Source organism: uncultured Aquimonas sp. (assembly GCF_937888285.1).
Classification (GTDB): Bacteria; Pseudomonadota; Gammaproteobacteria; order Xanthomonadales; family Xanthomonadaceae; genus Aquimonas.
The window spans coordinates 1-96,624 of record NZ_CALART010000006.1; the positions used below are offsets into that span (position 1 = coordinate 1).

Below are 96,624 nucleotides of genomic sequence, written 5' to 3' on the forward strand. Positions count from 1 at the left end.
ATCCCGAATCCCGAATCCCGAATCCCGAATCCCGAATCCCGAATCCCGAATCCCGGCCCTCACCCCTGGTGCCGCAGCGCCTCGATGGGGTCGAGCTGGGCGGCCTTGCGCGCCGGGTAGTAGCCGAAGAACAGGCCGGTGGCCACGGCGAAGCCGGTGGCGAGTGCGATCACCTGTAGGTTGAGCTCGACGGGCAGGGCGCCAATGCGTCCCGCCAGCAGGGCACCCGCGATGCCGATGGCGATGCCGATGATGCCGCCCCCCAGCGAGATCATCATCGCCTCGGCCAGGAACTGCCGCTGGATCTCCTTCGGGCCGGCACCGACCGCCATGCGCAGGCCGATCTCGCGGATACGTTCGGTGACCGAGACCAGCATGATGTTCATGATGCCGATGCCGCCGACCACCAGCGAGATGCCGGCCACCGCGCCAAGCAGCATCGACATGAGCCGCGTCGTCTCGTTGCGCGCGCTCACCAGCTGGGTCAGGTTGCGGACGATGAAGTCGTCCTCCCCGCCGGGCGGGATCCTGTGGGTCTCCTTCAGCACGGCATTGAGGTCGGCCTCGACCTGGGCCATGTCCTTGGACGAAGCCGTACCGACGACGATGCCCTGCACCGTGCCCGGCGGCAGCTGCATCTGGCCCATCAGGCGACGTCGCGCGGTGTCGAGCGGCACGAACACGGTGTCGTCCTGATCGCCGCCCCAGCCGCTCTGGCCCTTCGGGTTCGCCACGCCGACGACGGTGAAGGGCACACGGCCGATGCGGATCGTCGCGCCGATCGGGTCGTCCTCGCCGAACAGCTTCTCGCGCACGGTCTGGCCCAGCACCACCACGGTATCGGTGCCCTCGAAGCCGGCCAGCTCGGCCTCGTCGCCGGCCGCCAGCGTCCAGTCGAGGATGCGGAAGAAGTCCGGCTGCACGCCCTGCCACTGGGTGCTCCAGTTCTGCTCGGCCTGGATCACCTGCGCGCTGCCGCGCACCGTGGCGCTGACGAAGCGCGCGCCGGGGATGCGCTCGCGGATGGCTTCGACGTCGTCCATGCTCAGCGAGAAGACGCTGCCGGCGCCCATCCGCACCGCGCCCTGCCGGCCCCAGTTCGGCATGACGTCGATCCGGTTCGAGCCCAGCCGCGAGATGGTCTGGTCGAGCTGGGCCTGGGTGCCCTGGCCGACCGAGACCATCACGATGACCGCGGCGATGCCGATGATCACGCCGAGCGCGGTGAGCGTGCTGCGCAGCCAGTTGCCGCGCAGGGCGAACAGGGCCATGTACAAGATGTCGCGGAAGCGGACCTGGCCGGGCACGGCGAAGGCCTTCGGAGGATTGGGGCTCATCGCGGCAGCTCCTTCAGTTCGCCATCGTGCATCGACAGCACGCGATCGGCGCGCGCCGCGACTTCCGGGTCATGGGTGATCAGCACGATCGTATGCCCCTGCGACTGCAGCTGCTTGAACAACTTCAGGATCTCCTCGCCGGTGCGCGAGTCGAGCGCGCCGGTGGGCTCGTCGGCGAGCAGGATCGGCGCGCGGTTGATGAGCGCACGGGCGATCGCCACGCGCTGCTGCTGTCCGCCCGAGAGCTCGCTGGGGCGGTGCTTGCCGCGCTCCGCAAGGCCCACCTCGGCGAGCGCCTGCTGGGCGCGCTCCCGGCGTTCCTGCGGCGGCACGCCGGCATAGGTCAGCGGCAGCATCACGTTGTCCAGCGCCGACATCCGGCTCAGCAAGTGGAAGCCCTGGAACACGAAGCCGATCTTCTCCAGGCGCAGGCGCGCGCGGCCGGCGGCGTCGAGTTCGGCGACATCGACGCCGTCGCACAGGTAGCGGCCGGCGCTCGGCGAGTCGAGGCAGCCGATCAGATTCATCAGGGTCGACTTGCCCGAACCGGAGGGACCGATGATCGCGACGAATTCGCCATGGGCGATGTCGAAGCTGACGCCGCGCAGGGCCACGACCTCGGCGGCGGTGCCCTCGGCGTAGACCTTGCGCAGGTGCTCGCAGTGGATGACGGGCGTCGCAGCCGTCATGCGCCGCCCTCGCTACCGGTGATGACCTGCGCGTCTTCCGCCAGCGCGCGGCCGACGATCTCGGTGTGGCTGGAGTCTGACAGCCCGGCCCGCGCCTGCACGGCTACGGGCCTGCCTTCGCGCAGCACGTACAGCGTGACCGGGCGCGCGTTCAGCAGTTCGTTCAAGGCCGCGTCGAACTGCTGGCGCTGTGCCTCGTCCAGGGTGCCGAGGAAGCCCGCATAGCCTTCCTTGACGCGCGCCGCCATGCCGGCGGCGATCTGCGCCTGGCTGGGCGCACTGCCGCCGGCCATCATGAAGCCGCCTCCGCCGCCTGCACCGGCCTGGGCCATCCGCTGCTGGACCTGCTGGCGCATGCGCTCGGCGCGCTCGCGTGCTGCCGTGGCGTCGGCATCAAAGGCGGCGCGCTGCTCGGGCCTGAGCTCCATCGTCTGCACCAGGCCTGCCAGCTCTTCGCCGAGATTGCCGCCGCTGAACAGGCGCGCCATCGGATTCTCGGGCGGCGCATCCGCCGGCTTGAAGCGCAGCGCGGCATTCGGCACGCGCAGCACCCCGCGGCGCTCGCTGACCTCGATACTGGCATTCGCGGTCATGCCCGGCAGCAGGCTGAAGTCCGGGTTGTCGACCGCGATGATCACCGGGTAGGTGATGACGTTCTGGGTGTTCACCGCCGACAGCCGCACCTGCTTCACCTCGCCGCGGAAGTCGCGGCCCGCGAACGCGTCCACGCTGAAGCGCACCGGCTGGCCGGCGCGGATCTGGCCGACGTCGCTCTCGTCCACGCTGAGCTCGATCTGCATCTGGCTCAGGTCCTCGGCGATCTGGAACAGCACCGGCGACTGGAAGCTGGCGGCCACGGTCTGGCCGGGTTCGGCGGCGCGGCTCAGGACCACGCCGTCGACCGGCGAGCGGATGACCGTGTAGGTCAGGTCGAGCTCGGCGTTGGCGACATTGGCTTCCGCCTGCTGGATCTGCGCGCGCGCCGAGGCGACGCGGGCGATGGCCTGTTCGCGCGCCGCCACCGCGAGGTCGACCTCCGCGCGCGAGACCAGCTGGCGCCCGGCCAGCTCCTGCTTGCGGTTGAAGTCGGCTTCGGCATTGCGCTGCGCGGCCTGGGCCTCCTGCAGGCTGGCTCTTGCGCTGGCAAGGGCCGCACGGGTCTGGGTCAGCCGGGCCTCGAAGTTGGCCGGATCGATGCGAGCCAGCACCTGGTCGCGTTCGACCCGATCGTTGAAGTCCACCAGCACTTCGAGGATCTGCCCTGACACCTGCGAACCGATATCGACTGTCGACAGCGCTTTCAGCGCGCCCGTCGCGGAAATGGCCACGCGCAGGTCGCCGCGCTCAGGTGCCGTGGTGCGGTAGCTCGGAGCCTTGCCCTCGTCCCGGGCGAACCAGTAATAGCCCCCCGCGAGAACGCTGGCGAAAACAGCGGCATAAACGAACAGGGCGGGGCGGAGGCGGCGGGGAGCGGCGGAGCGCGAAGTCATGCGGCCAGGATCTCGGGTCAGGGAGCGGGAAGGGAGCGGTAAGGGACGAAACGCGCGGCGGGACATATCCCGTCGGACCGCGCTGCGACTGCGGCAGGCGTCTTCAGGTTCCTGAAGGGTGCGGTCTGGCGGGCGATGCGGCCATGCCCGATGGTCATGGCGGGCGCCCAGGCCCACATGCCCGCGGCTGCTCCGCAAGGTTTGGTTGTGGCCAAACCCCCGTGTGGACTACACTTTCGCGCCCCTTGAGCCCGGTGCGTCGCGAACGCACTGCCTGCAGGGCGGCATCCACACTCCCACCACGGCGGTCCTCGCGGTGCACCGCGTGTGCAATAGCGCACGTAATGCGGTGTTCCTGCGGTTCCCGCATCCAAGAGGTTTCACATGTCCATCGACACCCAGAAGATCATCGAAGAATTCAAGCGCGGCGAAGGCGACACCGGCTCCCCGGAGGTCCAGATCGCCCTGCTGTCGGCACGCATCGAGATGCTGACCGGCCACTTCAAGGTCCACAAGCTTGACCACCACGGCCGTCGCGGCCTGATCCGCCTGGTCAACCAGCGTCGCAGTCTCCTGAGCTACCTCAAGGGCAAGGACGTTGAACGCTACAAGACGCTCATCGAGCGCCTCGGCATCCGTCGCTAATCCCAAAGGGGAAGTACAACGTGGCGAAAGTAACCAAGACTTTTCAGTACGGAAACCACCAGGTCACGCTGGAGACGGGTGAAATCGCCCGCCAGGCCGGCGGTGCGGTCCTCGTCAAGATGGCCGACACCGTCGTGCTGGTCACGGCAGTTGCCAACAAGGGCCTGCGCGACGGAATCGACTTCTTCCCGCTGACGGTCGACTACCAGGAGAAGTTCTACGCCGGCGGCAAGATTCCCGGCGGCTTCTTCAAGCGCGAAGGCCGACTCACCGAGAAGGAGACGCTGACCTCGCGTCTGATCGATCGTCCGCTGCGCCCGCTGTTCCCGGAAACCTTCCGCCATGAGGTCCAGGTCATCGCAACGGTGATGTCCATGAACCCCGAAGTGGACGGTGACATCCCGGCGCTGATCGGCGCTTCCGCCGCCATGTGCCTGACCGGCGTGCCCTTCGCAGGCCCGATCGGTGCGGCGAAGGTCGGCTACAAGAACGGCCAGTACCTGCTGAACCCGACCGCCAGCGAGCTCGCCACCTCCGATCTGGAGCTTGTCGTCGCCGGCACCAAGGACGCGGTGCTGATGGTCGAGTCCGAGGCCAAGCTGCTGTCGGAAGAGGTCATGCTGGGCGCGGTGATGTACGGCCACCAGCAGCTGCAGACGGTGATCAACGCGATCAACGAGCTGGTCGCCGAAGTCGGCGTCAGCCCCTTCCCCTGGACCGCGCCGGCGCCGGCCACCTCGTTCATCGACGCCATCAAGGCGGCAGTGGGCGATCGCCTGGAGAAGGCCTACGGCATCCGCGTGAAGTCGGAGCGTCGCGACGCGATCAACGCGCTGAAGAAGGATGTGCTGGCCGCGCTGGAGCCGCAGTTCGAAGCGAACGGCTGGACCGCCAAGCAGTTCGGCGCCGAATTCGGCGAGCTGGAATACAGCACCATGCGCGCCATGGTGCTGGCCACGCGTTCGCGCATCGATGGTCGCGACCTGACCACCGTGCGTCCGATCGCCGTGCGTACCGGCGTGCTGCCGCGCACCCACGGCTCGGCCCTGTTCACCCGCGGTGAGACGCAGTCGATCGTGGTGGCCACCCTGGGCACCGCGCGCGACGGCCAGATCATCGATGCGGTGTCGGGCGAGTACAAGGAACACTTCCTGTTCCACTACAACTTCCCGCCCTACTGCACCGGCGAGACCCGTCCGATGATGGGCCCGAAGCGTCGCGAGATCGGGCATGGCCGACTGGCGAAGCGCGGCGTGCTGGCGGTGATGCCGTCGATGGAGGAGTTCCCCTACACCATCCGCTGCGTGTCGGAAATCACCGAGTCGAATGGTTCGTCCTCGATGGCTTCGGTGTGCGGCTCCTCGCTGGCGCTGATGGACGCGGGCGTGCCGATCAAGGCGCCGGTGGCGGGCATCGCCATGGGCCTGATCAAGGAAGGCGACTCCTTCGCCGTGCTGTCCGACATCCTGGGTGACGAAGACCACCTCGGCGACATGGACTTCAAGGTTGCGGGCACCGAGACTGGCATCTCCGCCCTGCAGATGGACATCAAGATCCAGGGCATCACCGAGGAGATCATGAAGATCGCGCTCGACCAGGCGAAGGCCGGCCGACTGCACATCCTTGGCGAGATGAACAAGGTCATCAACGCGCCGCGCGCCGAAATGAGCGAGTACGCCCCGCGCCTGCTGACGATCAAGATCCACCCGGACAAGATTCGCGAAGTGATCGGCAAGGGTGGCGCCACCATCCAGGGCATCACCAAGGAAACCGGCACCCAGATCGATATCCAGGATGACGGCACCATCGTCATCGCGTCGGTCAATGCCGCCCAGGCGCAGGCCGCCAAGGCCCGCATCGAGCAGATCACGTCCGACGTGGAGCCGGGCCGGATCTACGAGGGCAAGGTCGCCAAGCTGATGGACTTCGGTGCGTTCGTCACCATCGCTCCGGGCAAGGATGGCCTCGTCCATGTCTCGCAGATCTCCTCCGAGCGCGTCGAGAAGGTGTCCGACAAGCTGAAGGAAGGCGACATCGTCAAGGTCAAGGTGCTGGAAGTCGACAAGCAGGGCCGCATCCGCCTGTCGATGAAGGCCGTGCTGGAGGAAGGCGGCGAGTAATCGCGGCCGTCTGCAGCATCGAATGTCGCGAAAGGCGGGCCCCGTGCCCGCCTTTCGCGTTTCCGGGCTCAGGGCCTGGATTAGAATCCGCATCCATACTTGCCCGTACGGAAACACCCGATGCGCATCACCCCGCGCCGACTGCGCTGGATCTTCAACCTGTGGCCGCCCTTCCTGTTCGCCGGCATCCGCGTCGAGCACATCGCCGAGGACTGGAGCCGCGCACGCGTGCGCATGGACCTGCGCTGGTACAACCGCAACTACGTGCGCACCCACTTCGGCGGCAGCCTGTTTGCGATGACCGATCCGTTCTGGATGCTGCTGGCCATGGAAGCGCTTGGCCGCGATTTCATCGTCTGGGACAAGGCCGGCGAGATCGAGTTCGTCAAACCCGGCCGTGGCCGCGTGCGCGCCGAATTCCACCTGGAGCCGGAGATCGTTCTGCGCCTGCGCGAACAGGCGCAGCGCGAGCGCCGCGTCCTGCACTGGTTCGAGACCGACGTGGTCGACGAGCAGGGCGACACCGTGGCCAGGGTGCGCAAGCAGCTGTACATCCGCCGCAAGCGCGACGCGGCGTGAGGGCGGCGAGGCTCGCGGTCGGCCGCGCGCTCGCCTATCCTCGCGGCTCCTCCGGCTCAGCGTGCCCGCCCCATCCATGAGTTCCGACCCCGCTGACGCGCAGACCGCGACCGACGGCCTGCCGCAGATCCACGGCTACCGCCTGCTGCGTCCGCTGGGGCGCGGCGGCATGGCCGTGGTCTACCTGGCGGTGCAGCTCTCGCTGGACCGAGAGGTCGCGATCAAGGTGATGGCGCAGGAGGCCAGCGTCGACGCCGAGCGTGCCGAGCGCTTCGAGCGCGAGGCGCGCATCATCGCCCGGCTCGAGCACCCCAGCATCGTCGGCATCCACGAGGTCGGCCGCACGCTCGATGGACGCCCGTACTACGTCATGCCGTACCTGGCCCGCGGCGATCTGGCGCAGCGCGACCTGAGCGCCGACGAGGACCAGGCCATCGACGTCCTCAGCGCCCTGCTGGATGCGCTGGGCTACGCGCATGCGCGTGGCATCGTGCATCGCGACGTCAAGCCCGAGAACGTACTGTTCGACAGTGGCGGCCGGCCACAGCTGGCCGACTTCGGCATCGCCCTGTCGCGGCGCAGCGTCAACGCGCGGATCACCAGCGACGGATTGGCGATGGGTTCGGGCGGCTACATGAGCCCCGAGCAGTCGCGCGGCGAGGACGTCGACGGCCGCGCCGACCTCTACAGCCTCGGCGTGCTCACCTACGAACTGCTGACCGGCGAGCTGCCGTTCCGCGCCAGTGATGCGCTGACCCTGGCGCTGATGCACGCGCAGAGCCCAGTGCCACGGCTGCCGCCCGCACTCTCGCACTGGCAGGCCTTCATCGACCAGGCCATGGCCAAGGACCCGCGCCGTCGCTTCCGCAATGCGCACGCCATGCAGCGGGCGCTGGATGCGCTGGCTGCACGCTCGCTGTCTGGATTCAACCTGCGCCGGATCTGGCTGCAGGCGCGCGCCCGGCCGCTGCGTTCGCCGCCGGTGCTGCTGCTCGCAGGCGTGTGTCTCAGCCTGCTGTTCGCAGCCCTGCTGCGCAACTGGCAGGGGGCGGCCGAGGTGCCGTCTGAGCCAGCGCAAGTCGCTGCCGCCGGTCCTGCGCTCGATGCCGGAGCGCTGGAGGCCATCCAGCGACGCATGGATGAGGCTGCGCTGCAGCTGGCGCGCGGTGAGCTGGTCACGCCCGCGGGTGGCAACGCAGCGGAAAGCTATCTGGCCGTACTGCAGGCGGATCCTGCGCGCGAAGACGCACGCGCAGGGCTCGACGCGGTCTTCGACGGCCTGTCGCAGCGCGCGGTCGCAGCACTGGGCGAGGGCAGGGACGAGGAAGCTCTGCAGCGCGTCGAAGAGGCCCGCCTGCTGGCCGACAGCGCGCGGCTGCATGCGAGTCCCGGCTGGCAACGGTTCACCGGCTCACTGAGCGCGCTCATGCGCGAACGGGTGGAGGCCAATCTCGCCGCCCTGGATCGAGAGGCGGCCGAGCTGCTGCTGCGGCGCTGGCGCGAGCTGGGCGGCGCTGGCCCCGAAGTGGAGGCGCTGGCGGATCGCATCGCGGGCCTGCCGGCCGCGGGCCTGCCGATGTCCGATGCGGCTGGCCCCCCGCTGCTGTTTGTTCCGGCCAGCCATGGCAATTCGCGCCTGCAGCGGCCGTTCGCGATGATGCAGCGCGAGCTCACCCGCGCCGAATACGCGCGCTTCGTCGTCGCCACCCGGCGCGAAGCCTCGCCCTGCAGGCGGCGCGACAGCCTGCTGCCGTCGCCCTTGCGTCGGCGCTGGAACGATCCCGGCTTTGCCCAGGGCGAGGACGAGCCGGTGGTCTGCATCAGCCACGCCGATGCGCGCGCCTATGCGGAGTGGTTGAGCGCGCGTACCGGCGCCCGCTATCGCCTGCCCACCCTCGGCGAGTGGCGCCACGCAGCGCGGGCAGGCCAGCAGCAGGCGCGCTGCGGCCAGGCCAACCTTGCCGAGCGCGACGGCTGCAGGGATGGCGTGCGCAACACCGCCAGTGCGCGCCGTTTCTCAGTGGACGCGGGCGGCTTCGCCGACTTCTCGGGCAATGTCGCCGAGTGGACCAATGATTGCGCCCGAGGCTCCAACTGCGAGCGACGGCTGGTCGCCGGCGGCTCCTGGCGCGACTCCTTCGCGACCAATCTGCTGCTCGCGGTCGCCGAGGCCGAAGGCGCGCGCGGCTACGACGATGTCGGACTGCGGCTGGTTCGCGAAGTCGACGCCAGCAACCTGCCGGCGGTCGCGCGCTGAGCGGGTCGCCTGATTGGAACCCAAACACCGTCGCCAGCGCGACGGAGGCCCTCCTACTGATCCTGGTCAAACATGCCTGATTCGAAGAGCTTTCCGCCGCTCGGCCCGGAACCCGGGGCGGCCCCGCACAAGCGCCACAACCTGCACATCCAGCGCTACCTGATCACCGGCCTCCTGACCGTGTTTCCGCTGTGGTTGACCTGGGTGGTCTTCGAGTTCCTGCTGCGCCAGCTCTCACGCCTGGGCGCGCCGATCGTGGACGCGCTGATGCTGGCCCTGGTGGCGGTGTTCCCGAACGTCGAACGCCTGTTCGACATCGGCTCACTGCGCTTCACCCTGGCCGTGCTGCTGACCCTGTTCAGCCTCTATGGCCTTGGCTGGCTGGCCAACCGGGTGGTCGGCAAGCGCCTGCTCGCCAGCCTCGACGCGCTGATCGACCGCATCCCCCTGGTCAAGGCGATCTACGGCGGCACCAAGAAGCTGCTGTCGGTGCTGCAGACCAAGCCGGACGGCGCCCAGCGCGTGGTGCTGATCGACTTCCCCCACGACAAGATGAAGGTCATCGGCTTCGTGACCCGGGTGATCCGCGAGGAGGGCACGGGGCGCGAGCTGGCTGCGGTCTATGTGCCCACCACGCCGAATCCGACATCGGGCTATCTCGAGATCGTGCCGGTCGAGTACCTGACACCGACCGACTGGACCGTGGACCAGGCGATGGCCTTCATCATCTCGGGCGGTGCGGTCAGCCCCGACGAGATCCCCTTCAAGCGACCGGCACCGGAGTCTCCGCGGGCATGAGCCATCGCAGCCAGCGTCTGTTCGTAGTGCTGACGGGCTTCTTCGTCGCCAATGCCATCCTCGCCGAACTGATCGGGGTGAAGATCTTCGCGCTCGAGGACACCCTCGGTCTCGCGCCCTTCAACTGGAATCTGTTCGGCCAGAGCGGCTCGCTCAGCTTCACGGCCGGCGTGCTGCTGTGGCCGGTGGTGTTCGTGATGACCGATGTCATCAACGAGTACTTCGGCCCGCGCGGCGTGCGCTTCGTGTCCTGGCTGACCGTCGGGCTGATCCTCTACGCCTTCCTGTTCGCCTACGCGGCGATCGCGCTGGCGCCGGCCGGCTGGTGGCGCGAGGCGGGCGCGGAGCAGGGCGTGCCTGACCTGCAGGCGGCCTTTGCGGCGATCTTCGGCCAGGGCCTGTGGACCATCGGCGGTTCGGTGACGGCCTTTCTGATCGGCCAGCTGATCGACGTGGCGGTGTTCCAGAGGATCCGCCGGCTGACCGGCGAGCGCTGGATCTGGCTGCGCGCCACCGGCTCGACCCTGGTTTCGCAGTTCTTCGACAGCTTCATCGTGCTCTACATCGCCTTCGTCATCGGGCCGCAGCGGTGGCCGATCGATCTCTTCCTGGCAGTCGGCACGGTCAACTACCTGTACAAGTTCGGCGCAGCACTCGCCCTGATCCCGCTGCTCTATCTCGCGCGACTCGCGGTCAGGCGCTGGCTGGGCGCGGAAGAGACCGTGCGCCTGCAGGCCGAGGCTGCGCGCGGCTGATCAGTTGCGCGGCCGGGTCTCGATGCCCTGCGCTTCCAGGGCGCGGGCGGCAGCGCCGAGGTCTGGTGGCGCGGGCAGGGCGACGCCGGGTTCGGCAGGCGTGTCCGCGCTCGGGCGGTCGCCCGCAGGATCGGCCGGAATCTCTTCAGCCGGAATCGCTTCGCCGCCGGCGCTTTCGGCGCCAAATGCGTCGGAGCGCCGTGCGGCGTCCTCGGCGGCCTTGTTCATGATGATGATGCTGATCCGACGGTTGATCGGGTTGGTCGGCTGGTCGCGGTCGAACAGCACCGACGACGACAGCCCGACCACGCGCGAGACCTTGGCCTCGGGCAGGCCGGCGCGCACCAGCTCGCGCCGAGCCGCGTTGGCGCGATCGGCCGAGAGTTCCCAGTTGGAATAGCCGAACGGATTCGCGTAGGGCGTGGTGTCGGTGTGGCCGGACAGGCTGATCCGGTTGTCGACGCTGTCGATGTAGGGCGTGAGCTCGCGCAGGATGTCGCGGGTGTAGTTCTTGAGGGTCGCGCTGCCGCTGTCGAACATCGGCCGGTTCTGCTCGTCGACGATCTGGATGCGCAGGCCTTCCGGGGTGATATCGAGCAGAAGCTGGTCCTTGAAGGGCTGCAGGGCCTGGCTCTTCTCGATCGCGGCCTCCAGCTGCCGCTTCAGCTCGTCCAGCTCACGCCTCTCCTCCTCCTCGGCGATGCGCTTGGCCTCCTCGGTTTCCGGTACTTCCCGCACCTCGCCGATCCGCGGGCCCTCGCCATCCATGGTCGGCGAGACATTCGCCGGGCCGATCGGCACCGGATTGGTGGCGGCGCCGCCGGCCCCCATCGCCGCTGGTGGCGGCGCCTGCGAAGCGCCGCGCAGCACGCTGGGGTTCTTGAAGTACTCGGAAATGCCCGACAGCTTTTCCTCGGGCAAGGACACCACCAGCCACATGACCAGGAAGAAGGCCATCATCGCTGTCACGAAGTCGGCGTAGGCGACCTTCCAGGCGCCGCCGTGGTGGCCGCCACCGCCCTTCTTGACCCGCTTGATGATGATCGGCTGCTGGGCCTCAGCCATGGCCGTGCCCCGGTCGCCGCGTCGCGCAGCTCATCGCGGCAGGCTTCACTTGGCGGCCTTCAGTTCGGCTTCCAGATCCTGGAAGTTCGGGCGTACGTCGCTGAAGAGCAGCTTGCGTGCGAACTCGATGGCGACCTGCGGCGGATAGCCGCGCAGGTAGGCGATCAGGGCCATCTTGACGATCTCGAAGGGCTTGCTGTCCTCGTCGGCGCGGGCGCCCAGCGCATTCGCGACTGGACCGACATAGCCGTAGCCGAGCAGGATGCCGAGGAAGGTGCCGACCAGGGCCGAGGCGACCTTCTGGCCAATCACCGCGGGCGGCGCATCGCCGACGATGCTCATCACCTTCACGATGCCGAGCACGGCGGCGACGATGCCGAAGGCAGGCAGGCCGTCGGCCACGGTCTGCAGGGCGTGGCTGGGGGTGTGCGCTTCCTTGTGGTGGGTTTCCAGCTCGACTTCGAGCAGGCCCTCCAGCTCGTGCGGCGCAAGGTTGCCGCCAATGATCAGGCGCAGGCAGTCGGTGGTGAAGTCGAGCAGATGGTGGTCCTCCAGCACCTTCGGGTACTTCTGGAAGATCGCGCTGTTGGTCGGATTCTCGACGTGGTCCTCGATCGACATGAGGCCGTCCTTGCGGATCTTCTGCAGGATCTCGTAGAGCAGCTTGAGCAGGTCGATGTAGTCGGCGCGCTGGAACTTGGCGGGCTTGAGCAAGGCGAGCGTGCCGCCGATCGTGGACTTCAGGGTCTTCATCGAATTGGCCACCACGAACGCGCCGAACGCGCCGCCGCCGATGATGAAGAGCTCGACCGCGGCGGCCTCCGCCACCGTCATGATGTTGCCGCCGGCCAGCATGAAGCCGCCAAACACGCAGAGGGTCACGAGAATGGCGCCGACGATGATGAGCATGCAGAAGTCCGGATGGCAGCAGGGGCGGGGTGGGCACGACGGTTGCAGCGCCAAGGCGCGCGCACGGGCAGGACGCCGTCCTCCCCAGCCGCGCGACGAGGGCGGCAATGCAGAATCTGTTCCCATCGGCTGACGACAAATTGACGCAGGCATCCGGCTCGCCCGCGCGCGAGGCGCGGCCGCGCGCCAGCCTGCAGAGCATCCTCACCCGTGCGCTGGGCGCGTTCGGCTTGCTGCCCGTGCTCCTGCTCGGTCTGGTCGCCGGCGTGGGCGACTACCTGGTCCGTCTGAACCACGCCGAATCGACGCTCGCCGCCGCGGTCACCTCGGCCGGTTCGGACCTCGATCTGTTCCTGACCGCGCATCGCAGTGCCGTCAGCCAGCTCGCGGCGGAGTTCGCGCGCTCGCCGGGTGACGAGGACGACCTCGTGCAGCGGCTGGAGCGGACCCGCCGCGCGTTTCCCGGGCTGTTGACCATGCTGGCGACTGATGCGCAGGGGCGCGTGCTGGCAGGCTCCTTCGACAATCGCACCGGGATCGATCGCTCGATCTGGCACGCGGTGGATGTCTCCGACCGCGCCTACTTCCAGCTGCCGCGCGATCGCGGCGAGCCTGTCGTCAGCGACGTGTTCCAGGGGCGCGGCTTCGGCGACGACGCGTTGAGCGCGGTGGCCGCGCCGGTGGTCGATGCGGACGGGCGTTTCCTGGGCATCGTCCAGGGTTCGATCCGTCTCGCCGATCTGGGCGTCGCGTTCGGCGCTGCCGCCCACACCCAGGGGTCGAGCCTGGTCATCCTCGACGCTGCCGGACGTATCGCCTATGCGAGCGAAGCGCTGGGCCTGGAGCCCCTGTCGGCGGCGCCCGACGGGCTCAGCCGGGAGGTGCCGGTGGCCATGCCGCTGTTCATGCGGCCGCAGATCCCGGCCCTACCGGCCGGGGACACCCTGGTACTGGAGCGCGTCACCGCGCTCGGCTGGCGGGTGCTCGCGCTGATGCCGCGGCAGGTCCTGCTGCAGCGGACCCTGCTCGATCTGGCCGTGGCGATGATCGGACTGCTGGCGATGGCTGCGCTGGCCCTGGTCGCCGGTCGCCGCTTTGCGCGCCGCTTCCTGAGGCCGCTGGAGGACATCACCGTGCGCATGGACCGCCTGTCACTCGCGGGTCATCCCGAGCGTTTCCGCCACCGCAGCGGCCTGCTCGAACTGCAGCAGCTGGAGTCGGCCTTCCTGCGGCTCGGGCAACGGCTGGGCGACAGCTACCAGCAGCTGCAGCAGGAGTTCGCCAAGGAGTCGGCGCTGCGCTCGGCGCTCGCACAAGCGCAGGTGGAGGCACAGCGCGCCGAGGGCGAGCTGGACGCGGCGCGGGAGATCCAGATGGCGATGCTGCCCTCGCGCAGCCGGCTCGCGAGCTGGCCGGAGCTGCACATCGGGGCACTGCTTGAGCCGATGCGCGCGGTCGGAGGCGATTTCTTCAATGTGCTGGCCGACGGTCGGGGCGGCTGCCTGTTCTTTCTCGGCGACGTTTCCGACAAGGGCATCCCCGCCGCACTGTTCATGGCCCGTACTATGACCTTGCTTGAGTCCGGCGTCGAGCGCGCGGAGTCGCCGGCCGACATCCTGGCGCGGGTGGGCCGCGCCCTGGCGCGCGACAACCACGGCGGCATGTTCGTCACCGTACTCATCGGCCACATCGCGCTGGACTCCGGAATGCTGCGGCTGGCCAGCGCCGGGCACGATCCGCCGCTGATCCGTCCCGCCTGCGGCTGCGTGCGTCCGGTGCGGATGGAGACCGGCCCCGCGCTCGGCTTCGAGGAGGAGGCCGACTATCCGCAGGTAGCCGTCCAGCTGCAGCCGGGCGATCTCATGCTGGTGTTCACGGATGGCCTGAGCGAGGCCGAGGACGCCGCGGGCCAGGCCTTCGGGGAAGCGCGCATCGTCAGCGCGCTGCACGCGGTCGGTGACGGCAGCCCGCAGGACTGCATCGATCTGCTGAGTTCGGCCGTGCGCGCACATCGGCAGGGCAGCCCGGCTGACGACCTCACGCTGCTCTGCCTGCAGCGGCCACCGGTCTCGCCGCTGCTGCAGGGGCAGCTGTCCCTGCCTGCCGGCACCGGCGTGTCCTGGCTGCCACCCCTGTTGGCGTCGCTGGAGACCGAACTGTCGTCCGCGGGGCTGGAACCCGAGGCGCTGCACGACGTGCGCCTGATCAGCGAGGAAATCCTCAGCAATGCCCTGACCCATGGCGCCCGGCATGGAGCGGCGGTGGCTGTCACGCTCGACTACCGCCTGCAGACGGATCGCGTCTGTCTGCGCTTTGGCGACGACGGCGAGCCTTTCGATCTTCTGGCACAGAACCTGCCTGACGTGGACGCCAGCATCGAAGAGCGCGGCATCGGCGGACTGGGTCTGCTGCTGGTCCGCGAACTCGGGCGTGACGTGTGCTGGCGGCGGGCCGACGGGCGCAACCTGCTGTCGCTGTGGCTGCAGCGCCCGTCCGCGGCGGGCGCTGCAGTGCCCGCAGGCGGGACGCGTGCAGTCGCGTCTTTTCCAGCTGAACCCGACCCGGTCCAACAGGCCCCACAACGGACGCAGACATGAGTCTAGAGATCCAGATCGAAGCGGCAGAGGGCGCACGCGCCCAGGTGCGGATCCGCGGCCGCCTCGACGGCAGCAACCACCAGGAGCTCGACCGCGAGCTGCTGCCCCTGCTCGAAGATCCGGGCCTGCTGCATCTCGTGCTCGACCTGCAGGCGCTCGACTACATCTCCAGTGCCGGGCTGCGCTCCATCTTTCGCGCGCGCAAGGCGCTGGGCCAGCGCGATGGCCGCGTGCTGGTGGTCAACCCCCAGCCGCAGGTGCAGAAAGTCTTCGACATCGTCAAGGCGGTGCCGGTGCGCGAGATCTTCCGTTCGGTGGAGGAACTCGACAGCTACCTCGATCGCATCCAGGAGAAGGCGCTGGATCCCGACGCGGAGTGATCCTCGTCGCTGGACTTCCCCGCCCCACACGCCGCGCCAACACGGCTGGGGACTATGCTCTACGGCCCATTCCGCTGCGGAGCTTCGTCATGCGATTTCCACTCGCCGTGCTTGCCCTGACCCTGGCGCTCCCCGCCTCGGCCGAAATCGTTTCCCGTGAACTCACCTGGGACGTGGACGGCGTGCCGATGCGCGGCCATATCGTCCATGACGATGCGCAGGCCTCGCGCAGCGGCCTGGTGATGGTGCCGAACTGGATGGGCGTCAATGCCTCGGCGCTGGAGAAGGCGAAGGCGGTCGCCGCGCGTGGCTACACGGTCCTGCTGGCGGACGTCTACGGCGCCGACCTGCGGCCGGCGAACGCTCAGGAAGCCGGGCAGGCCGCACAGGCGATGTACGCCGACCGTCCTGTCCTGCGCGCGCGGGCCAATGCGGCGGTGGACCAGCTGAAGGCGCTGGCGGCCGAAGCACGCTTTCCCGCAGACCGGATCGGCGCGATCGGTTTCTGCTTCGGCGGTGCGACCGTGCTCGAACTCGCCCGCAGCGGCCGCGACGACGTCGATGGCGTGGTCAGCTTCCACGGCAGCCTCGGCACCTCGATGCCTGCAGAAGCCGGTGCAGTAAAGGCCAGCGTGCTGGTGCTGAACGGCGCAGCCGACACCTATGTCAGCGCGGACGAGATCAAGGGCCTGCAGGAGGAAATGACCGCTGCCGGCGCCGACTGGCAGTTCGTCAACTTCGCCGACGCCGTGCACTGCTTCGCCGAGGCCGACGCCAACTCCCCCGGCTGCACCTACCACGAGCGCAGCGCCAAGCGCGCCTACCGGATGATGGACGACTTCTTCGCCGAGGTGTTTTGAGAGAGCCGGGATTGGGGATTCGGGATTAGGGATTAGGGATTAGGGATTGGACCGAAGGTCGAAGCGCTGCGCGAGATGGCGCGTCGAGGACATCAGCCGCAACACCGAGGTCTGAGCGCAGCGCATTGACCATTGGTTGATCCAGGAAGGCGGCCGCCTCGCGGGCGCAGCTCGCGCTTTTGCGAATCCCCAATCCCCAATCCCGAATCCCGGCCCTTCAGTATTCCCGCTCCACCGAGTACATCGCCAGCCCGCGCAGCGCGGCCAGCTGGGGGGATTCGGGCAGAGCGTCGAGGGCGGCGATCGCCTCGTCGGCGTAGCGGCGGGCGATGTGCTGGCTGTAGTCCAGGCTGCCGCTTGCGCGAATGGCAGAGACGATCTCGGGCAGGGCGTCGGTGTCGCCCTGTTCGATCGCCTTCGCCATGCGCGCGCGGCTGGCGGCATCGACGCGACCCAGCGCATGGATCAGGGGCAGGGTGGCCTTGCCCTCGGCCAGATCGTCGCCGAGGTTCTTGCCGAGCGTGCTGGCATCGGCCGTGTAGTCGAGCACGTCATCGGCGATCTGGAAGGCGTAGCCGAGCGCCAGGCCAAAGCGCTCCATTGCCGCCTGCTGTGCATCCGTAGCGCCGGCAAGCAGTGCGCCGAGACGCGTGGCAGCCGCGAACAGCACGGCCGTCTTGCGCTCGATCACGCGCAGGTAGGCGGCCTCGTCGGTGTCCGGGTTGTGCACGTGCAGCAGCTGCAGCACCTCGCCTTCGGCGATCGCATTGGTGGTGTTGGCGAGAATCCGCATCACCGGCATGCGGTCGAGCTCGACCATCAGCTGGAAGCTGCGCGAGTACAGGAAATCGCCGACCAGCACGCTGGCTGCGTTACCCCACAGGGCATTGGCGGTCTTGCGCCCGCGCCGCAGGTCGGATTCGTCGACCACATCGTCGTGCAGCAGGGTCGAGGTGTGGATGAACTCGATGATGGCCGCCATCTGCAGATGGTCGTTGCCGTGGTAGCCGAGCGCGCGCGCAGCCAGCAGGACCAGCATGGGCCGGAGCCGCTTGCCGCCGGCGGCGATGATGTGTTCGGAGATCTGGTTGATCAGCACGACGTCCGAGGCGAGCCGCTCGCGGATCAGCCGGTTCACGGCCTCCATGTCGGTAGACACCAGGCCCTGGATTTCCGGGAGTCGCAGGGCAGGGCGGGGGCGAGGGGGCAGGACGGCGGCATTCATGCGCTGGATTATAGCGGCGGCTCGGCGTGCAGCCGATGCGAGCCTCGGCAGATTTCCTACACCCGGCCGCGCCGGATTCGCATTCGCGCCGTGGCTGTACCGCGCTGGCGAGGCGCCAAAGCGCAGCCGCTATACTGCGCCTCCACCGGCCGCCGCCATGACGGCGGCCGCCCGCATCCGGCCGCTGGCGCGGCCCAGAAGATCAAAGGACACCGCTCGCATGGCCCGTGGCATCAACAAGGTCATCATCGTCGGCACCCTCGGCGCCGATCCTGAAACCCGCTACACCGCCTCCGGCTCGGCGATCACCTCGATGCGCCTCGCCACCAACGAGAGCTGGACCGACAAGCAGACCGGCCAGAAGCAGGAGCGCACCGAGTGGCACCGCGTGAAGATGTTCGGCCGGCTGGCCGAGATCGCCGCGGAGTACCTGCGCAAGGGCAAGCAGGTCTACGTCGAGGGCAGCCTGCGCACCGACAAGTACACCGACAAGGACGGCATCGAGCGCTACAGCACCGACATCATCGCCAACGACATGCAGATGCTCGGCGGCGCCGGCGGTGAAGGCGGCGGCATGCGCGGTGGCGAGGGCGGCGGCGCACGCGAATCCGGCGGTGGCTACAGCCGCGGCGGCGATCGCCCCGAGCGCGCAGCCCCGCGCGGCAATGCGCCCGCGCCGTCGAGGCAGGCGCCGCCGGACAACGGCTTCGACGACGACGACATTCCCTTCTGAGGAAGCACGGGGCGGGGCCCATGCGCAAGGCTCGCGGCGGGCTGGCCGGTTCAGGCGTCGTCCGCTATAAGTGCCGGGATTCCGACTCCCCCGTGGCCTTCCCTTGTCCGAAGAGATCCTGATCAACGTCACCCCGCGCGAAACCCGCGTCGCGGTGGTCGAAAACGGCATGCTGCAGGAGGTCCACATCGAGCGGGCCTCGCGCCGCGGCTATGTCGGCAACATCTACAAGGGCAAGGTGATCCGGGTCATGCCGGGCATGCAGGCCGCCTTCGTCGAGGTCGGCCTGCAGCGCGCGGCCTTCCTGCACGCCTCCGACATCCTGCGACTGCCAACCGCGCTGCCGCTGCCGCCGGATGGCGACGAACCGCCGCCGCCTTCGCCGACGCCGCCGATCTCGGAGCTGGTCCGCGAGGGCCAGGAGGTCGTTGTGCAGGTGGTCAAGGACCCGATCGGCAGCAAGGGCGCGCGGCTGACGACCCAGCTCAGCATTCCCTCGCGCTATCTGGTCCTGCTGCCCTACAGCCGGGTGCTGGGCGTGTCGGCGCGGATCGAGGACGAGGCCGAACGCGCCCGCCTGAAGACGGCGATCGGCGAGCTGTCGAACGGCTCCAGCCTGGGCTACATCGTGCGCACCAATGCCGACGGCCAGCCGGCCGAGGCGCTGGCCGAGGATCTCGCCTATCTCGGCAAGCTTTGGGACGCGATCCAGGCGGGCTCGCAACAAAGCAAGGTCGGCAGCTGCATCTACGAAGACCTCTCGCTGCCGCTGCGCGCCCTGCGCGATCTGCTGCACGACGAGGTGGAAAAGGTGCGCGTCGATTCGCGCGAGACCTTCGAGCGCACCCTGCGCTTCGCCAGCCAGTTCATGCCGGAGCTGGCGCCGCGCATCGAGCACTACCCCGGCGAGCGCCCGATCTTCGATCTCTACGGCGTCGAGGATGAAATCCAGCGCGCCATGCAGAAGGAGGTGCCGCTGAAGTCCGGCGGCTACCTGGTGATCGACCAGACCGAGGCCATGACCACGGTCGACGTCAACACCGGTGCCTTTCTGGGCAGTCGCAATCTGGAGGAGACCGTCTACCGGACCAACCTCGAAGCGGCCCAGGCGGTGGCAAGGCAGCTGCGGCTGCGCAACCTCGGCGGCATCATCATCATCGACTTCATCGACATGACCGACGCCGAGCACCGTCGCCAGGTGCTGCGCCAGCTCGAGAAGTCGCTGTCGCGCGACCACGCCAAGACCACGGTCTACGAGTTCTCGCCGCTGGGTCTGGTCGAAATGACCCGCAAGCGCACCATCGACAGCCTGGAGCGCCAGCTCTGCGAGCCCTGCAACGCCTGCGGCGGGCGCGGCACGGTAAAGACGACCGAAACCGTCACCTACGAGATCTTCCGCGAGATCACCCGCGCGGTGCGCCAGTTCGACGCGCAGAAGCTGCTGGTGCTGGCCTCGCCGAAAGTGGTGGCGCGGATCCTGGAGGAAGAGTCCAGTGCGGTCGCCGAGCTGGAGGAGTTCATCGGCAAGACCATCCGTTTCCAGGCCGACGACAACTACGCGCAGGAGCAGTACGACGTGGTCCTGCTGTGAGCCATCCGCTGCGCCGAGCGCTGAAGCGCCTGCGCCGCTGGCTGGGCGTGGCACTGGCGCTGCTGTTGATCTGCGCCGCCGTGCTGGTGGCGCTGGCGCACCAGCTGCTGCCGGTGCTGGAGCAGCATCCGCAGGACGTCGCCCGCTGGCTGGAGCAGCGCATCGGCCAGCCGGTGCGGATCAGCGGCGTGCAGGCGCGCTGGACGCGCCGCGGGCCCGTGCTCGACCTGCGCGATCTGCACATCGGCGGAGATCCCGATGGCGCCGGCGGGCTCAACATGGGTTCGGCACGGGTGCGGGTGAACGTCTACACGGGACTGTTCCCGGGCCAGCCGCTGCTCAGCCTGCGTGCGGAAGGTCTCAGCCTGGAGCTTGCGCGCAGCATCGAGGGGCAGTGGCAGGCGCGTGGCCTGCGCGGTGGCGCGGGTCTCGACATCGAGGAGGCGCTTGCCCAGCTGGAGCGGATCGGTGAGCTGGAGCTGTTCGATGGCGCCCTGGTCATCGAGGACCGCTATGCCGATCTCGATGTCCGCCTCGACCGTATCGACGCGCGCCTGCGCACCGTCGGCGGTAGCTTCCGCTTCGCCCTGCGCGTGCACGCCGAGGACAGCCCGCCGCTGCGCCTGACCGGCAAGCTCGATACCCGCCTGCAGGAAGGTCGTCTGCACCTCGGCGCGCGTGCGCTGGACCTGCCGTCCTGGCTGCAGGGCAGCCAGCTGGCAGGCCTGGGGCTCGATTCCGGCCGCGCCGATCTCGACATGTGGCTGCGCGTCCAGGAGGGGCGGATCGCCGAGGTCGACAGCATCGCCCGCATCGAATCGCTGCGGCTGCGCCCGCGCGGCGCCGAGGCCGACGCGCCGGCCGCCGAACTCGATGCGCTGGAGCTGCAGGCCTGGCTGCAGCGGGAGGCCGATGGCTGGCGCTTGAGCCTGCCGCGCTTCGAGCTGCGTTCCCAGTCCGGTCGCTCGCAAACGGGTCTGGACCTGCGCTGGCAGGATGAACGTCTCGCCCTGCGCCTCGACAGTCTGGAATTCGCGGCCTTCGCCGAGCTGCTGCCGGCGCTGACCACCGTCGACCCGGCGCTGATGGCCTGGCTGCACGAGGCGCAGCCGCGCGGACGCCTGCAGGATCTCGAACTCGGCTGGTCGGGTGGCGAGCGTATCGATTTGCAGGCGCGCCTGTCCGACCTCGGGCTTGCGGCGGTTGGCGCGCGCCCCGGATTTTCGGGATTGAGCGGTCGCATCCACGCGCACGGCGGCCTGCTGGCGGTGGACCTCGATGCGCCGGAGTTCGTGCTCGATGCGCCCGAGAGTCTGCGCGCGCCGCTGCCTGCCGCGCTGTCAGGTGCCTTGACCCTGTGGCGCGATGTCGAGGGCCCGCGCATCGAGCTCACCCCGCTGCGCGTGCAGGGCCCCGACTTCGGCGCGACGATCGAGGGCGCCGCCTGGCTCGACGGCAATGGCCGACGCCCAAGCCTGGATCTGCGCGCGGTGGTCGACCCGGGTCCGATCCGGGCCTCGCACCGCTTCTGGGTGCGCAACCGCATGCCGCCGAAGACCGTCGAGTGGCTGGAGCGCGCGCTGGTCGACGGCGAGCTCGCATCCGGCGTGGCCTTGATCCGCGGTGATCTCGACGACTGGCCCTTCGCTGCAGCCCAAGGGGTTTTCGACGCGCGCGCCGAAGTGCGCGACGTGGTGCTGGACTATCTGCCGGATTGGCCGATCGGCACGCGGGTCGAGGGCTGGGCGCGCTTTCTCAACAGCAGCCTCGATGGCGAAGTGTCGGCGCGCGTGTTGGGCGTGCCGGTGACCCGCGCTGCCGGTGGCATCGCCGATTTCGCCGCCCCCGTACTGGCGCTCGACATGGAGGGCGGCGCCGAGGGCGGCCGCCTGCTCGCCCTGCTGCGCGAGACGCCGCTGTGGCGGCGCTTCGGCGAGTACATGCGCGGCCTGAACATCGGCGGGCGCGGCGAGGCGCGGGTGCGTCTGGTGGCGCCGCTGAAGAAGGAGCTGGGCGAACTGGAGCTTGATGGCCAGGTCGACCTGGCCGACGCCGACCTCACCGACAGCCAGTGGGGCCTGCGTTTCGGCGCTGCCAGCGGGCGTGTGCGCTTCACCCGCGCCGGATTCAGTGCGGATGCGCTCGGCGTCCGCTTCGACGGCCAGCCGGCCAGCCTGAGCCTCGCCGCCGGCAGCTTCTGCGCCGAGCCCGAGCACCAGTTCGAGGCCAGTCTCAGCGGCAGCTTCAGCCCGGATTCGCTGCTCGCCCTGCGGCCCGAGCTGCACTGGCTTGAGCCCTACCTTGCCGGGCGCTCCGGCTGGACGCTGGACTTCCATGTGCCGACGTCGGGCGCGGCGGCAGAGCCAGCCGAGACCAGTGACGCGAACCAGGCCGCGGACAGGGCGCGGCCGCAGCTGCGCGTACGCTCGGATCTGGCGGGCACTGAGCTGAAGCTGCCCGCGCCCCTGCGCAAGGGCAGCGAAGACGCTCTGCCGCTCGACCTGCGCATCGATCTGCCGCTGGCCGGCGGAGGCCTCGATCTGCGCCTCGGTCGTCTGCTGCGACTGTTGGGTGCGCCCGGCGAGAACGCTGCCGACTTCCGCGGCGTGGCGTCGTTTGGCGCCGAGCCGCCCTTCGATCTGCCTGCGCAGGGGCTGGCCGTACGCGGCACCACCTCGGTGCTGGATGCGCCGGCCTGGGTTGCGCTGGCGATGGGCGGCGGCGGCCAAGGCATTTCGATCGACAGCATCGATCTCGTCGCCGGCCAGCTGCGCGTGGGCGAACGCGGCCTGCCTGACCAGCGCCTGCAGTTCCGCATCGGCACCGACGGGCAACGCGAGATCCAGCTCGACGGCGACGCGGCGCGCGGCCGCATCGACTGGCCGATTGACGCCAGTGCGCCGGTGCTGGCGCGCTTCGAGCGTCTGCACTGGCCACCCGGCCCCGAGGAAACGCCCGGCGCACCACCGCGCCGCGTCGACGAGCCCGACCCCACCGCGCTGCCGCCGATCGACCTGCAGGTCGAGGACGCCGCTTTCGGCAAGATCCAGCTGGGGCGACTGGAGCTGCTGACCCGGCGCGGCCCGGATGGCCAGCTGGTGGAAAAACTGCAGGCGCGTTCCGATGACCTCGCGATCGACATCCGCGGCGACTGGAGCCGCAGCCTCACGGGCAGCGAGAGCCGCTTCACCCTTGGCTTCAGCGGCGACGATCTCGGCCGCATGCTGGGCGCGCTGGGCATCACCCCGCTGGTGCAGGGCGGCAAGACCCGCGCGGACATGGACCTGCGCTGGCAGGGTGGCCCCGCCAATTTCGCTTTTGCGGTCGCTGACGGCCAGCTGCGCTTGACGGTGGGCAAGGGCAGGGTGCCCGAACTCGAACCCGGCGCGGGCCGCTTTCTCGGTCTGCTCAGCCTTGCCGAGATTCCGCGCCGCCTGGCGCTGGATTTCAGCGACTTCTTCCGTTCCGGCCTGGCCTTCACTTCGATCGAAGGCAGCTTCCAGCTGGCCGGCGGCAATGCTGTGACCGAGGACCTGCGGATCGACGGCCCGGCGGCCGAGATCAAGCTGCGCGGCCGCACCGGACTCGCCGCGCGCGACTACGAGCTGCAGGTGGAAGTGCTGCCGCGCACCGGCAGCGTGCTGCCCGCGCTGGGCGCGATCACCGCGGGGCCCGCGGGTGCCGCCGTTGGTGCGGTCGCGCAGGCCGTACTGAACGCGCCCATGAAGCAGATGAACCGCACGCTCTACAGCGTCAACGGCAGCTGGGACGAACCGCAGATCGAAGTGATCGACCGCGGCCCCGAGCGCGAGCCGCCGCTCCGTCAGCCTTAGGGTGGGCCCTGGCCCACCGTGGCCTCGATGCTCGCCCCGGTCACGCCGGTCGCCTCGGCGCGCTTCACGCGGACATCCAGCCCTCACCTGTACGCGGGCGGCGACACCTCGCCAAGCCGCCTCGCTTGCGCCTTCACTCCCGCAGCCCCATCCTGCGCCGATGACTACCGCACTCGCCCTCGCCGAATCCCGCCTGCTGGCGCCTGCCGGCCTCGAAGCCCAGCAGCTGGAACACGTTTTCGCCCGCCTGATGAGCCCGGGCATCGACTTCGCCGATCTCTACTTCCAGAACAGCCGGCATGAGAGCTGGATGATGGAGGACGGCATCGTCAAGGAAGGTGCACACAGCATCGAGCAGGGCGTCGGCCTGCGCGCGATCAGCGGCGAGAAGACCGGCTTCGCCTACTCCGACGAGATCCGCCTGCCCGCCCTGCTGGAGGCCGCCGGCGCAGCCCGTGCGATCGCCCGTGCCGGGCAGGAGGGCACGGCGCGCCCGCTGCTGCAGTCGCAGGGCCGCAGCCTGTATGCGCCGCTGGATCCGATCGACAGCCTGGACAGCGAGTCCAAGGTCCGCCTGCTGCGCGAGGTTGACGCCTTCGTGCGCAGCGCCGATGCGCGCGTGCGCCAGGTGATCGTCAGCCTGGCGGGCGTGGTCGACACGGTGCTGGTCGCGCGCTCTGACGGCATCCTCGCCGGCGACGTGCGCCCGCTGGTCCGCTGCAATGTGCAGGTGATCGTCGAGCACAACGGCCGCCGCGAGCAGGGCTATGCCGGCGGCGGGGGGCGCTACAGCTACCCGGAACTGCTGCAGGGTGGCCTGGCCTTCGAGTTTGCCCGCGAGGCCCTGCGCCAGGCCCTGGTCAATCTCGATGCCGTCGACGCGCCGGCCGGCAGCATGCCGGTGGTGCTCGGCCCCGGCTGGCCGGGCGTGCTGCTGCACGAAGCCGTGGGCCATGGCCTGGAAGGCGACTTCAACCGCAAGGGCACCAGCACCTACGCCGGCCGCATGGGCGAGCAGGTGGCATCCAGCCTGTGCACCATCGTCGATGACGGCACGCTCGACGGTCGCCGCGGCTCGCTCAACGTCGACGACGAGGGCTGCGCGACCCAGTGCACCACGCTCATCGAGAACGGTCGGCTGGTCGGCTACATGCAGGACAGCCTCAATGCGCGCCTGATGGGCGTCGCGCCCACCGGCAACGGCCGCCGCGAGAGCTTCGCCCACCTGCCGATGCCGCGCATGACCAACACCTACATGCGCGCGGGCGAGAGCGACCCGGAAGAGATCATCCGCTCGGTCAAGCGCGGTCTGTACGCGCCCAACTTCGGCGGCGGCCAGGTCGACATCACCTCGGGCAAGTTCGTGTTCTCGGCCAGCGAGGCCTACCTGATCGAGGACGGCCGCATCACCTCGCCGGTCAAGGGCGCGACGCTGATCGGCAACGGCCCGGAGGCGATGAGCCGCGTCAGCATGGTCGGCAATGACCTGAAGCTCGACGCGGGCGTGGGCATCTGCGGCAAGGACGGCCAGAGCGTGCCGGTCGGCGTGGGCCAGCCGACGCTGAAGATCGAGTCGATGACCGTGGGCGGCACGCGCGCCGGCTGAAACGCCGGCGCGATACGTGGCGGCGGCGCTTTGCGTAAAGTGGCGAGCCTTACTCGCCACGCGCGCCGCGCCGACCTCGCATGAGCACCGAGACACACCCCGAAGAGCTATCCAGCGGCGCCGAACGCAGTGCGCTCGATGCCTTCCAGTCGGTGCCCGAGCGCAACACGGCGGATGTGATCCTGCGCACCGCGCAGCAACACCACGTGCAGCTGTCGACCATGGCCGACATGAAGGCCAACATCCTGCTGACGGTGTCTTCGATCGTGCTGACGCTGAGCGTCTCGCGGCTCAACGACCCGGATCTGCGCCTGGCGATGGCGGTGCTGGCGGGCTTCACCCTGTTCGCGCTGTTCCTGGCCGTGCTGGCGGTGCTGCCGAAGTACCGGCCGATCCGCATGAAGGATCCGGAAGGGCCGCTGCCGCCGGGCTTCAACCTGCTGTTCTTCGGCCACTTCGCCGAGCTCTCGCGCGAGCGTTTCGAGCGCGAGATCGCCAGCCACATGCAGGGGCAGGGCAACATCTACCGGACCATGGCGCGCGACCTCTACGGGCTGGGCTACTACCTCTCGCGTTTCAAGTACCGCTACCTGCGCCTGTCCTACCTGTTCTTCCTGAGCGGCTTCGTGCTGTCGAGCCTGATCCAGGGCGTGCAGCTGCTTCGCCACTGAAGTTGCACTTCAACCGCCCTGCGGCGCGGATCGCTCGCGGTAGGCGCAGACCAAGCAGGCGTACAGCATCGGGATGCCCAGCGCCGCGGTGAGCAGCCCTGCCAGTGTGCCCAGCAGCGCTGCCGCTTCGGTGCCAAGAACGGTTGCCAGCGTCAGCGGCAGGGCCATCGCCGCGGCAGCGGCGACGCCGTAGACGGTGAGCGGTATCGACAGGAACACCAGCAGACGCCACCACTGTCCGGCCGCAATGGCGCGGCTGCGCTGGAGGCCGCGCAGCGGTCCCAGGCCCTCAAGCGCTGCTGCGACAGGCAGGAACAGCAGACGCACCGCGATCCAGGCGATCGGCAGCACCGCCAGCAGGCTGCCGAGCATGCTCAGCAGCAGCATTGGCACCAGCTCCAGCCCCTGCAGGCCCAGCCAGGCGTTGAAGACCAGCAGCGGCAGCAGCGGAAGTGCGCAACAAAGAACGTACAGCGACATCGACAGCGCCAGCAACGGCAGGCGCAGTGTCGCCAGACCGAGCGAGCGCAGCGCCTGCGGCGGTTCACCGTGCAGCAGCCCATCCAGAATGCGCAGCTGCGCGCCCGCCAGCCACAGGCCCATCAGTGCGCTGAAGCCCCACCACAGCCAGGTTCCGGACTGCATCAGCGGCTCGATGACGGCGAGGCTCGCGCCTTCCGGATCCGCCTGCAGTTCGGCCAGCGTGGGCAGGGCCAGCATCCGCCGCAGTGAGGGCAGGGCGCCGAGCAGGGCCAGCGGCGCAGTCCAGCGCAGGCCGCGCCACCACAGCCGGAAGCCATCGTCGAGAAGGCGCGAGAGCGCATCGATACGGGGAGCGGACATGCGCGGATGATGCCGCAGCGCCGCCTCTGCGACACTGTGCGCATGAGCCCGGACTTGCCCTCCAACACCGAATCAGCGACCCACGTTCGATGCCTGCTGCGGGAGGCCCGCGATCGGCTCACCGGCGATGAGGCAGCGCGCGAGGCCGAGCTGCTGCTGATGCACGCGCTGGGCGTGAGCCGAGCCTGGCTGTTCGCGCATGCCGATGAGCCCGTCGAGCGCTCGCGTGCGGACGACTTCCGCCGGCTGCTGGCGCGGCGCGTGGACGGCGAGCCCGTGGCCTACCTGCTCGGCCAGCGCGAGTTCCATGGCGTGCTGCTCAAGCTCAGTACCGCCACCTTGATCCCGCGGCCCGAGACCGAGCTGCTGGTCGAGCTGGCGCTTTCGCGCCTGCCGCGTCGCGCAGGCCTGCGCGTGCTGGACCTTGGGACAGGCAGCGGTGCGATCGCCCTGGCCATCGCCAAGGCGCGGCCGGAGCTGCAGGTGTTTGCCAGCGATGCCAGCGCCGAGGCGCTCGCGGTCGCCGAACAGAACGCGGAATCGCTGGGGCTGCAGCGCGTCCGCTTCGCCCGCGGCGACTGGTGGGCGCCGTGGCGCGGCGAACGCTTTGACCTGGTGCTGAGCAATCCGCCCTACATCGAGGCCGACGATCCGCACCTCGACCAGGGCGACCTGCGCTTCGAGCCGCGGAGTGCGCTGGCGTCGGGCGCCGATGGCTTCGACGACATCCGCCGCATCGTTGCGGATGCACCAGCGCACCTCGATGCCGGCGGCTGGCTGCTGGTCGAGCATGGGCAGGCGCAGGGTGCCGGCGCGCGCGCACTGCTGCAGGCTGCCGGTTTCGCCGATGTGGCGACCTGGCAGGATCTCGAAGCCCGCGATCGGGTCAGCGGCGGGCGCTGGCTGCAGGCGTGATCGGTGGGCCGCCTTCACTGAAGGCTGACATTTGGACGCTTGCAATTCGATTGCATGCAATTTAATGTGCGGTTTCCCCGAACCACGCAGGAGATTCCGCATGACCCCGCTCTACACCGCACGCGCCACCGCCGTCGGCGGCCGCGAAGGCCGCGTCACCTCGGATGACGGCTTCATCGACCAGCAGCTGCAGCTGCCCACCGGCCTGGGCGGCAAGGGTGGCGCCACCAACCCCGAGCAGCTGTTTGCCGCGGGCTACGCGGCCTGCTTCGAAGGCGCGCTGCGCCTGGTCGCGCGCAATCGCGGCGTCTCGATCAGCAGCGCCAAGGTCGAGGCAGAGGTCGATATCGGCAAGGACGCCACCAGCTTCGGTCTGGCCGTGCGCCTGCACGCCCACGTCGGCGGCGTCGATGGCGCCACCGCCCAGGCTCTGGCCGATGGCGCCCATGAGGTCTGCCCGTACTCCAAGGCGACCCGCGGCAATATCGAGGTGACGGTGCGCGGCAGCGCAGCCTGAGCCCTTGCGCCGCGGCTGGTGCCGCGTTCACCGCGTGGCCCCAGCCGGAGCCAGCCCGGTAATGGATCCGCGTGCGCAGGGTTGCCGGCGCGAGGTTGCCGGAACCCTCCCTGTCGCCGCGCACAGGATGCTCACCCAGCGCTCGGCACCCTGCGCGCCCCGCGCATGCCGCGCTTTCTCCCAGGACATCCATGAGCACGAACACCTCCCCCCTGTTCGCCCCCTTCAAGCTCGGCAGCATCGAGCTCGCCAACCGCTTCGTCATGGCGCCGCTGACGCGCAATCGCGCCGGCGCCGGCCGCACGCCGACCGACCTGACCGTCGAGTACTACCGCCAGCGCGCCAGCGCCGGACTGATCATCACCGAGGCCAGCCAGATCTCACCGATGGGGCAGGGCTACCTCGATACGCCGGGCATCTACTCGCCCGAGCAGATCGCTGGCTGGAAGCGTGTCACCGCGGCCGTGCATGCGGCGGGCGGCCGCATCTTCATCCAGCTGTGGCACGTCGGCCGCATCTCGCACAGCTCGCTGCTACCGAATGGCGCGGCACCGGTCGCCCCTTCGGCGATCACCGCCAACAGCAAGACCTTCACTACCGAGGGCTTCGTCGATGTGTCGGCGCCGCGCGCGATGAGCGTGGACGACATCCAGGCCACCGTCGCCGACTACGCCCAGGCTGCGCGCAACGCGATCGAGGCTGGCTTCGATGGCGTCGAGGTGCACGCCGCCAACGGTTATCTGATCGACCAGTTCCTGCGCGACGGCAGCAATCACCGTGACGACGCCTATGGCGGCAGCATCGAGAATCGCACTCGCTTCCTCGTGGACGTCATGGATGCGGTGGTCGCAGCCGTCGGCGCCGAGCGCGCGGGCGTGCGCTTCTCGCCGGTCTCGCCCTTCAACGACATCAGCGACAGCCAGCCGCAGGCCCTGTTCGAGCGTGCGGTCGAGCGCGTCGGTGCACATGCGCTGGCCTATGTGCACGTGATCGAAGGCGCCACCGGCGGCGATCGCGAGATCGACCCGGACTTCGACTTCGCGGCCCTGCGCGCGAAGTTCAAGGGACCGTGGATGGTCAACAACGGCTATGACCTGGCACTCGCCGAAGCGCGTCTCGCCAGTGGTGCCGCCGACCTGTTCTGCTTCGGCCGCCCCTTCATCAGCAACCCGGATCTGGTCCGCCGCCTGCGTGAGGGCCGCGCGCTGAATGCGCTGGATGCCGGCACCCTGTACGGCGGTGGCGCCCAGGGCTACACCGACTATCCCTTCCTGCCCGACTGATCCGCGCCATGCCCGCCGCCAAGTCCAAGCCCCACGCCCCGACCTGCGCGGCGGGCATGCCCGATCCCCTGCACCTCGACCAGCAGCTGTGCTTCGCGCTGTATGCGGCCAGCAACCGCATCCAGCGCCTGTATCGACCGCTGCTTGAGCCGCTCGGCCTGACCTATCCGCAGTACCTGGTGATGCTGGTGCTGTGGCAGCACGGCCGGCGCAGCGTGGGCGAACTCGGCGAGGCCCTGCATCTCGACTCCGGCACGCTGACGCCGCTGCTGAAGCGGCTGGAGGCGGCGGGGCTGGTGCTGCGCAAACGCTGCAGCGAGGACGAGCGCCGCGTGTTCGTCGATGTGAGCGCCGAGGGCAGGGCCCTGCGCGTTCAGGCCGTAGGCATACCGGGGCGGGTGGCCTGCACCACGTTCCTTGACCCGGAGGCGCTGGTACGTCTACGCGATGACGTCCGCGGCCTCCTGGCCTCGCTCGCCAGCGACTGAGTGCGGGCGCCGAGGACGGCCGCGCGCTGACGCCCCACGATCGGGCGCCGCTCTCTTCACTTCCGATTCACTTTCGCGTCCTGACACTTCGCCGGCGACTGCGGGCCCCTCTGGTCATGTGCAATGCATGGCGATGTCGGAGTCGTTGACCGATGCTCAGGCCCGCCGTACGGAACCTCCGCTCCTCGCATCGAGGCCGGGCATCGAACTAGCGATCGCCTTCGGAGTGACTCATGGAACTGTTGACCGGCCTCTGGCTCGGTATGCCCGTGTGGGTGTGGCTCGCGTTTCTCGGCGCGGTGCTGGCCATCCTCGTCTTCGATCTCGGCGTCCTGCACAGGGAAGCCCACGAGATCGAGGTCAGGGAAAGCCTGTGGATGTCGGCGCTGTATATCGGACTCGGCCTGCTCTGGGCCGTGGCCGTGTGGTTCATCTACTACGAGTACGGCAGCGAGAAGGCGATCGATCCACAGATCGCGAATCTGCCAACCGCTGAGGCCAAGGCCTGGGAGGCGGTCAAGCTGTACCTGACCGGCTATCTGGTCGAGAAGGCGCTGGCGATGGACAACGTCTTCGTCATCTCGATGATCTTCACCTACTTCGCCGTGCCGCGGATCTACCAGCATCGCGTGCTGTTCTGGGGCATCCTCGGCGTGATCGTGCTGCGCGCGATGATGATCGGCCTGGGTGCTGCCCTGGTGATGAACTTCTCGTGGATCCTCTACGTGTTCGCGGTGATCCTGATCGCCACCGGCGTCAAGATGCTGAGGTCGATCGATGATCAGCCCGACATCGCCAACAATCGCGTGCTCGGCTTTCTCAAGAAGCGCATGCGCCTCACGCAGGAACTGCACGGCCAGCGCTTCTTTGTCAGACAGGCCGGCCCGGGCGGAAAACTGCTGTGGTTCGCCACGCCGCTGTTCCTCTGCCTGGTGCTGGTCGAGATCGCCGACGTGGTGTTCGCGATCGACTCGGTGCCGGCGATCTTCGCGATCACGCCGGATCCCTTCATCGTCTACACCTCGAACATCTTCGCCATCCTCGGCCTGCGTGCGCTCTACTTCGCGCTGGCGGCGATGGTGCACCGCTTCCACTACCTCAAGTACGCGCTGGCCTTCGTGCTGATCTTCATCGGCTCGAAGATCTTCGTGGGCGACTGGCTGTTCGGCGGCAAGGTGCCCGCGGAGATCAGCCTTGGCGTCACCTTCGGACTGCTGCTGGGCGGCGTCATGTACTCGCTCTGGAAGTCGCGTGACCAGGCCAATCCGGCCTGAGGCGTGCCTGCGTGACCCCCGCAGACCGCGCCGCCCGGACGGCGGCGCGGCTGCCCCACGAACCCACCGAGGAAGCTGAAACCATGCGAATCCTTGTCGCCATCGACGGCAGCCACTACGGCGATGCCGCCCTCGCGCATGCGCTGGAGCTCAACGGACGCTTGAGCCAGCCAGCGGACATCACCCTCATCCATGTGGCGCTGTCGGCGCCGCCGCGCGCGGCCAGTGCGGTGGGCGGCGAGATCCTGCAGAGCTATTACCAGCAGGAGCACGACGCGGCCCTGGCCAAGGCGCGCGAGACACTGAGGGCCGCTCGGCGCGAGGCCACCGAGATCACCTGTGTCGGCTCACCGGGCCGGCAGATCGCCGAGCACGCCAACGAGGGCGCCTTCGATCTTGTGGTGATGGGCTCGCACGGGCACGGCGCGCTGACCGGCCTGCTGCTCGGCAGCACCGTCAGCGCGGTGCTTTCATTGACCAAGGTGCCGCTGCTGATCGTGCGCTGATCCGCACTGCTCGAGGCGCAGTCGCTGCCACTCGGGCAGGCCGCTCTCGCGCGCTCACCAGAAGCGCTGCGCCTTCTCGAACTCGGCCCAGGCCTGTGGCAGTGCCGCCCGCGCGGCTTCGGTGCGGGCGGCGGCATAGCCTTCGACCACGCCCAGCGGGAAGGGCCCGATGCCCGCAAGGCTGTCCACGCGCTGGCGCGCGATTGCGGCGTCATTGAAGTCACCCAGCAGCTGCTGCAGTTCGCTCAAATGGCGGACATAGCGGCGCTGCTTGCGCTCGCCGAACACGCTGCCCAACACGTCGCAGGCGTAGCGCAGCTTCTTCACCTCGATGCGCAGACCGTGCAGGCTGTCGATGCAGTTCGCGTCGTGCGCCTGGTGGCGCTTGCGCACCTTGCGGGCGGCACGCTGCAGCTGCTCGCGCGCGAAGTCCTCCAGCAGCGGCGCATCGGCCGGAGCGGCCTGCGCGAGTTCGACGATCAGGCTGCCCAGGGCCAGCTTCAGATCGGTGTAGTCACGCTCGGCCAGACAGGCACGAACCGCCACCTGCGCGCCAAGCCGCTGCTCCCGCACGGCCTGAGCCAGCGGGTCCAGCGCGTCCGGCCGGGTCATGCCCGAGCGCACCCGCGGCAGGGTTTCGGTGCACAGCACGTCCCAGTCGCGGCAGGCGCCCAGGGCCTGACCCAGTGCGCGCAGTCGCGGCTTCAGCGCCTCGATCTCGGCCAGGGTCAGCAGCGGGCTGAACAGTCGCAGCAGGGCGCGCAGGCGACGCAGGGCCACGCGGGCCTGGTGCAGGAACTCGGGGTCGTCGGCGGCAATCAACCCGGCCTCATTGCTTTCGAGCTGTTCCAGCGCCGCGCCGAGCAGACGCGCGGAGGCGCGCTGCGCGGGCATTGAGCCTTCGAGCGCAGGGGCCTTCGCTCGGGCAGGCTCCAGCGCCAGCGGCGCCAGCAGGGCGAAGCCGCGCTGCGCCTTGCTGCGGTTGTCGAGCTTGAGCGATGCCAGCTGCAGCAGCTCGCGGGCCAGAGTGAACACTTCGCTGGAGCTGCCTTCCAGCAGCTCGATCTCGATCTCGCAGATGGGATCGACCTGATCCCCGGCACGGATCTCGCCGAGGTCGAAGGCCAGTTCGGCGCGGCCGCCGTCCGCCAGCTTTAGCGGCACGTGCGTGCGCCGGAATTCGGTCGCGAACAGCGGCTTGAGCTCGAGCGCGCGCAGCGGCTCGACCAGTTCGGCGGCACCTTCGAGCGCAGCCAGCGCGTCGAGGTCGAGCGCGCCGCCGGGGGCTGCGGTCTCGAACTCGCCGCGGCTGTGCAGCCCGGCCTGGGATTCGCCGCGGGTCTTGAGTGTCTGCAGCCAGCGTCGACCGCGCTTGCGCAGGCGCAGGGCGAGGCCCCGGCGGGTCACTTCGAGCGCGTCGTCATCGTAGTAGACGCTGTGCAGGTTCTCGCTGCGCGGCGGTGCGAGTGCGCGCTCGCGGATCAGGGCGGAGTTCAGCACCTGCTTCAACTGTGCAGGCGTGGCGGACAGCTTGAGCTCGATTTCCTGGGACACGCGACACGCGAGGCGGCTTCGGGCCGCTGAGCCTAGCAGCGCGCGCGCGGGCCTGTGTTACAGCTGCCACCTTGAAGGGCCTGGCGTTCTTCCGTGGCACGAAGGGTGCAGAATCGGGCCCATGCCGGAGCCACCGACGACGCCAGCCAGGGCAGGGCGCATGAATCCAGCCAGTCATCTGCAGCAGGAGCCGGGCGAAACCCTGCCGGATCCCTACACCGACGAGCACCACCACGACCACGGCGCGCGCTTCCTGCACGATTCGCGGCGGATTGGTCGCCTGCGCTTCGCCTTCCTGCTGACCCTGGTGACCATGGTCGCCGAGGCGGTGGGTGGGGTCATCTCCGGCTCGCTGGCCCTGATCGCCGATGCTGGCCACATGCTGGTCGACTCCGCGGCCCTGCTGTTCGCCTTCCTCGGCGCGAGTTTCGCCCGACGCCCGGCCGATGCGCGGCGCAGCTACGGCTACGCGCGGCTGGAAGTGCTGGTCGGCTACACCAACGCGCTGCTGCAGATCGCGCTGGTGGCCTGGATCGCCTTCGAGGCCACCCAGCGCCTGTTCGCGCCGCAGCCGATCCTGTCCGGCACCATGCTGGTGATCGCCTGCGTCGGTCTGGTCGTCAATCTGATCGTGCTGAAGGTGCTGGGCGGCCACGACCACGACGACGTCAACGCGGCCGGCGCCTATCTGCATGTGCTCGGCGATCTGCTGGGCTCGGTGGCGGCGATCACCGCCGCCCTGCTGGTGCGCTACTTCGACTGGCTGTGGGCCGATGCCGTGGTTTCGGTGCTGGTCGCCCTGCTGGTGCTGCGCGCGGCCTGGAACCTGCTGAAGCGTTCGGCGCACATCCTGCTGGAGGGGGTGCCGGAGGGCCTCGATCTCGACGTGGTCGCTGCCGAAGTCGAGGCGCGCGTGCCGCAGGTGCGCGATGTGCACCACGTGCACCTGTGGGCGCTCACCGGCGGTAGCCGTGTCGCGACCCTGCATGCGGTGCTCAGCCCCGGCGCCGAGCCCGACGACGCCATCCGCGCGGTGCGCGAGGCCCTGCACGCGGCCTATGCGGTCGACCACGTCACCGTGCAGCTGGATGGCGTGGTCTGCGCCACGCCGGGCTGTGCGGAGCCTGCGGGCGCCAGCGCGCCGGCCGATGCAGCACGCAGGCACGGCCATGAGCACGTGCATGAACACGCACATGCACATGCACACGGACATTCGCACGGCGGCTGCGGGCATGGGCACTGAGCCTTCGAGTCAGCGCGATGCAGCGCGAGGACGCTGGCCGTGAGCGATTCGACGCAGCCGTCTGACCGCGTGGAGTCGGGTGCGTCGCGCGGCGCATCTTCAACGCCTGCGTCCGCACCGCTGCGGCCCGATACGTTGGCACCAATCCACAGCCGCTGGGCCTGGTGGCTGGGCGCGTGGGTGGCGCTGGCGCTCGGCCTGCTGGGCGTGGTGCTGCCGGGCCTGCCGACCGTGCCCTTCATGCTGCTGGCGGCCTTCTGCGCGGCTCGCGGCTCGCCGCGGCTGCGCGCCTGGCTGCAGGCGCACCGCCAGTTCGGACCGATGATCGCCGACTGGGAACGCGAGGGCGCGGTCAGCCGCCGCGCCAAGCGCATGGCGACGGTGATGATGCTGATCTGCTCCGGCGTCCTCGCGCTCGTCGCCAGCTGGATCGGCTGGCTGTTCGCCAGCGCCTGCATGGCCCTCGTCGCGCTCTGGCTGTGGCGGCGGCCCGAGCCCGCGGATGTGCCTTGATGCACGGAACGCGGATCGCGGCCGCGCATGTTGCGTTGCGTCAACCCGCTGTCACCGTTCACCGGGCACAGTGGCACCCCTTTGCTGCAGGCGGCCGCGTTTCCTGCGATTCGCGCGCTTCCGCGCCGCCAGCGAGCCGCGGCGAGTCGGCACCCTCCGCTCGCGGCCTCGATACCGCCCTTCCACCCGCCGCGCTCGCCGCGGCCTGAGCCTGGAATCCCCATGAGTCGCGATGCGCTTGACGCCCTGTTCAAACCCGCCTCGATCGCCGTCGTCGGCGCCAGCACCAAGGCGCAGAGCCTGGGCCGGGTCATCGCCCGCAACCTGCGCGCCGGCGGCTTCGCCGGCCCGCTGGATGTGGTCAGCCCGAAGTACCCGCGCATCGACGGGATCCGCACCGCCCGCAGCATCAGCGAGCTGGAGCCGGTGCCCGAGCTGGTGGTGGTGACCGTGCCGCCCGAGCTGGTGCCTGGCGTGCTCGACGAAGCTGGCCGCTGCGGCGTCAAGGCCGCGGTGGTGATCACCGCCGGCCTGGGCCAGGGCCCGGGCTCGCTGCGCGAGCAGGCCTCAAGGGTGGCGCGTCGACACGGCCTGCGCCTGGTCGGTCCGAACTGCCTGGGCATCCTGAGCCCGCCGGCCTCGGTCAACGCCAGCTTCGCCGCCGCGCCGGCGCTGCCGGGTGATCTCGCCCTGCTGGCCCAGTCGGGCGCGGTGGTGACCACGGTGGTCGAATGGGCCAACCAGCGCGGCATCGGCTTCTCCGGCATCGTCTCGCTGGGTGACATGGCCGATGTCGATGTCGGCGAGCTGCTCGACTACTTCGCGACCGACCCCGGCACCCGCGCGATCCTGATCTACATGGAATCGGTGCGCGACGTGCGCCGCTTCATGTCGGCAGCGCGAGCGGCCGCCCGCGCCAAGCCGGTGATCGTGGTCAAGGCCGGCCGCCATGAGGCCGGCGCCCGCGCCGCGGCCTCGCATACGGGCGCTCTCGCCGGCAGCGATGCGGTCTTCGATGCCGCATTCCGCCGCGCCGGCGTGCTGCGAGTCGCCGACATGGAGGAACTGTTCGCGGCGGCGAACACGCTGTCGACGCTCAAGCCCAGCAGCGGCAAGCGGCTCGCCATCCTGACCAACGGCGGCGGCGTCGGCATCCTCGCCATCGATCGCCTGGTCGACCTGAAGGGCGAGCCTGCCGAACTCTCGGCCGAGACGCTGGCCAGGCTCGATGCCGTGCTGCCCGACACCTGGTCGCACAGCAATCCGGTCGACATCGTCGGCGACGGCGGCGTGCAGCGCTACACCGATGCTCTCGACCTCCTGATGGATGCGCCCGAAGTCGACGCGGTGTTCGTGGTCCATGTGCCGACCGCGCTGGTGGCCCCGGTCGAGGTCGCCGAGGGCGTGGCCCGGCACATGCGCGCGCGCCGCGAACGCGAGGGCAGCTACAGCCCGGGCAAGCCGGTGCTGGCCTGCTGGCTGGCGCAGGAGCAGGCCGCACGCACGCACCTGCAGGCGGCCGGCATTCCCACCTATCGCACCCTCACCGGCGCGATCCGCGGCTTCGTGCATCTGACCGAGTACGCCGAGGCCCAGCGCCAGCTGCTGGCCACGCCGCCCTCGCTGCCGGCGGACTTCCAGCCCGATGCCGAACGCGCGCGCCGTGCGCTGGCCCAGGCCGGGGGCAGCGGCCGACGCTGGCTGCCGGCGGCAGCGGTGCATGACCTGCTCGCCGCCTACGGCATTCCCAGCCTGCCGATGGTCATCGCCGCCGACGCAGACGCCGCCGCTGAGGCCGCGCGCCCCTGGATTGAAGCCGGCCAGCGCGCGGTGCTGAAGATCGTCTCGCCCGACATCGCCCACAAGTCGGACGTCGGCGGGGTCAAGCTCAACATCGAGTCCGTCGACGCCGTTCGCCAGGAAGCTGAAGCCATGCTCGAACGCGTGCGCCGCGCCGAGCCCGCCGCGCGCATCGACGGCCTGCTGGTGCAGCCGATGGTCGAGCGAGCACATGCGCGCGAGCTGATCGCCGGCATCGCCGATGACGCCCTGTTCGGACCGGTGATCCTGTTCGGCGCTGGCGGCGTGTCGGTGGAAGTCGAGAAGGACACCGCGCTCGGCCTGCCGCCCCTGCATCTGAATCTGGCCCACGACCTGATCAGCCGTACGCGCGTGTCGCGTCGGCTGGCGGCCTACCGCAATCTGCCGGCGGCCGACCGCGATGCCGCGGCGCTGACCCTGGTGAAGCTCTCGCATCTCGCGGCCGATCTGCCCGAAGTGCGCGAGCTCGACATCAATCCGCTGCTGGTCGACGAACACGGCGCGATCGCGCTGGACGCGCGCGTGCTGGTCGACGACTTCGATCCCGAGTCCTGCCCGAGGGTCGCCTTCGGCAACCCGCGCTTCGCGATGGCGCCCTATCCGAAAGAGATGGAGGGCGACCTGCGCACCAGCGCCGGCCGCGTCTTCCACGTGCGCGCGGTGCGCCCCGAAGACGAGGCGCGGCTGCGTCGTTTCTTCGCTGGGGTCAGCGCCGACGATCTGCGCCAGCGCTACTTCTCGCCGGTCAAGCAGATCAGCGATGCCTTCATCGCGCGCCTGACCCAGATCGACTACGCGCGGGTGATCGTGCTGCTGGCCGTGGACGCGGACGACGAAGTGCTCGGCGTGGCCCAGGTGCATGCCGACCCCGAGCTGGAGGAAGGCGAGTACGCGATCCTGCTGCGCTCCGACCTGAAGGGGCTGGGCCTGGGCTGGGCGCTGATGCAGCGGCTGATCGAAGTGGCCAGGCAGATCGGCCTGAAGCAGATCACCGGCCAGGTGTTGCGCGACAACACCAGCATGCTCGACATGTGCCGGCAGCTGGGCTTCAGCATCACCCCCGATCCCGAGGATGGTGCCGTCGCGCTCGTGCAGCTGCCGGTGGCAGAGCCCAAGACGCCATAGGGCGAGGGCGTCGCGCCGCGGTTATAGGGTGGGCCCTGGCCCACCATGAGCTTGACCCTCGCCGCGGTCGCGCTGTTTGAAGCTCAATGCGCGATGCCCGGCTTCGCGCACCACGCCGCGGATCTCGCAGCCTTGCGCCTTGCGAACCCGATGTCCTGTGCTGGCGCGGCAATGATTGGGTGCCGCAACGATGGAGGTCATGGTGGGCCAGGGCCCACCCTATGTGCAGGTGGTGGTCCAGGCCCCACGCCGCTCAACCGCGGTGCTCACCCTCGCGCGAAACCCGTCGCGTCGCGGGCCTGCGCCCGCCTCAACGCTGCGGGTACACCACCGACTGTGTGCTCATTTCCTCCGGCTTCGGGCGCGACAGGTCGCCGCCGGCCTTCGCATAGTCGGCCAGCGCCTGCGCGTAGTGCAGGTAGGTCGGCTCGCGGCGCTCGCCGCTGATCCGCCCGAAGGTCTCAAAGCCATCGCGGCCGGTGGCGATGTAGTCGTTGGTGATGACCCGATAGGTGCGCTCCGGCTCGAGCGGGCGCCAGCTGCCGTCGATCTGCACCTCGACCTCGCTGACCCGGCCCTGCTCGCGCGTGCGCGTCAGGTCGACCTTCCAGCGCAGGCCTGCCGCATAGGGCCAGGCGCCGCTGTTGCTGCCGATGTTGGACAGGAAGAAGTCGTAGGCGTCTTCCAGCACCGAATGCACCTCATCGCCGCGCATCAGCAGGCGGTCGAGCATGTTCTTGAAGGGCAGGGCAAGGTAGGCGTCACCGATGGTGAGCGCGCCTTCCGCGATGCCGTTGCGCACGCCGCCGCCGTTCTGCAGGGCGATGTCGGCACCGCCGAAGCGCTGGCCCTGCGAGAGGAAAGCCCGGGCCACCACCTGCTGCACATGTCCCCCTTGGGCATCGGTGGATTCCGCACAGCCCGGCGCGCCGTCGCGGCTGCGGTCATAAGGCCCGGGCGCACGCCGCAGGCAGAGCCGCTGCGGCACCTGGCCCACCACTTCGGTGCTGAACTTCTCGATCTGGTCCTGGTAGACCTTCAGCACCGCCGCCGAGGCCGGCTGTGGGCGGGCGATACGCACCAGCGGGTGCGCCTTCAGTCGCGCCAGCAGCGCTTCGCGTTCAGCGCCTTCGATCGGCGTGTCGCCGCGGCGCAGATCCTCGCCGACCAGCAGCTGCGGCAGGCCGACGCAGTCCAGCACGCGGCCCTCGGGATCGAAGCGCAGATCGAGCTGGCCGACCACCCAGGTGTACTGCCAGGCCTGCACCACGCAGACCGGATCGCCGTCGGCATTGCGCAGACGCGTCGGGTACTCGCCGCCCGGGGCGAGGCCCAGTTCGGCGTAGCCCGAACCGAGCAATGTGTGCGAGTCGGCGCCGACGATCACGTCAACGCCGCGCAGCTGCTCGGCCAGACGCAGGTCGTTGCGGTAGCCGATGTGGGTCAGCAGCACGATATGGCGGATGCCCTGGGCGGCGAGCAGGTCGATCTGCGCCTGCGCGGTCGTCAGCTCGTCCTCGAACCGGGTGCCTTCGTCCGGGCTGGAGGAGGTCTTGGTCTTGCCGGCGATGTCGATGCCGATGATGCCGATGCGCTCACCGCCGCGTTCCAGCACGACGTGCGGGCGGATGTAGTCGTACTGCGCATTGGGCGCGAGCGGCGACAGGCCCACGCTTGGCCGCACGTTGGCGCCCAGCACCGGCGTGTCGCAGCGCGCGCGGTCCTTGCGCAGGTAGTCGATGAAGCGCGCGAGGCCGAGGTCGCCGGTGTCGAATTCGTGGTTGCCGACCACGAAGGCATCGAAGCAGACCGTGTTCATCAGGTCGGCATCGGCTTCGCCCTGGAACAGGGTGAAGTAGAGGTCGCCGGTGATGGCGTCACCCGCATGCAGCTTGAGCACGTTCGGATGGCCGGCCGCCATCGCGTCGATGGCCTCGGCCACGGCCGGGAAGCCGCCAAAGCTGAGCTGCACTTCCTCGCCCTCGATCACCAGCGCATTGCCCGCATCCGGCGCCAGCCGCGAGTGGTGGTCGTTGATGTGCAGGAGGCGCAGCGCAAGCCCCTCCTGTACGGCCTCCACCGGCTGCGGGCGGCTGGCGCAGCCGCCGAGCGCGATCAGCAGGGGCAGGGAGAGCAGGGCGGCTGTGCGTGCGAGGCTGGCCATTCGAGACACCGGTCGACAACAGGAAGCCGCCAAGCCTAAACCCGCGGCCGCGGGCTGGCGAGTCGGACCATGGCGGACTTGACGGCAGGCAGCACAGGCGCAGGGTCGCGTCTTGCGGGCTCGCAGCGCGCCCCGCAGGCCGTCGCGCTTCAATCGGTGCGGCGGCCGATGAAGCGGTAGTAGGGCACGCGCAGGCCCGGCAGCCAGGGCAGGCGCGCGCGTCCTTCGTGCAGGCGATGCCAGGGCAGGCGGGCGCACAAGGCATCGAGATGCGCCGGGTTCAGATGCACGCCGTCGTGGCGGAACCAGCGCGGCCAGAACTGTCGGGTGAAGGCGCCGTGGCGCTCGCGGTCGGGCGCAGGGTCGGCCGAGGACACGTGGAAGTCGACCACCGCCAGCTGCCCCCCGGGGCGCAGCATCGCCAGCGCGTTGTCGAGCGCGGCCCGCCAGTCCGGAATCATGGTCAGCGCGTACGAGAGCAGCACGATGTCGGCTGGCTGCGCAGGCTGGTAGCGCGTGGCATCCGCGCAGGTGATGCGCACCTGCGGCCAGGCCCGGGTGCGACGGCGCGCGATCTCCAGCAGCGGTTCGCACAGGTCGACCAGTTCGAACCGAAGATCGGCGCGCCGCGCTTCGGGGAAGTACTCGAGGTTGCGGCCGGTGCCGCCGCCCAGCTCGACGATGCGCGCGCCCCGGGGCAGATCGAGCGATCCGATCAGCTCGGCGCGCCCGGGCAGCAGGCGCTCGCGGAAGCGGTCGTAGTGCTCGGCCTGCTCGCCGTAGAAGCCGGCCAGGCGCTGCGCATGGTCACCCTCGCGCGGCATGCCGCGCAGGAAGCGGCGGATGACCGCGAGATCGCCGCGCAGGGCCTCAAGCCGTGACATCGCGGGTGCTCGCTGGCAGTGGCGAAAAGGGTTCGGCGCGCGGCAATGGCCAGTCGGCGATCACGAAACCAGCGTAGGTGTGCACGCGGTCCTGCCGCTGCAGCCGGTCGGCCAGCGCATCCTGGAAGCGCAGGGCCTCACGCAGCGGCTGGCGCCTGCGCCCGACGACGATGCGGTCGAGGTAGTCCGGCCGCGCCTGCGCGCTGCGCAGCAGAATGCGTGCGTCAGGCGCCGCGCGCTCGAGGATGCAGTCCCACTCCTCGACCAGTGCCTCGGGGTAGTAGCTGCTCATCCAGTCCATGTGGTCGAGCAGCACGAAGCGGTCGATCGGGCGGTCGTGCCGCTGCAGGAACTCGGTGACCGTGCAGGTGTGCAGCTCGACCGCTTCGGCGCGGCCGCTGCGCAGCGCCGCATGACCCTCGGGCTTCAGGTACTCGGGGCAACAGTCCTGCGTGTAGTGCCCGTGGAAGTAGACCTGCCAGAAATAGTTGTCGCTCAGCGGCAGCTCGCGGATCACGTACTCCAAGCTTTCGCGGATGAAGCCGGCGATGCGGTCGGGGTGCTGGGCTTCGACCAGCTTGCGCTGCGGATAGGGCACGCCGAGCAGGTTCATCACGAACTGCCGCGACAGCAGCCAGTTGAAGGGCCGGCTCCACAGGCGCGGGGCGATCTCCGCATCGTAGAGCGCGCGCTGCTGCGCCACCGTCTCGCAGGCGAACAGGGCGGTGAAGTGCTCGCGCAGCCGCGGCTGCAGCTTCAGAAAGGTGTGGAAGCCGCGCGCCGCCAGCCCAGACAGGCCATGGAAGTAGAAGCTGCCGCGCGGGCTGGCGAACCAGCGCCAGTGGCGGTCCCACCAGGTGCGCGCGAACGCGCCAAGCTGCGGGCGCAGTCGCGCCACGTACAGCTCGCCGGCGCGCGGGTGGAAACCCTGACCGAACAAGCCGAAGTAGTCGTCGTAGTCGAGCGCGCGCGCGGCGGCGAGCTTCAGCTCGAGCAGCGCGTTCTGGCGCGGGTTGGCGTCGATCGCATAGACGCGACCGGCACCGGCCAGCGCATAGTCCAGCGCATTGCAGCCGGCGCTGGTGATCACCAGCAGTTCGTGCCCGGATGTGAGCTGCAGGGCCTGGCGGTCCACGGCCGGATCTTCCCAGCAGGCGTTGTAGACCAGGCTGCGCGCATAGATCGCGTTGAAGATGCGCTGGTCCAGGCGATCCTTGAAGCGCGGCGGGGTCGCGGCGGCGACGCGGGCGCCAGGGCTGGGGGTGTGCGGCAGGGACAGGGCCATCGTCGGCTCGCGCTCGGGATCCTGCCGCCGCAGCCTAGGGACGCAGGATGACGCCCGGATGACGTCATGCCGATGGATCGCGCGTTGCAGCCGCGTCGAATCACTCGGCCGGGAGCACCTCGATGCCCAGCCGCGCATGCCGCGCGCTGCCGTCGATGGCGACGATGTCCTGTGCGCCGGCCTGCTCGAAGCGATGCCGGAAACCGCGCTCGGCCGGCAGCGTGTCGATCAGCCGGCCATTGATCAGCCAGCGCACCTCGCCGGTGGCGCCGGCCGCATGCAGCTCCAGCGTCGGCGGCGTGCGGCCGGCGCGCGGCGAGCGGATGCGGCTGCCTTCGCGCGCACCGGTGATCCGCAGGTCGGCGCTGCTGCCGCCTTCGCCGCGGCAGTCCGCAGCCAGGGGCGGCGGCAGCCCGCGTGCGCGCTCATCAGAACTGAGCCAGGCGGCCGCAAGCCGCGGCCACAGGGCCAGGCTCAGTTCGCGCTCGCCACCGCGGCGACAGCCGCCGACGCGCTGGCGGCTGCCGTCCATCCAGAAGGTCTGCGCGGCCGGCGGCTGCGGCTCACCGGCGGGCGCCAGCGTCAGCGGTGTGGCGCCGTCGAGCAGCAGCGCCGGCAGACGTCGATGGCAGTGCGCGGGATCGGTGTCCTCGACGCGCGCGCCCAGCGGCCAGCAGATCGCGGCCTCCGCCACGCTGTCGGGGCGCGGCGCGGCGCTCTGTCGGTACTCGGCCGGCAGGCTGGCATGCACCGCCTGCAGCAGGGGCAGGGCGGTGATCGCGCCGAACTGTCCGGGCGAAGGCGTGCCGTCAGGGCGGCCGACCCAGACGCCGACCGTCACGCCGGACGTTCCGCCCACCGCCCAGCTGTCGCGGAACCCGTAGCTGGTGCCGGTCTTGTAGGCCAGGCGCGCGCCGGAGACCTGCGTGAAGCGATCGTCCCTGCCGTCCGCTGCGCTGCGCAGGATCTCGGCGATGATCCAGGCCGCACCGGGCGAGAGCAGGCGACGTTCCTGCAGGGGGTCGTCGGGCCTCAGCCGCAGTCCGGGCGCGAGCCCGTCGCGGTGCAGCGCCGCATAGGCGGCCACCAGATCCTGCAGGCGCACCTCGGTGCCGCCCAGCACCAGGCTGAGGTTGGGCCGGTCGCCACTGGGCAGGCGCAGGTGCAGGCCCGCGTGCTCCATGCGCGCGGCAAAGCGGGCGGGCCCAAGCTGCTGAAGCACGGCCACGGCGGGCACGTTGAGCGACTGCTGCAGGGCGTCCGCCAGGCTGACCGGGCCGCGGAAACGCTGGTCGAAGTTGTCGGGTCGATAGCCGTTGAAGTCCTGCGGCGCGTCGACCAGCAGGCTGGCCGAGTGGACGCTGCCGGCATCCAGCGCGAGCCCGTAGACGAAAGGCTTGAGCGTGCTGCCCGGCGAGCGCCAGGCCTGCACCATGTCGAGATGCCCGTAGCGCGCGTCCTCGCCGAAGCGCGCGCTGCCGAGATAGGCACGCACCTCGGCGCTGCGGTTGTCCATTACCAGAACAGCGGCCGAGGTGCGCGCCGGCAGGCGCTCGATCCAGGCGCCCAGCCGAGCCTCAAGTCGAAGCTGCAGATCGTGGTCGATGCTGCTGCGGATGCTGCGGCGCTGCGGGTGGCTGCGCCGCAGCCGCTCGGCGAGCAGGGCAGCCGACTGCGGCATTACCAGGCTGCGCGCAACCACGTTCTCGGCGCGGGCGTCGTCGACGGTGGCCGTCGACCAGACATCGAAGCCCGCAAGCCGCTGCAGGACCTTGTCGCGGGCCGCGCGTGCGCGCTCGGGATGACGGTCCGGCCGCAGTCGGCTGGGCGCCTGCGGCAGCACCGCCAGCAGCGCGGCCTCGGCATGCGAGAGCTGCGAGGCCGGCTTGCCCAGATAGGCCCAGCTGGCGGCCTGCACGCCTTCGATGGGGCCGCCGAAGGGCGCGTAGTTCAGGTACAGCTGCAGGATCTCGCGTTTGTCCAGCCGCCATTCCAGCTGCAGCGCGCGCAGGCTCTGCTTCAGCTTGCCCAGCAGACCGGGCGGCTGCGGTTCGATCAGGCGGGCGACCTGCATGGTCAGGGTCGAGGCGCCCGACACCACGCGCCCTTCGCTCAGGCCCTGTGCGGTGGCGCGCAGCACGGCGATGGGGTTTACCCCCGGGTGACGCCAGAACCAGCGGTCCTCGTAGGTCAGCAGGGCTTCGAGATAGAGCGAAGAGACCTCGTCGACTTCGACCGGCAGCCGCCACACGCCCTCGCGGTCGGGGAAGGCGCGCAGCGGGCGTCCATCGCGCGCGGTGACCACGGTGGCGAAGTCGCCGGCGCGGTCGGGCAGCGGCGGCGGGAACACCAGGTCGAGCAACAGCGCCAGCGCGAGCGTGACCAGCAGCAGCGCTGCGAAGCGGCGCAGCCAGCGCCGGCGCGGCGTCGCAATGGGTGCCTTGGGGGGAGCGGCGGACATCCGCGGATTATCGGCGGCGACGGGGCTCTGCGTCTGGCGGTTCCTCGACTCTCGATCAGGCAGCACATGCCGAAGCCACGCGAGTGCCGCGGAGGCTGCGTGCTTCGGGTGCTGGCTTCGTTCAACGTCGCGCGTCCAAGTGACATGCTGGCGGATGCGCTGCGCTTATCCGCCCTACGACGTCGAACGACGCATTGCCATGCACGGAGCCAGGATGCGGTGTCCGCGTAGGGCAGATAAGCGCAGCGCATCTGCCATCTCTTCAACGCGCGACAGTCCACGCATCGATCGCTGCGCTCGCTGCCTCTTGGCAAGCCAGCGCGTGCCGATGCCATCCGAGTGCTGCGGAGGCTGCGTGCTTCGGGTGCTGGCTTCGTTCGATGTCACGCGTCCACGGGACGTGCTGGCGGATGCGCTGCGCTTATCCGCCCTACAACCGCGAGAGACGCATTGCCATGCTCGGAACCAGCGAGCGAGGTCCGCGTAGGGCAGATAAGCGAAGCGCATCTGCCAGCTCTTGAACACCCTTGCCAGCTCTTGAATACCCTCTGTCTGCGGGTGGAAAGCTGCCACGCAACACGCCACGACCGACGCACGCAGCTCTTGCGCTCCCTCTGCCCGCGAGGGGAAAGCTGCCATTCAACGCGCCACGGTCAAGGCATGCAGCAATGCGCTCGCCAAGCCACGACGCAGACCCAAGGCCTCACTCCGTCTGCGCGTTCTCGCGCGAGCGCAGCACGGTCGCCTCCTGCGAGGGCCATTCCTCCAGCTTCGAAGCCGCCAGCAGGTTCAGCAGGGCGCCGCGCTCGATGTCTGGGGCGAGCTGCAGGCCGACCCAGGCGTTCTTGCCGCCATGCTTCGCTTCGTACAGCGCCTGGTCGGCCAGGTTGACGCTCTGCTCCCACTCGCCCAGCGCCGGCCAATGCGTGGCCAGTGGCCAGGGCGCGAAGCCGATCGAGCAGCTCAGCGACAGCTTTCGTCCCGAGCGCAGCTCCAGCGGCTCGCGTGCGATGGCCGAGCGGATGCGTTCGGCCAGGGCCGGCGCCTCTTCGCGCGGCAGCTCGCGCACCACCAGCAGGAACTCCTCGCCGCCCCAACGCACCAGCCGGTCCTCGCCGCGGCAGTAGTGGCGCAGGCGATCGGCGAACTCGACCAGCACCTCGTCGCCAGCCTGATGACCCAGGCTGTCGTTGATGCGCTTGAAATCGTCGATGTCGATCATGAACAGCACCAGCCCATGGCGACCGCGCGGCGCGTTCGCCACTTCGCGCTGCACGCGCGGCGCGAGCTCATCCAGCCACTGCTGCAGGTCGCGACGATTCGCCACCTGGGTCAGCGGATCGGTGCGATTGGCCTGGTCGAGCTGCAGGTTGCTGGAGGTCAGCAGGCGATTGGCCTGCTCCAACTCGGCAGTGCGCGCTTCGACTTCGCGGTTCAGACGCTCGACCAGGGCGCGCTCGCGGCGCATGCGCGAGCCGAGCTGCAGCGCGATCAGCGCCGCCGAGAGCAGGCCGAACAGCACATAGGCGCCGATCGCCCACATCGAGGCCCAGGGCGGTGGCGCCATCTCGATTTCCAGCGTGCGCGCGCGGCCGTAGCGGCCATCGCGGCCGGCCGCCTGCAGCTGCAGGCGGTAGCTGCCCGGCGGCAGGAAGGCGTAGTTGATCTCGGCGCGCCCCTGCGGCAAGGCCGTCCAGTCGGTTTCCAGCCCGAGCAGGCGATAGCGCAGGCGGGCCGAGGCCGGTGCCGCGCTGTCGATCGCGCTGAGCACGAAGCCGATCGTGCTGTCGCGGTAGCCCAGCTGCAGGCGCTCGGCGTAGGCGATCTCGCGGCCACCGGCACGCGCGCGCTGCGCTTCGCGGCCGACCGCGGTCGGCAGGCGCAGGCCGGCGATCGCCACGCGCGCCAGGCTGGGCTCCTGCTCCTCGCGCCAGGGCTCGACCACATCGAGGCCTTCCGGGCCACCGAACCACAGCCGCCCCTCGGCATCGCGATAGCCCGCGCCGTTGTTGAACTCGAAGTTGCGCAGACCGTCCTGTCGGCGCAGCACGCGGATCGCGCCGGCGTCGCCGTCGATCACGTTGAGGCCGTCATTGGTGCTGGCCCAGACGCGCCCGCGCGCATCGCGCAGGATCCGGTAGATCACATTGCTCGACAGGCCGTCGCGCTCCGCGTACAGGCGCTGCAGCCGGCCCCGCAGGTCGAAGCGGTGCAGGCCGCCGGCGAAGGTGCCGACCCAGACGCCGTCGTCTTCGGCCAGCAGCGACCACACCGAGGGATGGGCCAGGCCATCCTGCGCGCCGAGCGCGCGCGGTTCGCTCGCTTCGTCCCACAGCAGCACGCCGTCTTCGTTGCTGCCCAGCCACAGCGTGCCTTCGCGGTCGCGCGCCAGGCTGGTCAGGAAGCTGCGCCGCAGCGCCTGCGGCACCGCCGCGAATTCGAGCTGCGGCAGACGCAGGTCGAGCAGGCCTGAGCGCGTGGCCACCAGCAGCCGGTCGTTCTCGCGCAGCAGGGCGGTGATGCGCCGGCGCTCGGTGCCTGGCACGAGCTCGACCTGCTCGTCGCTGCCCAGCCGCCACAGGCCGGCATCCGTGCCCAGCCACCAGCCGCCCTGCGGCTCAGGCTCGATCACCCGCACCGACATGCCGCGCAGGCCGGGATGGCTGCGTCCCGGGCCCTGGGCCGGCTGGATCAGCAGACCGGAATCCAGCCCGACGAGGATCTCCCCGGCGCCGCTGCGGATCGCGCGCACGCTGCGATTCGCAAACCCGACGGTCAGCGGATCCGGCGCCAGCTCGCGACGCAGCAGCGGCGAGAGGCTGCGCGCGCGGAACAGGCCGCTGGTGTAGCTGCCGATCCAGAGCACGCCGGTGCTGTCCTCGAACAGGGCGGTGATCTCGCTCTCGGGCGCGGGGTCCACGCTGAGCCGCAGCAGCGAGGGCGACTCGGCCGGCTGGTGCAGCCACAGCTGCCCATCCGCCAGCCCCAGCAGCACTTCGCCGCTCTGGCGCGCCAGCAGCCGGGTGATCCGCTGCGGCTGCCCGTCAGCTCGGCGCGGCAGCTCGTGCTGGCGCAGCGGCTTGCCCTCGGCGTCCAGCGTGTACAGATGCCCCGAGCGGCTGCCGACCCAAGTCTGGCCACGCGCCTGGGTGAGGCTGCTGCACTCGCGGTCACGGTCCGCCTGCCAGAGCGCGCGCGCCTCGCCGTTGGCGTCGATGGCCACCAGTCGGCAGTCCGCGCCCAGCCACCACACTGAACCATCGGCCTGGGCGCGCAAAGCCACGCCATCGCGGGTGTTCGGTCGCGGTGCTTCGACCGTCAGGTCCTCGCGCACGCGGCGCAGGCCGTCTGGTGAGCCGGCCCAGACGCCGCCCTGCGGGTGCAGGGCCAGCAGCATGACCTGGCTGGCGCCGAGCGCGGCCGGCGCGAGCCACTGGCTGCGGCCGTCGCGCTGATTGAGCCGCTGCAGGCCGGCATCGTTCAGGCCCAGCCAGAGCCAGCCCTCGGCATCGAAGGCCATCGCATCGACGCTGCCGCTGGCCAACTCCAGCGGCGTGTCCGGTGAGGCCTGCGCGTCACGCCCCGGCGGCTGGAAGCGCAGCACCTCGAAGCGGTGCCCATCGAAGCGGTTCAGGCCATCCTGCGTGGCCACCCAGAGGAAGCCGAGGTCGTCCTCGACCAGGTCCACAACGGTGGACTGCGAGAGCCCCGAGCCCGGGCCGTAGCGCCCCAGATCGAGGAAGGGCGAAGCTGCGCGCAGGCTGCCGGCCGTCGTCAGCAGGATGAGCAGGACCAGGAAACGCATGGCATGCAGCGGTGTGGACAGCACGGGACGGGTATAACTCCGGCGGCGGGCGAGGTGATGAACAGACGACTGGACGCTCGATCTGGCAGAGCCCGCGTCGCCGCGGTAACGCGCAGGGAGAGGATGCGACACGCTGGCCTCGATTGCCTGACCGTGCGCGCAAATTCCCGACCCACGGCACCCGCTCAGCAAGCCGTGTGCCAGCGGAGGCTTGGCGAGTGCCGCCGACGCGCCCATGATGACTGCGTCTTCATCCATTCCTCATGAGGTCAGCCATGCTGTCGATGATGAACACGCCCCGGGCCCCGCGCACAGCCGGTGGAAGCGGATCGACGCTCGGCAGCGCTGTCGTCAGCGGCGCAGCCTGCAGCACACTCGATCGTCCGTCGAGCGGCGCAAGCGCGTCCCCTTGGCTGGTACTGCTGTTGGCGCTGTGCACGGGCGCTGCTTCGGCGGTGGATGACGTCGACACCCTGTGCATCGACTGTCACCGCCCCGCACAGTCGCGCGGCGCAGTGCCGGTGATCGAGGGCCAGCACGCCGACTACCTGCGCGCCCAGCTTGAGCGCTTCCAGCATCGGCACCGCGAGGGCTTTCCGATGAATGCGCTGAGCGCCGGCCTGCAGCCCGAGCAGATCCAAACCCTGGTGCAGCAGCTGAGCAGTCGCGAGTGGCGGCCGGCGCAGCCGGCAACGCAGGCTGACGTCAGCGCGGGCCGCGAGCGACTCGACGCCCTCGACTGCAGCGGCTGCCACGGCGCCGGCTTCCTCGGCGGCGGCAGCATCCCGCGCCTGGCCGGCCAGCAGACCGCCTACCTCGAACGCCAGATCCTCGGCTTCGGCGACGCCGAGCGACACCACCCACCGGTCGGCGGCGGCGTCCGCATGTACAGCCTCGACGCCGAAGACGCCGCGGCGATCGCACTGGCCCTTTCGGAGATGCGCTGAGCCGCGCCACACCGGCGCCTTCGGAGATGCGTTGATGTGCGGCGCAGCGGTTCCTGCGTTCGCGGCAGCGGCAGGCGTAGAGCGCAGCCCGGTCAAGGGCCATTCTGCGAGGGGAATCCCCCTCTGCTCGACCTGCCTTCGCTTCACTCTGGCGCCAGAGAGCGTCTCAGCCCTGCGTCGCGGGTCAGGTGTTCTCGAAGAAACCTGTATTCGTCATCCCCGCGAAGAGCCTGTCCTCGCGAAGGCGGGGACGGGGATCCAGAGCTCTTGCCGCTGCTGCACGTCTCGTCTGGGCCCCGCCTGCCCAGGCGCGGCCTTCCCGGCTGCCAGCGCGCACGGAAAACCGACCCGAGCCGACGAGGCCGAACACACACACACTCCACACCGCGGAACGTTTTGCTGCACCCGCAGATTTCCCCCATCCGCGCCCGTACGCATACTCCGGGAACGCGATCGCCATCACACCGAGTGGCGACGACACAGGAGGGAACCATGCACAGCACACGACGCGCCGGCCCGAAGGCCCTGGCGCTGGCGATCGGCTTCGCGCTCACCGGTATCGCTTCACTCGCCTCGGCCCAGGCCATCCCCGCGCCCGGCCTGAAAGCCAACGGCAGCATCTCCTACGACGCCGAGGGCGTGCCCACGGTCACCGCGGCCACGGACGAAGACGCCGCCTGGCTGATGGGCTACGCCCACGCCCGCGATCGCTTTTTCCAGATGGACCTGCTGCGCCGCACCGCCAGCGGCACGCTCGCCGAACTGGTCGGCCCCAGCGTGCTGGCGCGCGATGTCGAGCTGCGCACCCTCGGCCTGCGCCGCGCGGCCTGGGCCAGCTGGGCCAAGAGCTCGCCCGAACTGCGGGGACAGCTGAAGGCCTACTCGGACGGCGTCAATGCCTGGCTGAAAACCAACCCCGTGCCGACCGAGCACCAGGCCCTGGAGCTGAGCTCGGCCGACGTCTGGTCGCCGGTCGACTCGCTGGTGATCGGCAAGCTGCTGGCCTTCCAGCTCAGCTTCGATCTGGACATCGACTACACCGTCAAGCTGGGCGCCTACCAGCAGGCCGGTGCCGCCGCCGGCTTCAACGGTGCAGCCCTGTTCTTCGAAGACACCCACCGCAGCATGCCGGCCGATGATCGCGTCACCGTGCCCGGCTTCCTTGCCAGCCTGAGCAGCGAGGAAGGCGAGGGCAGCGATGCGCTGAACCCGAAGTCGGGCAGCGCGCCGGCCTTCGACCCGGAGGCCGTGCCAATGGTTGATGCGCAGGTGCTGCAGGCCGCGCAGAACTACGTCGAGCGCATCCGCGACAACCCGGTGATCGCCCCGCAGCTCTCGCGCCGCGAGAACCGCGCCGGTTCCAACTGGTGGATCGTCGGTGGCCAGCACACGGCATCGGGCAAACCCATCCTGGCCAACGACCCGCATCTGGCGCTGGACACGCCGATGCTGTTCCACGAAGGCCATGTGATCAGCAACGACCCGCGCTACCCCACGCCGATGAACACCGTCGGTGCGGTCGCGCCCGGCACGCCGGTGCCGATCCTCGGCTGCAACAGCCACTTCTGCTGGGGCCTGACCACCAACCCGCTCGACGTGACCGACGCCTACGCCGAGCGCTTCATCCTCAACAGCTACGGCCTGCCGACCCACACGATCTACCAGGGCACTGCAGAGCCGGTGCTGTGGGTGTTCCAGAGCTACTTCGTCAACAACATCGGCGACGGCGTGCGCGACAACGTCACCCGCAACAACTCGATCGGCTACACCAACGGCGGCATCAGCATCCTCGTGCCCCGCCGCAACAACGGCCCGGTGCTGAGCATCACCGGCAACACCGGCATCTCGGTGGCCTACACCGGCTGGGGCGCGACGCAGGAGCTGGAAGCCTTCAGCCGCATGAACCGCGCCACCAACCTCGAGCAGTTCCGCGCCGCGCTGCAGTACTTCGACGTCGGCTCGCAGAACTTCGCCTACGCCGACAAGCAGGGCAACATCGCGTATCTCGCCACGGCCGAGGCGCCGATCCGCGAGGACCTGCAGCGCAATACCGTCACCGGCGTGCCGCCCTACCTGATCCGCAACGGCCAGGGCGGCAACGAATGGCTGCCGCGCACCAACACCTACCCGGCCCAGGCCCTGCCGTATGAGGTGTTGTCGCCGGCCGAGATGCCGCAGTCGGTCAACCCGGCCCGTGGCTACATCGCCAATGCCAACAACGACCCCGTGGGCAACACGCTGGACAACAGCGTGGTCAACGAGCAGCGCCCCGGCGGCGGCATCTACTACCTCTCGCCTGGCTACTCCAGCTACCGCCAGGGCCGCATCGATCGCGAGCTGCAGCGGCTGATCGCCCGCGGCGGCATCACCATCGAGGACATGCAGGCCCTGCAGGCCAACACCCAGTTCCTCGACGCCGAACTGGTGCTGCCGCATCTGCTGGGCGCGGCCGAGCGCATCGGCGCCTCCAACTGCCGCGCCACCTTCGATCCGACCGACCCGCGCATCGCGCAGTCGCTGGAACTGCTGCGCAGCTGGGACTACAGCGCCCCGACCGGCATCCGCGAGGGCTTTGACCGCGGCGACAACCCGATGAACCTGCCCGAGCCCAGCGACGCGCAGATCCGCGCCTCGGCTGCGGCCACGATCTGGTCGGTGTTCCGCGGCCAGCTGGTGCGCAACGTCATCGACCACACGCTGACCCAGGTGGGCCTGGGCGGGCAGCTGCCCGGCAACAACGAAGCCTATGTGGCGGTGAAGCGCCTGCTCGATACCTTCGACACGCGCCAGGGCCGCGGCGCCTCGGGCCTGGACTTCTTCCGCAACGTGCCGGCGGCCTTCGCCAGCCTGCCCGCCGCGGACCGTCGCGACTGCCTCTTGGTCGGCAGCCTGAAGAACGCCCTGGACACACTGTCCAGCGAAGCCTTCGCACCCGCCTTCGCACGCTCGACCAATGTGCTCGACTACCGCTGGGGCAAGCTGCACCGCATCGTGCTCGACCACCCGCTGGGCGGCCCCTTCAACATCCCGGGCAGCAACCCGTACCCGTTCCAGAATCTGAGCCCACAGCTGCCCGGTCTGGCCCGCCCCGGCGGCTACGAAGTGGTGGACGCCTCCGGCCACGGCGTGCGTTCCAACACCCTCAACGGCTTCATGTTCGGCAGCGGCCCCGTGCGCCGCTTCATCGGCGAAATGACCGACCCGCCGACCCTGCTGCAGATCATGCCCGGCGGCCAGGACGGCAAGATCGGCGGCCCCGGCTATGTCAGCCAATTGCCGCGCTGGCTGGTGAATGCCTACAAGCCCCTGGTGCTGGACCCGGCGGCCTCGCAGGCGGGCGAAGTGGCGAAAATCGAGTTCACCCCGAGGTGATCGCTCTCATTTGTTGAGTAGGAGGAAACGCAAAGGGCCCGCACACGCGGGCCCTTTGTCTTTGGCGGACCCGCGTGTGAGGTGGGATTGAATCAGGGAGTGAACTGGGATACGGTCGGCGCCGCTGGGTGCGGCGTGTCGTGCTTTGGGACAGATTATGCGACGGAGAGTGCGCGAGTCAGCTTCCTAAGCTGTTGTTTGAGTTAAGGTTCTGGTGCCTACGGCAGTTCGAGGCGCCAGGTTATAGGACAGATTAGACGTCACCTTGACGTCTACATTGAGTTAGAAGGCAAGAATTATGACCCTGTGCGTAGTATGGAGAAAAAACGACGAAGTGCATTTCGCGTCTGACTCAAGAGTCACGTTGGCTAAGAACTCCCATGCTGATGTTGGCATCAAGGTTCTCTCGCTTCCGTATAACATTTATTCGCCACGCGATTCCACCACAGGTGCGCGATCACTGGACGTCACCGGAGAACTCGGCATGTGCTTTGCCGGAAGCGCCGTGAGTTCACTTTTTGTCAAAGAGTCGGTCGCGGAAGTCCTAAAAGATCTTCAACATGTTCCGCACCACAGCAATGCCAGCATGGATGGTTTGGCTCGGCTCGTATTTACGGCTTATCGCCTTATCTCAAAACAAGTATGCAGCACAGCAGTTGGTGGCAATGGAAGAGCTGTGCTCGTTATTGCGGGGTGGTGTATTGAGAAAAAGTGTGTCCGCACATTTCTTCTTGAGACAAGTGGCGCGAATAAGTATTCATGCCAGGAGATTCTCACTGCACCAGACCAGCACCATTTTATCGGCAGCGGCAAGAGCAAAGCTGAAGCCCTCTTACCAACGAATCCATCGAGCACTGACTACTTGAGGGTTCTGAAATCGGTTATTGACGATCCAGTCGTGGATTCTGTCGGCGGCTCGATTCAGTATGGTCATTTTGAAAACGGCAACTTCAAATTGTCTGGAATCGTAGAGCTAAAGGACGGTGTTCACTACCGGCGCGGAGCGTTGGACCTAAACGGCACTGAGTTTATGGGAGCGGATGACATCCTTATCCCTGGCCTCAGTTATATCGATCCGTTCAACACGTTCTCGGGGTAACTTGCCTTCTAACAACTCGTCCCATCGGACCGCCCTGACGGGCCGCCGCTGAACTCAAACGTTAGGCATCGCATGCCACTTCCTTCCAACTTCCTCGCATCCCTTACCTCTCCTCATCTCCGTGAGATCCTGGAAAGATTGAAGAGTCAGGATCGTCCGAAGGGCGCAGTAAGGTGGACTCTGCGAAATGAGATCGCACCCAGTGACTTGTACTGCTACCTTTGGGCGCGTTTCGGACCACCGAACGGACTTCAGAACTTCCTGAGAAAAGACGATTCGGACAATCTTATTCACTGGGAATGGCATCTCACCGGAAGCGACGGTTGGGTTGCCTTTCAGGGCATGAACTTCCGTACCGAGATCTGGCTCATTGGTCAGTTTCCGTTTCAAGAAGAAGACAAGGCTGAACTCTTCTCTCAGATCAAGAGTGACTTCGCCTCACACGGGAAACGAATGTCTGAAGTGAGGAAGGCTCTTGAGAACTGGATCGAGTTTGTAAACCCCTACGCCAGAATTCGAAGTTCAGTGGAGAAGTTGCTTGTGGAGCTTGCGTCGCTTGAGCTTCGACCCGAAGACGAGGCAATTCCGGACCTCGACACTGCGGAACTTTTGCCCCCGGACCGCTGGGGCGACATTTTCTCACGTTACAGCAAAGGGCTCGGCCTTTGCTTCGGGATTCGCTCGATGCTCCCCGTAATGGCCGAAGCCTTTGTCAATCTTCTGCTCTTCATGCTTCTAAGACCAGAGATAAAGACGGATGATCGACTTCGTGAGAACGCCATTCGTCAGCCAATCGACGTCCGGGTAAAGAGCTTGCACATGACTTGCATTGGCTTTGCCACGCCCGTTGACTACCAGCACGCAGCATGTAAAGCCTACCATTCGATGGTCAACGAGCGGAACGATTTGCTGCACGGCAATGTGGTCCTCGAGAAGCTCCGCTTTAACGAGGTGTTTTTCAATGACAGGGTGCCAGTTTTTAAGCAGTATCGAAGCCTGTGGCAAAGGTCCGTAGGCGTCGAGATTGAGTCAGTTGGTCTGCATCGCCTTCATAAAGAAGTTGAGACCGTCAACGCACTCATCGACTATCTGAAATCCTGCCTAAAGCCGCAAGTACGAGACCACATTGAGAGAGTTTCCAGCGTCCGCGACCTCGGTCTTAACACGGCAAACGGGAGAGTCGGAATATTGTTTCCCGGCCATCTTGTTGACATGTGGCCAGTAACTGAGCCCGCACGCGAAGGCGACGCCTAGCCCTTCGTGAATGGACTCTCCCGTCAACCGCTGACGATTCGTCTGTTTTCTGGTTCCTGCTGACCCGCTCTTCCCGCGCCTGAGCAAGTGGCTGCATTCTCGTATTCGGCTTTTTCGAAAGCGGTGGCTCTAGCGATGATGGAATCCGCGAAGCAGCGCCATTCGTTCAAGCGGCCACTGCAGGCCGACTCAGTTGTCAGCGTATCTGGTTCGGGGACCGTCGCAGCGGTTTAAATTCCGATTCGCGAGAGGCGGCCGTCCACTTGATACTCCGGCCGATAGTGCTCTGCTGCTCAGCTTGGTGCAGACCTCAAGGCCCCTTGGCTGGATCCACATGAGCACATTTCCCAAAGAGCTGGATAGGTTGATTGGCCGTCGGATGAAGGAACTCGGCCGGGTCCTCTTCAAGGAGGAAAGCGATGCACTGGAGGGTGAGCTGTTCCAGAGCTGGGTAGCCGCGAAGCGCTATGACGAGTTGATTCGACGCATGCATGCCGTCTACGACCGCGAGGGCGGCCTGGAAGAATGCATCGTGCTGGGTATTGCGCTGCAGGAGGCTGGTGATTCTGAGCGCATCGACACGCTGTTCCGTGGCTTGATCAACCGCAGGGTGAAGGCGTTCTGGGCGAACTGGGACGCCGCGCTGTCTGGCCATCCCGGCCACATGCGCGGCTGCGCGAAGCAAGCCTCCGATGCCATGGAGGTCTACCTGGAGTACTACATCCGCCTCGCCAACCTCGGCCAGCAGGAGAAGAAGGAGGCTCTTCGAGACGAGATGCTCGCGTTCCAGGCGCGGCAGCGTGGCGCCACGCTGCCCAAGGCGCCGAAGAGTTCATCCAAGCGGACACCGCCTACCGGCGGGGCTTAGCCTTGATGTCATGCCCTATGGAAGCTGACGACCCCGTGGCACGGATTCTGGAAGCGCGCTGCGCTGAGCGCACCATCGCCGTACTTGCCGATGGCCGTCGTCTCACAGTGCACAACGCAGTCTGTGGCCGAGACACCGGCGCCACTTGTGACCACGTCACCACGAACGTTTCGCCCACGCCTTGCGTGCCCCACACGGTGGACTTCTTCCAGACCGATGAGGTCGTTCAGCTTGAGGATGAGGAGGGTCGCCTGTTGTATCGTCGGCCCGCCTACGAGGCACACACGCCGATGTCCGCCACGTAACGTGAACACGTACACCTATTGGGATGCGGGCCACCCGTATCGGATGCGCACCTGGCTACGCGTGCGCTTGCCCGCCGCGTTGACTTGGCTCGCTCCTACCGGCGAGGACTGCGAAGCGGCAGGTGGCTGGCATCGCTGGTACAACATCGATGGCTGTCAGTCCGGTTGCTATCACTGCCATGTAGTACGCGAAGGTCGGCTCTGGGAGACTGCGTGAAGCAAACCGCCAGTCGGCGACGCGTGTTCACTGTCTGGGCCAGCATTCGGGCTCATGGACGGTGCCGCCGCAGGGCGCGATCGATTCACCACCACGCACCGAGGTACTCCCTATGCGGAACCTGATCGCAAGTCTGTTCACCGTTGCGGTGCTGGCTGGCTGTGGAGAGGGCAGCCAGGGCGACTGGACCTGCCGCATCGAGGGCGATCGCATGCTCGCGCGCGAGGTCGACGACCTGCTCGAGATCGATACCCGCACCGGCACGGTGGTGTTCACCAACTTCGAGGGGCGGCGAGAGTTCGATCGCACGCATCTGCATCTGGTCGATGAGCGCCAGCGCGACCCCGACGAGTATCTGCTGATCCTCGGCGACGAGCGCTTCCTGATGACCGTGCTCGACCCTGTCTGCGTCGACAAGGGCGCTTCGATCCTCAAGCGCGCCGACGCGGCGGAACGCGCCCGCGAGCCTGAGCTTGCCGGGGCCGTGCGCGCTGCGCTGGAGGCTGGTGATCCTCCGGCTGCCGCACGGCTGCTGGAGGACGCAGCGGAGCGTGGGCACGCCTGGGCCCAGGCGGCCCTGGGCGTGATGCTGAAGAACGGCGAGGGTGTTCCGGCGGACCCGCAGCGTGCGGTGTACTGGCTGGAGCATGCGGCCAGCCAGAACCACGCGGAGGGGGCCTATCGACTCGGCGCGCTCTACGCCAGCGGCGCCGCTGGCCCGGCGAAGAGGCGGCGCGCCCTGTACATGGCGCAGATCGCGCAGGTCCAGAACCATGCCGGGGCGCAGGCTTTGATGGATGAGCTGCGTCGGACCCGCGAGGCGCAGCGTTCGCGCTGAGTCTTGCGCAGGGTGGATGCGCTGAAGATCACGTATAGATGGAGCGCAAAGTCTTGAAAGCGGAAAACCGGCCGGAGGCGACTGGGCAGTTGCTGCATAGCCGCTTTGCACCCAGCGCATGCAGCGCCCATCGGTACGTTTGCCGGCACCGCACCGCACCGCGAACTCGCCGTCGTTGATGGGCTATGCCGTTCAATCAATGGCTCTGAACAGGCACCCAGCAGGTGCTCGGAGCACTGACGGTGGCGTGCGGCTTTGCGTCCACACAGCTGCCGCGCAGAACGCGTCGAGCGACCTGCGTCCGGCCGGCTGCAGCGCACTTCACAGAAGAAGCAGTCGTATTGTTCGGGGGGCAGGAGTACCGTCTTCCGGCGGGTGGCGACGTGGCTTCGCGGCGCGCGCCATGCAGACCTTTCGCGGCAGGGCAAGGTGTGAGGAATGAGCATGCAGTCGTGGCTTCTTGCGGCGTCGGTCCTGGCCACGCTGACCGGCGTGGTTCACTCGCTCCTAGGTGAGCGGCTGATCTTTCGCCACCTGCGCTCGGTCGGCCTGGTGCCCTCGCTTCCCGCACCGCCGCTGCAGGGGCGCCATGTCCAGATCCTGTGGGCCACCTGGCACCTGGCCTCGGTGCTTGCCTGGGCCTTCGCCGGCCTGCTCTGGTCTGTGGCGCGCGAGCCTGCGTCCCCGTCCACGCAGGCTGTGCTGAGCGCGGCGGTGTTCGGCTTCACCGGCAGCGCTCTGCTCGTGCTGGTCGGCACGCGAGGTCGCCACCCCGGGTGGGTGGCACTCGCTGCGGTCGGTCTGCTGTGCGGGATGGCCCTGCGTTCCGCCTGAGTCGCCGTGCGCAGCCCTGCGATTCGTGCGCAAGGGCGGATGTCCTCGTGCTTGACGCACGGCCTGCGACCGATCAGGCCTTTCACCAGTGATCGCGCCGGCGCGGCCGCACGAGGGCACGCGCATCCGCTCAGCCAGAGCCGGTGCGGCGGCGAAGCTGTCGGATAAGGCTCAATCCGAAACGGATCGGCGCTGCACAGCCTTCGCGCCATGCGCGCTGGCGGCAGTCCCGGCGGCGGTGCTGCCTGCCACCGGTCCCTGTTTCACGCGCGTCAATGTCGGCACACTTGCGCTCCGACTTTCCGTCTACGGTGCTGCTTGTGAACCGATTCGTCTGCCTCTTGCTCGCCTTGAGCCTGTCCGCCTGTTCGAGCGGCCCCGACCTGCAGGTGCCCGAGGGCCTGTCCGCGTTCGAGCTGCGCGAGGTAGTGACCGAGTTCAACCCCCTCTGGGACCCCGTCGAGCGTGCCGTGACGGATGTCCGTCTACTGGACGGGCGCAGGCTCGCCGATGATCGCTACGAGCTCGACGCCGAGTACGAGGTTCTCTGTGTTGCCAAGCGTGAGCCAATGCGCGCGGAAGAACTGGCGCTCATCGGCCGCAACATGCGCGCCCAGGGGCGAGAGCAGGAGTGGCTGCGCATGGAGGCCCAGCGGAAGGCGTCCGAAGCCCTGCTGGCTGAGCGCGTGGGCGATATGACGCCAGGCGAGAAGCGCTGGTTTCGCGACACCTTCGTGCTGGTGCGAGTCAATGAGGCGTGGGTGCCTGAACACATGGCCGCGCGCATGCGAGAGGACCAGGCCGCCGCTCGGCGTTGATGCGGGCTCTTCGCGCGAAGGGTCGCATACCAGGGAACGCGTTCCGAGATGGGTGGCGAGCCGTAGCTCGGCCTCGGCTGCTCGTGATTCTCCACCCCATGAGGATCGCGCGTGGACGGCGAGCCGGTCTTCCAGCCTGCGAGACCTGCGCTGCCGCTGAACACAGATGCAGTGCTGTTGACAGCGCGAAGCCATTACACTCGGTGACCGTGTGCCGCCCGCGCAGCGCCTTTCGGCGCGATTCCCTTCCGAGCCGCGACTTCCTGATTGACTCAGACATGGAGACTTCACATGGGCAGTTTCAGCATCTTCCATTGGCTGGTGGTTCTGAGTGTTGTGCTTCTGCCGCTGGCCCTGATCGCCTTGATCGTGGCGTTCGCGCGTCGGTCTTCGCGCGCTGGCGGTAGTACGGGTCAGCGCCTGGTTGGACAGACAGGCAAGCCGCCGGTCGAGGCGCGTCTGTTGGCTCTCGATGATCTGAAGACCAAGGGCCTGATCTCCGACGAGGAACACGCCGCACAGCGCGCTGCGATCCTGCGCGAGGTGTAGGGTCAGGCGAGCGGGGCGAAGGGGATTGGCGAACCTTTGATCGTCTCCCTCAAGCGGCTGGCTGCATTGCCGTATAGGTCAGGCCGTTGTTCCGCTCTGAACGCTGGATCCCCGCGTTCGCGGGGATGACGAGTCAAAGGTCTCTGCAAGAACGCGTAACCCGCTGGCTGGGCTGAGGAGCTAGCAGGGAGCTGCGCGAGCGGGCGAGCGGGCGACCTCATTTTGGAGTCGTTCCGTCACCGCGCGGTAGTGCAAGCCTCGCACGCGTCGCCCCGCGCAGGCGGGGGCATGTCATGGCTTGGGTCGAACGCCAGTGCTTTGTAGGAGCGAGCTCGCTGGCGACCCACAGGGTGAGCGCAGCGCACAGGTTGTGGTCGCCTGCGAGCAGGCTCCTACCATAAACGCGCGCTTCAACCTCGCCGCTGCCCGCTCTTGGCAGAAGCGAGCTCGCGACCCGAAGGGTGAGCGCAGTGCGCAGGCTACGGTCGCCCGCAAGCAGGCTTCTACGCGGAGCGCGTGCGGACCAACTCAGGTTTCCTTGAGAACACCTGCATCGGCACACGGGGTCGATCGCCACGCAGCGCGCAGGCGAATGCGTGCGGCCACGATGCGGCTGAGCTTGCCCAGGCCGCGCAGCTGCCAGCGCAGGGGGCGCGGGCCTTCGAGGCGCTCGGCGCTCATCAGCACGGTGGCGGCCAGCATCGCTGCGGTATGGCCCTGGACGAGCAGCATCGGCACCAGCATCAGCGCCCAGCACGAGCCCAGGCACCACAGGCCGTGGCTCAGACCGAAGCGCAGGGCGTCGCGATCCGCAGCCCAGCCGAAGGCAGACAGCGCCCTGTGTTCATGGCTGCGATTCAGACAGCGCTGCTTGATGGGCGAGCACTGCCAGACCAGCGCCAGCAGGGCTGCGATCAGTGCCGGGCCCCAGGACTGCGGCGCGACCAGGCTCAGCAGCAGCGACAGCGGCACGAGCACCCCGCCCGCGAGCAGCCACACGCCGAAGTAGCCCAGCGCGAACAGCGTGAGCGCGCGCGGGCGTCGCTGCCGGAAGCTGCGCTGATGCACGTGCAGCAGGGGGGCGACCAGCGTCGGCAGCATCATCGCCACCAGCATCAGCAGCCAGCCGCCCAGCAGGGCCGACGGCGGATGCAGCTGCAGCAGCACCGCAAGGCTGGGCCAGGCGCCGGTCGCGGCACCGCTCCAGCAGAAGGGCGATGCCGAGGCCTGCGCGGCGTGACCCAGGTGCAGCACCCAGGCGACGGCACTCAGCGCAAGCGCGACGCCGGCGATATGCCGGCGTGCGCGTGCCCGCTCTGTCACTTGTGGCTCTCTCGGTAGAGGCTGATGCGGCCGACGCTGATCGGCTCATCGGCATCGACGGCATTGCTGGGCTGGATGCGGACATCGAGGGCGTCGGTGGCCAGCGCGTTCTCGACGTAGAGGCTGTCGATCAGGGCGGTGACGTCCAGCTCGAAGCTGAGCCCGTTGCCGGCATGCTCGGCGTTCTGTGCGCTGGCGCGACGCAGGCCGAAAAGGGCGACCGTGCCGGCCAGCTGCTCGTTGACGTAGACCTGCAGCTTCTGGGCGTCGCGCGCGCCGCGCACGTTCTCAAGCTGCAGGTAGGCGCGATCGGGCGGCGCGTCCAGCGAGGCGGCCTTCAGGCTGTCCGACATCTTCGAACGCACGCCCGCATCGAGTTTCACCTGCGCGCGCGCGCCCGAGCTGCGGATCAACAGGCTGCCGTCGTGGCTGCCGACCAGCTCCGAGGCGGTGGCGGTGTCCTTGTCCTGATCGGATGCACGTCCGGCCATATCGGGGGCCCCCAGCTTGTGCAGACGGATGGCGAGCGGTGCGCGGGCGGCGGCGGGTGCGGCCGCCTGCAGGTCGTCATAGGTGTAGTCGGTCTTGCCGAGATCGTCGACATCAGCAGGGGTGTACACCCAAGTGCTGCCGTCCGCCATCGGCATGACGAAGGGGCGTTCGCCGGCGGCAGCCGGGCCCTTCAGCCAGGCTGCGCTGCTGGGGTTGGCATTGCCCTTGGCATTCCACGCCGCCCACATGCGGTCGATGTTGGCGTGGTGCAGGTAGAACACGGGATCCAGCGCGGCGATGCCGGGGTCGGCCATCAGGCCCCAGGTCTGGCCATTCGGCGCGTTGCCGCCGACGTCGACATGCACCATGTTGTGCGGGTTGTTCTCGAGGTTGCCGCTGACCTGGCCATCATGCGAGAAGCCCGTCTGCGGGCCGCCGAAGCCGGGGCGCGGCGTGTCGGCATTGCTGCCGGTGTAGACGGTGTTGTTCATGCAGGCGCCGGACACCGGCGGCACCGGGATGAAGATGTCGCCGTTGTTGTTCGGGCCGTAGCGCGCCGTCACGAACAGCGGGTTGGGGGTCTTGCCGTCCGGCAGCGTGGCCTGGGTGAAGGCAGGCGGGATCTCGTACTGCGTGTCGGGGCCGAGGTAGTTCCAGTAGGGCAGGGCCCAGCTTGCAGGTCCGCCCAGGGCGATGATCGCCTTGCGTAGATGGCCCTCGAGCGCGATCAGATAGCCGCGGTGCCAGGGCGGGAAATACCAGCTCTGGTGCTGGCACTGGTCCCAGAAGCTCTTGATGTCGGAGCCCGAGGGCAGGGGCGTGGTCGGTACCGCCGGCACCGGCGGGATCGCCTGCCAGCCGGGGAAGCCGCTCTGCTGGTTCGGCGTGCCCGGCAGGTACTGGCCGTGGATGGCGGCGAAGAACCACCAGCTGTTCCGATCGTTCAGGGGCAGCGCCATCATCGCGCCCACGCCCTTGGCGTACCAGAGCAGGTCGGGGTTGTCGAAGGTGCCGCCCTGGTTCCAGGCGTTTGAACGGGTGTAACGGGCCATGTGCATCTCCTTCGGTGGTGGGTGCAGCGGGGGCTCGGGTGAGGTGGTCGTGATGCGTTGAGGTCTGCCGTTGCGTCTGCGATGTCGGCTCCTGCGCGCGGCGTCCAGCGGGCGTTGGGTGCCTGTGCGTTGTGTTCCTTTGGCGAGCAATCGCGTTGGCGAACGCCACCCGTGGCGGGCTGATCAAGTATCTGGATGCCGTGACCCGCGCGCAGCTGTCGGATCTGACAGGCCGGCAGACGGCGCGCGATGGTCGCAGTGGGGCTCTAGTCGGCGGCGAGGGCAGGCTCGGCGATCAGCATGTCCTGCACCTCCTGCCACATCTTTTCGCGCACGCGACGCACCACGGCGGAGTCGCGTTTGGCCGGTGTGGGTACGGGCAGCACGCTGCGCGCATACGGCGCCAGCGCATCGACCACGGACTGCGCGCTGGGGCGGCGCAGGGGATCGGTGTGCAGCAGCTGGGCGACCAGGTCGCGCACGGCCGGCGGCACCTGCTTGCGCAGACGGCCCAGTGGTGGACGCTGCGTTGCCGAGGCCTGGGCACCTGGCTCGACGTCGTCGCGGTGCATCAGCCATGAGCTCAGCAGCTGGTGCAGGGTGGCACCGAGGCCGTAAAGGTCTTCGCGCACATGGCTGCCGGCGAAGGCGCCATGCCGGGCTTCGGGCGGCATGTAACTGGGCGTGCCCCAGGGGATGTTGCTGGTCTCCTGAAGGCGCAGCGCACCCTCGAAGTCGACCGGGCGCAGGCGTCCGCTACGATCGACCAGCACGTTGGCGGGCTTCAGATCGCGCCAGACCCAGCCGGCTGCATGCAGCTGTGCAACCAGTTGGGCAACGGCGGCGCCGTAGGCCAGGGCTTCGTCGATAGGCAGCTTTTTCTGCGGGTCGGCGCAGGCCATCAGCAGGGGCTCGCCGTCGATGTGCTCGATGACCAGATAGCGATGCTCGCCAATGCAGAAGCTGTCGATCACTGCGGGTGCGGCGAACGCGAGCCCGTGCATGGCCCGCAGGATGGCCTCCTCGCGCTCGACGTAGCTTCGCCCGTCCTGGCCGAGCCAGTTCGTCTCACCGTGGCGACGGCCTTCCTTCACCACGCAGAGCCGTGCGGGCGAACGCTCGATATCGACCGCGCGATACACACCGCCCTTGCCGCGCTGCATGAAGGCCTCGTAGCAGAGGAAGCGCGTCTGCAGCGGGGTCGGTGGCGAAGCGGATTCCGACTGGGCGGCAAACGGGCACTCGACCCAGTCCGGCACGGCCTTGCCCGGCTCGCGCAGGTCCGGCACGCGTTCGCCCGAAGGCGTGCGCAACACGCTGACGCGGCTGCCGTCCTCGGTTTCCATCTCCTCGTGGCCGAATGCACCGTAGCGGAAGTAGACCGCGCTGCCGGGCCGCAGTTGACGGTCGAAGGGCACGGCCGGGGCCGGGAAGTCACGCGTAGCGGCGTGAAGCAGCTCGGCCAGTTCGACGGCCTGGGCGGCGTCGCGCGGGTAGACGGTGATGAACTTGCCGATCTGGCTGAAGCCGAACGGAATCGCGCTGTTCAGCCGGCTCAGCAGATTCAGGGTCTTGACGGACTTGAAGGCCACGCCGCGCTCGACCAGCAGGGGCGCGCAGCGCTCGAATACCGTGATGGCGTTGGGCAGGGTGGCAGAAATGTGCAGCTTCCAGCCTTGCGCGGGATGCGGCACCTGCGGCGGACGATAGCGCCAGCCGCTCTTCGCGGGCACGACCGGGAGGTATTTCTCCACCAGTGCGCGCCACTCTGTCTCGTGATCGGCTGCGCGCACGCTGCGCGGTGCCGCTTCGGCTTCTGCCGTGAACGATCGATGGACTTCAAGCACGAGCCTTCTCCATGGAATGCAGGCCGGGTAGGGGCAGCCCGACGCCGATGCGCTCACGGCATCGGCACGAGCATGGGCGGCCGTCGCCGGAGCGACGGCCGCCGGCGTGGATCAACTGCTGGTCGTGGTCGTGGTGGTGGTGCACAGCGGCGTGCTGGTGGTGGTCACCGTGCGGCTGTGGCAGGTGCAGGCGGCCACCGAGGCGCTGCCGGCGGACATCGCCTGCAGCTCTTCGGGGGTGGATGCGAACTGCGAAAAGTAGGTCTTCCACTCGCTGCTGCCGGCGCCGGCATGGATGGCCTGCAGGCCCTGCGTGCGCAGCTGGTCGGCGAACGCCTTGTCATCGATTGCGCGCTGCACGATCTCACTCGTCTTCTGCGAAAGTGCCATTTCTGCGTTCCTCTTCAAGGGGATTGAGCAACCGGGCTGGCGCGAAGGCGAACCCGGCGCGAAGGGGGGAAAGCTGCGTGTGGCTGGCGGGCTCGGGGATCAGCCGGAGCCGGTGGTGGTGGTGCCGGTGCAGATCGGGCTGGTGGTGGTGGTCACTGTGGTGCTGTTGCAGGTGCAGGCGGCCACCCCGGCCTTGGCACCCAGGGCCTGCAGCTTCTGCGGGTCGGTGGCGAGGTCGGCGAAATGCTGTCCGCCGAAGTAGGTCTTCCAGGCCGGGCTTTCCTGCCCGCCCAATACCGCGGCCACCGCCTGGCTGCGGATCTGTTCGGCAAAGGAAGGATCGGTAAGCAGCTTCTGTACGAACTCGGTTTGAGCAGCCATGAACGTGTCTCCATTCTTGTGGGAAGGAACAACGGCGTTTTCCGGTGGCGGGAGGGGGCGTGCTTCCGACGATGCGTGCGCAGGTGCGGACAGGGCAGGCAGGCCCTGCGTCCACCGCTACGACGGCCACTCCATCGTCAACAGGCAAAGCGCGGCCTGCGATCGACGTGGCGCGCCGAAGCGCGCACGGCCACAGCGACGGCTGCGGTCGATCGAGTCCGGATGTCAGCGGGATGACGTCGGCTGCAGGAGGTCGGAGCCGCTCCTGCAGCGCAGCCTCAGTGGCCGCGGACGCCGGTGAAGTGACGTCTTGATGCAGCGAAGTCGCCAGCATCTGCCCTCATTGCGTTCCCCTTGCATGTCGACAGCACCCGGCGGCGCGGAGGCAGTGCTGTATCGAATGGGCGGCCTCACGCGAGCCCCTGGCTGATGCACTCGGGTTGCTCGCGTCGCCAATCCAGACTCTGCGCGCCACCGCCGTGGGTCAATGCACAAGCCGGCGGCTCGTCCGATTCAGGACCGGAACACACCCAAAACAACCGTCCGCGCCACGTCGGTTTGCAAGCGTGGAGGCACTGGGGTGCTCTGCATGCAGTGTGTGAGGCTCGATTCATTCCCGCTTCGGTTCGTCATGCGCGAAAGCTTCCCGCTTGTACCCGCGTTGAACGACCTGAGCACTTCGCGATGCCCGCATGGGGGTCAGGAAGTCCCACGGGAAGCGGAACCTCCCCGCGCTTTCATTGAGGCGCATGCACACGCGTAGGCTGTCGGATGTTCCCGGAATGAACAGGCGGCACATCACCCCCACGCTGCGAGCCGGGAACGTGGATCGCTTCGACGATGCTTGTGAAGACTGCCTGTCGCTGGCAGGCTCGCGCAGCACCTGCGGATGTTTCTGCAGGTGGGGCCTGGCATCGCCATGACCGGTTGCCGCTTCATGCGAGGGACGCGAGATGGAAGAAAACCCCTACGAAACGCCGAAGTCCGATCTGTCGACACCCCGCATCGGGGCCTGGAGCCAGCCGCAGGTGCGGAAAGCCGCGCGGATCGCCTGGCTGTGCTTCTTTCTGATTTCGGGCGTCGGCGGCATGGTCGTGGGCGGCCTGGTCGGCGCTGCGGTGGGGGCCGGCCTGGGCATGGCAGGCTGGTCTATCGAGACGATCCAGATCGCCACCTTCGTGCTCGGGATCGTGCTGGGCGTTCCGATCTCCTACTTCGTCTTCCTCTGGTCGATACGCCGCTTCATCGTGCCGGCCTTCGATGCGTCAATGTCCGCAGCCAGGCTCTGACGTGAGGAGCCCGCCCAACACCTTCACGAGTACATCTGATTCATGACACCGCACTGCGCGGCCCTGATGGCCGACTACAACCAGTGGATGAATGCCCGTCTGTACGAAGCGTGTGCTGCGCTCGATCCAGCAGCGCTGGCTGCGGATCGAGGCGCGTTCTTCGGTTCCATCCTCGGGACGCTGAACCGCATCGCCGTGGCGGATACGCTCTGGCTGCATCGCTTCGCCCGCCACGAAGCCTGTTTCACGAGGCTTGGCGGATTGGCGGGCTTCCCCATGCCGGGCTCGCTGGACCAGCCACTGGCGCCCGGGCTGCCTGAGCTGCATCGCCATCGACAGGCCTTGGACGCCCTCATCGTCTACTGGGTGTGTGAGCTGAACGACGCACATCTTGAATCCCATCTGGTCTACAGCAGCGTTGCCGGAGTGCGCTTCGCGCGTCGTTTTGGCGACCTGCTGCAGCACTTCTTCAACCACCAGACCCACCACCGTGGACAGGTGTCGACCTTGCTGTGCCAGTGCGGCATCGATGTCGGCGTCACCGACCTGCTGGCGAGGATTCCCAATGTCGAGCCCTGAGCCCGGCAAGAGTCGCTCGGCGCAGCACTTCCAGCCTCGCCACCGCACCGCCAGTCGCGGACAGCGCGTGTTGCGAACATCACGGGGCTCGGGAGGCGCATATGTCCGCGCCTGATGCTTATCGTCCCCCGCGCTATATCCTGGCGCCCTACGTGGCCACTGCGGACGATGTCGTTGAACGCATGCTCGATCTCGCGGGCGTGGGCTCTGCCGATATCGTCTTCGACCTGGGCTGTGGCGATGGTCGGCTGGCGATTGCTGCGGCCCGACGCGGTGCGCGTGCCTACGGCGTGGATATCGAACCCTGGTGGGTCGAGCAGGCGCGGCTGAATGCCGCGGCGGCGGGCGTGGCGGATCGCGTGCGCTTCGAGCTGCGCGATGCGATGGATGTGGACACATCAAGCGCGAGCGTGGTCGTGCTCTACCTCGTGCATTGGTCCACCCAGCGGATGGCGGCCGAGCTGCAGGAGCGCTGCGCGCCGGGCACGCGCATCGTCTCCAACAGCTTTCCCTTCGAGGGCTGTGCTGGGGCGCGTACGCAGACCATCATCGATGCCACCGGCCAGTCGCGCGACCTGCACCTGTGGGTGCTGCCGGAACGCGGGGACGCCGCATGCGCTGAAGGCATGGGACAGCGGGAATCAGAGAGGGAGTGAGCATGCGTCTGAAGGACAAGGTCGCCCTGGTGACGGGGGCGGGGCGGGGGATTGGCGCGGCGATCGCGCGTGTCTTTGCGAACGAGGGCGCGTGCGTCGTCGTCAGCGATATCGATGACGATTCCGGCAGTGAGCGTGTGCGCGCGCTGGCGGGCCGAGGGCGATTCGCCCGGCTGGACGTGCGCGAGGAGGCGCAGTGGGTCGACGTCTGCGCCGACCTGATGCGCACGGAGGGGCGCCTCGACATTCTGGTGAACAATGCGGGCATCACCGGCTTCGAGGCCGGCTTCGTCGCCCGTGATCCCGAGCACGCGTGCCTCGAAGACTGGCGGGCGGTGCACGCCACCAATCTCGACGGGGTGTTCCTTGGGTGCAAGCACGCAATCCGCGCTATGCGTGCTCGCGGCGAAGGCTCGATCATCAACATCTCCTCGCGCTCGGGCCTGGTCGGCATTCCTGCCGCGGCGGCCTATGCCTCCAGCAAGGCTGGCGTGCGCAACCACACCAAGTCGGTGGCCCTGTACTGCGCGCAGCAGGGCCTGCGGATCCGCTGCAACTCGATCCACCCGGCCGCCATCCTGACGCCGATGTGGGAGCCCATGCTGGGCAGCGGGCCCGAGCGCGAGGCGAACATGGCGATGTTCGTGCAGGACACGCCGCTGCGGCGCTTTGGCACGCCCGAGGAGGTCGCGGCAGTCGCGGTGCTGCTGGCCTCGGACGAGTCGGCCTACATCACCGGAGCGGAGTTCAACATCGACGGCGGCATCCTCGCCGGCTCGGCGGGCGCGCCGGTGGTGGAGGATCGAGCGTGAGTGCCCACGATGAACGCAGTGCTCGGCCACCCTGGCGCAGCGCGGGTGCGAACTCCGATGTCTGATCAGCGGGTTCTGAAGCTGCTGCTGGCCTTGCTCGCAGCCGCAGGCCTGATGGCTCTGCCGGGTCTGATCTGGCCGGCGTGGCTGGACTCGCCGGCCGGCTGGGTGGTCTTGATGCCCTTCTTCCTCGCCCATGTGTTGCGGGGCGCCGGCGTACCGGGGCTGATCGAGAACGAGGGCGCGTGCGGCTGGGGCTGGTGTTCGCCCACGACGCTGGGGTGGGCCGTTTCAGCGCTGATCTGCGTTCTGGTGATATGGGCACTTGCGGCTGTGCTGGTGCATGCATGGATGCGGGTGAGGCAGCGCTGAGGGACTTGGAGCCCAGGCCGTCTGCCAAGCATTTCTTAGGCAGCCGGTGCGCTTCAGTGCATTGAGTGGCTTGCGTCAGATGGGCTTGCTGTCATTGTTCCGGCAGAGGCGTCACTTACACCTGCTGTTGGTTTGTTGACTTCGTTCGAGTCGAAGCCTCTCTCGCACCTGCTGGCGGATGCGCTGCGCTTATCCGCCCTACAACCGCGAAAGACGCCTTGCGCGCACCGAAGTCTCAGACCGTTGTTCGCGAAGGTCGGAAAGACCAGCGACGCCTTGCCCGAACCGGAGCCACAGACCCTTGTTCCCGAAGGTCACCAAGGCGAGGGACGCCACACCTGCAGCGAAGCCGCAGGCCGCAGGCCGCCGTTTGCGTAGGGTACATAAGCGCAGCGCATGTACCAGAACCTCGCCCCAGGCTCGAACCCTATGCCGGCAGGTGCCGCGCGTACCGCTCACAGGTTGCTGCTCTTTCCTGCACGCAGCCCGACAAACTCAAGGCCGCACGCAGGCGGCGGGCTCGAAGCCGTCGCAGAACACCTGCGCCCCATCGACCTGCCGCTCGAACGCACCAAGGTCCGGCGCGCTGCCGCTGAAGCCGTCATTGATGTTGGCGATGCGCTCGCCGGTGTCGACCACGCGCATGTCATTGGCGAGGCGCAGATCGGCTTCGGCGTACTGCGTCAGCGGGTTCTGCGGGAATGCGGGCGCTGCGGCGAAAATCGCCATGTCGACGCGCTGAGCCTGGGTTTCGCTGCTCAGGCTGCGCAGCTCCGCGAGGCTGTTGAAACTGAGCGTGCCGATCCGGCCGCGGAAGTCGCTGCGCGTCGTGCCGTAGCCGTTGTGGTTGAAGCTGCTGGTCGCGGTTTGCAGATCTACGAGGTCGAGCACCCGCCCACTGCCGCTGCTGTAGCCGTTCCAGCTGCCGGGCTCACCGCCCAGAAACAGGTTGTTGCGGGCGTAGGCATGGGCGATCGGGACGCCGGCATAGGCGTTGAAGCCATCGCCGGTCTTGACCACGGTGTTGTGCAGCAGCACGTCACCGCGGCTGCTGCGGTAGAGCTTGAAGGGCAGGTGGGCGACGTTCCAGGCGACATTGCGGATGAAGTAGTTCGGGCCGCCCAGCGCAGGCTGCGAGGAGAACGCAATAAAGCTGTTGGTCAGCACGTTGCCGATCTGCCGGCAGTTGTGCAGGCAGAAGTCGGCCTCGATGCCATCGTCGGCGGACTCGCTGATGCGGTTGTCCAGCACGTCGATGCTGTACTGATCGACCGCCGCGCTGTCCTCCATGAACGAGATTCCGTCGCGAAAGCCACGCACGCGGTTGTTCTGGATCACATGGCCTGGCCCGTTGACCACAATCCCCTCGCCACGATTGTCGCCGTCGACGCCAAAGGCGCTCTCCTGCCAAACGGTAGTTCCGTTGACGGTGTTGCCGGCGATGTAGGCGCGGGCGCAGCGGGTGAAGCAGACGATGCCATCGCCATTGAAGTCGGTGGGCGAGGCGTTGACCGTGCTGTCGAGGAGCGCGATGTCGTCTGAGGCGTTGAAGCGGATGCGTCCATTGACGGTGAGCGCCTGCAGGATCACGTGCCGGCGCGAGAACAGGCCCAGCTCGCCGTTGATCTGCGCGCCCGGCAGACCGCGCAGCGTCAGCGGCAGACCCGCGGCACCATCGCGCTGCAGGCTGAAGCCGGCATAGCTGCCGGCCGCCAGCTCGACAATGTCGCCCGGCTGGGCCTGGCTCAGCACGTTCGCCAAGGTGGCGGGCGTGGCGCTGCGCACGCTGCCGCCACCGGGCTGGGGCAGGCTGCGGGTGCGCGCGTTGAGCAGGCGTGTCGCGCTGCCGCCATCGGGGTCGACGAGGCTGAGCTCGATCTCGTAGTCGGTGCCCGGCTGCAGACCGAACACGCTGCCGGCGTGGCGGTTCGACCAGCTGAAGCCGGCATTGCTGCCGGCCGGCACCCGCCGCAGCGGCATGCCTTCGCGCCAGCTGCCGCCCACGCTGCGGAAGCGCACGGACACCACGCCGTTGGCATTGCTGTCGCCGCTGAACTCCCAGATCAGACTGAGGTGCTGCAGGGTGGGTTCGGGTGCACTGGCGGCACCTGCCTTGGTCGCGGTCTGCGCCTCGACGCGCGAGGCAGACGCCAGCAGCAGGAGCAGGGCGAGCGGTGCAGCGATCGAGACGTGGCGCATGGGCGTCCTGCGGGGGTGGCCGAGGACGCTACGATACGGTCAATCGCGCTGCCGTTCAGCCCCCGAACAAGGCCCGCACCGCCTGGCGCGCGCTCTCGAAGCCGAAATGCCGCTCGACGTTGGCCAGGCCGCCCGCCGACAGCTGCTGCCAGAGTTCGCGGTCGCGGTAGGCGCGCAGCACCTCGGCCGCGAAGTCCTCTGCGCTCTCGGCGACCAGCACATCGACGCCGGGCTCGGCGTGCATGCCTTCGATCGCGATCGGCGTGGCCACCACCGGCTGGCCGTAGCTCATGCTCATGTTGACCTTGCCCTTGACGCCAGCGCCGTAGCGCAGCGGAGCCACTGCCAGCCGGCAGTTGTCCATGAAGGGCTCGATGTCGGGCACGAAGCCCTGGAACATGATCCCGGGCCGCTCGCCCAAGGCGCGCACCTCGTCAGTGGCCTTGCTGCCGACCACGTGGAAGGTGATCTCCGGCGCTTCGGCGCGGATCAGCGGCAGCACTTCATCGGCGAACCACAGCACCGCATCGACGTTCGGGGTGTGCTGGTAGCCGCCCATGAAGACGATGTCGTGGCGCTGTTCGAAGGGCTTGCGGCAGCCGAACACCTCGTGGACGTTGGAGAGGATGTCGACGCGTGCGCCGGGGGCTTCCGTGGCGAGCAAGGCCTGCTCGACCGGACTGACCACGAGCGTGATGTCGCTGCGGCGGATGAGATCCAGCTCCTTCTCGCGGGTCTGCGCGGCCTGGCGGCGCAGGTCCTCGCGCCCGGACAGCTCGGCCTCGCGCTGCTCGCGCAGGTAGTGCAGGTCCACGGTATCGAACACCAGCCGCGCCTGCGGCGCGTGCAGGCGCACCAGGTCGACGTACTGGGTGGCGATGTAGTGCCGGCTCAGGACGACCAGATCGAAGTGGCGGCCATGCTCGGCGAACCAGCCGGGCACATCGGCCAGGAAGGGATGCCAGAGCACCTCGACGCCGAGCTGCTGCAGCTCGCCGGTGTAACGCTCGACGAAGGCGCGGTTGTCGGCGAAGAAGCTGACCGCCACCCCCTCGGCGCGCAGCACGCGCATCAGGTTGACCATGCGCAGCGAGCCGGAATCCTGGTCCGGCGTCGGCGTGGTGGCATCGATGATCAGCACGCGGCGGCCGTCGCGATGCTGACGCGCCAGCTCGATCGGCGTGCCCGGCGCCGGATTCGCGCGCAGCCGCTCGCCCCAGCGCTCAAGAAACTTCTGCTGGTTGACGACCTGGTAGGCCTTGATCCCGGTCGAAGTGTCGGTGCCCGAGCTCACACCCTCGAAATGCACCACCGCCGACTTCGGCTGGTAGAGCACGCGCAGGCCGTGGGCCCAGACCTTCATGGCGAGGTCGGTGTCTTCGTAATAGGCCGGCGCGTAGTGTCGGTCGAAGCCGCCGAACTCGGCGAACAGGTCGGCGCGGACGGCGATCGCTGCACCCGAGCAGTAGTCGACCTCGCGCAGGTAGTTGTACTCGGGCGCGGCCGGGTCGCCGAAGCGGCCGTAGTTCCAGCCCGAGGCGTCGCTGAAGACGATGCCGCCGGCCTCCTGCAGGCGGCCGTCGGGGTAGATCAGCTTGGCGCCGACCAGGCCCACGCGCTCCTGTGTGTCGAAGGTCTCGACCAGCGCATCCAGCCAGCCCGGCTGCACGGCGGTGTCATTGTTGAGGAAGACCAGGTAGTCGCCGCGCGCCGCGGCCGCGCCGGCGTTGCAGGCGCCGATGAAGCCGAGGTTCTGCGGATTGCGCTGGTAGCGCAGGCCCTCGATCTGCGGCAGCGTGGCTTCGGTGTCGTCGGACGAGCAGTCGTCGACGACGATGATCTCGGCGGCAACCTTTGATGGGTGCGCCGCGATCGAGCGCAGGCAGGTCAGGCTGTGGTCGAGATGGTTGTAGACCGGAATCACCACGCTCACCCGCGGTGCGTCGGGGCAGGGCAGGGCGAAGGGCGCGAAGGGCTGGCTGCCTGGAATCTCAAGCATGGTCTGCGGCAGCTCGGGTCGCACTTCGGCACGGATGCGCTGCAAGGTGCCGCTGACACCGCGCGTGCGCAGGCTGCGCAGTCCGCGGCCGATGAGGGAGCCAGCGCGCTGGCGGCGGAAGCCGAGGCTGGCCAGGCCGCGCTCGATCAGCTTGCGCGCGCCACGCAGTGGACGGGTGAGCTTCCAGGAGCTGCTCTGCAGAATGCGATTGCGCTCGGCTTCGAACTCGTCGCGCTGGCGCTGCAGTGAATCGACCCAGGCGCCGAGACGACGCACCTCGTCATCCAGGGCGGCCAGGCGCAGGGCCGCGATCCGGGTCAGGTCCGCGTGCGTGGCTTCCTCGCGCGCCTGCTCGACCGACTCGCCGGCAGCGCGCAGCGTCTCCAGCAGCTGATTCCTACCCTGTTCGAGATCCTCGCGAGCGCGGACGAGGTCGAGTTTGAGCGCTTCGATCTGGCCGTTCTGCACCTCCACGCGAAGGTCCAGGCTCTCGGCCCAGGCGGTACGCTCCTGCGCCAGCTTTTCCTGGTCGCGCGCCCACTGCGCGCGCTCGCAGGCGGCGGCTTCCCAGGTTCGGCTGGCTTCGCGCAGCGTTTCCTGCTGAGCCAGTGCCTGGTCGAGCCGGGCGCCGAGTGCGAGCCGCGCGACCTCCGCATTGACCGTTCGCGCAGGCTGGGCGAGTGCCGAGCGGATCTGCACACCGAGCACCTCTGCGTAGGCCTCGGCCATGCTGGACAGCGTCTGCACCGGGGTCGCGCGCGCGCGCAAGGTGCCCAGGGCCTGCGGCGTGCGCGCCAGGAACTGCAGCGCGCGGGCGATTGCCTGGGCATCCGGTTCGACCAGCAGGCCGTCGCGACCGTGCTGGATGCGCTCGGCGTAGCTGCCGATCCGCGTCGCCAGCACCGGCAGGCCCAGCAGCTGCAGCTCGCTCAGGGTGTAGCTGAAGGTCTCGGCGACGCTGGCGGGCAGCAGGGCGAGGTCGGGCGCGAGCTCGGCGACGCGGGCGGGCAGGTCCTCGCGGCGATAGTCGAGCGCCACGTGCACCCGGTCGGCACCGAAGAAGCGCATGCCGGCCGCGCCACAGCCGAGCAGCACGAGTTCGACGCCCTCGGGCAGCTGCGGGATCAGCTCAGCCAGCAGGTGCTCGCCCTTGCCGCCGTTGATCCGACCGGGCACCAGCACGCGCAGGCGGGCGCGCGAGCCGCGTTGCGCGACCGCCGGCAGCGGCTGCGCCCACGGCGCGATGCCGTGGGCGATGCAGTGCTGCGGCAGCTCCGCCAGCTCCGGAGCAAGTCGCGTGAGATTGGCCAGCACGGCACGGGTCGGAGCGATCAGCTGCGCGCGCGCCTGCAGCAGCGACGCCACGTAGGCTTCGCGCAGGGCTGACCACGCGGTCGGTCGACGTTCACCGAAGGGATACTCCGGTCCCTGCGCCCGCAGGCAGGCAGCCAGCGCGGCGTCTGAGACATCGAAGTCCGGCGCGCCGAAATCGGCGTGCAGGCTGGGCCACAGCGGGTGGTAGTCGTGGCAGACCACGGCGGTCGGCAGACCGGTGTGCAGCAGATCCAGGCTGAGGCCGATCAACGAAGACACCAGCACGCCACCGACGCCGAAATCGGCGCAGACGGCGTCGACGAACTCCGCGATCTCGGCGGCGCGCAGGGCGGTGGCCGCGATCGGTGCAGCCAGCGGCTGCTCGCGCAGGGCGGCCGACCCGGGCTGCAGCCGCAGCGCCAGGGCGACACCCGTGTGCTTTGAATCGGGCGCGCTGACTGCCTGCAGAAGCAGGTGATGCGCATGCACGTCCGACGCGATCAGATCGCTGACGAAGCGTTCGCTGCCGCCACCCCAGCCGTGCAGGGCGTGCAGCAGCACCGGCTTGCCGTCGAGCCCCGGATAGCCGACAGGCGCCGGCGCCTGCAGCAGCGGCAGGAGCCGCACGCGCAGCCCCGTGGCGACAAGGCCGGGCTCGAGGGTGTCGGCGCTGGACGCCGGCAGGCAGAGTCGGGTGTAGACCTGGGCCTCGCAGTCGGCGGGCAGCGCGGGTCGCGCATCGCTCGCCAGCGCCGCGGCGAATTCGGCAAGCCGACGGGCAGGAATGCGACAGGCACGCGGATCGAAGCGCCCAGCGGGCAGGGGCCGGGCCTCGCCCGCGCGCCAGCACAGCGCGTCGAGCTGCGAGGGCTCGCAGCCTTGCGGCCAGTCGATGCCAAGTTCGGCTGCGTCGAGGGCGCTCAGCACGGCCTCGCTGCGCGGCAGCCGCAGCAGGCGCAGGGCGGTGAAGGGCGGAAGCCCGGCCTCAAGATCCAGCAGCAGGGCGGCGCTGCCGGGCTGGATCAGCAGGGCCGACTGCAGCGCGCTCGATGCATCGGCCGCCTGCACCACGCCGAGATCGGCGGGCAGGCCTGCCAGACAGGCGTGCGGGGGCAGGGCATCCAGCGTGGTCAGACCGGGGGCGAAATCGCTGGCGTACAGGCAGAGCAGGACGGGGTGGGTGCCGTCCGACGGAGAGGCAGGGTTCAAGAGGAATCCGGAAGACAAAGGGCCATGGCGGCCGCACCCGCGATTATCGCCGCGGGGCCCCAGCCCCGCCAGCACTGGGGCGTGCTGCCCGCTGCTTGCCCCCACCGTGCCCGAACTTGTCAGCACCCGCGCATCGGCGCTGGCGGGTGGCGGCCGCTACACTGCCGCCGCCCCATGAGCCCGGACATCCAGCCCCGCGTGAGTCGACAGAAAACCACCCGCCAGGCGCCTTCAGCGCCCGCCGAGCGCCTCTGGCCGGGGCTGCTGTGGCGCATCGCCAAGCCGCTGCTGCTGGCGGGCTTTGGCCTCGCGGCCGGCTTCCTTGCGCCGTACTTCTACGTGATCGACCAGCGCGTCGCCGCGGATTTCGCGGCGCTCACCTGGCAGGTGCCGACCCGGGTGATGGCGCGGCCGCTGCGGCTCGACGTCGGCGTGCCGATGACGGTGTCCGGCCTGCGCGCCGAACTCGACGCCGCCGGCTACCGCGAGGATGGCCAGGGACGCGAGGCCGGCAGCTACGGTGTCAACGGCGAGTCGGTGCAGCTCACCAGCCGCGCCTTCGTCGATGTCGACGGCCCGCAGCCCTCACGCAGCGTGCGCGTGCAGTTGGCGCAGGGGCGGGTGCGGGCGCTGACCGACCTGTCGGGTGCGCCCGTGCGGGAGCTCCGCGTCGACCCCGCGCGCATCGCCACCCTGTACGGCGAGAAGCGCGAGGAGCGCCGACTGGTGCGCCTGGAAGACGTGCCCCCGCTGCTGGTGATGAGCCTTCAGGCGGTCGAGGATCGCGACTTCAAGCACCACATCGGCGTGGATTTCAGCGGCATCGTGCGCGCCGCCTGGATCAACCTGCGCGAGGGCGAGGTGCGGCAGGGCGCCAGCACGCTGACCCAGCAGCTGGCGCGCAATCTCTACCTGAGCCGCGAGCAGGCGCTATGGCGCAAGGTCAAGGAAGCGCTGCATGCCCTGGCCATGGAACGACGCTTCTCGAAGTCGCAGATCCTCGAGGCCTACCTCAACGAGATCTTCCTCGGCCAGCAGGGCGGGCAGGCGATCCACGGGGTGGCGGCCGCCGCCGATTTCTGGTTCGGTCGCGAACTTGTCCAGCTCAAGCCGAATGAGATCGCGCTGATCATCGGCATGATCCGCGGCCCGTCCTATTACGACCCGCGCCGGCAGCCGGAGCGGGCGCTGGCGCGGCGCAACCGGGTGCTGAACCAGATGGCCGAGACCGGCCTGATCGACGCCGCCACCGCCGAGCGCGAGGCCGCGCTGCCGCTGGGCATAAAGCGCAACGTCGGCTTGGCCGGCAACCGCGCGCCGGCCTTCCTCGCCCTGGTGCGTACCCAGCTGGAGCGCGACTACAAGGCGGCCGACCTGCGCGGCGCCGGCCTCACCATCCACACCACGTTGTCGCCGCTGGCGCAGTCGCTGGCCGAGCGCGCGGCGCGCGAGCAGCTGGCCGAGCTGCAGACCGAAGACCGGCCCGAACTGCAGGCGGCGGTGGTCCTGACCGACAGCGAGCGCGGCGAGGTCTTGGCCCTCGTCGGCGACCGCGAAGGCGAGGGCAGCGGCTTCAACCGCGCGCTGGATGCACAGCGGCCGGTCGGTTCGCTGATCAAGCCCTTTGTCTACCTGCTGGCGCTGGCCCAGCCGGGCCGCTACGCCCTGGCTACGCCGGTCGAGGACCAGCCAATCGAGCTGCGCCTGCCGAATGGCCAGACCTGGGCGCCGTCGAACGCGGACAACCAGAGCCACGGCACGGTCACCCTGCTGCAGGCGCTGGCGCAGTCGTACAACCAGGCCACGGTGCGGCTGGGCATGGAGCTTGGCGTCGATCGCGTCACGCGGCTGATCGAGGCGCTGTCGGGCACCCGTCCGCCGGCGCATCCCTCGCTGCTGCTCGGCGCGGTCGACATGAGTCCGTACCAGATGGCCCAGCTCTACCAGTTCGTGGCCTCTGGCGGTCGCCTGCAGCCGCTGCGCGCGGTGCGCGGCGTGCTCGACGCGCAGGGGGCGACGCTGACCCGCTACGAGAAGGCGTCCGATCCGGCCCAGCCGGGCGATGCGCTGGCCGCCCGCCTGATCGGCATGGCCCTGCAGGAAGCCGCACGCAGCGGCACCGGCCGGCGCCTGTACGCCGACGGCTTGGGGCATCTGCAGCCGGCCGGCAAGACCGGCACCAGCAATGACAGCCGCGACAGCTGGTTCGCCGGCTATACCGGTTCCCACCTCGCGGTGGTGTGGGTGGGCAATGACGGCAATGCGCCGACGGGCCTCTACGGCGCCTCGGGTGCGATGCGCGTGTGGACCTCGCTATTCAAGCGTCTACCCAGCTCCCCGCTGAACGTCGGCGAGGATGGGCTGGAGTTCGCCTGGCTGGCCGCCGACAATTTCGCGCTGACCGATGAGGGCTGCCCCGGCGCGCGCCGCTTCGCCTTCATCCGCGGCTACACCCCAGAAACCCATGACGGCTGCCCGATGGCGCGCGTGCGCAGCTGGTTCGGCCGCGGAGAAACCCAGGAATGAAGCGTCTGTTCGTGTTCGCGTGCTCGGGCCTGCTGCTGTCGGGCTGCGCGATGTTCCAGCCGGTGGAAACCGTCGAAGCGCCCGAGCCCGCAGCGCCGGCGCGCGACCTGATCGCCGAGCTGTACGCCATGGTCGAGGCCGACGACGCCATCGTGGTCGAACCGCTGCCGGACCCGGAGATCGAAGATCTGCGCGTGACCGCGCACGAGGCGATGGCCCTGCGTGATCTTGAGCTGGCCGCCCGCAGCCTTGCCCAGGCCCTGGAGATCCGCCCGGGCCGACCGGACCTGCTGCAGCTGCGCGCCGAAGTCGCGCTGGGCCAGCAGCTGCTGGACGAGGCCGAGCAGTACGCGATCGCCTCCTTCGAGAACGGCCCACGCCTCGGCCCGCTGTGCCGCCGCAACTGGGCTGCGATCCAGCTGGCCCGCGAAGTCCGCGGCAACGCCATCGAGGCCGAGACCGCCCGGGCGCAGTCGCAGCGCTGCACCGCCGAGCCCGTCATCCGCATGTGAGGCACGTCGCGCGCCTTCAGTGCGAATCGCGCAAGCGCTCCACGAGCTCGATCGCCACGCGCAGCCGCTAAGATGCACGCCCATGGAACTGCTCGACGCCACGGCCGCGGTACTGTCCGCGCAAGGCCCGCTGGCGCGGGCCTTGCCGGAATTCCGTGCACGCGAGGCCCAGCAGCGGCTCGCTGAGGCGGTCGCCACCGCCATGCTGGAGCGCGGCGAACTCATCGCCGAAGCCGGCACCGGCACCGGCAAGACCTACGCCTACCTGGTGCCGGCCCTGCTGTCGGGTCTGCGGGTGATTGTCTCCACCGGCACCCGCGCCCTGCAGGACCAGCTCTATCACCGCGATCTGCCGCGCCTGCGCGAGGCCTTGGGCGTGGGTCTCAAGACCGCGCTGCTGAAGGGCCGCAGCAACTATCTGTGCTGGTACCGCATGGATCGCGCGCGCAGCGATCGCCTGTTCGGTTCGCGCGAGCAGGCCGCGCAGCTGGCGCGGGTCTGGGGCTTCGCCGGCGCCAGCGAGGACGGCGACATCGCCGGCATCGACTTCGTCGCCGAGGACTCGGCGCTGTGGCCGCAGATCACCTCGACGCCGGACAACTGCCTCGGCAGCGAGTGTCCCTTCTACGGCGAGTGCTTCGTCGCCAAGGCCCGCGCCCGCGCGCAGGCGGCCGACCTGGTGGTGGTCAACCACCATCTGCTGTTCGCCGATCTGGCGCTGAAGCGCGAGGGCTTCGGCGAGATCCTGCCGGGCGCACACGCCTTCGTGATCGACGAGGCGCACCAGCTGCCCGAGCTCGCCACGCGCTTCTTCGGCAGCAGCCTCTCGGCGCGCCAGCTGCAGGAACTCTGCCGTGATGCGCTCGCCGAAGCGCAGCAGGCCTCGGGCGCCACCGGCGCGCTGCAGCCGGCGGTGGATGCGATCGACAAGGCCCTGCGCGAGTTCCGTCTAGCCTGGGACCCGCTGCCTGCGCGCGGCCCGATCGAACAGGCCCTGCGCCATGATCCCTGCGCCGACAGCCTGGAGGTGCTTGAGCATGCGCTCGACGATCTGCTGCACGCGATCGAGGGCCAGGCCGAACGCAGCCCCGGCCTCGAAGCCTGCCTGGTCCGCGCGCAGTCGCTGCAGCAGCGCATGCAGGCCCTGCATCCGCGCGGTGACGACAGCGTGCCGCAGGTGCGCTGGTACGAGCTGGCCTCGCGCGGCTTCAGTCTGCATGTGACCCCACTGGATATCGCCGGGCCGCTCACCGAGTTCCGCGCCAAGGCCCATGCAGCCTGGATCTTCACCTCGGCAACGCTGGCGGTAAGCGGCAGCTTCAGCCACTTCGCCGATCAACTGGGCCTGGCCGAACCGCGCACCCTGCTGGAGCCCAGCCCCTTCGACTACGCGCAGCAGTCGCTGGCCTGGCTGCCGCCGGCGCTGCCGGACCCGATCGAGCGCGGCTACACCGCGGCCCTGCTGCGCGCCAGTCTGCCGGCGCTGGAGGCCTCTCGCGGCCGCGCTTTCCTCCTGTTCACCAGCCACCGCGCGCTGCGCGAGGCCGCCGACTGGCTGGCGGCGAACGCGCCCGGCTTTCCGCTGTTCGTGCAGGGCAGCCAGCCGAGGCATCGCCTGCTGCAGGCCTTTCGCGAGTCGGGCAATGGCCTGCTGCTGGGCGCGGCCAGCTTCTGGGAAGGTGTCGACGTGGCCGGCGAGGCGCTGTCGCTGGTACTGATCGACAAGCTGCCGTTTGCGGCGCCCGATGATCCGGTGCTGGAAGCGCGCCTGGACCACATCCGCCGCAACGGCGGCAACCCCTTCCGTGACTGGCAGCTGCCGACGGCGGTGATCGCCTTCAAGCAGGGCGTGGGGCGGCTGATCCGCAGCGAGAGCGACCGCGGCGTGCTGGTGCTCTGCGACCCTCGCCTGACCCGCAAGGGCTACGGGCGCAGCTTCCTCAACAGCCTGCCGCCGCTGCCGCGCACAGAGCGCATCGAAGACGTGCGCGCCTTCTTCGCCTCGGCACCCGTGCCCACCGACCTCGCCGGTCCGGAGGCGAGCGCCAGCCTGATCCGCAGCTTCGACATCGACGAACCGGATCCGGTCTGAGCTGCGGACGCAGTCGCGAATCCGCATCTCCCGCGGCCCGTCGGCTGGACAGGCCGGCCCCTGCACGTACACTCGGCGGTTTCCCGTTGTCCGGCCCCGCGATGAACCTGCTCGCCATCGAAACCGCCACCGAAGCCTGCAGCGTTGCCCTGCGCTGCGGCGACGCCGTGCTGGAGCGCTTCGAGATCGCGCCGCGCCGCCATGCCGAGCTGGTGCTGCCCTGGGCCGAGGCGCTGCTGGCGGAAGCCGGCATCGCCCGCAGCCAGCTTGATGCGATCGCAGTCGGCATTGGCCCCGGTGCGTTCACTGGCGTGCGCCTGGCGGTGGCGATGGGGCAGGGTCTGGCACTGGCCCTGGGACGACCGCTGATCGGCATCAGCAGCCTGCAGATCCTCGCCGCCGGCGCCAGCGGCGCGCAGCCGGGCGATGGCGTATTCGCCTGCATCGATGCGCGCATGGGCGAGGTCTATGCCGCGGCCTTCCGCATCCATCGCGACGGCCTGCCCGAGCCCATCGATGCGCCGCAGCTGGCGCGTCCAGACGATGCGCGTTTGCCCGATGACAGCTATGGCTGGGCACGAGGCACCGGGCTTGCCGCCGGCCAGGGCGAAGTGGGCCAGCGCCTGCAGGGGCAGGGCTGGCGACTCGAGCCCGGTGCGCTGCCGGCGGCCGGGGATCTCGCCCGGCTTGCCGCGCGCGCGCATGCGCTGGGCGCCTATCCCGAGCGCCCGGACGACGTGCAGCCGCTGTACCTGCGCGACAAGGTCGCGCAGACGATTGCCGAGCGCGAGGGGCGCTGAACCCGGCGGCAGCCCGCGAGCACGCCGTGGGCACGTGTCGGGCCTCGACTGTTGCGAGCGTTGGCGATCGGCGCGAGCATGCCTACGCACGCACGCGCTGGAGAACTCCCCGATGGCCGAACCCAAGACCCAGCCCACCGGCGCCAGCGTCGAGGCGCATATCGCCGAGCGCGCCAGTGCAGGCCAGGCGGAAGACTGCCGGCAGCTGATAGCGCTGCTGCAGCGCCTGACCGGCCAGCCGCCGGTGATGTGGGGGCCGAGCATCGTCGGCTTCGGCCGCTACCGCTACACCTATGCCAGCGGCCACTCGGGCGAATGGCCGCGCGCGGGTTTCGCCATCCGCGGCAAGGAACTCGTGCTGTACGTGATGGGCTGCGAAGAGCCCAGCCACGGCCTGCTGCCCAAGCTGGGCAAGCACCGCATGGGCAAGTCCTGCCTGTACTTCAAGAAGCTCGCCGATCTCGATCAGGCCGTGCTGGAGCAGATCCAGCGCGATTCGCTCGCAGAGCTCGAGCGACGCTATGGCGCCTGAGCCTAGCCCTGTTTCAGCAGCTCGCGGGCGATGCGGCTCATCGCCCCGCGCCGCAGGACGAAGTCCCAGTAGCTGCCGCCCAGCTGCCGCCACAGCACCGCCGATCGCACGGCTGCCAGCAGGGCGGCGCGGATCTGAGCGACCACGCTGGACTGGGCCAGCTGCAGCGGATTGCCCTGCACCATGACCCGCGGCTTCAGCTGGCTGAGCGTGTCGGCGTAGAGGTCGGCCAGGCGCTGGCTGACGCTGCTGTGCTCACCGCCGAAGTGCTCGCGCTGGCGCTCGGTGGCTTCGATCCCGACCCGCAGCGCTTCCAGCATGCGCGGCTGCCGCAGCAGCTGGCGCTCCAGCTGCAGCACGGTGGCGGCCATGCGCGAGAGGGCAAGGTCGCGCCCCTGGCCGTTGATCTGGCGCAGCAGGCACTCAAGGCCGGGCTTCAGCAGCGCGTCGCTGCCGTACACGGCCTCGACGTTCTCCGCATCCAGCCGGAACACGCTGTCCAGGCAAGGCTGCACCAGATCGGCGTCGGCACGGCCGTCGTGGGCGATCTGGCGCACGGCCATCAGCGCCTGCAGCAGGCCGGCGAGCGCGAGCACGCGGTCTTTCATTCAACCTCCATGGCATGGGCTTCGAGCGGGGCGTCGGTGGCTTCGATGACCGCGCCGCCCAGGCAGACCTCGCCAGCATAGAAAACGATGGATTGGCCCGGAGTGACGGCACGCTGCGGGCGCTGGAACTCGACGCGCAGGCTGCCGTCCTCGCGGACCTCGACGCTGCAGGCTTCATCGGCCTGGCGATAGCGGGTCTTTGCCGTGCAGTCGAAACGCGCAGCCGGCGGCGCGCCGTCGACGACGTCGGGCAGGGCGGTGCGCAGACGCTGGCTCATCAGGTAGGGGCTGTCATGGCCCTGGTCGACGATCAGGCGGTTGCGGGCGATGTCCTTGCCGACCACGAACCAGGGCGCCTGCGGCCGCCCGCGCACGCCGCCCAGGTTCAGACCCTCGCGCTGGCCCAGCGTGTAGAAGAACGCGCCTGAGTGGCGCCCGAGTACGGTGCCCTCGGGATCGACGATCTCGCCTTCGCGGGCGGGCAGGTAGCGACCGAGGAATTCGCGGAAATCGCGCTCGCCGATGAAACAGATGCCGGTCGAGTCCTTCTTGGCGTGGGTGGGCAGGGCGGCGTCGGCAGCGAGGCGGCGCACCTCCGACTTCGGCAGCTCGCCGACCGGGAACAGGGTGGCCGACAGCGCCTCCTGGCCCAGGGTGTAGAGGAAGTAGCTCTGGTCCTTGCCGGCGTCGAGGCCGCGCAGCAGCTGCCAACGGCCGCGCTCGCAGCGCACGCGGGCGTAGTGGCCAGTGGCGATGCGCTCGGCGCCCAGCGCGCGGGCGTGGTCGAGGAAGGTGCGGAACTTGATCTCGCGGTTGCAGAGGATGTCGGGATTGGGCGTGCGGCCTGCGCGGTACTCGGCGACGAAGTGGGCGAACACGCCGTCCCAGTATTCGGCGGCGAAGTTGCGGGTGTGGCAGCGGATGCCGAGTCGCCCGCAGACGGCGATCGCGTCCTTGCGGTCTTCCTCGGCGCGGCAGCCGCCCTCGCGATCGTCCTCCTCCCAGTTCTGCATGAACAGCCCTTCGATCGGCGTGCCGGCGCGCTGCAGCAGCAGGGCGGCGACCGAGGAGTCGACGCCGCCAGACATGCCGACGATGACGGTGCCGGGCTGCACGGGCCTCAGCCGCGAACGTGGCGCACGTGCTGCAGCGGCGCGCGCTGGCCAGCCAGGAAATCGCGCACCACCGCCTGCACCAGCGGGCTGCGCAGGCGCTCGGCTTCGGCATCGATCTCGCCCGGCGAGAGCCACAGGCAGCGGGTGATGCCCGCGTCGAGGGGCTGTGCCGGATCGTGGCTCAGGGCCTCGGCGCCGAAGGCGAAGCGGATATAGGTTTTGCCGCTCTCGGCCTGCCACAGGTAGCTGCCCACGAAGCACTGCGGGCGTACGCTCCAGCCGGTTTCCTCCAGCGCCTCACGCGCGGCGGCCTCGACCAGGCCCTCGCCGGGCTCGAGATGGCCGGCCGGCTGGTTCAGCACCAGGCGGCCGCGGACTTCTTCCTCCACCAGCAGGAAGCGCCCCTCGCGTACGATGACGCAGGCCACGGTGATGTCCGGGTTGAACTGGATGTCGCTCTTGGGCACGGGACCACGCCGGCTGGCAAAGAGGCGGAACTTTACAACACGTCGCCGCGGCGCCCCTGCCACCCGTTCAAGGGGGCTTGACGCCTGCGGCACCAGACTGCGGCGACTGTCGGTGCTGCTGGCATTCAGGCCAGCCCTTGCAAGTCGCCGCCGCGCATCCACATAGCACGCCATGATCGAAACGCACGACCTTCGCCAACCGACCCAGCACGCCTTTCGCTTTCTGTCTCCGCGTCTGGCAGGCGACCCCGACGGTGCACCGGATGCGGGGCAGCAGCGCGGTCTCGCGGTGGAGGAAGCGCGGCCCGAGGTGGTGCGGCCTCCGCTGTACCAGGTGGTCCTGCTGAACGACGACTACACGCCGATGGATTTCGTGGTCGAAGTCTTGCAGGTGTTCTTCGGTCTCAACATCGAGCGCGCCACCCAGGTGATGCTCCATGTGCATACGCGCGGCAAGGGCGTGTGCGGTGTCTACACGCGGGAAGTGGCAGAAACCAAGGTGCAGCAGGTCAATGAATTCGCACGCTCGCACCAGCACCCCCTGCTGTGCAGCATGGAAAAGGCTTAAAAGGATCGAGCAGGGATGCCGCTAAGGGCATCGTTGATTCGCGGCAACAGCGGTACCCGTCAGGCGCAAGGAGCCCCGGCATGTTCAGCAAAGATCTCGAGTTCAGCATCGGCCAGTGCTACAAGCAGGCCCGCGAGGCGCGCCATGAATTCATGACCGTCGAGCACCTGCTGCTGTCGCTGCTGGAGAATCCCTCCGCCGTGGCCGTGCTTCGAGCCTGCGGCGCCGACCTCACCCGGCTCGGCCAGGAGCTGCGCAACATCATCAGCGAGACCGTGCCGGTGCTGGCCGCCGACGACACCCGCGACACCCAGCCGACGCTGGGCTTCCAGCGCGTGCTGCAGCGAGCGGTCTACCACGTGCAGTCGTCGGGGCGGAAGGAAGTCACCGGCGCCAATGTGCTGGTCGCGATCTTCGGCGAGAAGGACAGCCATGCGGTCTACTTCCTCGGCCAGCAGGAAATCAGCCGGCTCGATGTCGTCAACTACATCAGCCACGGCGTCGCCAAGCTCAGCAGCGAGCAGGTCAAGCCGGCCGAGCCCGAGGCACAGAAGGAAGGCGAGGGCGAGGAGGGCAAGGCCAATCCGCTGGCCGAGTTCGCGTCCAACCTGAACGAGCAGGCCAAGCTTGGCAAGATCGATCCGCTGATTGGCCGCGCCGAGGAAATCGAGCGCGTCATCCAGGTGCTCTGTCGCCGCCGCAAGAACAACCCGCTGCTGGTCGGCGAAGCCGGCGTCGGCAAGACCGCGCTGGCGGAAGGTCTGGCCAAGCGCATCGTCGATGGCGAAGTGCCCGAGGTGCTGGCCGACGCAACGATCTACGCGCTGGACCTCGGTGCCCTTGTGGCCGGCACCAAGTACCGCGGCGACTTCGAGAAGCGCCTGAAGGCCGTGCTGGCACAGCTGAAGAAGGAGCCGGGCGCGGTGCTGTTCATCGACGAGATCCACACCATCATTGGCGCCGGCTCGGCCTCGGGCGGCACCATGGATGCGTCGAACCTGATCAAGCCGGTGCTGGCCTCCGGCGAGCTGCGCTGCATCGGCTCGACCACGTTCCAGGAGTACCGCGGCGTGTTCGAGAAGGACCGCGCGCTGGCGCGGCGCTTCCAGAAGATCGACGTCGTCGAGCCTTCCGTGGCCGATGCCGTGGCCATCCTGAACGGGCTCAAGACCAAGTTCGAGGAGCACCACCGCGTGGAGTACCTCGGCGAGGCCCTGCAGGCCGCGGTCGATCTCTCGGTCAAGCACATCGGCGACCGCCTGTTGCCGGACAAGGCGATCGATGTCATCGACGAGGCCGGCGCGCGCCAGCGCCTGCTGCCCGAGGACAAGCGCAAGGCGATCATCGACGTCGCCGAGATCGAGTACATCGTTGCCCGCATGGCGCGGATTCCGGCCAAGCAGGTGTCGGCCTCGGACCGCGACGTGCTGCGCAACCTCGACCGCAACCTGAAGATGGTGGTGTTCGGCCAGGACGAAGCCATCGACACCCTGGCGTCCGCCATCAAGATGGCGCGCTCGGGCCTCGCCAACCCCGACAAGCCCATCGGCAGCTTCCTGTTCGCCGGCCCCACCGGCGTCGGCAAGACCGAAGTGACCCGCCAGCTGGCCATGCAGCTGGGCATCGAGCTGGTGCGCTTCGACATGTCGGAGTACATGGAAGCCCATTCGGTCAGTCGTCTGATCGGCGCGCCTCCGGGCTATGTCGGCTTCGACCAGGGCGGCCTGCTCACCGAGAAGATCGTGAAGACGCCGCACTGCGTGCTGCTGCTCGACGAAATCGAGAAGGCCCATCCGGACGTGTTCAACATCCTGCTGCAGGTGATGGACCGCGGCACCCTCACCGACACCAATGGGCGCGAGGCCAACTTCCGCAACGTGATCCTGGTGATGACCACCAATGCGGGTGCTGCCCAGGCCGCGCGCCGCAGCATCGGCTTCGTCGAGCAGAACCATGCGACCGACGCCATGGAAGTGATCCGCAAGAGCTTCTCGCCGGAGTTCCGCAATCGCCTCGATGCCGTGGTGCAGTTCGGCGGGCTGGATTTCGACCACATCCTGCGCGTGGTCGACAAGTTCATCATCGAGCTCGAAACGCAGCTGCAGGAAAAGCACGTCGCGCTCAGCGTCGAGCCCGAGGCGCGCCGCTGGCTGGCGCAGAACGGCTTCGATCCGCAGATGGGTGCGCGACCGATGGCCCGCGTCATCCAGGACCAGGTCAAGCGCCCGCTGGCCGACGAGCTGCTGTTCGGCAAGCTGGTCAACGGCGGCCGCGTCAACGTGGTGGTGCGCGAGGGCAAGCTGGCGGTGGAAACCGCCGAAGAGCTGCAGGGCGAACTCAGCACGGTGGACTGATGTCCTGCCCACCTGCCGTGCGCAAAGCGCGGCAGGCGTCATGCCCCGGCGATCGTCTGCTTGCTCTCCGGGCGTGCTGGGCCTACCCTCGACGGATTATTGACAGCCGGCGCCCTCCGGGCGCCGGACTTCCGTGGGGGAAGGCGTGGCGGCAGGCAAACGGTGGGGCGGCGCGCTGGCGCTGGCATGGGGATTGTTGTTCGGCTTGGCAGGCTATGCGGGCACGCAGCTGCCAGATCTGACCGCGCGCGGCTCGCAGCCCGGTCTGACGCATCCACTTGAGAACTCCGGCAACTGCATGGGTTGCCACGCGGGCGGCACGATCGAGTTCCACTATCCGGCGACCAGCTGGAAGGGCTCGATGATGGCCAATGCCGGGCGCGATCCGGTGTTCTGGGCTGCCCTGGATGTCGCCAACGCCGACGGCGAGAGCATCGGTGTGCCCGGCATCGGCGACTGGTGTCTGCGCTGCCATGTGCCCGAAGGCTGGTTCGCAGGGCGGGTCAGCAAGACCGGTGACGGCGGCCGCGTCGACGGCAGCAACGGCTGCCTGCTGCAGGGCAAGCACGACGATGTGCCCGGCTTCGGCAACGACTACTCGGGCGTCGGCTGCCACTACTGCCATCGGGCCGAGCCGAACGGCCCCAACGGCGAGCCCAACTATCTGGAGAGCGGTGACCTCTGGCTGGATGACGTCGCCTGCGCCAATGGCGGCAGCGGGCCGTGCCGCGGCGGGCCCTACGACTACGACAGCGAAGGTACCAACCCGCCGCCGCACCCCTGGAAGCACTCGCCGCATCTGTCCAGCAGCGAGATGTGCGGCAGCTGCCACAACGTCACCTCGCCGCTCAACAACGGCGTGCCGCTGCGCACCTTGATCACCCCGGCTGGGGTCGACACCGGCATCGCCTTTCCCATCGAGCGCACCTACACCGAGTGGCTGAAGAGCGACTACGGCACCGCCCTGTTCGCCGATGGCGTGGAATCCGCGCCGGTGCAGAACCAGCCGGGCGTGGTGGTGAAGCAGCAGCAGACCTGCCAGGACTGCCATATGGAGATCGCCCGCAGCGAGGACCCGGAAGAGCAGTTCCTGGGCTGTTTCTTCGGCCCCAATCGCAACGGCAGCCTGTCGGTACACAACTTCTCCGGCGCGAACACCTGGGTGCCGAAGATCCTGAAGGGCGAGTTCCCGGCATTGGGCTACGACGAAGCCTTCGACCAGGCCATCCTCTGGTCGACGGCGCTGCTGACCGAACGGACTGCCACGCTGGTCACGCGCGGAGTTCGCAGCGGGGGCGGCCAGACGCTCGAGGTCGAGGTCGAAGTCACCAACCTGTCCGGACACAAGCTGCCGACCGGGTATTCCGAAGGGCGCCGCATGTGGATCGAGCTGGAGGTGCGCGATGCCGGCGGCGCGCTGGTTTACCGCAACGGCAGTTGGGACCCCGCCTCCGGCGAGCTGCAGCGCGACGCGCAGACGCGGGTGTACGAAATCAAGCAGGGCATCTGGGATGCCGAGTCCGGCACCTGCCGGATCACCGATGCGCAGGGCAGGGCGAGCTTCCACTTCGCGCTCAACAACTGCGTGGCCAAGGACAATCGCATTCCCCCGCTGGGCTTCACCGGCGGCGACGATGTCGAGGTGGCGCCGGTCGGCGCGACCTATGCACCGGTCGCGCCCGGCTCGAACCGCCTACGCAACGTGGACGTCGCGCAGTACAGCATCCCGGTGGCTGGCACTTCCGGCGCGCTGACGGTGACGGCACGGCTGCACTTCCAGGCCTCGAGCAAGGAATACATCGAGTTTCTGCGCAACCAGGCCGTCGAGCGCGGCTTCGAGGGCGAAAACCAGATGTGCGAAGGCGGGCCCGGGCGGCCGTTCTCCGTGGGGCCGCAAGGCCTGACGCGCGGGGCCTACCTCTATGGCCTGTGGTCGAATCCGGCGTATGGCAAGTCGCCACCGGTACAGATGCGCAGCGCGTCGGCCGTCGTGCCCTGACGCAAAACGACAGGATCACGCCCTCATCCTGAGGCGTGAAGGGCTTCACAAACACGGGCGCGGGCAAGGAACAGGCTGCGCCCCTCAATCATGTTCTCGGGGGAGACGATGCTGAAACACCTGACTTTGGCCCTGCTCGGCGCACTCTGCCTTGCGCCTTCGAATGCACCCTTTGCTGCCGAGCCTGAGGCGCCTGCGGCTTCGGTACAGCAGTGGACGGTATGGGGCGGCGAGCTGCGCTTCAACTGGAACCGCGACCTGATGCAGGACCTCGGCTTCAATGTCGGCGCCGCGCGCGACCGACTGGAGATCGGCGATGCCCCGCATATCGAGCGGATCGCCCTGCGCGAATCGGCTGGACTCGAAATCCGGGTGGCCGACTCGGCCGATTTCGTCGGCTTTGCCGGCGGTCGCCTGCAGGCCCGTGGAGGCTTCGAGGTCGAGGGCAAAGGCCTCAGCATCGACCTGCGCAATCTGGTGCTGCGTCCCAGTGCGGAGAACGCCTTCCGCATCGATGTGGTCAGCGCCGACGGCGAGGTCTGGTTCTACATCGATCGCCTGATGTACAAGCTCGAAGGCGGCAGCGACCCCTTGATGAGCGTGCGTGCGATGGACCTGCGGATCGCGCCCAGGCTGGCGTCGGCATTGGGCAACGACACCTATGCAGGCTGGGTCGTGGCAGGGCTTGAGATGTACGCGCGCGTGGCCACGCCCGGCGCAGTCGTCGCCGAGCCCGAGGGCAGTTCGCGCTGGCACGGCAGCCCGGCTCCGAACGGCGGCGTGTACGAAGTCGATGTCTTCATGAGCAGCTTTACCCTGCAGTACACCCGCAAGCAGGCGGCGGCGGACGGTCCGGGCGGACAGAACACCGGCGTGGTCGTTTTCACGCCAAGTTCGACCCTGCGCAACAACCGCGGCACAGGAACGGCGGACGAATCCAACCTCAACAACCCGGTGATCGCGACCGTAGCGGGCGATCCGCTGGGAACCAGCAGTGCGCGCTATGCGGCCGATGTCCCCTGGTGGCAGAAGTTCTCCGGCAACTTCGCGCCGCACGGCAATGACCAGCATCCTTACCTGATCTGGAATCTGTACCGCGTCGATTCCACTGGCCGCATCGAGCAGATCGGACGGTCCGGCGTGAAGCACGCCTGGCTGACGACCAACTCGCCCTGCGACGTCAACCCGGGCAACAACCACATCCTCGGCCGCGGCTGCGTGGACACCTACGGCACCGGCAACAATGATGCGATCGGCGACCTCGGCCCGCGCAACGAGATTCTGCCCTTCACCGGCCAGTGGGGCCGCTGCGGCTCGGTCTACGACGCCGACTGCAACGGCGCGCGCGACACCAGCTCGCCCTGTTCCAATGTCGGTGGTGCGGACTGCAGTTCCTACGCCTTCCGCATGCCGGTGATCGAGCAGTTCATCGACACTACGCTGAATGCGGGCGCCACCTATTTCGCCGAGTCCTGGTACATCGTCCGCGACGACATCAACTTCCAGAACACGATGCAGTCGGCGCCGATCACCTTCAGCTGGACCGGCAGCACCTGGAGCAGCGCCAACGGCTCTCCCCTGCGTCTTGGACCTGCGCTGGGACGCTGGGTGGCGCCGAACACGTCGGCCGCGAACGAGCGCAGCCTCGACATCAAGACCGGCGAGGGCAACCTGCGTGTCGCCATGCGGGTGAACGATCTGGGCGGTGGCCAGTACCGCTACGACTACGCGGTGATGAACTTCGACTTCGCGCGTGCCGTGACGCAGGGGGCCGAGCCCAACCTGCGCGTACTTCGGAACAACGGATTCAACCGATTCGAGCTGCCGATGCCGGCGGGCGCACAGCTGGTCTCCACCGAGTTCGCCGACGGTGATCTCGACGCCGGCAACGACTGGAGCTTCTCGCGCCAGGGATCGAGCCTGATCTGGCAGGCGGGCGGCACGTCGACCGCGCCCCTGAATCCCTTGAACTGGGGCGTCATGTTCCGTTTCTCAGTCACCACCGACCAGGCGCCGCAGAACGGCAGTGGTTTCCTTGGCATCGCCGAGACGGGTACGCCTGCGAACGTTCGCGTCGATACCCTGGTGCCCGGGGCGGCTGCCGTGAACCCCGACGGCGTGTTCGCAGACGGGTTCGAAGTGCAGTGAGACATGTCCCGTCGGCGGCTCAGGCCGCCGACGGGTTCTCGCACCGTGAGAGGCTTTCGCGCCGTGCGGAGGCTGCGAACGACGCGCACACGAAAGGCCCGGCCTGCTCGCGCAGGCCGGGCCTTTGTTGTTCGCTCACTTCATGCGGTAGGTGATGCGACCCTTGGTGAGGTCGTAGGGGGTCATTTCGACCTTCACCTTGTCGCCGGTCAGGATGCGGATGTAGTTCTTGCGCATGCGACCGGAGATGTGGGCAGTCACCACGTGGCCGTTCTCCAGCTTCACGCGGAACACGGTGTTGGGAAGGGTCTCCAACACGGTGCCCTCCATCTCGATGGAATCGTCTTTGGACATTCGGTCTTTGGGTAGGAAGCGGCCTGCGGGCCGCGGACAAGTCGCGCATTCTGCCACGCCTGAGCTCGGCGGAGAAGCGCGCCCGCACTGCCGGAGCCCGAGCGCCCGGTCGCTTCAGCCCCGGACGGCAGTGGCCGGCAGCGCTCCGAAGTCCCGCGTCCAATGCCCCGGCCGTCCGGGCAGGGCGGTGAGCGCCGAGAGTCGTGTCAGGAATTCCGATCGCGGAATCGGCCTGAAACCGAGGCTGGCGAGGTGCTCGGATTCGACCTGGCCGTCCAACAGAGGCATGTCCCATTCGTCAAGACGCTGGCACAGCGCGGCGATCACGCATTTGGAGGCGCCCGATTCGAGGCTGAACATCGATTCGCCGAAAAAGGCCCGTCCCAGACTGATGCCGTAGAGCCCGCCGATCAGACGCTCGCCGTCCCAGGCTTCGATCGAATGCGCATGGCCCAGCCGGTGCAGCTCGATGTAAGCGCGGCGGATCGCCGGCACGATCCAAGTGCCGCGCTGGCCGCGGCGGGGCAACTTTGCGCAGTGGGTGATCACCGACTCGAAGGCCCGGTCTGCGGTCACGACCCAGCTGCGACCGCGCAGCTCGCGACGGAAGCGGCGCGTGAGGTTCAGGGCATCGGTGGCGATCACCATGCGCGGGTCAGGGCTCCACCACAGCGGCGGCTCGCCCGGCGAGAACCACGGGAAGATGCCCCGCGCATACGCGCGCAACAGACGCTCGGGCTCCAGCCCACCGCCCCAGGCCAGCAGTCCATTGGGATCACGCAGGGCTTGCTCGACCGGAGGGAAGGCCGAATCCGGGTCAGCGCCGAGTTCGGGCAGGCGGAAGCTCATTCCTGGCCGCCCCCCTGCCGGTACGGGCTGTGCGCCAGCAGTTCCTGCCGATACTGAGCCAGCCAGCGGCGTTCGTCCTCGATCGATCGCGCCACGGCCTCGCGAAACGCCGCCATCGGCAGGAAGTGGCTGGAGTGCGTAGCTGTCGGCAGGAACCCGCGGGCAAGCTTGTGCTCACCCTGCGCGCCAGGCTCGAAGCGCTTCAGGCCTTGCTCGATGCAGTACTCGATGCCCTGGTGGTAGCAGCACTCGAAGTGCAGACCCGGCACTTCCTCGAAGCAGCCCCAGTAGCGACCGTACAGGGTGTCGGCCGAGCGCAGGCACAGCGCCATGGCGATGACTTCCTCATCGCGCTCGGCCAGCACCAGCAGCAGGCCGCGATCCAGCGCGCGCGCCAGATGCCGGAAAAAGTCGAGCGTCAGCGCCGCGTGGTTGCCCTTGTCATCGAAGGTCCGGCAGTACAGGCGGTGGGCGACAGCGATCTCCTCTTCACTCGCGGCATCGCCGTGCACGCGGCGCAAGCGAATACCTGCGCGGGCCACCTGGGCGCGCTCCTGGCGCAGGTTCTTGCGCTTCTTCGAGGACAGCGCGGCGAGGAAGTCCTCGAAGCACGCGTAGCCGGTGTTGTGCCAGTGGAACTGGAGGTCGGTGCGCGCCAGCCACGCGCCATCGGGCACATCCTCGATCGGGTGGAAGTTGATGTGCGCGCCCGAGAGCCGATGCTCGCTCGCGAAACTCTCCAGCGCGCGCAGCAGCTCGGTGCGGAGCCCTGCATCGCCCGCGCAGAGCAGGCGCGGCCCGGTGACGGGCGAGTAGGGCACGGCCACCAGCAGCTTGGGGAAGTAGTCGAGTCCGGCGCGGAAGTAGGCGTCCGCCCAGGCGTGATCGAACACGAACTCGCCGTGCGAGTTGGTCTTGAGGTAGCAGGGCGCGGCAGCCTGAAGTTCGCCCGCCTCGTTCTCGATCAGCAGATGGTGCGGGTTCCAGCCCCAGCGCGGCCGCAGGCAGCCGGTCTCTTCCAGCCCCGAGAGGAAGGCGTGCGAGGTGAACGGATCATCGCTGCCGCGCAGCGCGTCCCAGCGGACTGCATCGACCTCGGCAAGGCGCGGAACGAAGCGATGGCGCAGCAGCATGCGGGGCAGGGGTCCGAAGAGTTGGCATCACGCTGGGCAAGGCCCCGTGCAAACGCAGTGAGTGCGCCTCGCGCAGCGGTGTCGGCCCGACACCGCTGCCGCGCAGATAGCTCAATGCTCGCCGTCGAGGAACTTCTCGGCGTCGAGCGCGGCCATGCAGCCGAAGCCGGCCGAGGTGATGGCCTGGCGGTAGACCTGATCGGCGACATCGCCGGCAGCGAACACGCCGGGCACCGTGGTCGCGGTAGCGCCGCCCTCGATACCGCTGCGGATCTTCAGGTAGCCGTTCTTCATCTCCAGCTGGCCCTCGAACAGCGAGGTGTTCGGCGCATGGCCAATCGCGACGAACACACCGGTGAGCGCGAGCTCGCGGCTGCTGCCGTCCTCGCGGCTCTTGATGCGCAGGCCGGTGATGCCGCTGTTGTCGCCGAGGAACTCCTCGACCTCGTGGTTCCAGACGATCTCGACCTTGCCGGCCTGCTCCTTGGCGAACAGCTTGTCCTGCAGGATCTTCTCGGCGCGGAACTTGTCGCGACGATGCACCACGGTGACCTTGCGGCAGATGTTCGACAGGTACAGGGCCTCTTCAACGGCGGTGTTGCCGCCGCCGATCACGGCGACGTCCTGGTCGCGGAAGAAGAAGCCGTCGCAGGTCGCGCAGGCCGACACGCCGCGGCCCTTGAAGGCGTCTTCCGAGGGCAGGCCGAGGTACTTGGCGGTGGCGCCGGTGGCGATGATCAGCGCATCGCAGGTGTACACGCCCGAGTCACCGGTCAGGGTGAATGGACGCTTGGACAGATCGGCCGTGTGGATGTGGTCGAACACCACCTCGGTCTCGAAGCGCTCGGCGTGTGCCTGCATGCGCGCCATCAGGTCCGGGCCCATCAGGCCATGGGCGTCGCCCGGCCAGTTGTCGACCTCGGTGGTGGTCATCAGCTGGCCACCCTGCTGCAGGCCGGTGATGACCACGGGCTTCAGGTTGGCGCGGGCAGCGTAGACGGCGGCCGTCCATCCCGCCGGGCCGGAGCCCAGGATCAGCAGCGGACAGTGACGGACGGGCAGGGTGGATGCGCTCATGGGATCTCCGCCGCGGGCGCGGCATTGCGGGAAAGTGATGGCAGGGCAGCCGGAACGGCTTGCCGGCGCAGCCCGCAAGGATGGGGGCTGCTTCCGAGTCGATCAAGCTGTCCTGCACTGGATATCCGGGAGACGCTGGCCCGGCCGGGGGCGCGTGTAGAATCGGCCACTGCCGTACGGACTCTCGCAAGGACCCCCGCGCACGTGGCACGACCCAAGGAAGACACCCGCAAGCCGGTGATCGCCGAGAATCGGCGTGGCCTCTGGCGTGAGGCGCTGATCCTGCTGCTGGCACCGGTGCTGCTCTACGTGCTGGCCTGCTTGTGGACCTGGAGTCCGCAGGATCCGGGCTGGTCGCGTTCGGGGGAGATCACCGGCGAGATCCGCAACTTCGGCGGGCTGGCCGGCGCCACCTTCTCCGACCTGCTGTTCTCCTTCTTCGGATTGACCGCCTACTTCGTGCCGGTGCTGGCCGGGATCATCGCGGCGGTCGCCCTGAGGCCGCGTGCGGCCGATGAGGAAACCCCGCTCACTCCGGCCCTGCGCCTGATCGGCGTGGTCGGTTTCCTGGTGTCCAGCGGCGCGATGGCCGCGCTGCACTACACCGATTGGGGCAGCGAGCTGCCGATGCAGGCGGGTGGCCTCTTGGGCAGCCTGGTGGGCTCGGCCTTGACCCGCGGCATCGGCTTCGCCGGCGCCAGCCTGTTCCTGCTGGCCCTGCTGCTGCTGTCGATCACCCTGGCGACCGGCCTGTCCTGGCTGGGCCTGATGGATCGCCTCGGCCGCGGCGTACTTTGGCTGGCCGAGCGCGGCCGCAAGCAGGTGCACGCGGCCAGCGAATACCGCGTCGCCCGTGCGGCGATCGCCGAACGCGAGGAAGTGCGCCGCGAGGAGAAGGTCAAGCGCGCCAAGCGCGAACCCGTGCGCATCGAGCCACAGCCGCCGGCGCCCGAGCGCAGCGAGCGCGCCCAGCGCGAGCAGCAGATCCCCTTGTTTACCGTCTCGCTGGGTGAGAACGGTGCGCTGCCGCCGCTGTCGCTGCTGGATGATCCCAAGCCGCAGCCCAAGGGCTACTCCGACGAGGCGCTCGCCACGCTGTCGCGGCAGATCGAATTCAAGCTCAAGGACTTCCGCATCGAGGTGCAGGTGGTCGGCGTCTATCCGGGCCCGGTCATCACCCGCTTCGAGATGGAGCCCGCGCCCGGCATCAAGGGCAGCCAGATCTCATCGCTGGACAAGGACATCGCCCGCGGCCTGTCGGTGAAGTCGGTGCGCGTGGTCGACGTGATCCCCGGCAAGTCGGTGATTGGCCTGGAAATCCCCAACGCCAACCGCGAGATCATCTACCTGTCGGAGATCCTGCGTTCGAAGGAGTACGACAAGATCAGCTCGCCGCTGGCGCTGGCGCTGGGCAAGGACATCGGCGGTCGCCCGACGGTGGTCGACCTGGCCCGCATGCCGCACCTGCTGGTCGCCGGCACCACCGGCTCGGGCAAGTCCGTGGCGCTGAACGCGATGGTGCTGAGCCTGCTGTACAAGGCCACCGCCAACGACGTGCGCATGCTGATGATCGATCCGAAGATGCTGGAGCTCTCGGTCTACGAGGGCATCCCGCACCTGCTGGCGCCGGTGGTCACCGACATGAAGGAGGCCG

Annotated in this window: 74 protein-coding genes and 1 pseudogene; 47 read left to right on the plus strand and 28 right to left on the minus strand. The window is 68.7% G+C overall.

Annotated elements, in window-relative coordinates; translation table 11 throughout:
• Nucleotides 1-59: 59 nt before the first annotated feature.
• The 3 genes from Q0654_RS00680 to Q0654_RS00690 are packed head-to-tail and all read right to left on the minus strand — an operon-like array spanning nt 60 to nt 3,516.
• Nucleotides 60-1,337 carry an ABC transporter permease gene (locus Q0654_RS00680; RefSeq protein ID WP_298849444.1) on the minus strand — a complete coding sequence of 426 codons (1,278 nt, stop codon included), beginning with the start codon at nt 1,335-1,337 and terminating at the stop codon, nt 60-62.
• Nucleotides 1,334-2,026 (minus strand): ABC transporter ATP-binding protein, encoded by a 693-nt coding sequence (locus Q0654_RS00685; RefSeq protein ID WP_298849446.1) that lies wholly within the window; start codon nt 2,024-2,026, stop codon nt 1,334-1,336. The genes Q0654_RS00680 and Q0654_RS00685 overlap by 4 nt, the downstream gene beginning before the upstream one ends.
• Nucleotides 2,023-3,516: an efflux RND transporter periplasmic adaptor subunit gene (locus tag Q0654_RS00690; protein ID WP_298849448.1), complete on the minus strand. Its 1,494-nt coding sequence runs from the start codon at nt 3,514-3,516 to the stop codon at nt 2,023-2,025. Before Q0654_RS00690 ends, Q0654_RS00685 begins: the two co-directional genes overlap by 4 nt.
• A gap of 384 nt (nt 3,517-3,900) precedes the next feature.
• Here Q0654_RS00690 and rpsO point away from each other — a divergent pair, with 384 nt between their 5' ends.
• The 6 genes from rpsO to Q0654_RS00720 all read left to right on the plus strand — a co-directional run bounded on the left by rpsO (nt 3,901) and on the right by Q0654_RS00720 (nt 10,670).
• On the plus strand, nt 3,901-4,161 hold the full coding sequence (rpsO, locus tag Q0654_RS00695) for a 30S ribosomal protein S15 (protein WP_298849450.1): 261 nt from the start codon (nt 3,901-3,903) through the stop codon (nt 4,159-4,161).
• A 20-nt stretch (nt 4,162-4,181) separates the two neighbouring features.
• Nucleotides 4,182-6,281: a polyribonucleotide nucleotidyltransferase gene (pnp, locus tag Q0654_RS00700; protein ID WP_298849452.1), complete on the plus strand. Its 2,100-nt coding sequence runs from the start codon at nt 4,182-4,184 to the stop codon at nt 6,279-6,281.
• A gap of 120 nt (nt 6,282-6,401) precedes the next feature.
• Nucleotides 6,402-6,860, plus strand: a complete 459-nt coding sequence (locus tag Q0654_RS00705; RefSeq protein WP_298849454.1) for a DUF4442 domain-containing protein — start codon at nt 6,402-6,404, stop codon at nt 6,858-6,860.
• 76 nt (nt 6,861-6,936) lie between these two features.
• Complete coding sequence (locus tag Q0654_RS00710; protein WP_298849455.1) at nt 6,937-9,117, plus strand: bifunctional serine/threonine-protein kinase/formylglycine-generating enzyme family protein; 2,181 nt, start codon at nt 6,937-6,939, stop codon at nt 9,115-9,117.
• 72 nt (nt 9,118-9,189) lie between these two features.
• On the plus strand, nt 9,190-9,915 hold the full coding sequence (locus Q0654_RS00715; protein WP_298849457.1) for a DUF502 domain-containing protein: 726 nt from the start codon (nt 9,190-9,192) through the stop codon (nt 9,913-9,915).
• Nucleotides 9,912-10,670, plus strand: a complete 759-nt coding sequence (locus Q0654_RS00720) for a queuosine precursor transporter (protein ID WP_298849459.1) — start codon at nt 9,912-9,914, stop codon at nt 10,668-10,670. Before Q0654_RS00715 ends, Q0654_RS00720 begins: the two co-directional genes overlap by 4 nt.
• Here the strand turns inward: Q0654_RS00720 and motB are convergent, their stop codons facing one another.
• Together motB and motA are read right to left on the minus strand one after the other, a co-directional pair.
• Nucleotides 10,671-11,735: a flagellar motor protein MotB gene (gene motB, locus Q0654_RS00725; protein WP_298849460.1), complete on the minus strand. Its 1,065-nt coding sequence runs from the start codon at nt 11,733-11,735 to the stop codon at nt 10,671-10,673.
• 45 nt (nt 11,736-11,780) lie between these two features.
• A complete protein-coding gene (gene motA, locus Q0654_RS00730; RefSeq protein WP_298849462.1) occupies nt 11,781-12,644 on the minus strand; it encodes a flagellar motor stator protein MotA in 864 nt (287 codons plus the stop codon).
• 107 nt (nt 12,645-12,751) lie between these two features.
• Between motA and Q0654_RS00735 the strand changes: the two genes are divergently transcribed.
• From Q0654_RS00735 to Q0654_RS00745, 3 genes are all read left to right on the plus strand, one after another.
• Nucleotides 12,752-15,241 carry a SpoIIE family protein phosphatase gene (locus tag Q0654_RS00735; RefSeq protein ID WP_298849464.1) on the plus strand — a complete coding sequence of 830 codons (2,490 nt, stop codon included), beginning with the start codon at nt 12,752-12,754 and terminating at the stop codon, nt 15,239-15,241.
• On the plus strand, nt 15,238-15,621 hold the full coding sequence (locus Q0654_RS00740; RefSeq protein ID WP_298849466.1) for an STAS domain-containing protein: 384 nt from the start codon (nt 15,238-15,240) through the stop codon (nt 15,619-15,621). The genes Q0654_RS00735 and Q0654_RS00740 overlap by 4 nt, the downstream gene beginning before the upstream one ends.
• 89 nt (nt 15,622-15,710) lie before the next feature.
• Nucleotides 15,711-16,481 (plus strand): dienelactone hydrolase family protein, encoded by a 771-nt coding sequence (locus tag Q0654_RS00745; RefSeq protein ID WP_298849467.1) that lies wholly within the window; start codon nt 15,711-15,713, stop codon nt 16,479-16,481.
• Nucleotides 16,482-16,698: 217 nt separating this feature from the next.
• On the opposite strand, the gene Q0654_RS00750 is transcribed toward Q0654_RS00745, so the two are convergent.
• On the minus strand, nt 16,699-17,706 hold the full coding sequence (locus Q0654_RS00750; RefSeq protein ID WP_298849468.1) for a polyprenyl synthetase family protein: 1,008 nt from the start codon (nt 17,704-17,706) through the stop codon (nt 16,699-16,701).
• A 220-nt stretch (nt 17,707-17,926) separates the two neighbouring features.
• Between Q0654_RS00750 and ssb the strand changes: the two genes are divergently transcribed.
• From ssb to Q0654_RS00775, 5 genes are all read left to right on the plus strand, one after another.
• Nucleotides 17,927-18,439, plus strand: a complete 513-nt coding sequence (ssb, locus tag Q0654_RS00755) for a single-stranded DNA-binding protein (RefSeq protein WP_298849469.1) — start codon at nt 17,927-17,929, stop codon at nt 18,437-18,439.
• A gap of 103 nt (nt 18,440-18,542) precedes the next feature.
• Nucleotides 18,543-20,030, plus strand: a complete 1,488-nt coding sequence (gene rng, locus Q0654_RS00760; RefSeq protein WP_298849470.1) for a ribonuclease G — start codon at nt 18,543-18,545, stop codon at nt 20,028-20,030.
• A complete protein-coding gene (locus Q0654_RS00765; protein WP_298849472.1) occupies nt 20,027-23,863 on the plus strand; it encodes a YhdP family protein in 3,837 nt (1,278 codons plus the stop codon). The genes rng and Q0654_RS00765 overlap by 4 nt, the downstream gene beginning before the upstream one ends.
• 160 nt (nt 23,864-24,023) lie before the next feature.
• Entirely contained in the window at nt 24,024-25,469 is a 1,446-nt protein-coding gene (gene tldD / locus Q0654_RS00770; protein ID WP_298849474.1) for a metalloprotease TldD, read from the plus strand.
• Between the two features lie 80 nt (nt 25,470-25,549).
• Nucleotides 25,550-26,140: a Pycsar system effector family protein gene (locus tag Q0654_RS00775; protein WP_298849476.1), complete on the plus strand. Its 591-nt coding sequence runs from the start codon at nt 25,550-25,552 to the stop codon at nt 26,138-26,140.
• A 9-nt stretch (nt 26,141-26,149) separates the two neighbouring features.
• Here the strand turns inward: Q0654_RS00775 and Q0654_RS00780 are convergent, their stop codons facing one another.
• Nucleotides 26,150-26,983: a hypothetical protein gene (locus Q0654_RS00780; RefSeq protein ID WP_298849478.1), complete on the minus strand. Its 834-nt coding sequence runs from the start codon at nt 26,981-26,983 to the stop codon at nt 26,150-26,152.
• A gap of 54 nt (nt 26,984-27,037) precedes the next feature.
• On the opposite strand from Q0654_RS00780, the gene prmC reads away from it, so the two are divergent.
• The 6 genes from prmC to Q0654_RS00810 all read left to right on the plus strand — a co-directional run bounded on the left by prmC (nt 27,038) and on the right by Q0654_RS00810 (nt 31,966).
• The gene (gene prmC / locus Q0654_RS00785) at nt 27,038-27,898 is read left to right on the plus strand and encodes a peptide chain release factor N(5)-glutamine methyltransferase (RefSeq protein WP_298849480.1); all 861 of its coding nucleotides are present in this window, start codon (nt 27,038-27,040) and stop codon (nt 27,896-27,898) included.
• 100 nt (nt 27,899-27,998) lie between these two features.
• Nucleotides 27,999-28,415, plus strand: a complete 417-nt coding sequence (locus Q0654_RS00790; protein WP_298849482.1) for an organic hydroperoxide resistance protein — start codon at nt 27,999-28,001, stop codon at nt 28,413-28,415.
• Nucleotides 28,416-28,606: 191 nt separating this feature from the next.
• Nucleotides 28,607-29,698 (plus strand): alkene reductase, encoded by a 1,092-nt coding sequence (locus tag Q0654_RS00795; protein WP_298849484.1) that lies wholly within the window; start codon nt 28,607-28,609, stop codon nt 29,696-29,698.
• Nucleotides 29,699-29,706: 8 nt separating this feature from the next.
• Complete coding sequence (locus Q0654_RS00800) at nt 29,707-30,186, plus strand: MarR family transcriptional regulator (protein WP_298849486.1); 480 nt, start codon at nt 29,707-29,709, stop codon at nt 30,184-30,186.
• Between the two features lie 233 nt (nt 30,187-30,419).
• Entirely contained in the window at nt 30,420-31,460 is a 1,041-nt protein-coding gene (locus tag Q0654_RS00805) for a TerC family protein (protein WP_298849488.1), read from the plus strand.
• A gap of 83 nt (nt 31,461-31,543) precedes the next feature.
• The gene (locus Q0654_RS00810; protein ID WP_298849490.1) at nt 31,544-31,966 is read left to right on the plus strand and encodes a universal stress protein; all 423 of its coding nucleotides are present in this window, start codon (nt 31,544-31,546) and stop codon (nt 31,964-31,966) included.
• Between the two features lie 54 nt (nt 31,967-32,020).
• Here Q0654_RS00810 and Q0654_RS00815 read toward each other — a convergent pair whose 3' ends face one another.
• The gene (locus Q0654_RS00815; protein WP_298849492.1) at nt 32,021-33,520 is read right to left on the minus strand and encodes a CYTH and CHAD domain-containing protein; all 1,500 of its coding nucleotides are present in this window, start codon (nt 33,518-33,520) and stop codon (nt 32,021-32,023) included.
• 160 nt (nt 33,521-33,680) lie between these two features.
• On the opposite strand from Q0654_RS00815, the gene Q0654_RS00820 reads away from it, so the two are divergent.
• From Q0654_RS00820 to Q0654_RS00830, 3 genes are all read left to right on the plus strand, one after another.
• Nucleotides 33,681-34,763 carry a cation diffusion facilitator family transporter gene (locus Q0654_RS00820; RefSeq protein WP_298849496.1) on the plus strand — a complete coding sequence of 361 codons (1,083 nt, stop codon included), beginning with the start codon at nt 33,681-33,683 and terminating at the stop codon, nt 34,761-34,763.
• A 39-nt stretch (nt 34,764-34,802) separates the two neighbouring features.
• Nucleotides 34,803-35,276, plus strand: a complete 474-nt coding sequence (locus Q0654_RS00825; RefSeq protein ID WP_298849499.1) for a YbaN family protein — start codon at nt 34,803-34,805, stop codon at nt 35,274-35,276.
• 222 nt (nt 35,277-35,498) lie between these two features.
• The gene (locus Q0654_RS00830; RefSeq protein WP_298849501.1) at nt 35,499-38,222 is read left to right on the plus strand and encodes a bifunctional acetate--CoA ligase family protein/GNAT family N-acetyltransferase; all 2,724 of its coding nucleotides are present in this window, start codon (nt 35,499-35,501) and stop codon (nt 38,220-38,222) included.
• A gap of 310 nt (nt 38,223-38,532) precedes the next feature.
• Here the strand turns inward: Q0654_RS00830 and Q0654_RS00835 are convergent, their stop codons facing one another.
• The 5 genes from Q0654_RS00835 to Q0654_RS00855 form a co-directional block, all read right to left on the minus strand.
• On the minus strand, nt 38,533-40,386 hold the full coding sequence (locus Q0654_RS00835; protein ID WP_298849503.1) for a 5'-nucleotidase C-terminal domain-containing protein: 1,854 nt from the start codon (nt 40,384-40,386) through the stop codon (nt 38,533-38,535).
• Between the two features lie 149 nt (nt 40,387-40,535).
• Nucleotides 40,536-41,270, minus strand: a complete 735-nt coding sequence (locus tag Q0654_RS00840) for a class I SAM-dependent methyltransferase (RefSeq protein ID WP_298849505.1) — start codon at nt 41,268-41,270, stop codon at nt 40,536-40,538.
• Nucleotides 41,257-42,555 (minus strand): BtaA family protein, encoded by a 1,299-nt coding sequence (locus Q0654_RS00845; RefSeq protein WP_298849507.1) that lies wholly within the window; start codon nt 42,553-42,555, stop codon nt 41,257-41,259. Before Q0654_RS00845 ends, Q0654_RS00840 begins: the two co-directional genes overlap by 14 nt.
• Before the next feature lie 100 nt (nt 42,556-42,655).
• Nucleotides 42,656-45,016, minus strand: a complete 2,361-nt coding sequence (gene pbpC / locus Q0654_RS00850; RefSeq protein ID WP_298849509.1) for a penicillin-binding protein 1C — start codon at nt 45,014-45,016, stop codon at nt 42,656-42,658.
• Between the two features lie 703 nt (nt 45,017-45,719).
• The gene (locus tag Q0654_RS00855) at nt 45,720-48,821 is read right to left on the minus strand and encodes a ligand-binding sensor domain-containing diguanylate cyclase (RefSeq protein WP_298849511.1); all 3,102 of its coding nucleotides are present in this window, start codon (nt 48,819-48,821) and stop codon (nt 45,720-45,722) included.
• A gap of 275 nt (nt 48,822-49,096) precedes the next feature.
• Between Q0654_RS00855 and Q0654_RS00860 the strand changes: the two genes are divergently transcribed.
• The 9 genes from Q0654_RS00860 to Q0654_RS00900 all read left to right on the plus strand — a co-directional run bounded on the left by Q0654_RS00860 (nt 49,097) and on the right by Q0654_RS00900 (nt 59,922).
• Nucleotides 49,097-49,768, plus strand: a complete 672-nt coding sequence (locus Q0654_RS00860; RefSeq protein ID WP_298849514.1) for a hypothetical protein — start codon at nt 49,097-49,099, stop codon at nt 49,766-49,768.
• Between the two features lie 492 nt (nt 49,769-50,260).
• Entirely contained in the window at nt 50,261-53,140 is a 2,880-nt protein-coding gene (locus Q0654_RS00865) for a penicillin acylase family protein (RefSeq protein ID WP_298849515.1), read from the plus strand.
• A gap of 364 nt (nt 53,141-53,504) precedes the next feature.
• Entirely contained in the window at nt 53,505-54,239 is a 735-nt protein-coding gene (locus Q0654_RS00870; RefSeq protein ID WP_298849517.1) for a hypothetical protein, read from the plus strand.
• Between the two features lie 207 nt (nt 54,240-54,446).
• Nucleotides 54,447-55,493 (plus strand): hypothetical protein, encoded by a 1,047-nt coding sequence (locus Q0654_RS00875; RefSeq protein ID WP_298849519.1) that lies wholly within the window; start codon nt 54,447-54,449, stop codon nt 55,491-55,493.
• A gap of 334 nt (nt 55,494-55,827) precedes the next feature.
• On the plus strand, nt 55,828-56,361 hold the full coding sequence (locus Q0654_RS00880) for a hypothetical protein (protein ID WP_298849521.1): 534 nt from the start codon (nt 55,828-55,830) through the stop codon (nt 56,359-56,361).
• A gap of 634 nt (nt 56,362-56,995) precedes the next feature.
• Nucleotides 56,996-57,721, plus strand: a complete 726-nt coding sequence (locus tag Q0654_RS00885) for a tetratricopeptide repeat protein (protein WP_298849523.1) — start codon at nt 56,996-56,998, stop codon at nt 57,719-57,721.
• Between the two features lie 444 nt (nt 57,722-58,165).
• The gene (locus Q0654_RS00890) at nt 58,166-58,555 is read left to right on the plus strand and encodes a hypothetical protein (protein ID WP_298849525.1); all 390 of its coding nucleotides are present in this window, start codon (nt 58,166-58,168) and stop codon (nt 58,553-58,555) included.
• Nucleotides 58,556-58,905: 350 nt separating this feature from the next.
• Nucleotides 58,906-59,373: a hypothetical protein gene (locus Q0654_RS00895; RefSeq protein ID WP_298849527.1), complete on the plus strand. Its 468-nt coding sequence runs from the start codon at nt 58,906-58,908 to the stop codon at nt 59,371-59,373.
• Nucleotides 59,374-59,664: 291 nt separating this feature from the next.
• Nucleotides 59,665-59,922, plus strand: coding sequence for a hypothetical protein (locus Q0654_RS00900; RefSeq protein WP_298849529.1), 258 nt, complete (start codon nt 59,665-59,667; stop codon nt 59,920-59,922).
• A gap of 528 nt (nt 59,923-60,450) precedes the next feature.
• Here Q0654_RS00900 and Q0654_RS00905 read toward each other — a convergent pair.
• The 5 genes from Q0654_RS00905 to Q0654_RS00925 form a co-directional block, all read right to left on the minus strand.
• Nucleotides 60,451-61,245, minus strand: coding sequence for a DUF2182 domain-containing protein (locus Q0654_RS00905; RefSeq protein WP_298849531.1), 795 nt, complete (start codon nt 61,243-61,245; stop codon nt 60,451-60,453).
• Complete coding sequence (locus tag Q0654_RS00910) at nt 61,242-62,789, minus strand: tyrosinase family protein (RefSeq protein ID WP_298849533.1); 1,548 nt, start codon at nt 62,787-62,789, stop codon at nt 61,242-61,244. The genes Q0654_RS00905 and Q0654_RS00910 overlap by 4 nt, the downstream gene beginning before the upstream one ends.
• Before the next feature lie 266 nt (nt 62,790-63,055).
• Complete coding sequence (locus Q0654_RS00915) at nt 63,056-64,636, minus strand: protein kinase (protein ID WP_298849536.1); 1,581 nt, start codon at nt 64,634-64,636, stop codon at nt 63,056-63,058.
• Nucleotides 64,637-64,747: 111 nt separating this feature from the next.
• Nucleotides 64,748-65,026 (minus strand): hypothetical protein, encoded by a 279-nt coding sequence (locus Q0654_RS00920; protein WP_298849537.1) that lies wholly within the window; start codon nt 65,024-65,026, stop codon nt 64,748-64,750.
• Between the two features lie 99 nt (nt 65,027-65,125).
• A complete protein-coding gene (locus Q0654_RS00925; RefSeq protein WP_298849538.1) occupies nt 65,126-65,407 on the minus strand; it encodes a hypothetical protein in 282 nt (93 codons plus the stop codon).
• A gap of 953 nt (nt 65,408-66,360) precedes the next feature.
• On the opposite strand from Q0654_RS00925, the gene Q0654_RS00930 reads away from it, so the two are divergent.
• From Q0654_RS00930 to Q0654_RS00950, 5 genes are all read left to right on the plus strand, one after another.
• The gene (locus Q0654_RS00930) at nt 66,361-66,696 is read left to right on the plus strand and encodes a hypothetical protein (protein WP_298849540.1); all 336 of its coding nucleotides are present in this window, start codon (nt 66,361-66,363) and stop codon (nt 66,694-66,696) included.
• Nucleotides 66,697-66,738: 42 nt separating this feature from the next.
• Complete coding sequence (locus Q0654_RS00935) at nt 66,739-67,275, plus strand: DinB family protein (protein WP_298849542.1); 537 nt, start codon at nt 66,739-66,741, stop codon at nt 67,273-67,275.
• A 101-nt stretch (nt 67,276-67,376) separates the two neighbouring features.
• The gene (locus tag Q0654_RS00940) at nt 67,377-67,931 is read left to right on the plus strand and encodes a class I SAM-dependent methyltransferase (protein ID WP_298849543.1); all 555 of its coding nucleotides are present in this window, start codon (nt 67,377-67,379) and stop codon (nt 67,929-67,931) included.
• Nucleotides 67,932-67,933: 2 nt separating this feature from the next.
• The gene (locus Q0654_RS00945) at nt 67,934-68,743 is read left to right on the plus strand and encodes a glucose 1-dehydrogenase (RefSeq protein WP_298849545.1); all 810 of its coding nucleotides are present in this window, start codon (nt 67,934-67,936) and stop codon (nt 68,741-68,743) included.
• A gap of 9 nt (nt 68,744-68,752) precedes the next feature.
• Nucleotides 68,753-69,115, plus strand: a complete 363-nt coding sequence (locus Q0654_RS00950) for a hypothetical protein (protein WP_298849547.1) — start codon at nt 68,753-68,755, stop codon at nt 69,113-69,115.
• A 495-nt stretch (nt 69,116-69,610) separates the two neighbouring features.
• Here Q0654_RS00950 and Q0654_RS00955 read toward each other — a convergent pair whose 3' ends face one another.
• The 3 genes and pseudogenes from Q0654_RS00955 to Q0654_RS22350 all read right to left on the minus strand — a co-directional run.
• The gene (locus Q0654_RS00955; RefSeq protein ID WP_298849549.1) at nt 69,611-71,314 is read right to left on the minus strand and encodes a hypothetical protein; all 1,704 of its coding nucleotides are present in this window, start codon (nt 71,312-71,314) and stop codon (nt 69,611-69,613) included.
• Between the two features lie 55 nt (nt 71,315-71,369).
• Complete coding sequence (locus Q0654_RS00960; RefSeq protein WP_298849588.1) at nt 71,370-73,460, minus strand: glycosyltransferase; 2,091 nt, start codon at nt 73,458-73,460, stop codon at nt 71,370-71,372.
• A gap of 651 nt (nt 73,461-74,111) precedes the next feature.
• Nucleotides 74,112-75,962 (minus strand): annotated as a pseudogene (locus Q0654_RS22350) (glycosyltransferase); the annotation flags it as partial.
• Between the two features lie 72 nt (nt 75,963-76,034).
• Between Q0654_RS22350 and mrcB the strand changes: the two are divergent.
• The 5 genes from mrcB to Q0654_RS00990 all read left to right on the plus strand — a co-directional run bounded on the left by mrcB (nt 76,035) and on the right by Q0654_RS00990 (nt 82,298).
• Nucleotides 76,035-78,362: a penicillin-binding protein 1B gene (mrcB, locus tag Q0654_RS00970; RefSeq protein WP_298849551.1), complete on the plus strand. Its 2,328-nt coding sequence runs from the start codon at nt 76,035-76,037 to the stop codon at nt 78,360-78,362.
• A complete protein-coding gene (locus Q0654_RS00975; protein ID WP_298849553.1) occupies nt 78,359-78,874 on the plus strand; it encodes a hypothetical protein in 516 nt (171 codons plus the stop codon). The genes mrcB and Q0654_RS00975 overlap by 4 nt, the downstream gene beginning before the upstream one ends.
• A gap of 82 nt (nt 78,875-78,956) precedes the next feature.
• Nucleotides 78,957-80,966 carry an ATP-dependent DNA helicase gene (locus Q0654_RS00980; RefSeq protein WP_298849555.1) on the plus strand — a complete coding sequence of 670 codons (2,010 nt, stop codon included), beginning with the start codon at nt 78,957-78,959 and terminating at the stop codon, nt 80,964-80,966.
• Between the two features lie 101 nt (nt 80,967-81,067).
• On the plus strand, nt 81,068-81,766 hold the full coding sequence (gene tsaB, locus Q0654_RS00985; RefSeq protein ID WP_298849556.1) for a tRNA (adenosine(37)-N6)-threonylcarbamoyltransferase complex dimerization subunit type 1 TsaB: 699 nt from the start codon (nt 81,068-81,070) through the stop codon (nt 81,764-81,766).
• Nucleotides 81,767-81,878: 112 nt separating this feature from the next.
• A complete protein-coding gene (locus Q0654_RS00990; RefSeq protein WP_298849558.1) occupies nt 81,879-82,298 on the plus strand; it encodes a DUF1801 domain-containing protein in 420 nt (139 codons plus the stop codon).
• 2 nt (nt 82,299-82,300) lie between these two features.
• Here Q0654_RS00990 and hflD read toward each other — a convergent pair whose 3' ends face one another.
• Genes hflD through Q0654_RS01005 form a run of 3 tightly spaced genes read right to left on the minus strand, consistent with a single transcriptional unit; the run spans nt 82,301 to nt 84,488 of the window.
• A complete protein-coding gene (gene hflD / locus Q0654_RS00995) occupies nt 82,301-82,906 on the minus strand; it encodes a high frequency lysogenization protein HflD (protein WP_298849560.1) in 606 nt (201 codons plus the stop codon).
• On the minus strand, nt 82,903-84,021 hold the full coding sequence (gene mnmA, locus Q0654_RS01000) for a tRNA 2-thiouridine(34) synthase MnmA (RefSeq protein ID WP_298849562.1): 1,119 nt from the start codon (nt 84,019-84,021) through the stop codon (nt 82,903-82,905). Before mnmA ends, hflD begins: the two co-directional genes overlap by 4 nt.
• Before the next feature lie 5 nt (nt 84,022-84,026).
• On the minus strand, nt 84,027-84,488 hold the full coding sequence (locus Q0654_RS01005) for an NUDIX hydrolase (protein ID WP_298849564.1): 462 nt from the start codon (nt 84,486-84,488) through the stop codon (nt 84,027-84,029).
• Between the two features lie 172 nt (nt 84,489-84,660).
• Between Q0654_RS01005 and clpS the strand changes: the two genes are divergently transcribed.
• From clpS to Q0654_RS01025, 4 genes are all read left to right on the plus strand, one after another.
• Nucleotides 84,661-85,056 (plus strand): ATP-dependent Clp protease adapter ClpS, encoded by a 396-nt coding sequence (clpS, locus tag Q0654_RS01010; RefSeq protein ID WP_298849566.1) that lies wholly within the window; start codon nt 84,661-84,663, stop codon nt 85,054-85,056.
• A gap of 80 nt (nt 85,057-85,136) precedes the next feature.
• Nucleotides 85,137-87,410 carry an ATP-dependent Clp protease ATP-binding subunit ClpA gene (clpA, locus tag Q0654_RS01015; protein ID WP_298849568.1) on the plus strand — a complete coding sequence of 758 codons (2,274 nt, stop codon included), beginning with the start codon at nt 85,137-85,139 and terminating at the stop codon, nt 87,408-87,410.
• Between the two features lie 145 nt (nt 87,411-87,555).
• Nucleotides 87,556-89,409: a hypothetical protein gene (locus Q0654_RS01020; protein WP_298849570.1), complete on the plus strand. Its 1,854-nt coding sequence runs from the start codon at nt 87,556-87,558 to the stop codon at nt 89,407-89,409.
• A 108-nt stretch (nt 89,410-89,517) separates the two neighbouring features.
• Nucleotides 89,518-91,557 (plus strand): hypothetical protein, encoded by a 2,040-nt coding sequence (locus Q0654_RS01025; protein WP_298849572.1) that lies wholly within the window; start codon nt 89,518-89,520, stop codon nt 91,555-91,557.
• Between the two features lie 135 nt (nt 91,558-91,692).
• Here the strand turns inward: Q0654_RS01025 and infA are convergent, their stop codons facing one another.
• The 4 genes from infA to trxB form a co-directional block, all read right to left on the minus strand.
• Nucleotides 91,693-91,911: a translation initiation factor IF-1 gene (infA, locus tag Q0654_RS01030; RefSeq protein ID WP_091239265.1), complete on the minus strand. Its 219-nt coding sequence runs from the start codon at nt 91,909-91,911 to the stop codon at nt 91,693-91,695.
• Between the two features lie 114 nt (nt 91,912-92,025).
• Nucleotides 92,026-92,760: a leucyl/phenylalanyl-tRNA--protein transferase gene (gene aat, locus Q0654_RS01035; protein WP_298849580.1), complete on the minus strand. Its 735-nt coding sequence runs from the start codon at nt 92,758-92,760 to the stop codon at nt 92,026-92,028.
• Nucleotides 92,757-93,893, minus strand: coding sequence for a GNAT family N-acetyltransferase (locus Q0654_RS01040; RefSeq protein WP_298849582.1), 1,137 nt, complete (start codon nt 93,891-93,893; stop codon nt 92,757-92,759). The genes aat and Q0654_RS01040 overlap by 4 nt, the downstream gene beginning before the upstream one ends.
• A 111-nt stretch (nt 93,894-94,004) precedes the next feature.
• Nucleotides 94,005-94,970 (minus strand): thioredoxin-disulfide reductase, encoded by a 966-nt coding sequence (trxB, locus tag Q0654_RS01045; RefSeq protein WP_298849584.1) that lies wholly within the window; start codon nt 94,968-94,970, stop codon nt 94,005-94,007.
• A gap of 204 nt (nt 94,971-95,174) precedes the next feature.
• Here trxB and Q0654_RS01050 point away from each other — a divergent pair.
• On the plus strand, nt 95,175-96,624 hold a 1,450-nt coding region (locus Q0654_RS01050; protein ID WP_298849586.1), incomplete at its 3' end, for a DNA translocase FtsK.

What these genes read in the sequence shown, in the direction of transcription:
- Q0654_RS00680 (WP_298849444.1), bottom strand. Translation starts at nt 1,337, where the DNA reads ATGAGCCCCAATCCTCCGAAGGCCTTCGCCGTGCCCGGCCAGGTCCGC.
- Q0654_RS00685 (WP_298849446.1), bottom strand. Translation starts at nt 2,026, where the DNA reads ATGACGGCTGCGACGCCCGTCATCCACTGCGAGCACCTGCGCAAGGTC.
- Q0654_RS00690 (WP_298849448.1), bottom strand. Translation starts at nt 3,516, where the DNA reads ATGACTTCGCGCTCCGCCGCTCCCCGCCGCCTCCGCCCCGCCCTGTTC.
- rpsO (WP_298849450.1), top strand. Translation starts at nt 3,901, where the DNA reads ATGTCCATCGACACCCAGAAGATCATCGAAGAATTCAAGCGCGGCGAA.
- Q0654_RS00705 (WP_298849454.1), top strand. Translation starts at nt 6,402, where the DNA reads ATGCGCATCACCCCGCGCCGACTGCGCTGGATCTTCAACCTGTGGCCG.
- Q0654_RS00710 (WP_298849455.1), top strand. Translation starts at nt 6,937, where the DNA reads ATGAGTTCCGACCCCGCTGACGCGCAGACCGCGACCGACGGCCTGCCG.
- Q0654_RS00715 (WP_298849457.1), top strand. Translation starts at nt 9,190, where the DNA reads ATGCCTGATTCGAAGAGCTTTCCGCCGCTCGGCCCGGAACCCGGGGCG.
- Q0654_RS00720 (WP_298849459.1), top strand. Translation starts at nt 9,912, where the DNA reads ATGAGCCATCGCAGCCAGCGTCTGTTCGTAGTGCTGACGGGCTTCTTC.
- motB (WP_298849460.1), bottom strand. Translation starts at nt 11,735, where the DNA reads ATGGCTGAGGCCCAGCAGCCGATCATCATCAAGCGGGTCAAGAAGGGC.
- motA (WP_298849462.1), bottom strand. Translation starts at nt 12,644, where the DNA reads ATGCTCATCATCGTCGGCGCCATTCTCGTGACCCTCTGCGTGTTTGGC.
- Q0654_RS00735 (WP_298849464.1), top strand. Translation starts at nt 12,752, where the DNA reads ATGCAGAATCTGTTCCCATCGGCTGACGACAAATTGACGCAGGCATCC.
- Q0654_RS00740 (WP_298849466.1), top strand. Translation starts at nt 15,238, where the DNA reads ATGAGTCTAGAGATCCAGATCGAAGCGGCAGAGGGCGCACGCGCCCAG.
- Q0654_RS00745 (WP_298849467.1), top strand. Translation starts at nt 15,711, where the DNA reads ATGCGATTTCCACTCGCCGTGCTTGCCCTGACCCTGGCGCTCCCCGCC.
- Q0654_RS00750 (WP_298849468.1), bottom strand. Translation starts at nt 17,706, where the DNA reads ATGAATGCCGCCGTCCTGCCCCCTCGCCCCCGCCCTGCCCTGCGACTC.
- ssb (WP_298849469.1), top strand. Translation starts at nt 17,927, where the DNA reads ATGGCCCGTGGCATCAACAAGGTCATCATCGTCGGCACCCTCGGCGCC.
- tldD (WP_298849474.1), top strand. Translation starts at nt 24,024, where the DNA reads ATGACTACCGCACTCGCCCTCGCCGAATCCCGCCTGCTGGCGCCTGCC.
- Q0654_RS00775 (WP_298849476.1), top strand. Translation starts at nt 25,550, where the DNA reads ATGAGCACCGAGACACACCCCGAAGAGCTATCCAGCGGCGCCGAACGC.
- Q0654_RS00780 (WP_298849478.1), bottom strand. Translation starts at nt 26,983, where the DNA reads ATGTCCGCTCCCCGTATCGATGCGCTCTCGCGCCTTCTCGACGATGGC.
- Q0654_RS00790 (WP_298849482.1), top strand. Translation starts at nt 27,999, where the DNA reads ATGACCCCGCTCTACACCGCACGCGCCACCGCCGTCGGCGGCCGCGAA.
- Q0654_RS00795 (WP_298849484.1), top strand. Translation starts at nt 28,607, where the DNA reads ATGAGCACGAACACCTCCCCCCTGTTCGCCCCCTTCAAGCTCGGCAGC.
- Q0654_RS00800 (WP_298849486.1), top strand. Translation starts at nt 29,707, where the DNA reads ATGCCCGCCGCCAAGTCCAAGCCCCACGCCCCGACCTGCGCGGCGGGC.
- Q0654_RS00805 (WP_298849488.1), top strand. Translation starts at nt 30,420, where the DNA reads ATGGAACTGTTGACCGGCCTCTGGCTCGGTATGCCCGTGTGGGTGTGG.
- Q0654_RS00810 (WP_298849490.1), top strand. Translation starts at nt 31,544, where the DNA reads ATGCGAATCCTTGTCGCCATCGACGGCAGCCACTACGGCGATGCCGCC.
- Q0654_RS00820 (WP_298849496.1), top strand. Translation starts at nt 33,681, where the DNA reads ATGAATCCAGCCAGTCATCTGCAGCAGGAGCCGGGCGAAACCCTGCCG.
- Q0654_RS00830 (WP_298849501.1), top strand. Translation starts at nt 35,499, where the DNA reads ATGAGTCGCGATGCGCTTGACGCCCTGTTCAAACCCGCCTCGATCGCC.
- Q0654_RS00835 (WP_298849503.1), bottom strand. Translation starts at nt 40,386, where the DNA reads ATGGCCAGCCTCGCACGCACAGCCGCCCTGCTCTCCCTGCCCCTGCTG.
- Q0654_RS00840 (WP_298849505.1), bottom strand. Translation starts at nt 41,270, where the DNA reads ATGTCACGGCTTGAGGCCCTGCGCGGCGATCTCGCGGTCATCCGCCGC.
- Q0654_RS00845 (WP_298849507.1), bottom strand. Translation starts at nt 42,555, where the DNA reads ATGGCCCTGTCCCTGCCGCACACCCCCAGCCCTGGCGCCCGCGTCGCC.
- pbpC (WP_298849509.1), bottom strand. Translation starts at nt 45,016, where the DNA reads ATGTCCGCCGCTCCCCCCAAGGCACCCATTGCGACGCCGCGCCGGCGC.
- Q0654_RS00855 (WP_298849511.1), bottom strand. Translation starts at nt 48,821, where the DNA reads ATGCGTTTCCTGGTCCTGCTCATCCTGCTGACGACGGCCGGCAGCCTG.
- Q0654_RS00860 (WP_298849514.1), top strand. Translation starts at nt 49,097, where the DNA reads ATGCTGTCGATGATGAACACGCCCCGGGCCCCGCGCACAGCCGGTGGA.
- Q0654_RS00865 (WP_298849515.1), top strand. Translation starts at nt 50,261, where the DNA reads ATGCACAGCACACGACGCGCCGGCCCGAAGGCCCTGGCGCTGGCGATC.
- Q0654_RS00880 (WP_298849521.1), top strand. Translation starts at nt 55,828, where the DNA reads ATGAGCACATTTCCCAAAGAGCTGGATAGGTTGATTGGCCGTCGGATG.
- Q0654_RS00885 (WP_298849523.1), top strand. Translation starts at nt 56,996, where the DNA reads ATGCGGAACCTGATCGCAAGTCTGTTCACCGTTGCGGTGCTGGCTGGC.
- Q0654_RS00890 (WP_298849525.1), top strand. Translation starts at nt 58,166, where the DNA reads ATGCAGTCGTGGCTTCTTGCGGCGTCGGTCCTGGCCACGCTGACCGGC.
- Q0654_RS00900 (WP_298849529.1), top strand. Translation starts at nt 59,665, where the DNA reads ATGGGCAGTTTCAGCATCTTCCATTGGCTGGTGGTTCTGAGTGTTGTG.
- Q0654_RS00910 (WP_298849533.1), bottom strand. Translation starts at nt 62,789, where the DNA reads ATGGCCCGTTACACCCGTTCAAACGCCTGGAACCAGGGCGGCACCTTC.
- Q0654_RS00920 (WP_298849537.1), bottom strand. Translation starts at nt 65,026, where the DNA reads ATGGCACTTTCGCAGAAGACGAGTGAGATCGTGCAGCGCGCAATCGAT.
- Q0654_RS00925 (WP_298849538.1), bottom strand. Translation starts at nt 65,407, where the DNA reads ATGGCTGCTCAAACCGAGTTCGTACAGAAGCTGCTTACCGATCCTTCC.
- Q0654_RS00930 (WP_298849540.1), top strand. Translation starts at nt 66,361, where the DNA reads ATGGAAGAAAACCCCTACGAAACGCCGAAGTCCGATCTGTCGACACCC.
- Q0654_RS00935 (WP_298849542.1), top strand. Translation starts at nt 66,739, where the DNA reads ATGACACCGCACTGCGCGGCCCTGATGGCCGACTACAACCAGTGGATG.
- Q0654_RS00940 (WP_298849543.1), top strand. Translation starts at nt 67,377, where the DNA reads ATGTCCGCGCCTGATGCTTATCGTCCCCCGCGCTATATCCTGGCGCCC.
- Q0654_RS00945 (WP_298849545.1), top strand. Translation starts at nt 67,934, where the DNA reads ATGCGTCTGAAGGACAAGGTCGCCCTGGTGACGGGGGCGGGGCGGGGG.
- Q0654_RS00950 (WP_298849547.1), top strand. Translation starts at nt 68,753, where the DNA reads ATGAACGCAGTGCTCGGCCACCCTGGCGCAGCGCGGGTGCGAACTCCG.
- Q0654_RS00955 (WP_298849549.1), bottom strand. Translation starts at nt 71,314, where the DNA reads ATGCGCCACGTCTCGATCGCTGCACCGCTCGCCCTGCTCCTGCTGCTG.
- Q0654_RS00975 (WP_298849553.1), top strand. Translation starts at nt 78,359, where the DNA reads ATGAAGCGTCTGTTCGTGTTCGCGTGCTCGGGCCTGCTGCTGTCGGGC.
- Q0654_RS00980 (WP_298849555.1), top strand. Translation starts at nt 78,957, where the DNA reads ATGGAACTGCTCGACGCCACGGCCGCGGTACTGTCCGCGCAAGGCCCG.
- tsaB (WP_298849556.1), top strand. Translation starts at nt 81,068, where the DNA reads ATGAACCTGCTCGCCATCGAAACCGCCACCGAAGCCTGCAGCGTTGCC.
- Q0654_RS00990 (WP_298849558.1), top strand. Translation starts at nt 81,879, where the DNA reads ATGGCCGAACCCAAGACCCAGCCCACCGGCGCCAGCGTCGAGGCGCAT.
- hflD (WP_298849560.1), bottom strand. Translation starts at nt 82,906, where the DNA reads ATGAAAGACCGCGTGCTCGCGCTCGCCGGCCTGCTGCAGGCGCTGATG.
- clpS (WP_298849566.1), top strand. Translation starts at nt 84,661, where the DNA reads ATGATCGAAACGCACGACCTTCGCCAACCGACCCAGCACGCCTTTCGC.
- clpA (WP_298849568.1), top strand. Translation starts at nt 85,137, where the DNA reads ATGTTCAGCAAAGATCTCGAGTTCAGCATCGGCCAGTGCTACAAGCAG.
- Q0654_RS01025 (WP_298849572.1), top strand. Translation starts at nt 89,518, where the DNA reads ATGCTGAAACACCTGACTTTGGCCCTGCTCGGCGCACTCTGCCTTGCG.
- infA (WP_091239265.1), bottom strand. Translation starts at nt 91,911, where the DNA reads ATGTCCAAAGACGATTCCATCGAGATGGAGGGCACCGTGTTGGAGACC.
- aat (WP_298849580.1), bottom strand. Translation starts at nt 92,760, where the DNA reads ATGAGCTTCCGCCTGCCCGAACTCGGCGCTGACCCGGATTCGGCCTTC.
- Q0654_RS01040 (WP_298849582.1), bottom strand. Translation starts at nt 93,893, where the DNA reads ATGCTGCTGCGCCATCGCTTCGTTCCGCGCCTTGCCGAGGTCGATGCA.
- trxB (WP_298849584.1), bottom strand. Translation starts at nt 94,970, where the DNA reads ATGAGCGCATCCACCCTGCCCGTCCGTCACTGTCCGCTGCTGATCCTG.